We start from the raw sequence: 100,305 nt of genomic DNA, 5'->3' as shown, positions 1-100,305 counted from the left end.
GTTGTGCGTGCGCACTTGCGCCTGATGCGGGGAGCGTGGCAGGCAGTGCCCGCCGGAACGTTGCTGGATGACGATGCCGTTCTGGCCGGAATCGCCGGGCTGTCGCGCGCGGAGTTCGAGGAAGCGAAGACGTTGTTGCTGAGTGGCTGGCAGAGGATGGCGACTGGTCGGTGGGCTCATCCGGGTCTGGTGGCGCGCGCCGAGGCTATCTGGGCTGTGCATGGCGACGCTCTGCGCGAGCGTGCCGCACGTGCCATGGCTGTGTCGATCGAGCCTGAGGCGTTTTGCCTGACCGCACCGGCCGCGCCGTCGGAAGGCGCGGCGGGAGGGAAGTCGAGGGCGAAGCGCAAGCACCCGCTGCCGCCGAATTTTTCCCTGACGTCGCCAATGTGGGATGCGGCGCGTCGGATGGGTTTCAGCGACGAGCAGATCCGCCAAGTGTTCGACCTGTTCTGTATGAATGCGCGTGCCAAGGCGTGGCAGTACGTCAACTGGAGTGATGCGTTTGCGCTATTCGCGAAGAACGCACCGCGCATGAATGGAATTGTTCCCGAGGCGTCGTTGATGCAGCACACCGCCTCTGCGGGCTCGTACGGAGTGACGCCAGGGTTGCGGGCGGCGCCGTCGAAGAATGCGGCACTGGACCAACAGAATCACGCAGCTGTTGCACGGGTCAGCGCACTGCGAGGGCGCGCGCAATGACCTCCATACACTCGACCATGAATCGGGGCCCGGAGCGCGATGCGCTGACGGAGGAGGCCCGCTTTCAGAGCATCAATGCAGTGTTGGTCGAGGTGTATGGCATTTACCGGCAGGAATTACGTGACTTCGAAATCATGCTCTGGCACGCGAAGCTCGCGTCGTTCTCTATCGAAGATATTGCCGCAGCGTTCGATGTGCATAGCGATCGCAGCGGCTTTTGCCCACGGTTTAACGACATCCTGAGGCTGCTCGCGCCGAAGTCGAGTGCACTGGTGTTCGAGGAGTTGCAGCGAGAGGTGATGCAGCGTGGGCCGTGGCGTACGCCGCGGTTTCAGCAGGCGGAAACCCAGGAGATTGTCGCGCGACTGGGCGGGTGGCAGAGCGTATGTAGCGAAATGCCGCTGCCGGCGAATGCAGCCGCGTTCGAGTCGTACCGACGGCGCGTTGAGGCGCTGTACGAGCCGGTGTCTACGCAGCTCGCCATGCGTACCAGTGCGACCCGGGCGTTGGCGCTCAAACGCCCGGGTGACGGAGGTCATGCAGGTATTCAGGCGCTTCGCCAACTTTCGGCTTGACGCGGTCAGGCAAATCTACTGCCAGCAATGAGATCAAGAGGATTCAGAGCACCATGGCACAGCAACCACCCCGAAACGCGAGCAAGGCGGGCAGTATCCAAGACGGTTCGACCATGAATGATGGGCTGGACGCGATCGTGATGACTGTCGATCGTCTCTCGAAGATGTTGGTTGCCGCAGTCATCGGGCTCGCCGGGTTGGCGATCGCGGTCGCGATCCTCGCCTGGTTTGTCACACACAAGCATCCTGATCCGGTGGGCATTGATCCGCACGGCAACGTGATCCCGCTGGTACGGCTCGATGTCGCCTACCTCGACGACAACCGCGTGGCGGGGTTTGCCGACGAAACTTTGCGCGTGTCGTTTGCACATGACTTCGAGAATTACCCCTACACGATGAACGCGTTGTCCGATCGGTATACGCCGAGCGGGTTCGAGTCGTTCAAGGAAGCAATGGCGCCGTTCATCATGCAGATGAAGCAGAAGCGCTACGTGATGAGCCTGTCGATCGACCGTCCTCCGGTGGTTGTCGAACATGGCGTCGATAGAAACGGGGCGTACACGTGGACGTTGCAATCGATGGTCTACGTCAACCGACAGGGCTCGGAGGACCGGATGCCTCCGACCAAGTACACCGCAGTCATGGTGGTGACCCGCATACCGCTGGCCGAGAACCTGCGGGGCATCTCCACGACGTCGGTCAACCTTTCTCCTGCGACCTGATCCCATGATGAAGCGAACTCGCATGATGGTGGCGCTGCTTGGACCAACATTACTTGGTCCGGCGGTGGCGCTTGCCCAACAGGCGGTGCCGGTGGCATCGAATACGCCGGTTGCCGCGGCGACCGGCGCTGCGCCGGCCTCCGCCCAAGCGGTAGCTGGCGTGCAGGGTCAGGTGTACAACGGCCCGCCGGGCGGTGCACCGGCCGAAGCGTCGAATGCGGCCGGCTTGCTGACGCCAACCGGCGCAGCAGCCCCGGCATCAGCCCCACAATCGGTTGGTGCCAACAGCGTACCGACTTCGGGGGTGCCGCTGCCGTCACCGCTGATCAAGGATCCGGTCGCGCTGGCGGTGGATCAGGTTGCGCCGCTCGATGTGAAGCAGGTTCAAAAGCTCAAACGCACGCTGGTGGACCGTGATAGTGCAATGTACAGGGCCGATCGCGTGCCGAGCGTGCGTAGCCAGCTGCTGCACCTTGACCTGTCACCGTCTGGGCAACGCCCGGTTATTCACATCGCGCAGAACATTGGCGGGACCGTCAGCTTCATCGACATTGCCGGCAATCCGTGGCCGATCGAGCATGTCGACAATTTCGGTGCGAAGGGCTTCCAGGTCTCTCTGCCGAGTGGGAACACGATCTCGGTCTGGGGTGTGAATCCCTACATGACGGGCAACGTGGCGGTTGTCCTGAAGGGCCTGGCTTCACCGGTGAGTTTTCTGGTGGCGCCGCCGGATGCCAGTGCGAATGTGGCCAACGATCGGACCGACCTCGTTGTGCCGCGTGTACTGCCCGACAAGCGCGAGTCCTATCTGGCCGGCGGGCAGTCTGATGCAGTGGCGAGTTTCAGCGATGAGTTGACCTCGTATCTGCTTCGCACGCCCCCGGACAGTGCCAAGTCCTTGCGCGTCGTCGGGCTTGTGGACTCGCAGGCGTGGCAGACCGCGGATGGCGCGCTGATTCTACGTACCTCGGCTTCGCTGCGGTCGCCCGCCTGGATCAAGAGCGGGTCAGCGGCGGACGGCACTCATGTCTACAAGCTGCCGGTCACGCCTCTCGTGACGGTTGCCGACACCGACGGCCGACTCGTGTACGTGCAGATCTCGGGGTACGACAGCGTGAGCAAGATTTCGTCGATCGCGCCGGTGAATGGGAGCCCAGCCAAATGAGCGATGTGAGCGGAAAGATCGACCCCACGTTGGGTGCGGGCGCGGCCGGCGAGCCAAATCTGCGTGAGAACCTGAAGAAGCCACTGGATCCAGGCTTCAAGCGCAACCTGAAAATCATCGGCTTCGCGTTGGGGGGCTTTGCGATCGTCATCATCGGCCTGATTGTCTTCTCGGGGACGAACCACGCAAACGCCGATCGATCGGATGTGCGGATGGCCGGCTCTGTGGTTCCGAATGAGCAGGCGATGCCGAAGCCGTATCAGGACAAGCTCAACCGCGTCGAATCCCGTGAATCGGTAGCGGCCCTGGATCAGGGCAAGAGCTATGTGCCTGCGCCAAGCAACGACGGCGTGCAGCCGATTCAGCCGATCCAACCGGTCACATCGGCGGCGACCCAACAGGTGAGCTATGTCCAGCCGACGGGCGGGGGCGTGGATCAGCAGGTGCCAGACGGTTTGAAGCGCCAGCTCGATCGTATCGTCGCGTCGATGGCGCCGATGGCGCCGCAAGCGCTCGATGCAAAGATCGACAAGGCTGCGCTCGCAGCGACTGGTGAGCATGTCGCGTCGTCGGCTGGTTCGTCGGTATCTGCGAACGACGCTTCCAGCGCGCCGGTATCGCGCAGACAGTTGATCAAGAAGGAAGACATCTACCCGGCGCAGATCAAGAACATGCCGAGCAGTGATCGCGGTGGGCTGAGCTTTGCGGAGATAACTTCCGGGCCGTTCCAGGGGGCGCTGCTCCAAGGTCGTTCGACGATCTACAACAGCGACTACCTCAACACGAAATTCACGTCGATGCGCTTCAACGGGCAGCAATTCGAGATCGAAGCAATTGCGCTCGACGAGAAAACGGCCGAGGACGCGCTCGACGGAAAGATCGATCACAAGATCCTGACGCGCTACGTGATGCCGGTGCTGTTTGCCGGCCTGCAGGGCTTCGCGACCGCGGCGGCCAATCCGGGTAGCTACGCGGCGTATCCGTCGGTAAGCACGGGCGCCGGCACGCTGATCACGAACTCGGGAATCGCGACCCCACCATCGTCGACCTCGCAGGCGATCAATGCCGGTATCGCTGCAGGCCTGCAGATCGCAAACCAGAACATTTCGAAGCTGGCCAACGAGCCAGTTGACGTGTCGTTGCCGCAAGGCTTGAACATTGGTGTGATGTTCACGGCACCCGTTTTTGCGCAATAAGCAGCGAGTGGGGATCCGCGGTGATTCACCTCGGTCACCCACTCCCATGAATCGCATCGAATTCGCGGACGGAGTCCGCAAGGCATTCCATCAGGGAGAAGCTCGATGAGCGAATTGACCGAAGCAACAAGTTTCCTCAAGGGCGAGGATGCGGTCCATCACACAGACGACGCACGGGAGTTTCATCACTCGGGGGAAGACGACACGCATGGGCCTGGCACGCACGACGTACATCAGGACGATGTGCTGGTCGATCCGAAGCGCAACAACCGCAAGATCTTGGGGGCGGTGCTCGGTGCCCTGGGCGTGGCGTTGGTCGGTGGCGTTGGCTACCTCATGATCGGGCCGATGCTGCATAAGGCACAACCGGCCAACGATTTGGCCGCCGCCTCGAGTCTCGGTGGGGGCGTGCCGAAGTCGGCCGGCGCCACAGCGCTGATGGGCGGCGACTCGGGTGCGGCTGCGCCGACGGTACCGCCTGCGACGCCTGGTACGTCCGAAGTGACGCAAGCCGCGGCCGCCACGACACCGACGAATGCGGTTGCGCCTCTTGCAGGCAGCACGCCTCTGACTGCGCTCGCACTGCCTGCTGCCACTGCGGCGGCACCGACTCCGACCGAAGCTCCCTCGGTGCCTACCGCGGGAGTATCGGCTGTGCCGAGCGCCCCCAGTGCCGTGGCGCCGGCTGTACAGACCGTTGCGCCGGCGACCACGAATGCGACGTCGGCCGCGGCTTCAACTGGTGCTCCGGCCGATCTTCAGCAGCAGGTCAATGCGCTGAAGGCACAAGTGGCAGCGCTTCAAGGGCGCGTGGGCGGCACTGCAGATGGCACTGGCGCGCATGCCGCTGTGCATCACGCGCGTGCGCATCGTACGGTGCGTCACGTTGCGCCGGCGGCATCCGCCTCGGCAGCTGTCTCAAGCGCGGATCCTGATTCTGGGGATGCTGAGGTCGCGGACACGACCGGTTCGCAGGTTGGAGCATCGCACACCCGGCCTCACAAAGCCGGCTCGCATGCGAAGCATCGTGGAGCCACCTCGGGGGGCAAGGCATCGGCGACATCCGGTGGCGTGGATGGTTACGCGTTGCGCGACATCTATCCGGGCAGCCATGGGGACGTCGCAACGGTGCTGACTCCGTCGGGTGACGCGGTGAAAGTGCACGTGGGCAGCACGATCGCCAACGCACGCGTGACAGGCGTCGACGCCGATGGCGGTGTCGTCCACACGACGGCAGGAGACATCCAGTAACCGGTCGTTAGCGGGTCCTGTCGCGCAACGTTCCATGAGGACGTGCGCGACAGGCGAGAAGACCTCGAGGGGAGCCAGAGCGGTATGCCGAACTTGCCAGACATCAGCGGATTCGTGAACAACTTCACGGCGCTGGCTAATGGTTTGTCGACCCTGATCATGGTGATCTCGGCGCCGGTGGGGCTTGTGTTCTTCCTGTCGGCCGGAATCATGCTGATCAAGGGCAGCAATGGCCGGGAGCCGGTGGAGTGGGGCCGCGTGGCGGGTGCCGTGATGATTGGCACGATGCTCATGCAGTTCGTGCGCAGTGTCGACAACACGGCGCAAGTGGTTACGGGATCGGGCGTCACGTCGTACACGAATGCCATGCAGTACGTTCCGATCGCCAATCAGAGTTCATTTTGGCAGTCAGTCCTGCTCGCGTGTTTCGCGTGGGTTAGTGCAATGGGCTGGGCGGGCTGCTTTCGGGGTTTGTTGCTGTGGAAAAAGGCAACCAACGGGCGTAGCGCGCAAGGTGATGAAGTCTGGCGTGGTGCGACGCATTTAATCGGGGGCGTGTTCGCCATCAACATCGCAGTTTTTCTTCAAAACGTTTTTGCATAAGCAGGGAGCCATCATGAAATCCATTCTTCGCATCGCCCAGGCCTCGATGAGCATTTGCATGGCTGTCCTGGGTGCTCGTCCGATGTCGCGTCTTACGACGTGGGTCGGTGACTGGCTGGCCGAGGCGCGTTTGCGTGTGCGTGGCGCCGGGGCGACAATTTCGGCATTGATCGGTCTCACGCTGATCTCGACCTCGGCCGTCGCGGACGTACCGGGCTGGGGGACGAGCGTGACGAACCTCACCAACCTGTCCGACGCCGGCCAGACGCTGGTCATGGCGGTGGCGTCGCTGATCGGCGTGATTGCGCTGTTGTACGCGGGCATGCTGTTCTGGAAGAAGGCCAATCGCGAAACGTCGAGCGAAGTGAAAACCTCGCACATCCTGATGGCGGTGGCCGGGGGGGTGTTCTGTCTGTCGATCGCGCTGGTCGTCCGCAATTCGGTGCAAACGGTTGGTGGCTCTTCGTCGGATGTCGGCCGCCGCTCGGTCTATAACGGCAACGGCTATTGATCCGTTGTGAGCGGTTGTGCGAGAGATCGGCAGGCCATCGCTGACCTCTCGCCAACTTCGCATCCCGCGGACGTTCCTGCCTTCCGGCTCCGGAGACATCGTCGATGCTGGCTAGTCTTGTACTTTCGATCAAGCGCTACACATTTCGCGCGAACGATTCCCGCGCAGCAGCAGCTGATGCGGAGTATCGCGCGCTGCGGCCTCGCGTGCTCGAACAGCAGGGCTATCGTTGCGCGTTCTGCCGGCTAGTGTCTAAGTTTCAGCGGGGCGCGAACAAGGCGGCCACGAACAATGAAGTCCACCATGTGGGCAAGCATGACGACAATCGGTACGAAATGCTGAAGGTCGCCTGCATCCTGTGCCATGCCTACCATCATGTCGGCGAGACGACGAAGACGGGGGATGTACAGGCTGAGACGCTTGGGGGGAAGTCGCTGATCGCCTATGTGCCGGAATTGTCCGCGGTAGACGTGAACAACTTGCAGCGCGTGATGGGAATCGCGCTGCGCGACCCCGACGAGAAGAGCGTGGCAGAGGAAATCGCAGATCATTTGATCAAGCGTGCCCTGCCGGTAAAGGACGTGTGGGGAAGCTTCTATCCGTTGGATTTCGCCGCGGCAATGTCTCATCTCGATGACGCCGAGTACGAGTCACGCGCGGAGCCGCTCGAGGATCTGCGCCTCGTCTTCAACTTTGCTTTCTTGAAGGATCTTGCCGCGCGCCTCCAGGAGGAGACGCGGTGGCAAGTTTTGCCTGTCAGTTCATGGTCGTCCGTGGCGCGCAACCATGTCGGCCATTCTCAGTAACACGCGCCCCAAGGCGGCGGCGTCAGGCGAGTCCTCGGTAGCGGCACAGAACTTCAAGCTGCGGCCGCTGACGGGGGGCGCCGTGTTGTTCGACAACCGGGACGATATGACCGATGGCTGGGCGTGCGCGCACGGAGGGGAGCCGTTTCGCATCCGCAATCCGTCGCACCTACCGAACGACGTGATTTGGGTCTGCAATGCGGAATACAACACGTTCCAGCTGCAGCAGAGTCGCCTTCATCACCTGCGTCGAGACGACTATTTTCGCGCGACGCTCGCACATATCGCGGCCGATCTCGGTATGCGGATCGAGGGCGAGTACGCTCGAACGACGGTGCAAAAGCTCGGGGAAATCGTACACCGTACATTCACGCAAGCCGTCACGCTGTATGGCCGCAATGGCCTACCGCTTGCGCCGCGCGAGGGCACGCTCGCCGAGGACATCCGACGCACGATGCCGGCGATGAGTGGGCTGACGGGCGCCGATTACTTGCGTCAACCGCTGGCTGCGGCCTATCAGAGCTACTCGACGCCGATCTGGAGCGATCGGCGCGACCTTGTCGGGGATCTGGTTTCGGTTCTGCTGCGATTGAACCGGGTCGATTATGCCAACGCCCTGTTGTCGAAGCCGGTGCCGGATGAGGCCTGGCACTACGTGCCCGAAGAGGCGGTGAAGGGCGCGATCGATCCGTGGCTCGATCCTGCGCGGCCGTCGCTTGTCGAGGTGCAAGTGGTACTGCAGGACGAGATCGGCGAACTGATTGCCTATGGCGCGCAACCAGGCAAGCGCGCGGGCCTGCGAACCTGGGTATCGCAGCCGGAACTCGAGGTGCTGGTGAAGCATGCCGAGGTCTATGTGAAGGCGGCCTTTTGCTGCCGGCATCCGCACGCATTGCCGGAGTCGTACCAGCTGCCGATGGCCTTGCAGCCAGCTACGGATCCCGCGCTGAGCATGGTGTATTCGGCTGGGCTGATCGCGGAATGCCACTGGCACGCACTCGCCAATCCGCCTTGGTCGAGGCAGCGTCGCGAGACGGAGACCTTTCCCATCAATGTATGGCAGCGGGCCTACGATCGGGCCGCATGTTTCGAGAAGGCGCTGATGGCCTTCAACGAGGGGTTTGTCGTGAAGGGTTATGGCAACGGTTCGCTGCTGCTGCGTGTGCCGCGGGATGAGTTGCGCCGTCTGCTGCGGTTCGCGATGCGCGAAGGCTTCATGCATCCATCGTTCCCCGCCATTTTTCTGGAACACGACGCCACGCTGCCTGATTTGCTGGAGGACCTCTGATGCTCGGCCCGACGGAACTGGACGTACTGCGCCGCATCTGCCTCGTGTCCGACGCAGCGTGGTTGATGGACGAGTTGGTGCACGGTGACCCGGTAGCGCGAGTCATGGTGATCGGTCGCGCGATCGCGCAGGTCTCGCGCACAAATCCCGACGTGTTGCGGCTGATCGAGGTTACGAACCTGATGGCCTCACTCGAAGGCGAGGCCCGCGCGCGCCTGCGCGCGAAGAGCGAGGGCGTCCCGCAAGGCTCACCCATGCCACGCGAGACGATGTATCCCGGAGCGCGCGGATCTGCCGCTGGCGGTCCGACGCAGGGGCAGCGCTGAGTTGCCCGGAAAGTTGAGCTAAGAAAAAGAGAGGGACGAATGAAAGTATTCGCGGCACTCGACAAGTTTTTCTACTGGATCGGCCAAAACGGGCTGATGAATGCGGATGCTGAGCAGCAATGCCAGTTGCGCGCGCCGCTCGACGACACGACCTTCGTCACGACAGTTGACGGGCTGGTGTCGTTCATCCGACTGATGGGCAATCGCAAGATCGTGGGGCCGAGCGAGTTTGAGGATACATGCGAGGCACTCACGAGCAAGCTGAAGAGCTACTACAAGCTGGGCACCGGGTCGCAACACATGTTCGGCTTCGGTTGCCTTACCGATCCCGATTCGGCTCGCCAGTACACGGCCAGCCTGATTCAGCCGCTGGCCGCGACCGGCGAGCGTTATGGCATGCGCTCGAAGATGTTGTTCGCCGATATCCATGGGGCGGTATCGGCCCGCGCGATCGAGGACTACACGGTGCTCGTGGTGGCGACATTGCCCGATGGGTTGACGGGCGACGAGCGCCGACGCATGACTGAGTGGCGGCTGAAGACCGCGCGCAAATATGCGAAGCACGGGATGTTTGATGAGAACCTGACGCAAACACCGTATATCAACGGTCCGGCGCTGATTCCTCGTCATCGTCAGCTCGTCGAGATGCTCAAGCAGGATCTCGAGAATGCGAACGGCAAGATCCGGATTCTGGCCGACGTGCTGACCGTGGACGAAGTGGGACGCATGATGCGCCGCTTCCTCGATCGCGACCCGGCCCCGCCAAAGTGGGGGTTGCGTTACGTCGGCTCGGTAGCGCCGGCAACCATGCCGGCGCGCCAGGGCGACCTGAGCCCGCTGATGCCTATGCGCTTGGGGCGGCAGCTAATTCATTCGGCCGTGACAGAACACTTCGACGAAGTCGAAAGCGCAAGGTTCAGCAAGTGGTATTACGCCTCCGTCGTCATGGAGATGCCGCCCGAGCAGGAGCCCACGCCGACATTTGCGGAACTAGATGAGCGTATTGGCCTGCAGATTCCATGGTCGGTGAATTTCGAACTGTTGCCGAATGGCATGGAGTACAACGGTGCCGAGCAGATGCTGTCTTCTGTGTTCGGCGCGTTCGGCGATAACAACAAGGGCATCAAGCAGGCCTTCGACGAATTGAAGGCCATGAAGGCCGCAGGCGAGTACATCGTCGCGCTGCGCGCAGTGTTCCGGACATGGGGGCGTACGAAGGAGGAGGTGACCGATCGCCTGTCGTTCCTTCGTCTTGCGGTTCAAGGCTGGGGTTCGTCGGTTGCCACGAATGAAACCGGTGCGCCCGGTCTTGCCTATTTGGCCTCTGTTCCGGGTTTCGCCAAACGGTCGGTCGCGCCGTACATGGGCGCGCCGCTATCGCAGGTAATGCGCATGATGCCGCTCAACCGGCCGGCGTCGATCTGGAAGACCGGAGGGGTGATCCTTCGCACCGAGTACGGTCAGCCCTATCCGATCCAGTTTGGCTCGACGCTGCAGACATACTGGGGCGTTCTGGTGTTTGCTCCGCCGGGCTACGGCAAGTCGGCGCTGCTGAACTGCCTGAATCGCGGCAATGTTTTTTCTCCGGGGCTTGAGTCTTTGCCCTACATCACGCTGGTCGACGTCGGTATGTCGGGTACCGGTGTGATCAGAATGCTCAAGAGCTATTTGCCGGCGCATTTGGCACGCCAGGCAGTGTCGATCCGGGTGCGCAACCACATCGACTATGCGGTCAACCCGTTCGATACGCAACTGGGTTGCGAGCTGCCGACAGAAAATCAACGCGACTTTATCGTAGCGGTGCTCGGCACGATCTGCTCGAACCTCGGCGAGGAAGCCTCGCGTTTTTACGGTCTCGTAGTCGACGAGACCTACAAAGCATTCGGTCGCGGTGCACCGAGCGCGGTGCGCTTTCAGCGTTCCCTGAATGAGCAGATCAACGAGGCTATCAACGAGATTGGCTTCGTGCCCGACCAGCACACCACCGTTTGGGAGGTCGAGGACGCGCTGTTCAAGGCCGGAAAGGTCAACGAGGCGTGGATTGCGCACCGCTATGCGATGCCGACGCTCGGCAAGCTGATTCCGATCGTGAGCATGCCGACGGTTGTGAACGTTTACGGGAGCGCGAAGACGCCATCTGGTGAGTCGCTGACTGAGGTGTTCAAACGGAACATCAACACGGCGCTGAGTGAGTTCCAAATGATCTCGACCACAACGCGCTACGACATCGGAGATGCGCGCGTCGTGGTGATCGACCTGGAGGAGATCGCGGCCGGCGCGAAGTCGGAAGAAGGAAAGCGTCGCGTTGCCGTGATGTACTTGTTCGCCCGCCAGCTCGGCGCCGGCAACTATTTCCTGCGTTGGGAGGAAATGAGGGCGGTTGTCCCGCCGCTTTACGAGGAGTATCACCAACGCCGTGTGCAGCAAATGTGGCAGCAGCTGAAATTCCTCGCGTACGACGAGTTCCACAACGCGTCGGGCATTCCTTCACTTCTCAATCTGGTGGAAACGGATCTGCGGCAGGGCCGGAAGTATCAGGTCGTGGCGATGTTGTCGAGCCAGTACCTCAAGGACTTCCCGCCAGCGGTGGTGGAGGCGGCCAACACCTACTTCATTCTCGGTACGGGATCGGCTGGATCAGGCAAACAGATTCAGGAAACCTTCGGATTCACGGACTCTGAGGCAGCCGTGATCGCAAACCGGCTGACGGGCCCAAGCCCGGTTCTGGGCGCGCCGCTGTTTGCGTATTTCAAGACTAATCGCGGGCAGCTTTCGCAGCTGCTCTACAACTCGATGGGGCCGATTGAACTGTGGTCTTACACCTCATCGGGCATGGACGACACCTTGCGGTCCAGGCTGGAAGCAAAGCTCGGGCTGCGGCGGGCCATCGAATTTCTGGCGAGCAAATTCCCGAACGACGGCGATGCTCGGCGGTACATCGAGGCCGAGAAGCTCAAGATGTCTGGCGATAACGCTAACGAAGAACGGCAGCTATTCGATGTGGTGGTCGAGCGACTGCTGGAGGAGGCGGTTGAACACATGAAGGCGCAGCCTGAAGCGGTGGAAGGCTGAACGTCGAAGGCAGATCGAAGACAGAGGCGGAGACGACACGTAGCAAGAAATTGGTGTGGAAGCCCGCTCAATGCGTGGGCTTCCCAAAATCAGCGAGGTGCAATCTTGAACATGGTCGTCTCACATCTTGTTTGCCTATGGATCGGCGTCCTAATCGGCGTGGCAACTAGCCTGGTGTGCCGCCATTGGGCGAACCGCGGTCAGCCTTCTGTCTATGACGAGTCACTGGCGGAACAATCTTGAATTTGTGCCCGCGATCAGTCACTGAAACCAGTGGAGAATCGAAATGAGAAAGACTCTGACGATAACCTACATCGCACTAGCTTGTGCGGCCGCACAAGCTAATGCCGATACGAAGCCTCAACCTGAACTTCTCTCCATGCAATACATGAACGAGGGGAATATTGCTGTGGCGCTGCCGACGATTCGGAACGCCGATGGCACGATTTGTATCAGTTACGTTGCAGAAGTTTCGCGTGACACGGATGGCAAGATTTCGACCACCGTGAAGCAGATCTGCGGTGAAGCCAATGCCAGCAATTCGGCGCCGAGGAATTTGGTAGCACTCAAGAATTTCGAGAGTGGTGGCATTGTGATCCAGAACCCGACAGTCGACGTCGATCGGTAATGCCATTGATCAGTAGGTCACTTTGATTAGGGGCTGCGGTGAAAGGCGAACGGTGGGCGTATCTCGATGGCGTGCGCGGCGTGGCGGCGTTGACTGTTGCCGTGTTTCATTGCCATGGGCTGTTTGCCGCTTCCCCGTTTCTGTCCAAGGGGTATCTGGCGGTCGACATGTTTTTTGTGCTCAGCGGCATGGTGCTCGAGGCCAATTACGGTGAGCGTATCCGGGAGAGGGTGACCTGTGTCCTGGTGTTCTCGGTTGAGCGGTTGCGGCGATTGCTCCCGATGGTATGGATAGGTGCAGCGGTGGTCGGTCTGGTCAATTTGACTGGGTTCGGCAGTTCGGACGTCTCGGTGAATTCGTTCCCGGCGTTGTTGCGCGCATTGTTGCTGATGCCGACGCTCATAACGACGGGAGAAAGCGGCCCGGGCCAGGACAGTGCATTCCCGGCGAACGGCCCGCTGTGGAGTCTCTTCGACGAACTGGTCGTGAATTTCGTCTGGGTCGTGTGCTTGTGGAGGGCAAGGGGGCGTAGCTTTCTAATCATCGCGTCGATGATGATCGTCGGGTCTGCAGTTGCGATTGCGGTGCACGACGGATCACTGAATTTCGGGTGGCAGAGCGATGCCGGCGAGATGGGCATGGGCGTGGTCCGGGCGATGGGTGATTTCTTCATTGGCACGTTGCTGACGCGCTATCGCCATTATGGACTCGTACGACTCGAGCGCATCTCGTGGATCAGTGGCGTGGCGCTTTTTGAAGCATTCGTGGTCGGATGCATGCTGCTGGCAGCCCGAGCGCCTGGCCTCTGCGATTCGGCGGTGGCCATTGGCAGCACATTGACCTTGTGCTTTCTCCGGGAGAAAGCGGCTTCGGGCGGTGTGGCCTATGTGATGACGTGGCTCGGGCGTATTTCCTATCCGGCATACCTGCTGCACGCTCCGATTGGACGATTATTCCTCGGTCGTGAAGCGGGTTGGGGGACGGGGGGATTGTTCCTTGGGGCTCTGGTGTCCGCGGCGGTTCTGGCGCACGTCTATGTGGAGGTGCCGTCGAGATCGGCGCTTAGCTAGGTCCGCCGGCGGTCACGTGTCGCGTGGCGCGGTCGGCTGTGCAAGCCTTTGGATACGGATGGAGACCATCATGCGGAAGCGGGGCAATCGCATTCACAACACGAGACGAGATGCAACGGCGTTCGTTCGCCTCTTTGAAAATCGCTCGCTGATCCCCGAGAGTCACGCAAGAAAGGTCGGTCTCGCCTATCACCTCGCTCTGGAGGAGATGAGGAGGGGGCGGGGAACGGATGCAGCGATGAATCAGCTTGCATACGCGCTGAACCTTGCCCTCGTCCTATGTGAACTTGGATTCGGCCCCGAACAGGAAGCGCGTATTCATCGGGCGCAGGAATTCCTCGAGCACGCGGTGGTCGGTGGCAGGCAGGGGCGCCGGTGGCACGTCAGTGAGGAAGCGTATCGCGCCATCTGTCCTGCTCTGGAGGTTCACGATCAGCAGATAGAAACCGCGACGCATGCCGATATTCGTAGGGCGGAAGAAAAGATCAAGGAGCGCCTTGCCGCGGGCGACGTTGTTCGTCTTGAGGTTGTGAACGCGTACTAAATGGGCCTCAATTTTCAAGCAATCAGATCACGCACTGGAGGTGCTATGGGCAAGCTTGCGCCGGGTGTATCGGCTCTCTTCAACCTGACAGTGCTCGAGCGCCAGGCGGAAGGACGCGCAGGCAAGACGCAAGCAATCACGTACCAGGTTGGCGATCTGCTGCGCATCGATCCAGCGGATCCAGAATTCGCCGAGGTCGGGCCGGCGATTGCGCTGGCTCTCTCGGAGTCAACACGTGACGAGTCGCGTGTATACGCAGTGTGGACTGGGCAAGAGCACGGGTCAGAGTTGATCGCGATAGCTTACCAGGGTGACGTTTTCGGGAAGAGGTGACGGGCGTTCGCCGTCGGCCTGATGGTATCGAGCAATAGGTTGGGAAATAGTCGGCAGCAGCGGAACGGATTGGCATGCGATCAGAGGGGGCGACAAACCGCGGAGATACCACTTGCATTAGGGCAGTAGGTCGAGGCTTATTTTCTCTGTTGTGTTTGGTCGATATGGTGTCCTATTCAATATGGAATGTTGATTCGTTAGGTGAGTGGTTTCGGGAGAGGTAGTGCGATTTGGCGCGACTGACCGTGGGGCTGGCAGTGCCATCGGGTGCATGTGCTGGAGGGCGCGTGATCATCTGGCGACGTGCTTGATGAAAGCCGCTGGCGCGGGGCTGTGTTGTGTGGGTTTGGGTGATGGAGAGGGATTGCAAACCCCGAACCCCGGAGTTGCGAGAGGCAACCCCGCGCGCCCTGCGGTCGCCGCGCTGCGGCTACGCCTCCGCGCGCCTCCCTCCGGGCGCGCTTTCCCGTGGGCGTCGTGTGCATTTTGGCAAGTCATGCCGTGTGGCGAGATGTTCGCTTGGGCACCCCGTACCTCTGGGCACCGTTTACGACGCGATCCTCCTTTCGGTGCTTCGATCACGAATTCCTTCCATTCGGCTCGTCATCAGTGGGTGGTCGGTTCACTTGTGATCCGTTGCGTGAGATGTATAACACCATAATTTTCTCAATCGCAATGTATTGATAATGATGAAAATATGTTGCATGATGGTCCACGATTCAGGTGCGGCGCGCCCTTATGTGCGCTTTGCTTCTGGGTGATTTGCGCGAGGAGCGATCCTCGTGCGGCGGCCGATGCGGATGAGCGGGCAACGGCGGCATTCCTCACTTCCGCTCGCGAAGGAACAAGTGATGAGCGCAATTCTGAAGAATCGCCAGTCCGGGCCGGCTGCGGTGTTCGTGAACCTGAACGGCAAGGAAGGCAAGTTCGTGCACTCCGAGGGCACGGGCGATGCGAAGGCGAGGATGACGTTCGACCAGATCGACTACGCCTTCGTGCGCAAGCTGTCGTTTCGCGAGGACGAATACAAGGGCGAGCCGATCCCGAAGGGTCAACTCCATCTCGAGGGCGTCGAGGACGGCTCGCGCGTGATCGTGTCGTTCCGTCTCGACACCAACATGGGCGCGCGCATGATCGGCCTGCTCAACGCAGCGGCGGACAAGCCGGACACGCCGGTCCGCTTCAACCTGACGACGACCAAGGAAGGGGAAAAGCTGCTCAACGACGAGATCGCGAGCAAGGACATTCATCACCTGTCGGCCCGTCAGGAAGGCGCGCAAGCGACGCTGAAGCCGAAGTACGACACGCCGGACGGCAATCTGCCCCGTGCGAAGGAAGTGAAACTGAACGGCAAGACCCTGTACGACCGCGCCGAGATCAACGACATCGTGTCGGGGCTGTTCCAGAAGATCGTCGACAAGCTCAAGTCGCCGGGCGAGACCGAGGGCGCGGTGCCCGCGGAGCCGGGCGATCACGTCGACCTCGACGACATCCCGGGCGAAGACGAACGCGAACCCGAGACGGAAGGGGCCGGCGCGCCGCGCGGCTGATCGGACGGGCGACGCCGAGCACCGGGGTCGGGATCGGTCGGTCTATCTCTCCCGGTGCGTGACAGTGAAAAGGGAGGGCGTCAGCTCTCCCTTTTTGCTGTCTTGGAAGGGAAATCGTGCCGGGCGATGAGAGGTCGTTGAAGGAATACGAAGTGGCCCGGATGTGCATGGATGGATTGCCAGAATCGGGAGTGGGGTCATGCAGTGGTTCGACCTGAGTGACGAGCGCGGCGCACGCCTGCGCTTCGCGGTGAACAAGGGCAAGACGTACCTGCTCATTTTCGGACTGGACTCGGCACGTTCCGAGTGGCAGCAGGCGATCAGACAGCTGGGGTATCGAGCGGGCGGCAGCGGCAAGTACCTGCTGCGCGAAGCGAGTGGCAAGCTCTCGATCCGCGACTACCGGCAAATCTTCCCGAACGCTCGCGTGGCGGAGATGGCGCGTGAAGACGTCGAGGTGAAGTCGTTGAGCCGGCAGGCTCCGGCCTCGGCGCCGGCAGCTACCCCCGCCGCTACTGCTCCTGCCGCTACCGCTCCCGCCGGTTCCCGGCCCCGGCCGTCCGCGGATCCAGGTCGCGTCGGACATCCGGTCCAGCCTGCTCAGGTTCCTGCTGCGGCTGCGCCGGCGCCCGCGGCTGAACCGGCCTCTACACCCGCGTCTGCACCAACACCTGCACCGGCTTCCCCGTTTGCGCGCCTGTCGGCGATGGCGCGCGAACAGGCGGCACGCGACGCGGCCGCGCGGGAGCAGTTGCATGCGCGGCGCGAGCAAACTGCGCAAGATGCGCAGGCACCGGATCATGCTGGGTCGCCGGCCGAGCCGGCCGAGCCGGGTGGGCCTGTCGAACGGGCGAACGCGCATCCGGTGGAAGGTGCGGTGTCGCACGGTCCGACTTCTGAGTCCGAGCCTGCGAGCCAAGCATCTGCGGATTCTTCGCGTGAGAACCTGCGTGAGAACCAGCAGCGTCAGCATCGCGAGCCGCGCGAACCACGTGAGGCGCGTCTGCGCGCCTCGGCTGGCGCACGGCGTCCGGCCGCGTCGCGGCCCGACGGGGCGTCGGATGACGTGGGCGCGGGCAGTGCCGAAGATGACGGCGAGTTCGGCGGGGAAGACGGGGAGGATTCGGGCGATGTTTCCCCCGTGTCGTCCGCGGACTCGGATACGCGTGCGCTGTCGACCGAGGACGGTGCGTCGCGCTACTGGGGGCGCAATCAGAACGGCGACAAGGTCTTCGAAGGCGCGTTCGGGCGCTATATCGAGCGCGAGAAGGACGGTGTGCAGGTGACCGAGGCCGAGCTGCCCGTGCCGGTCTATTTCCTGCGCGCCTCGAGCGACGGCGATGCGATGGCCTGCGCGGATGGCTTCGTGCAGGCCATGTTGGCGGGCGAGGTCCAGTATCAGGAGGATCTCGAACGCCTTGCGGAAGCAATGACCGGCACACGTGTCGAGGGCGAGGTCGCGCGAGCGCGGGCCGCGGTCGAGGCGGCCATGACGCGATATCTGCGCCGCGAATTCGAGGTGCCGCACGACGCGTACGACACTGCGGTGCATCTCTACGAGCGTCTGCCCGAGGCGCTGGTGCGCAATCGCGGTCACGCGGCTTTGCCGTTGCCGCTCGCGGTGGCAGCTCAGTGGCTCGTGGGTGACACGCGTGACAAGCGCGTGGCGGTGCCGCACGGGCAGGATGGCGCGCTGGCGGCCGTGCTGCCCAAGGGTAGCGAGATTCGCGCCGGTCGCAATGAGGCGCTGCCGGGCGCGGCATCGCCGGCGGACCTGTCCGAGGATGTGAAGTGGTACGGCGCGGTGTACGCGCTTGACGCGCAGGCGTTGCTGTTTAATGCGGATCCGGTCTACGGTGCGGTGCGCACCATTGGCGGCTCGAGTGGCGTGACGCTGCAGCGCGCGGATTACGTCGAAGCCGTCGAGCAGGTGTTGCGACTGGATGACGGCGGTCGCGCGGTGCTGGTTCTCGCGGGCGATGATTCGTTGTCGCCGGGCGTGATCGCCGACGGTGATTCGCGCACGTTCTATGACTGGCTGGCTGCCAGGACAACGATCGACGCTGCGTTCGAGACCGGGGTCGAGCTGCAGCGCCGGGCGGGTACCGCGAGCGGTCTGCGGCTGGTAGCGATCAAGAAGGTTCAGCAGCCGGTCACGGCCGCGGTCGAGTCCGATTCGACCGTCAACGCACACGAGTCCGGCCAACGCATCCGCCGCTTCAAGGTGCTGCACGACTGGGACGATGTGCGTGATGCGGTGCGCGATGCGATTCGCGAGCGCGGCATCGAGGAAGCCCTGCCGGAGGGCATCAACCTCGATCGCGAGACGGCCGAGAACGTGCTGCAGGTGCCGTACCAGGCCGCGTCGCAACTCGGCGAGGCGCGCACGATGGTGCCGAAGAACATGTTCGGCGCGCTCAACGAGAAGTTTGCCGAGATCGCGAGCCTGTACGGATCGCCGGAACAGATCGTAGGTCGCGGCCTGCACCTGTCGCCGGCCGAGCTGGCGGAGCGATTTTCGCCTGAGCAGTTGGACGCGATTGCACTCGGGATCGTGCGCAATGAGAAGGAGTCGCGCAGCCTGATCGTCTGCGACGAGACGGGTATCGGCAAGGGTCGCACGATTGGCGGCCTGTGCAGCTGGGCGCTGCAGCAAGGGCACCCGGTCATTTTCCTGACGAAGGGCACGAACCTCTTCTCGGACCTCGTCCGGGACATGAAGGACATCAAGGTCTGGGACAGCGTCAAACCGTTCCTGGTGAATGCGGAAAGCGCGCTGATCGACATCATGGGCGATCGATCGGTGCTCGCGAAGGGCACGTCGGTCGACCAGATGCGCAAGATTGCCGACACGGGCATGTCGCTCGGGGAACTTGACTGCAACATGGTGTTCGCGACCTACTCGCAGTTCAGCGGGAAGCAGTCGGCCAAGGCGAAATGGTTGCTCAGCCAGTGCAAGGATGCATTTGTGGTGGTTGACGAGGCGCATGAAGCCGCCGGCGCGTCTTCGAACATCGCGAACTTCGTCGAAACGCTGACGTCGCGCGCATGGGGTGTCGTGTATTCGTCGGCGACGTGGGCCAAGAGCGTTGAGAACATTGGCATCTACCGCCGCGCGCTGCCGCCGCAGATCAATGTGGACGGCTTGCGCCAGACGATGCAACGCGGCGGGGAAGGGTTCCTCGAGACACTGTCGACGATGTTGGCGCGTGAGGGTGCGCTGATCCGGCGTGAACATGACATGAGCAGGCTCGTCGTGCAGATCAAGATCGACGAGGGTCGGCGCGCACAAAACGAAGCCGTGTCGGACCAAATCGCGGAGGTCCTGGGAGCGATGGCGTTCGTGGCCGGCGAGACGAACCGCATGTTCACGAAGCTGAACAGCGAGACGCTGGGTGTCTTCGATCGCGCGCGCACGCAGCGCACGGAGATCGTCGAGATGATCCAGGGGCAGTTGCGCACGCGTGCGCTGAACGCCGACGAGTCTGCCGACGATCAGGCTGAGGCCCGTCGTGCCTTGCGTCGCATGCGGGTCGCGCGTCTGCAGTTCAACCTCGGCACGAACCTGTACCAGACGATTCGCCGGGTCGAAGCTGCGATGACCGCAGAATACACGGCGGACCTCGTGATCGAGGCGCTTCAGGAGGGCCGCAAGCCGGTGATCGTGTTCGAGGACACGAACGAAAAGCTCACACAACGCGTGGCGCATGAGGCCACGGTTCGGATGCACGCCGCGGCCCGCCGCGAGGGCATTCCTGAGGATCAGGTGCCGAAGGTCTCCGAGATCGAGACGCCGAACGTCAAGCATATGCTGCGGCATCTGGCGGCGTCGCTCGGCGTGGTGTCGTGGAGATCTGGCGAGGATATGCTTGCCGATATCGAGCGCGCCGAAGCGGATGGGAACCGGGCAATGGCGACCGATGCAACGGCGCGCGCCGGCGTGCATGGCGAGGACGACGGCGACGATGACGATGGGGCCGCGGACGACAGCCGCCTCCAGTTCATTGACGATATCGAGGGACTCGATCCGGCATTCAGGGAGAAATATCGCGCAGGCATGCAGCGCATCATGGAATCGATCGATGCGTTGCCGGACCTGGCGATGTCAGTTCCCGACATCCTGACAGCGCGCCTGACCCATGGCGGTTATCGGGTCGGTGAGGTGTCGGGACGCGTGACCGTCGCGCATGACATCGGCGGCGGTCGATCGGTGCTCGGGGGCCGCAACAATTCGAAGAAGAAGGTGACGGCTTCGGTGAACGCGTTCAACGACGGCGATTTGGACGTCACGCTGATCAATCGTGCGGGTGCCGCCGGTATTTCGTTGCACGCCTCCCCGCGTTTCGCGGACACGCGCCAGCGCGAACTCTTCGAGACGCAGATCCCGAACAACGTGTCGGACCGCATCCAGTTGTTCGGGCGCGTGAATCGCTACGATCAGGTTACGCCGCCGATCATCACGTGCGTTTCGAGCGGCCTCTATGCGTCGCTGCGTCTGCTGATGATGCAGAACGGCAAGTTGCGCCGCCTGTCGGCGAACATGCGCAGCTCGCGCAACAACGTGTTCGAGGATAACCGGATCCCGGACCTCGTGAACGGAGTCGGCCGCGACGCCGCGATCGAGTTCCTGCGCGACAACCCCGGCATGCTGCTGCGTCTCGGCCTCGACGAGAGCATCATGTCGAGCGATGTAACGCCGCCGATCACCTTTGCGGACACCGTGATCAAGCGCGTGCCGCTTCTGCGCGTCGCGGAGCAAAAGCGCGTGTACGAGGAGTTGCTGGGCCGTTTCGACGATATCGTGCTGCGCGCAGAGATGCGCGGCGAGAACCCGCTCAATGCGCAGGAGATCCCGCACAAGGTCCGTCAGGTCGAGCGCACCGTTCTGTCGGGCATCGAGATCCCGGGCCAGTCCGTGTTCGATTCGCCCGTGTACGTATCGGAAATCCAGTGGGAAGAGGAAGTCCAGCCGGCGCGCTGGGGCGCCGTGACGGACCTGGTGAAGGGGGGGCGAGGGCGTCTGGTCGAGCAGGGCGTGGGCGATTTCGACAATCGCTACGCGCAACCGGTCTCGGCGGGCGGTCTCGACGTGTCGCGCTACGTGAACCGCGTCGGTCAGATGTTCGAGGCAATGAGCCGGATTGCGTTGCAGGCGACGAACTACCAGACGGTGGAAGCCGCGCTGGCTGCTCGCAACCTGAACGCGGTCGAGCGCTGCGTTGCGCGCGGCACTTGGTTCCGGGAAAACGTGCCGAACCTCACACCGGGCGCGCTCGTCAACTGGTCGGTATTTGGTGACGAGGGCGAGGCGTACGTGGTCACGGGCTGGACGATGCCGGCGCATAACCGTGAACTGAATCTGGATCAGCACAAGGTCCAGATGATCAAGGCGGGCGATCGCAGCCCGTTCGAAATGTCGCTTGCGGCCATGATGTCCTACGGCGACGACGTCCGCGTGCTGTCGCCGGACGTGTTCGATCCGCAGGGAGCGGAAGTCAGGCTTGTCGAGGCCGCCGAGGGCGTGGACGAAGTGGTCAGGCCGCTGTCGATGGTGCGTTCGGTGCTTGCCGAGAGCTTCGAGGAATCGCCTGGCGGGCGCCTGATTCGTACGCGCACCGTGCTGGACGGCAACCTGTATGCGGCAAGCGAGATTGCGGCCGAGAACAAGCTGGGCTCGGGTGTGCTGTTCACGGACGAAAAGGGCGTGCGGCGCCGGGCCATCATGGTCAAGGCGAACCTGCAAGGCTTCGATCTGCGCTCGCTGCCGCGTGCAATCAGCCGCCACGAGTTGCTCGTGCGCATCGGGCGCGATTTTTCTCAGTTCGGACAGACCACCACTATCCCGTTCCATCTGAGCCTGCACGACGCAATCAAGCGCAATGGTGAGGATGTCCTGTACTTCGCGATGCGCGATGGCAGTTTCATCTGGCAGCTTCAGACATCGACGCCCGAGGCCAGGCGTTTGCGCGAGAAGCTTCGCATGGCGGGTGATGACGAGGTCCTCGGAAATCGTATTGGCTCGAAGCGCAATGGCCGCGGCAGGACCGCTATCTTCTCGGGCGACATTACGACGCTGCCGATCGTGCTGCGCGCGAAGGATGTGGAAACGGTCTACCTGACGCGTCGCGACTACGACCCGCTGCATGCCGTGCTCGACGTATATGAGGACGAGTACCGTGCCGAGCAGATTGTTGTGCGCGACGCGATGCTGCGCGAGCGTCAAGTCGAACTGGCGCGTATGGCGGACGAGGATGCGCGTGCGGCGGCGGAGGCACACGCGGCCGTCGCGGCCGTGGCGGCGGATGCAGCAGGTGCTGTTACGACCGGACCGGACGATGACGAACGGGATGGCGATGAATTGAATCAGCGGGAGGCTGCATGAGCGTGAAATTCGATACCCTGGTGTTGACGGAAAAGCCGAGCGTGGCGCGCGATGTGGTCGATGCGCTCGGTTACAAGGTGGTGAACCGGGCGAGTTCTCGGGATGACGGCTGCCTTTTGCTTGAGAACGGATGGGCAGTGGCGCATCTCTTTGGCCACCTGCTCGAGACGATCAAGCCCGACGAGTATCCGGAGGGTGAGCGTCCTCACCCGACGAACGTTGAGCCGTTCATGCCCTATCCGCTGCGTGCGGTACCAAAGCCGGAGCGCGACGCCAAGGGGAAGCCGAAAATGCGGGACGGCAAGCCGGTGCCGAACGAGCAGTACAAGAAGGTCATCGCGATGATGAAGTCGGCGAAGACGATCATCAATGCGGGCGACACGGATCGCGAGGGGCAACTGATCGTGGACGAGTTGCTCGAGCACGCAGGCGTGGACCCGGCCGGCAGCCAGAAGAAGATTCTGCGGGTCGATCTGAGTTCGAACCAGCACGACGATATCCGGCGTGCGTTCCAGAATCCGGAATCGAATGGCGATCCGCGCTGGGTGCGCAAGCGTTTGGCGGCGCAAGCGCGGCAGTTTTTTGACTTCTGGCTCGGCATGAGCGTGTCGATGGCGTTGCAGAAGCTGCTGCAGCGCCGGCGCGCGTCGGCGGGGCGCGTGCAGAGCCCGGTGTGCTGGATGGTCGTAAAGCGCGACCTCGATATCGAGACCTTCAAGCCGGTCCAGTATTACGTGCCGGTCGTGACGCTGATTGATGGCACGCAGATGCGCTGGTATCAGCGCAAAGGTTCCGAAGGCCAACCGGGTTTTGACGAGAAGGGGCGTATTGTCGATCGGCGGCTGGCGCAGGCGGTGGTTGACGCGATCAACCGCGGCCAGACCGGCACAATCACGTTGGCGGACCAGACGAAAAAAAGCGAGGGGCCGCCGCTGCCGTTCTCGCTCGCGGATCTGCAGGTCGCGTGCAGCAAGCGCTTCGGCATGACGCTGAAGGAAGTGGCGGATACCGCGCAGGAGCTGTACGAGAAGCGCAAGATGATCTCGTACGTGGGTACCGACTGTCGGTTCCTGCCGGAATCGAAGCTCGCCGAGGCGCCAGGCATCCTGAAGAAGCTCGGGGACTTCAACGCGAAGGTGGCGGCGGGTGCGAACCCGGCGTTGAAGTCTCGCGCATGGAATGACGGGAAGATCGACGAGCACTTTGCCATCATCCCGATGGGCACGGTCGCAGCCGGCCTCTCGGACAGGGAAACCAAGGTGTTCGACGTCGTCATGCGGCGCTACACGGCGCAATTCTACCCGCCGTTTCAGTACCTCAAGACGACTCTGGCCGCGATGTTTGGTGAAGATGAGTTCCGCGCCAGCGCGCGACAGACGGTGCAGCGCGGCTGGAAGGAGGCCGAGGGCCTGTCCGAAGAGGACGAACGCGAGGAAGACGAGGCCGCCGAGCAGCAGGCCGAAGCGGAGGCCGAACTGGTGGGGCACCGCCCGCGGTGATGGGTGTTGCGCAGTGCGGCGGCGGCGCAGATGCGATGTTCAGGAATCAGGTGCAGGAGGATGTCAGGATATGAGCGACGAATCGGTAAAGGCCTTGAGTTATCAGGTCGGGCAGGTCGTGCGGGGCAAGGCTGCGAGGCTTGAGGAACACACGACGACCCCGCCCGAGCGTTATACGCAGGCGACCTTGATGGACGACATGGTCGGCGCCTACCGTTTTGCGACGAATCAGGCCGATCGCGACATGCTGAAGGAAACGGGTGGGCTCGGGACGTCTCGTACCCGAACCCCGATGATCGAAGGCCTGATCACGCGCGGCGCCTTTGTCACTGAGAAGAAGGGCAAGCGTCACGAGATCCTCTCGGCACAGGAGCTGCGCGACCTCGTCACGGGCGGAGGGTCGGGCTATCAGCTGCCGGAATGGATGTGCAGCCCGGCGCTGACGGCCAAGTGGGAGATGGTCTTCGGCATGATCGAGCGCGGCCAGGTCACGCTCGAGGACGTGTTGCAGAAAGAGCGCGCGTTCGTCTCGAGCATGGTCGAGGAGTCGAAGAAACGGAAAGCTGCGTGACTCGTCAGGTCAGGGCCCACGCGACTGGAACGTTTCAATCGGCGTAGGACATGGCCCGCTCATTGTCATCAAGCGTCGACAGCGAAAAGTGGCGCTACAGACTCGAGACCGAGTCGAAGGCAGTCCCGCGCCAGACCGAGCGCCGCCTCGACATGCTCGAAGGACGGCCCAAATTGCAGATCGAGCAGGTGTTTGCCAAAGGCGTGTCCGGCCACTGTAAGAGTCGAATGTGCCGCCATTAGCGAAAAGGTTCGCCACGCACCCTGATACACACCGGTCATCTCGGCGATCTCCGCGGCCCTTTGACGTCGTCCCCCGAAGGCGACACCCGGTGATGCCCTTCATCACGCTTTTCCGTGGTGTCAAAGGTTGCAGGCATTCAAAACTCGAACCGCCTCGATCGCTGCCGCCTCGTCTTCGGCGCTGCCCACGGCGTTGTCATTGGAATCTTGCAGTCTCCATCTGCCAGTTTGGCGTGTCCGAATCAATTCGTAGGAAAACGGGCCGCGAGCAATGGACATCTCGCACGCGTTGATTCGGTAGTTGTTATTGGCGTTGATGTGGTCGTTCACGGGTTTCTCTGAAATGGCATGTCAAGAATATCTTGCGGCTCCGCCGACTCGCGCGTCGCCGTTGTTCGATTTGTCAGGACCGGTCGGCTGGAATGAAAGCTTCACTACGCCTGTGGACTTCTCGTTGGTCACGCCAACTCGCGTATCTTCCGACGCGAGCTTGCGTTTTCCTCTACGCCGATGCAGGCTGCTTAGCCTTCATACAGGCCATCTGCGCGGCGACCGCTTCATCTTTGAGAACGATCACAACCGGCCCCTCGCGAAAATCGCCGCTCATGGTCCCGTGCAGCGCATCCCGTTCGTCTTGCGTAAGGTTGCGCCATTTGGCAATCCAGTCGATTTTTCCAAAAAGCAGTCCGGATGGCCCCGAGGCGCAGGACTGTCCGACAGAGATGCCGTTCTCACGACACCATCTCCGAGCCGCGTCGAGCGCGGCCCACGTGCCTTTCTGGTTGAACTCGACTCGCATGCGATCTTCCCTCATCTTGCATTGAGATCTCCCTCCGCTTTCGGCTACTTCGTTCTGTACCGCGTGCGCCATTCCCAGCGGAATACGCGCCCTTGCACTTCTGCGTCGGCGGGTAACACGAGGCAGTCGAGCGTTCGACGATTCACCGAAACGATCTGGTACCGCCGCCCGGTGCGCGTGCGGAGTTCATCTCCGCCGACAGGGCCATCGCCCTCCCAGTAGTCGAACCGCAATTTCACGCGATCCCAAGCCGCTTTCATGCCTTTCCTTGTTCCGCCGTGGCGGGGTGCCAGCCATTCTCGATCAGGGAAACCTCGGGCGTAAGGCCGACTATTTCACCGATCCGACCGTTTCCTGCTCCACTTTTAGCCTGTGCGGCCGTGGCGTGCAACAAAAAATCCATGCCAGATATGTCGTTCGTGGAAATTCGCTTTAGAATGCAATGTATCAAGCTTGAATCATTTATGGTGCGGCTTGTCTGGGGGGTGCGGACAGTGCGTGGCGCGTGGCGACGCAATGAACAGATTGGTGAGCGGGGTGAGACGGATGCGAACAATGGATCTGGTAGGTGCGCAGGAACGCATGTCCGAGCCTCAGCGGACGGTGTTTCGCGAGTTCTATGTCGCCGGGCATTCTCCGGAAGAGATCTGTCGGCGCCATGGCTGGACGAGGGTCGAGTTTGACTCGGTCAACGTCGGAATGCTGCGCGGTTTGCGCGAGGGAGGAGCGGCGGAGGTTGCCGAGCCGGAGGTGAGCGATGTCGCTTAATCATGCATTGGTGCGGCACGGGGCGCGGTCGGCTGCGAATACGCCGGCACCGTCCACGCAAGTCCACGCGCAAATCGATGCGAAAGTCGATGCGCAAGTCGATGTGTTCGATGGATTCGACATGGGCGGTCGCCGCCGCTTGTGCTCGAACATGATTTCGCTGGCGATCCGGGATATTCAGCGTGGGCAGGCAGACGCGCCGCGCATTGTGCAAAGGCACGCCGAGCGCGCGCGCGACTGGGTGCTTGGCACTCAACCCGGCACCCTGACCTTCCTGCGTTGCGTGGAAGAGTTGAACATGGAGGACTGGTGCGACCGCCTCCGTGCGGAAATCCTCGCGCGCCCGGGCGAGATGGGTGAGATCTTCCGGGATTACGAGCGCGGTTACGCGAACGATATCGCGCTCGAACCGCTCGACGTGAGCGATGAAGCGATGCATCGCGCCGATGATCTGGAAGCAAACGGCGATGGCGACGAGGCGGGTGAATCAACGGCTGACCAGGGCGAAGCGTGGGCCGGTATGACGCCGGGCGCGTGACAGGGCGGGGTGACGGATGGAGTCGACCATGAACCGGGCCGATCTGCGCCAGTCCGCATTGAATCCCGGACTGAAGTCGAATCCGCAAGTGGCGGGGTGGGATGCGCGAAGCGATGCGGGTTCCCACGCGGATTCCCTGTTTGAATTGTTCGTGCCCGAGGCCTATCGGGTACTGGCGGCGTACGCGCGATCGATGAACGTCAGTTTCCGCTTCGGGCCGTTGGAGTTTCCGGCTGAGGACGTGTTCGCGCCGGAAGGGTTGCTGCCGCTGATCGCGCTGCGCGCGCATGAGCGAATGATCGAGCATGCCGTTCACCCGGACGGCTCACGCCAGTTCGGCTTGTCGCAAGGACTGGCGATGGAATTGGAGCCGTCCGAATCTGCGATGCTTGGGCAGGTCGCGCGGCTCGCGCCGCTGGATGGACGGGCAGACAGCTGGGCATCGGTGCGCATGCTGTATCTGATTGAAGCGGCCGATACGGTGCTCGGCCTCGACGACGATGCCGAAGTCGACATCATGCCGGTCCTCGAGTTCTTTTCTGAAGCCACGGGCGCTGAAGGCGGGCAGTCTGGGGGATCAGCTGACGATTCCCCAACCGGGTTGCTGGGATCGCGCTTGGCCAAACTGATGGGCGGCGCCGGCGGCGGCCGCGCAGGGCTCTTTAAATGGCCGCTAACGAAAACGCCTACACCGCGATGAGCGAGGCAAGCACTGTTAAATCGGGCGCGGCCCCGCGGGAAACCCTTCCGGGCGGCGCAGGCTTCGCCGCGCTCAAGCAGGGCGCGCGCAAGCCATCCAGTAAGGCGTCTGCGTCTGCGCCGGCACCAGCCGCGGTCACACAGCCTGCGCCCCCTGAATCGCCGCCGTCCGGATCGTTGCCCAGTGCGTCAGCGGGACTCGTCTCGATGGCACCGCCTGACACCGCGCCATCGAGCATGTCGACGTCGGTGACAAATCCCGGGCTGCCCGTGTTCCATCCGCCAGGCGTGCTTCCTGATGCACCGGTTTTGCCGTCGGGACCCGTGGAATTGGTGTTCCCGGCTGGGGAGGCGGGGCGTGGCGGTGAACGAGCCGAAGGTGGAGAGGGTGGATCGTCGGCGGGGGCCGCGGCGTCGGAGATGGCTGCAGCGTCCGCGGGGCGCTCGGTCTTCTCTGCGTTGTTGAACCCGGCGGGCGCGGATGCCGATGAGCCGCGTGCCCCCGCCGCGCCTGTTGTGCTGGCTGTCGATGGTCCGCACGTTGCTGCCCAGCGTGATCAGCGGGCTTCGGAATCGGCGGGGCGGCTGGAAGGCGAGGTGGCTGTGCGAGCGTCGACCGAAGGCGACGTCGATCGGATCGATGCGACCGATCCGGCCGTCACGCACGTCGTGCGCAGCCTTTCCCGGTTGGTGGCCGCCGTGGCGTACCGCCCTGGATCGCAAGCCGATCCGGGAGCCAAGCGTGCGACGCTCGAGCGACTGGTGCTGGGGGCGCAGGCCTTTGCGCAGGCACTGACGGCGCGGTCCGTGTCTAGTGCAACGAGCGCCATGCAGGCGCAGGCACAAACGGAATGGCAGGAGTTGGCCGCCGGTCTGTTGGCGAGGCAGTGGGAAGCGGGCGGGGAGGCGGAGGTTGATCCGCTCGTCGACAGCGCGAATGCGCTAGTCGACGCGATCGTCGAAGGGCGCGTGGGGCGTGTTGGGCGGGTGACTGCCGTGGCCGGTGGTGATGCGCGGGCGTCGGCCGCATCGGTCGTTGACGTCGCTGACGTCACTGAGGCGCCGGGCCGTTTTCTGGTTGTCGCGGCACGCGTCGCGTTCTCGCTTGCCGAGGCACTGGCGCAGGCGGGTCTGCGCGGTGCGCCGGCCGCGGCGGCCGCCGGTCGGCTGACGAATGCAGCGCTCGATGAGGTGCTGATGTCCAGCTTGACCTCGCGCGTGCCCGAGGCACTGCGCGAGCAACACATTCGGGACATGCTGAGTAGCGTCGCGGCGCTTCTGTCGGCCGAGATCCACGCTGCGGCGGATCAGGGTGAGCGTGCCGTCGCGGGGGAGACCACTGGCAACACCATCAGCGAAGCGGCGTGGGCCGCGAGGCTGGATGTCTGCTGGGCACACGCCAGTCAAGGGTATCAGCAGATTGAGGCGCTCGCGGTTGCCGCGTATGAGCGCGTCCTTTCTCGGGAAGAGCACCATGAAAAGATGGCGTAAGGATTTCGATTCGGGCGTGGGTCTCGCCACGCGGGACGTGTTGCGCAAGAGGCAAAGCGTGCGCATGCGCAAATTCCTGGAAGCCGGCGTTCTGGCAATGGCCTTCGGCGTGGGGGGTATGGGTGTGGCTCATGCACAGTTTGCTGCGACGAACTGTTCGAACATCCAGCAGGCGTCGCTGAACGCACTGAACAACCAGAAGCAGTCGGTGGACGCCGTGAACAATTGGCTCGGTCAGGCGCAGAAGGCGGCGAACGCATGCCTGACGAACATGGAGAAGATTCTGACCGGCGGCTTCGCCGTGCCGAACATCTCGAGCCTGCTGAACAGCGCGCTCAATACCATGTTGAACGCTGCCTGTCAGGTGGCGACGGCGCCCGTGACAGAACTCGCGAACCAGCGTTATACGCTGCCGGGAGGCTACGGATCGATCGGCTTGAATGGCGTACAGGCGACGATCCCGCCGGTGCAGGTTCCGGGCGTCGGCTCGGTGCCCCTGTTGTCCACGACGTCGTCGACCGCACAGTCGAGCGGCTTCTGGAACAGCGTCTCCAATTTCCTGTCGTTTTAAGGTGGCAGCGATGCGCAAGATTCCGTTTTTCAGCCGGCTGCGAAGCGTAGGCAGCGTGGTTCGCATCAGTATGGTGTTCGCGGGCCTGTCGTTTTCGCATTCGGCATTCGCCATTTGCGACGGCTGTGTCGTCGCGGCAGTGCAGGCTGGTTCGCAGGCGATTGTTGCCGCGATTGCGCAACTTGGCACGATCAATGCCTCCGCAATCACGAATTCGTCGAACAACCAGGTCAACCAGGCGAATACCGCGCAGGCCGAGCAGATCAAGAACGGCATGAACATGAAGTATGAGATCGCGCCGACGGCGTGCGCGAATGCCGCGATTACGCAGGGGGTGAGCAGCGTGATGTCGGGCTCGCCGGCACGCGGCGGTGCGGGCGGTGGCGCTCCGGGTGGCGGAACCCCGCCGGCGCCGCAACCGAACGACCAGCTCACCAACCTGATCAAGGTCGACAAAGGGCAGGTGCGCCGTCCGACGCCGGAGGCCATGACCCAGACGCAGGCGCAGGGCGCGTGTCAGGGCTATGCGTCGACGACCAACATGCGCGGGGTGATGTGCCAGATGGCTGGATTCAATCCGGCCGGCGCGACCTACATCGACGCGGACGTCTCTGCTGAGACGCTGTTCGACGGTCCGCAGAATACGACCGACATCACCAAGATGAAGCAGCACTTGACGATCAAGCAGAACACGAAGGAATACGCCGCGATCGAGATGTACCTGCACAATCTCGATCAGCCGCTCGAGCTGCGCGACCTGTCGAAGTCTGAATTGCAGACGAATGCAGGCGCACGCTACCTCGCGCTGCACGACATGTATGCGGCACGCATGTCGATGGCAAACAAACCGGCTCGAGACTGGGTCGGCGATAGTACGGCCGACCAGCGTCTGGTGAATGTGATCAATCAGATGATGCAGAACGATCCGAGCAATGGCACGGCGACGTTCGTCCAGAACTACCTGAGCGACAGCTTTCCGTCGTGGGGCAGCGACGGTATCTCGGTTCATCAGCTGCTGGATCTCGAGGGGCAGCGTCGCTACTTGAACGGCCAATGGTACAACTCGATCGCACAAGCTTCTCCTGACGCAGTTGCACGCGAAAGCGTGATGATCGGCGCGGCGCAGAACTATCTGTTGACGCAACTGCTGTTCGCGCAGCAAAAGACGAACGTGATGCTCGGTCAGGTGCTGGCTGCGACCGAGCGCCAGGAATTCCAGCCGCAGCTGATGGCGGCGCACCGCGCGGCCACTGGAGGCAAGTAGATCTGGAATGGATGGGGTAGATCAGATTCGTAGCGGCAATTGCGCGATACCATTCGGGGTCCTCTCTGCCCGGTAGTCGGATGAATGCGCAGCCCGGTCTCTACCCCGTGAGACCGGGTTTTTTTTTGGTGCGCCCAGCATGGGCGCACTCCTGCGGGTGGAAGTCCCGCCATAAGCTGGTCACGGCGAATGAAGTGAAGCGCAACTGCGTGAGGGCGACCGAGCGTGGGGAGGAAGCGTGGAGCGTAAATCGCGAGCCGATGAACAAGAACTGCATAGAAGGCGCTGCTGAGCAGGGCGAGCGGGCCAGAAACCGCGAAGCTCTCGTGATCAAGGCGAAGCGGCGTAGATGCGGCGGTTGTGCGATGAAGGAGTGCGTTCTTACCTGGGGAGGCCTCGCCTCATGCCTGAAAGGGCAACGGCGTCGAGCCGGAGCGAGGAGTCAGCCGAGGTCGTAGTAGCCGCAGGATAGGCCGGGAAGGCCGAGGCTAGTGGCGAAGGACCAAACGAGGAGGAGTGTTCAACGACATGCCGACGCAACAGGCAAGGCGTCAGATGCCCGCGCGAGCGGGGCGAGCGGTGGCAGCGCGCGGTGAAGCTGTGCGTGAAGCCGTGAGCGACGAAGCCTGCGGCTCGCGGCATGAGACGAGGAGCACAGGGTCGGCGTTGCTGGAAGCGGCGCTGACGAGAGAGAACCTGCGGCAGGCGTTCAAACGGGTGCGAGCCAACAAGGGTGCGTCGGGCGTTGACGGGCTGGACATTGACCAGACCGCGCGGCATCTGGTGACAGCCTGGCCGGCAATACGTGAGCAACTGCTGCGGGGGACGTACCGGCCCATGCTGGTACGGCGGGTGGCGATCCCGAAGCCGGATGGAGGTGAGCGCGAGCTTGGCATCCCGACGGTGACGGATCGCCTGATCCAGCAAGCGTTGCTGCAAGTGCTGCAACCGATTCTAGATCCCACGTTTAGCGAGCACAGCTACGGCTTCCGACCGGGGCGGCGTGCGCACGATGCGGTGTTAGCCGCGCAGTCGTACGTACAATCGGGCCGGCGGATCGTGGTGGACGTCGATCTGGAAAGATTCTTTGACCGGGTCAATCACGACATTCTCATTGACCGCTTGCAGAAGCGCATCGGGGACGCTGGTGTCATCCGGCTGATCCGGGCGTACCTGAACGCGGGTGTGATGAGCGATGGCGTGGTGCAGGGGCGGGAGGAGGGTACGCCGCAAGGTGGACCACTCTCACCGCTGCTGGCGAACGTGCTGCTCGATGAAGTGGACAAGGAACTGGAGCGAAGGGGTCATTGCTTCGTGCGCTATGCCGACGATGCGAACGTGTACGTTCGCTCACGCCGTGCGGGCGAACGGGTAATGGCGCTGTTGCAGCGGCAGTACGGGCGGCTACGCCTGAAGATCAATGAAGCCAAAAGCGCCGTGGCAAGCGTGTTTGGCCGCAAGTTCCTGGGCTACAGCTTCTGGGTAGCCGCAGGCCGTGTGGTCAAGCGCAAGGTGGCAGTCAAACCGTTGGCCACGTTCCGGCAACGCGTGCGGGAACTGACGCGTCGAGGTGGGAGCAGCCTGCAACAGGTGGTGGAGAGGCTGAGGCCCTACCTGCTGGGCTGGAAGGGCTACTTCCGTCTGGCGCAGACGCCGGGCGTGATGCGGGAACTGGACGAATGGTTGCGCCATCGCCTGCGCGCGATCCAACTGAAGCACTGGAGGCGCGGCACGACCATGTACCGTGAACTGCGCGCACTCGGCGCAGCGCATGATGCTGCGCGCCAAGTGGCGGCCAACGGCCGTCGCTGGTGGCGCAACAGCGGGCAGTTGCTCAACGGCGTGCTGCCCATCGCATGGTTTGACCGTCTGGGCCTACCCCGTCTCTCCTGACCTCAACTCCTCGAACCGCCCGGTGCGGACCCGCATGCCGGGTGGTGTGGCAGGGGCGAAGCCTGTTGGCTTCCCCCTATGCCGATTGGGGTGTCCGGATTTTGCGGTTGATTTGATGTGCTGCGGCCCAGCAAGAGCATGCTCTTCACGCTCTAAAAGTACGAAATCAATAGGAGTGAATTATTCATGTGGGTACTAATCTTGAGCATCGTCACTGCAACCGCTCCCGCAACCGCAACGCAGGAATTCACGTCTAAGCGGGCATGCAGTGCCGCTGCGTCAGATGCTGCCAAGACATTTGAGGCGGCCAGTCTAGAAGCCGGAACCAAAATCACGGTGCGCAGCATTTGCGTGAGAAAGTAGTTGTTCGGCGCAGTACCGAACGAACCCATCAACCGCGAAATGCGGATACCATTTTTTTGTTTATTCGTTAGGAATGCGAGTCAGGCCAACGTCATTCGCGTAGGTGTGCGGATGCGCGGCTGGCGTAGAAAGCAAGCAGGATATTCCAGGAGCGAGAGATGCCACTCAAGCAGAGCAAGACCCGAGGCGAGTTGATCGAGCAATGGCGAACCGAAGCTGAGTGCGGCTCGCACGTCTGGAGCAGCTCGGCGCCCGCGATCGCTGACATCATCGAGCGGAACGACCCGGCGCTGGCGCTGCGGCTGCTTCGGGAGGAGGTGAAGCGCGCAGGCCAGATGGCAGTTGGGGAGTACCTCGAGCGCGCGATGGCCGACGTGCAAGCTCTGCTGAACGATGGCCCGCCGCGCGCGAGCCATGCGGATCTCGAGGGCAAGGCGCTGCCGCTCTATCTTTACGAGAGCCACCAGGTATTCCGGAATGACGTGTTGGTCGACGTCCAGGTGCGGCCGGTCACGGTCGTCTGGCACGGCGTACGGTCGGAGGTCGGGGCAACGGGTCCGTCTCTGAGCTTTATCGATGCCGAGGGCCGCAATGGATGGGGCAGTGCCGATCTCTTCTACGCGTCTGAAGCCGACGCGCAGGTGGAACGGGCCCGGGTGATCCGGTCCGCGCAACAGATGGGGCAGATGCTGCCGGATCTGCCTCGTCCAACACGGTTCCGCGACGGAACTGAGCACAATCCGATCGATCTGGAGATCGAGCAACTGCCGGGGCTCGGCACGGCACGCATCTCTTCGGTTGGCACCGAGAACATCTACATGGAACGCGGCGGGCTGCATTACTACTGTAAGGTTCACGATACCCGCGGCTACGAAGTGGGCGAGTGGGACTTCATCCGTGACGAACCACTCCACAACCCTCAACCGAAATTACCGCTGGGCGAATCGCTCAACGATTTGCTGGCAAAGGCGCTGCGAGCAAAGAAGGAGCGTGAAGCGCTCGCTGACCAGCTAGTTCAAGCGAGCGGTGCGGATGGCGCTGTTGCTTTTGAGAAACGCGATGGTCGCACGGCCATCGCCGGTCGAGATCCGTCGAAGCCTGGATTCTTTCGTGTCACGTGGCTTGATGAAAGCGGACCGTATGGGCACGCAGAAGCGCCAACGTTGCGTGATGCCGTCGTCCGGGCCCTCGAAGAGGGATACAGGCCGAATGCTTCTCTGTTGCTGAACCGGGACCTGGATCCCGAAACGCTGAGCGACGATCGCGTTCACATGGCAGCGACGGCCCTGCAGTCGTGCCGCAAACATGGCGTCGGCCAGGAGAGCGCGGTGGCGGAGTTGCTATGTAGCCTGCAGTACTACTGCGATCGCGTTGGCGTGTCATTCGAGACTGAGCTTGCGCGTGCGAATCGGGCGTATACGCACGGAACGGGTGTCGAGGATGACTGTGAGCACGGGGCCCAGGGCGAGGATACGGACGCAGGCGCGTCGCCGGGCATGCGTGCGTGATTGTGGCCGTGATCATTGATGAAACGAAGGAGTGGACCATGCCGTATAACGATGGAGCCGACTGTGGTTCAAGGAGTGTCGATCCGAAGGTCGCCGATTTCGTGAGGCTGCTGAGAGCGGCCGGTGTCGCGGAAATTCTGGGCAGCACGAGCGGGCTCGCAGACGAGGGCGACGATGGAAGCAGTCCCGTGATGGATGAGTGGAGCGTGATGGATCCGACGGGAGATCCTGCGCACGTGGTTGTGAGGTTCGTCTGGGACGACGGTCGCTATGAGTCGGTGCTGGATCTGACGGAAGGGGGGATCGCGCAAGGGCAGTGGGACGGCAAGACGTTCAAGTGTGCGGACGACTGCGGCCAGGCAGTGTCGCTGCAGCTGTTCGAATCGCACGAGAACATGCGGTGTCTGACGCTGGACGACTTGCATCCGATTTCGCATCCTGGTTCGCCTTCGATGTCGTCGACCGCTTCGGCCGAGGCTCCTGTCGGAGGTGTTGGCCGCGGCGATGGGAAGTTGCGAACTGCGGCGAGAGCGTTGCTGGATGCGTACGGTGGCAATGTGCCCGACTGGCTGCGCGCCGAATGTGCCGCTCTGGAAATGGCGCTCGGAGATTCGGACGAGCCCGCAGATCCGGGACGGAGGGAGCAGCCCGGGGATCACGATGCCCATAGCGTCCACCGGGCTCAGGCCGGGCATGGTGAGCCTTGGGAACGCGACGACATTCAGTTCCCGCGGCTGATCGCGGAGATCGTGGCGACGCAGGAACTCGATCTGCCGGCGCTCGCCGAATCGATGGATCTTTCCGTCGACGACGTCAATGCGCTGTTCGATCGCGCCGACCAGCGCTGGGAAGCGATCAAGGCTGAGATCGCGCCGGTGGACCTTCCGGCGCCTCGCGGGTAACCGATGTTCAGATGCGACAAGCCACCCACATTGAGGAGACGATCATGACGTTTCGTGTGTACCACCTTTCTGACACGCGCGATGAGCTTGCGCGCCAGTTGTCGCACAACAACACCGTGTTGGATGCACAAAGGGACGCTGATAAGGCGCGCGCCTTGTATCTCGCGCCGGCGCAAGACTGCGAGTATCGGCTGGTGGCCGAACTCGACGCACGCGATCTCGAGGACGTGTTCGAGCGGACCAACACCATCGAGCGGGAGTGGTGGAACAACCCGGGCGTCGATCCCAAGTTCAGCGGTTCGGGCTGCCGCTCGACGAGCGTGGGCGACATCATAGTCGACGAGCGCGGCGTCGCGCACTTGTGCTCTCCGTCCGGCTGGACCGATCTCGGGCAGACGGATCACCATGGTGAAGCCGTGGAGCATGGTCGGCGCGTTGTGGTGGACGAGGAGAGTCTCAATGAGCCGGAAGTCGATTCCGAATTGGATCACCCTTCGCCGCGTGTGTAGGTCGCCATCGACCACATTGATCGTCAGCTAACTCGATTTCGGGCTAGCGCGTTCCTTCGGTGCTTCTGCTGCCACCATTTCGTCCGCTGGGAACAGTTGCAGCAATGCGCGCGCGGCCTCAACGTTCTTCGTGTGCAGCCATTCGTCGTAGTCTGACGGGCGCAGAATGACGACGGACCGCTTTTCGTCGCCGGGCTTGTGCATGTGTTTCATGACCGGGTGCTCGTCGGCATTGAGCGTGAGCATCGCCATCGCGAGCGTCTCGGCGCCGTCCGGCCCCTTCCACGCTCGCCAGATCCCGGCGACGCAGTACGGCTGCCAGTCGGCGACTCCAATCCGGTACCGCACGTGCTTCCCCGTCTCCCAGTTCGGCTCGTAGATCCAGCGGGCTGGAATGAGACAGCGATGGCCTGCGCGCCAGGCAGTGCGGTACGCCGGCTTCTCGCCGACCGTCTCGGACCGGGCGTTGACGGTCATGTATTTCTTGCCGGGCGGCTGGTGGTCCTTGGGGATCATCCCGAAGTTGGCGATAACGGCTTCCGCGCAGTCACCGCCAGCCCGCACGATCGGCGCTGCATAGTCCGGCCATATTTCTGGCTCCCACGGCGTGCGCTGATAAAGGTCGCCGATGCCGAGCTTCAGCTCGCTGATTCCCGGATCTTCGTTCGGTGCGCGGTAGTTGGTGCACATCGGTCAGTAACCCCCGTAGGTTTTCGTGAAGGAGTGGAAGCCGACCGCCGGAGCGATGGCCTGATGGAGCCGGACAGCAAGCGGCTCGACGATGCTCCATAGCGGGAAGTGTTTCATGCCGGTCTGGATATAGCGCAAGCCGTGGTCAAGGTTCAATCGGACCAGCAGTTCCATTGCGGTCACGTCGCGGTCCGTTTCCTTGAAAATGCTGAGCAAGCCTAGCTCCTTCGATTTGCGGTAGCAGGCGTGCAAATCGTGCCCGTACTGCTTCTTGCGCAACTCGCGCACGGTCATGCCGGCATGGCGCAGATAGGACTTGAGCGTAAGCTCGATACCGTGATGGGCTAAGAAGTAAGCCGGCACGGGCGAAATCTGCGTCCCCGGGTTCTTGTCCGTGTGGACGTCGTCAATCAGCATGGCTGCCTCGATGTACTCGTACGCATAGCGTGCGAGGCCGATCGAGGTGGTCCGTGCTTCTTCATCCGGTTCGGCGGTGGGCATTGTCTTTTCCATATTCCCTTCGTGTTTGCGCGGCGAGGTATCCCATATCCGATATTGGTGGCATCTGTATCCGGTTCGCTATACTGTACATTCATACAGGTATCGGTGTCGAAAATGGGGCCAGTTTGGGAGTATCAGTGGGAGTACACCGACCTCGACGACGGCCAGGTGAAGCTGTATCCGTTTTGGCTGACGGTGGCCGAGGCTGGGTACTCGATGACGCTTATCGAGAACGAGGCGCGACGCCTGAAGCATACGCGCCGGGAGCGCGTCGGGCCGCCGGAATGGCGCGAGAAGATCAAGGGGAAGCCGAGCGGACTCAGGGCCCTTCCCTCGTTTGATTCACCGCAGGACGGCGAGCTTCGCGAGCTATGGTGGCGCGTCCCCGATCCTGACGTGCATCGTGCGATCCTCGAAATTGTCCGTGTGCGGCGCGTCATCGGCGATATTGCCGGCCTATGCGAGACAATCCGCGGGGAGTGGACGCGAGAGGTTGGCGGCGGGCTTGTGGCCATTCATGCGCTGCGCATGTTGCTGGCACGCGAGCGGCGGCGCACGGGTGAAGTTGGCGGGAAGTCGGGTGGCGCCGCGCCTGGTGATGGTGAGGAAGTGTCACGCTGATCCTCATTTGCCCCGGCCGCACGTTCGATCGCAAAGGGTAAGAGGAGCGGGGCGGGCGTCGCTTTACTCCTCGTCTACTCGTCGCTATCGAGCCTCCAACGCGGCGTGTCTTCGCCTGGCGGCACGCGCGGCATTTCCGCAAAGCCCAACCCCAACAGAAACTCGCGCACGGCGGCCTCATCCTTGAAGGGATGAAAATGCTGGGCGCCGGCCGACCATCCCGGTTGACGCATTTCGACTAGCGGATACCTGCCGTCCATCGACATGCGGCCAAATCGGAACACGCATCCCGACACGGCGCGCTTTCCGACCTCATCGTTCATCCGTATTAGCCAGCCGTCGACCGGTTCTCGAATTACCTTCGCCATTGAAACTCCGCTCTGTCTATTCGCGCCGTTCAGTATAGGCGAGGAGCGCGTGCGCTGCGGAGACGAGGGGAGCCTTCCGCAGGATCGACGACTGCGCGAGACGACGTGATGCCCATCAGCCCAGCAGGACGCGGCATTCGGCACATCATGAAACATAATAGCCAAATAATTTTATGTTGCATGAAGCGTCGAGGCGAGCCTAGAATGAGATCGCTTCGCGACATATTCATTCCTAGGTTGAGGTAGTCATGGCATCTGTCCTGGCATCCGCGTTCCGGGCGATGGAAGAGCCGGCGCTCGCGCGCCAGGGCCCGCCCATCTGGGAAGCACGTCACTCGCTAAACGTCGAGCGCGATGGCGCGATCGCCGACGGCTGGACAGTGTCGCGGTGGGACGCACATCGCAAGGTGTTGGTCAGTTCCCGCGCGACCTTTCAGGACCTCTCTCCCTACTTCAAGGCCCGCGCGCAGGTTGCCGCGCTTCTGGAGGGGTTGGTCTCACCCTTCGACGTGCGCGGCACGCTCGAGATCGAGCGCCAGCGGATGCAGTCGGTGCTGGCCGACCGCGTCTATGGCGCCTACCGCTTTGCGGCCGGTGACGTGCCGGCGGTGCTTTCGCGCGCAACGCATGCCGCGCGTGCCGATGTGGAGGATTTTGCGTGCGGGCAGCGCCTGGTTATCCGTCACGACTTGCTGTCGATGTTTGCGCATCCGCGCCTGTACAACGTGCCGGGCGCCCGTCCGCTGACCGAGCGGGGCGACTATGACGCGTTCGATAGTGCCGAGGAGCCGATCGAAGGCTGGCGTTCGGTTGCGCTGGGCCCGATGGATATGGGCGCGGTCTTCGGCCTGATTCAGGGTGTGGACGTGCACCAAGCAGACACAAATGCCGGCGGCCGCTCGCCGATCGTGCAGGCGCATTCGGCTGGCATGCATTTCCTATCGCCGAATGGCGGCCAGCACTGGTTGCGGTTGTCGCTCGACGAGCCGAGTCAGCAGGAAGCTGATGTACGGCATTTTTTCGGGCAGGTCGGCGTGGTCACGAACGGGCTGGATGGTTCGATCGAGCAATTCGCGGCGGCCGGATGGCGAGTACGCGAGGCAGGGTATGAGGCGCACGACATCGATGTGCCTCCGCCGGCAGTGTTCGACGGGTGCAGCGATGCGGACGACGGTGGCGTCGGCGAGGCTGCGGCCCTGATGAGTCATCGACTCTGATTCGATATCGCACACAGGACAAGCAGATCAACGCCCAATAGATGGGGGGGGAACGTGTTTTCGAAACGACTGGCCTTTCAAAATCCGACGCTCGCGGTACTGCCCCAGGGCGCCAAGCTGTTCAAGGTTGGCAACGATTACGATGCGCTGCTCCGCCGCTTTGAGCTGGGCCGTATGAGCCACACGGCGCGTCGCAGCGAGGACCTGCTTTCGGACACCGAGGTGATCCTCACGCAGATCGAGTCGCAGAACGAACGGATGGAGGATCCGGTATCACGCGTGGTGCGGAAGCGTCGCGAGGAAATGCTGGAGTTCGTATCGCTCGGGCTGGGCCGGTCGGTGTCTGCGCTGCGCGACGAGCTGGCGGCCCAGGCGGCGTTCGATGGTCGCGGCGAGCAAATGGGGTTGGGCGACGACGCGGATCGGCTAATCCGTCGGCGGGAGGCTGCGACGGCGTTCGACGCGCATCTGGCCAAGGCTCGTGAGCTGGGCGAGCGACTGCTCACGCAGATCGAGCGTTGGTCGGACCGCTTCGGGGAGCGTCTTGCCGAGGGGGTGACCAATCGCATGACACCCGACAAAGACGGTCCGATTCAGCTTGGGTTGGGCACCACGGACATCGTGCGTGGCATGGATGGCTTCCGGGCTGAGCAACGCGGCGAGCGCAAGGACTCGGGGAAAGATGCTATTCAGCGCGCCGTACTGGCGACGGCCGCGGATGGGGATGTGCCTGGCATGGCCAGTCCTGCGGCAGCAGAGAGCGGCGATGGCGACGTCGGCCTGCATGCCCGTCTCGCACGTGACCGCCGCGATCGCCTGATGCGCCTGGTGGCGACGCTCGAGGAAGAGTCGGCAGTGATGCGTCCGGGCGAACGGGTGGCCGCCGCTCGCACGCTGAACCGGATTGCTCAGCCGGGGCAGCTTGATCTGAGCCCCGGCGACATGCACAAGATCGAGCAGGTCGAGGAAGAAATCATCGATCGGCCGATGGAGCGGGCGTGATTTCTCCCGTCGCGGTGCGGCGGGATTCAAAAACAGGGCTATACAACCGGGGAGTGTGCAATGTCGAACGAATCATTCAACTATCGGGACTTTTTTGGCATCGGCCCGGGCAATTCGGGGCGGGTCAACCAGTCGCGCGCGAAAGATGGCTGGGTGACGGTTTCCGTGAATTGGCCGCGCATTCAGTCGGCCTTCGCGTATGCCGGGTTTGCAGTCAGCCAGACCGCGAAAGACGTGGTCGATGCGCCGGGAGTGGCCATGCGCGGTGTCGCGCGTGCCATCCGCGGTGCGCACGAAAAGACTGCGCCCAAACTGGCATTCCTGGCGGAATGGAAAGACAGCGTGTACGAGTGGCTGAAGCGCATGTTCCAGCGCGTGACCCACTTCTTTTCCGGGGTCGCGCATGGCCCGGCACAGCAAGCGAAGGCCGCGGGCGCAGATGCGCCGGTCAAGACCGGGGACGCGAAGGACGAAGCGAAGTTCGATGAGCAGGCCCTGAAGGCGGTCGTGCCGGAAAAGGTCGCGCCGACGATGGTCGACAGTCTCGATGCGTTTCTCGACAGCGTGGTTCCGCCGGACGGACTCAAGGCCACTGACCTGCCGAAAGGCCTCGGCGAGGGCACGGTGGCCGCGCTGGCGGCGGCACAGGCCAACATGACGCTGCATCGCTACGGCGAACTGGGCGCCATGAGCGAGCGCGTGATCGACGAACTGGTCAATGGCCTGAAGGCTTCCCCCTTGGCCGCAGATCTGAAGGTATATCCGCCGGAGCAGGTCGGCGCAGCGCTGCTGAACCTGACGCGTACCCATCCGGATCACCCGCTCGTCAAGATGGCGGATCCAGACGGCAAACTTACCGCGCTTACGACGCGCTTCGAGCGCCTGCAGGACCTGCAAAAGACCTTTCTCGAAGCGAGCGCCTTCAACCTGCACATGGCGAGCCGCGCGGGTGTGCCGGAAGACGTCGTGAGCGATGTTCTAGCCAAGAACAACATGCCGGATCAAGTTCTGAGGGATCACCTGATTCGACACGGTCTCGGTGACGCGCATGAGGCGTATATGCGACGTGCCGATCCGACGTACGTGATGAAGGCACCGGAGCCGTCGCCGGCGGCCGCTGCGCCGCCGGCTGCGACGTCGTCGCCGACATCCTCGACCGTGTCCGAGCTTCGTGCCTTCGGCGTGGGCAATCTGCGCGTGATCGATGGCAAGGAGGCCGCGGCACAGCAGGCGTCGCACGCGGTGCTGGGCACTTCGTCAACTGGCTTCGGTGCGTTGCGGCAATTCGCTGCGACGGAGGACGAGCTTGCCGGCCATCAGCCGGACGATAGCGACGAAGCTCACGAGGACTTCGAGTCGGCTGCTCCTCGCGGGTGATTCCCGCGTTTCCAGACGCGCATAGGAGAAAAATCATGTCGCAATCGGAAAGTGTCGAAAAGCGTGCGTGTGCAACAGCGGTGCGCAAGGATGACGATTTCGTCTCGCACCGCGGTTCGTGGCGCGAGGCATTGGTCATCGCACGGGATCAGGCGCGCGTCGTCGCGCCGGATGTGGATGAAAAGGCCTACTGGGATCGCGAGATCCGTGCGTATGACGAGGCCTTTTCCGCGTATGCACCTGGCGCGATTCCCGACGATTTTCGAACGCACCATGCGGCATGGCGCGAAGCACTGGTGATCGCGCGCGATCGGGCAATTGTGCGGCCGCCCGATGTCGACGATCGCTCGTACTGGGAACACGAGTGCCGTGCATATGATCGCGCGTTCGCGTCGATCGGTATTGAGCCGATCGATGGGAAGGCGCGGGTGGTCAACGGAGTCGCTCTGAAATTTGACAAGTATGGTGTGCCGGAAGGGTGCACGCACTTCATTGAAGGTTTATTCGGGAGCGTCCGTTTCCTACAGTATCGCGAGACATCTCTGATTCGGTATTTCGCCGAGTTTGAGGGAGACCAGTGGGCGCCAATGGGAACGCAGCCTTCGGCGCAGGGGCTTACGCCGCGTGTCATCGCCGAGTATCACACTGGTCTGCCGCACGAAGAATTTGTGGCCGTCATGCATGCCGTCTGGCTTGCGGATGGGGATGCTTCGCGTGCTGCGCAATTGCTTGGCGTCTCCGAAGAGCGAATCTGGGAGATGAATGCCGGCCAAGCAGATGCGGCGTTCTGCAGTCGTCCGGAGACCTGGAATCCCGATGAGTCGCGAGACTACCTTCGTGGGAAGGGGTACGAGATCGAAGCTTCGACTCCCACCTCATCGTCACCATCATTGTCACGCGTGTAGGCGTCCGGAGTTGGATCGAATGGCCGAGATGATCGCTGCGCAGGATGGCGAGAACGACGCGACCAGGGCGCCGTCGCCGAGCGTCTGATCTAGAACGTCCCCGGGGCAAACAAATGCCAATTGATTTCAAGAAATTGAACGACCCAGCGTTTCAGGACGAGATGCGCCGCGAACGCGAGGCACGGGCGCAACAAGCCGAGGAACATGAAAAGAAGCTCCGGGGCTGGATCGATTCCGCGCTGGACCACTACGATCAGCTGTCGGAACGGGAACGCGAGTTTGTACGATCCTGCAGGCACCGATTGAACACATTCCAGCATCTCACCGAGCCACAGGAAAAATGGCTTGGAGATATCGCCAACCGTTGTACGTCGGAACGGATGCCAGAGGCGCAAGCCACACTGTCGTCAGGTTTCGCGGCGTTGAGGCAGTTCGCCGCGGCCCCGATATCCGAAAAGCGATCTGAGAACGATATCGCGAAGAACACCGCAGCACGGGCGATTCCGGATCAGAAATCGGGGGAGCCCGGCGGTGCGGTCTTTGCGTGGGCACAATTTGTCGGTGGTGGCGATGAAGGTTACGAGGTGTCGAGCGCTGGCGATAGCCGCTTCAGCGCGCTGTATGCTCGTCTGTCAGATGGTCGGACCATCGAGGAGGCCTATCAGCTCGACGTGAAGGGTTATCGGGCGCTGGGGAACGACTGGCGCTTGGGTAAGGGCAAACCTCCGCGTCAGCCCATGACGCACGAAGAGATCTGGCAGGCCTATAAGCAGTTGTGGCGCCAATGGGCCCTCGAGAATCCGCAACTGATCGCTCATTTGCGCCAGGCGGCCGCTGGGAAGGTGCTGACCGACCGGCACGCCGCGACGCAAGTCTCGCAAGCGCGAGCGTTGGCGGAGATACTGTCGGAGAGCCCTGAATTTTGTTCGACGCCGGTGGGCGAAAGCACCCGGACACTGCAGGACGCCGATGAGTCTCCCGCCTCCATTGTCAAGAATTTGCCGGTCGACCTCGTTGGTGCGGTCGCGCAGCGGACCGTTTGCGAATTCGTTTCGAATTGGGAGGATTGGGGGGCTGCGATTCGTGATGGCGCCGGCGAAGAGTTGCTGGCCGAATTGGAACACGCTCTCGCGACGCTTGCCGGGTTCCAGAGGCGTCTCAGTGAGCATCTAATGACCCAGCGTGCGGTCGAGTCGGACGATGCGGGAGTGGGTGACGAGTCTCTCGAGCCAGTTGCACCGCGCGGTTAGCGGATGTTCTGCTGATGGACGTGGTAGCGGGTTGCGACGGGTGCGGCAAGAAAATGTCCGATTAAGCGAACATTGTCTTGCGGACTAGATGGCGATGTTCTATAAACCGAACATGGACCTTAAACTACTTCGTTCGGCAGGGGCGCTCGGTGCCGAGATCCGCCTGCAGCGTGCGCGATTGGGCAAAAGTCAGTCTGACTTGGCCAACGCCGTCGGCGTGCGTCGTCAGACGATTGCAGACCTCGAGTCTGGAAAGAACGTCGGGCTCTACATTGCAATGGCGGTGCTCGCCGAACTCAAATGCGCGTTGAGCCTGTGCGAGGACCGCGCGCCCGCGTCCTCGTGGCCCGCCAATTGGCAAGTGGTTGACGATTGGGGGCCAATCGTCCGGTCATCGCGGGAGCGTCTGGAGGCGCAAATGCAGGCCGCGAAGTCAGCGGAGCAAAACCGCCGTGAGGCGTTTGTCCTTGCGCCGCTTGACGTCCGAAGCGCCCGCGTCGCGCATTACCCGGCATTTGGAGAGCTAGGTGAGTTCTGAGGAGAAGCCCGCACTGACGCGTGATCAGGCAGCGCTGATCATCCGCGAGGCCAGTACGGAAGAGACGGTGCTGGTGGGTGGTCAGGCTGTCGTGTTCTGGTGCGAGCGATTCGACATTCCCTTGCCTGGGCCGGCGCTCACCCGAGACATCGACTTCTATGGCGGCAAAGAGGCTGTCATCGCGGCGTCGGAGAAGCTGGCGGCGATGAACCCCCGCGTCTACATCGCATCGCTCGATGACGCGACGCCCAATAGCGGGAAAATCGCCGTCGACCTTCCGGGACTGGAGGACGCCTGCGAGATTGACTTTCTTTACCTGGTGGCCGGCCTCGGCAGCATGGAAGTGTTGGAGAAGGCGGTTCCGATGCAAATCGATGGCGTCACCATCAACGTGATCCATCCCTTGCTGCTGCTGGAAAGCAAGATTTCGAATCTCAAGCAGATTCCCGAGAAACGCGGCTTTGCAGGCCAAAGCCAGGCAAAGCTAGCCGTCGAGGTCGCGAAGCGGTTCCTCGTGAACACCGTGGGTCAGGTAGAACCACGACAGACGCTCAACATGCTCAAGCGGGTGATCCGATTCAGTGACGGCGACGAGGCGAAGTATGCTTGGTATCACTTCGATATCGACACGACAGCGGCGGTTCCACTGGACGCCTTGAGGCAAGCAGGCGACCCACAGATACAACGGTTCCTCAACGAAGGCTGGCCCGTCGAGGAGCAGCGTCTCAATGAGCACCGGGAGCGTTTTCGCTCCATTGCGGACCGACAAAAGGCATACGAAGCGAGCTTGAACCGTCCGAAAGGTCCGGGCGATAACGAGATCTTCGAGTCGGATGCGCCCCGGGGGTAACTTCGCACTTACTCCGCAGGAGGTGCGACCGGGCCGCGAGCAGCGTCTCGTGCAATATAAATACATTGCGCAATATAAATTGCACTTCATCTGACGCACGCCTACAATCGTCGTAAGAACGGCGTTGGAGGGTGCGAGGTGCGACTGGACGAAGTGATATTCGAGGCAATCGATGGCACGTCTCAGCACGTCTCGCCGTCGCCGGGGCCTTTCGGACTGTTTGCAAAGGCGACCCTCCCCGTGTTTCGCGCGCCAGCCGACCTCGACCCTGACTTGTTCGAATTGGTGGCCGTGTGTTTTAGGGATGAGAAAGGCACGCCGGCCCACGGTGCACTGATAGGGGTGTTTTCCGATCTCGCGAACGCGACGCCGCGCGCGATGCGCGTGGCGCTGGTCGATCGCGCGCACGACATCGATTCGCGGCGTAGCCCGGCAAGTATTGCAATCAGCATGGTCATGAGCGTCGGTCGATTGATGATCGACGAGGCTGGCACTCAGCGCGAGATTCCGTGGTGCATTGCTGATTTCGGGATTGCGAATTTCAACGAACCCATTGACACCTCGCGCAGCCAGATTGTCGCGCGCGATGCGTATCTGAACTGGGCGACGCGGGCGCCCGAAGTGCCGGAGGACCTCCGGACAGAAATCGAGCGGCGGCGGCTCCGTAGGCGATGCGATCTGACGGACACGCAACGCGAAGCGTGCAGCGCGCTCGTCAGCACCCACGCAATCACTCCCTCGATGTTCGAGCGCCTGGTCACGGTTCGCGCACGCGCACCGCTGAATGCGATTGGCACCGATTGGCTCCCGTTTGGCGCGAGTGTCGAGGAGAGTTGCGCGCTCGGTGAGCTTTATGGCCGCGCACTGAGCCTCGCGATGCTCGAGACCCACTTGGTGGAACAGCGGATGGAGGTTGAATCGGCCGCGCCGATCTCGTTGGATCCGCCCGAGGTAATTGTGCCGCCGACTTGGACGAGTGCGCACTGAGTTCGATGGTTTCGACTCGTTAAGGGGGTGGACGGGCATGTCGCAGCATTAGCCGGCGATTGGTCTGGAGGGGATGATGAGTGCACCTTACGAAATATTCGGACGTATCTCGGTCGATGTGTCGAGTATTGGCGTCGCGCAGGAAAAATTGGCAGCGCTGTTGCATCGCTACCTGGAGTCGACGCATGTCGCACGAGAGTCGGGAGCGGCCAACGCGATGCCGAATCACGGCATGGCCGGCCTGAGATTCAGCGCGTCCGGGTTGATCGGTGCGGATGTAGCGGCCGCCGTGACCGAGAACGTGCAGGAGTTCGCCGAACATTTTTCCCAGGCGCTGACTGAAGTCGAGGTGTGTTTTGTGGGCGAGCGTCGACGCTTGATCGTTGGGCCTGGCGCAGAAGCAGCTGGGCGCCGAAGGATCAGTGAGATCGATGGGCAGATCGCGAAACTGGTCGAAGAGCGGGCGCAGCTGCAGGTGCGGGCGGTGCTGGGTCGATCGGCGACGCTGGCCGAAGTAGCTGGGTTAGGTCCCGCCGTCGCGCGCGTGGCGCTCGAGGCGTTGAGCAACGCTTACTCCCAGTGTCTGCCGGCCGAGAGGGCGAGAAGCGCGGATGTTGACGCTCACATGGGCGAAGCAGATCGCGATGGCGAGGAAGAAGAGTATCAATCTGCGCATTGTGCGCCGTAGCGGTGGCAGAGATTCAGCCTTGGTAAAGGATCGTCGATGGAAATCATTCATGCGGCCGCCGAGACGGTCGAAATCATCATGGCGGGGCGGACGCTGCTTCGCGAATTCTTGCGCCTGTTCAAGGCCAATGAGCAGCGGGATGGTCCGGCCACTCGCGCTGGTGCTTGTGACCTGCTCGCCCGCTTCGTCGTGGTCGATCGCCACGGGCGTGCGCTGTGCATGTCGGCAGATGACCGTTTCTTCATGGGCCGTCCGGCGCGTGGAATTGCCGCGCTTCAGTTCGCGGATAAGCAGAGCGCCGCTTACGCGATCGAGCAAATCGAAGCGCATCTGCCTGGCGATGGGCAGATGACGGTCCGCCCGCTCGGTGAATACATCGAATCGGTGCAGCGCTACGAGGCAACGTTGTCGCTGGAGGCGCCGCCGCTAGCCGACGAGCAAATGGTCCCGGTCAGCGAGGCTGACGAGGGATTTTTCGAAGCGGTGCTCGAGGAGGATGGCGTTCATCTCGACGCGCCCGGGTGTCGAGGCTGAGGAATTTCTGCCCCGGCTTCCTGCCGGGTCGAGTCACGCTCGTGGAAAGACGGCATATGGTCAAGAAGCATTCTGATTCGAAATTGTTCGCCGGAACGTGGTCGCATCTATTTGGCGTCGGTCGGATGGAAACCGACTGTCGCATCGTTGTCGACGTCGCGAACGACAAGCTCGTCGCAGCGCGGGCGTTTGACGGACTGAAATGGATCAAGCTGTCGTCAGCGGAGCAAGCCGATCTCGCTGAATCGCTGTTCGACGCCAACGACGTGAGCGCTGATCCGGACGCCTTTGGCCTGGCCGCGATCGATTCGCTCCCGGACTGGGTTGCGCTGGACGAAGCACCTCGGAGCATAACGAAGGACTTTGTGGAGTGGGGCGGATCACCGTTCACCGGAAGCCACTTTCCGGAAGGTGTGACAGACGACACGCGCGTTGAAGTGATATTTCGGAACGGGCAAACGCACGTCGGATGTGCACAGTCTTTCGGCTGGAATCATTCGGGCTACAACCCTGAATGTCAGATCACTTCCTACCGGATTATGGATGGTGTGCCAGGTGCCGCGAACCATCCAGCGGCGGAAGGAGAAAGCGATGCGGCGGTTCTGGCCGAGTATGGAGTCGAAATCGACGCTGACGGGGCGGGTGCGTCGGACGCGTCCCCGCGGCCATGACGTGCAGAGGGTGCGTCGTGTCGGATCACCAGTATGGCAAAGCGCGCGTCTCGCGCCGGCAAGCCTTCCTCATTCGTCTCATTGAGTTCTTCCCCGGTTTTGTCGACGGAAGCGCCGTCAATGGCAGCACATTGGCTGACTGGGCGGAGGGAAACATCGGTGCATTGGCTCAAGTAGTCGGAACGGCTGCATTCGAAAGGTTTTCCGATCGGTTCTACCGGTCTAGGGACGATGAACTGGTCAGTGATGCAGATGTGGTGGCGTGGTTCGAGGATCAATTCGCTGGTGAATTTGCTGGCGCGCGCGGTTGCGCACGCGGCTATCTTTTTGCGGAGGAATTATGTCGAAAGGGGAAGGGATTAGCGGAGAGGCTGGAAGAAAACTGCAGCTGAGCAGCGCTGCGGTTCTTCAGGAGTCTGATCCGCGGCCAATCGTTCCGCTTGATCCCGCTCGTCCCCTATACGACGAGGCAGGACGCGAGTACCAGGTTACGTCGTCGTCGAGACAGCAGGTAGTGACCAATTCTCACGGCGTATTCGGCGTCTGGGATCGGAAGACCGGCGAATGTCTGATCGCTAACTGTGAGGGTACGCGACTGTCGAACGAGCACCCGACGCCGGAATGGATCGCTCGACGGCGAGAGGCGGCTGTCGATGTGCTCTCCGCTATGCACGCGGCGGCCGTGATAGAACGCGTCGTTGAGCAGTCGAACGCGGATCGGAAACCGCCGGAGATTGATGCGAAGGCGATGACCCTGGTGCCTTCGGGGCGCTTCATTACCGACAACGAGGGGCGCAAGGTCGCAGAGATGTATCAGCCCGGCGACTCGCCTGCTGAAACGGAGGCTATCAAGCGACGCATCGTTCGATAATTCAATTCGAAGCCAGCTCTTGTCGACGCTACGCGCGATCTCGTGCAGGCTGTCGAGTTCACGCCGCTCGGCGTTCGTGGAATCAAAGCGGTACAGGCCGCCAAGTTAGCTTTGGGTGAGGAGCCATCTCCCATGGCCGAACGGGAACTCAGCGCCGGCGGCACTCCGGTTCTTGTTTTCGGGTCCGATCAGGATCGCAACACAATCCTCGCCGCACTCCGTTTCTACCAGCAACACGGCATGGGCGAACCTGCGAATCGCTCGGAGGCTATCCACGACATTGCGACCAACGGTGGCGAGGACGTCTCGATGAACGATGCAGGCATCGATGAGCTGTGTGAGCGTGTCAATTCGGCCCCGGTGCAGCTTCCGCGATTGCCGCATGCAGACGCCTACGAGGTGGTATGTGAAGTGGGCGCGAAGCCGGATTTCGCGCCATCGCAGAATCTGAATCTCTTCGTCGTTTCAGGGCGTGTTCACGGGGATGACGATGACACGGTGGAGATCATTCCGGCCGTGACAGCGGACGATGCAGGCGCAGAATTCAAGGATCGACTGCGGGCGGGCGGGCGGAATGAGGATCCGGACGACGTGGTCGACTGCTATGTCAATACGACCACTCTGATCGGCAGCTATGGCGATGACGGAAGTTTTTGTGTTGCTGCGGAATTTCACATGCAGCATGACATCCATACCTGCGACGAGCCGAATCAGGACTTTCCTTCGCCGCGTATGTAATTCACACGCTAACTAATCGAATCCTGTTTGGGAGCAGAGCCAAGATGGAAAATAATCTGCCGAAAGACCAACTCAATGTCGAGCAGGCCATCGAGCAGTTCAATGCTCAGATGCCGGAGATCGATCCGAAACTCAGGCGGCTCGCGTACGTGCAGGAATGGAGTGATGAGCTGATTCGCCACATGTTGGCGTCGTGCAAGACGAGGGGCGTCGATGGGAGTGGTGTGCTGGAGGTTGCGCAAAAGGCCGCCGACAACCTTAACCTCAACGTTCTGCGCGAGGGAGATCCCGCTTTGGCGCTGGCAGCGGCGGAGGCCTTGGGGTTCGAATCTGCTGCAGCTTTGGACGACTTCAACCGCAAGTATCCTGCCCTGTCCTCTCGAATGGGGGCTCAACCCATTCTCGCGGCTTGTCAAGGGCAGGTCGTAGCCCTGTCGCTCACCGAGATCGTATTCGAGGCCGAGGAGGGGACGAAGTATGCCGTCGAGAAAGCGAAATTCCCGGAAGGTTCGGTGAGCGTCGGTGATCAGGTAGCCGTTGAGCGGTACGGTTCAGTTCGGAAACTACCGAAGGCACGTTTGTTCGTTGGCTGTTGGAGTCACACGTGGTCGTGGTGCGAGGACGGGCGCGTGGAGGCCCACAGTCGCATTGTTGTCGACGTGGCCAACGACAAGTTGGTCGCTGCTCAGGTAAGCGGCTACAAGACTTGGAATGATGCGACCTCGGATCAGAAGGATGATTTGGCGAGGTCGTTGTTCGACGAAAACAAGGTGAGCAGTGATCCGCAGGCATTCGATTTCGTTGAGATCGATCGACTTCCAAAGTGGGCGGCAACTGCGATGCACGGTCAGCAGCTGGAACCGTACCGCGATGGGGAAGTGCTTGGTCTTGATCGGGATGGCCACGTGATCGAATGGAACGCGGGCGCGGATATGCCCGTTGAAACTGGGCAGTCTCTGGTTGAATTCGGATTGCAGAATCTTCGCGAACACGAGCTTGCCCGTGTCGGTGTCACTCGCGAAGTTTGGGAGGCCGCAATGGCTCGCGGTGGATTGTCGGAGAGGACAGTTGGCATGACCGATAAGGACGTGGTCGATGGGGCGGAGCGCATGGCGCGAGTGCTGCTGCAGTCAATTGGCTTCGAGTTCACAGGGGAAGCTGTTCGCAATAGCTCGAATCCGCGCGCTGTTTCGGCGTGGAACATCGTCAGCAAGATGCTCGAAGAGTACAACGGTACCGACCTGGCGAGCGCAGTCGACTCGTGCGACGAGGACGAAGGAGGCGAGCCAGAAGCGCTTGATACGGATGGCCGATACACGAACGAGCAAGTTGTGGCACTTGGCCATTTGAGTGCGGCCCTTGCCCTAGCAACGGATACTGGCTTGTTCGACGAACTGGTGGCTGACTGCAACATCCCGGGCAGCATCAATGACCTCTGCGATGCAGTCCAGGACGAGGTAAAGAGGTTGTCGGGAGAAGTTGCAACCACGCCCGACTTGCCCTCGCCGCGCATGTGAATGTCAACCTGTAACTACTCGCGCGGCGTATCCACGAAGAGGATATCCAACGCGGCTTCTGGAGCGAGTGAATGTCGAAGATCGAAGAAGTCAAGCAACGCGTCGACGCGATTGAAGCCGAAACGCAAAGAGTGGAACTATCGGAGATCGTCGTTCCACCGGCCGTGAAGCAACGCGTGACCTATGCATTGAACGTTTTGCGCGAGCAGGAAAGGGCTCTGCAAGGCGTGCAGCTTGCCCGTGGAAATGGTCATATTCTCGCGTTGGAGCTTGGTGACCGGCAGGAGAAGATCAAACGTGCAAACGACATACTTGATGAATTCCGGAGACTTGCCCCCGGAAATGGTGTCGATGCTGACTTGTTCATCAACCAATGCGGAGGTGCGCCGGATTTCTCGAAGTATGGTCAGCCCGCCTCCGCTGACGCTAAAGCGTTCGAGCACGGCGTGCCCGAGGAACAGCGCCAGGCAGGCATTGCGGCAGGCAATATTGTCGACTTGAACGCGCCGGATTTGCTGCCGGCTGACCCCGAAGGCATGAACGACGATCGTGCTGTCTGGGCTGGTGCTGCGCTTGAGACCTTCCGTAACGTGACGCGCTGTGACCAACAGGATGTCGTGTCCGACCTGGTGGCAAATCTCATGCATTATTGCGATCGCAATGGCATGTTGTTCGAAGATGAACTGGTACGTGCCCGCAAGAATTACGCGGAAGAGACATCGGGTCCGGAAATCGGCTCGGAGCCGATGTCCGAGCCGGAGTGTCAGTCGCCTTCACCGAGTATGTAAGCCATCGCGCTGAATTCCACCCGAGGCGCACTTTCCTCTGGGGCATCGGCGGCATTTTAACGCCGGCACATCGGACGGACTGGGCGATGCTGAGCATCGCACACGATCACTGAAGATCGTGTTCCCTCACCCGGTAACGCTCACCTTTGTCTGTCGATATACTCGACAGGGCGGTGCGGCGGCGTCGCAACCGCCGCACCGCATCATCAGCCGTCACTCGGCAAACCGCTTCTCGAAATCGACCTGCAAGCGCTTTTCGAGCGCATCCATGTCGGCAGGCAAGCTGACGTTGGCGAGCATCAGCAGCCGAGCCGCTGTGCTTTTCACACCGTCGGTCGTTTTTTGCATCTTCCCCAGCACGACGCAGCGGTTCTCCCACATAAGCGAGGCGCGTCGCGTGTCAATTTTCGAAAGCGCGCCCATGCGGTCCCACTTCGCGAGATCCGGGCGTATCACGCCCTCTTCGGGGCGACCGTAATCCATCAAGTGCCCCGTGAACAGCGCACGACGGGCGAACGTGGCCAAGGCTTCGAGCCACACGGCATGGCCGATTACAAACTCCTCACGCACTTCGAAAGCGGAAATGTCGCCGTCGATCATCGCAGCCCACTTGGGGATGTGCGAGCTGCACTGCTCGAAGAAAGTGAGGAGGAATTCGTCGATCTGGTGCAATCGCGCTGCGTCGACGCCGGTGATGTTCTTCGGGTTCACGCCGGTCAAGATCGACAAGAATTTCTTGAACACGATCAGACTCCAGAGCTTGTACGACTTGGTCGGGACCGTCGAATTTTCGACGTCGATTCGCGTGCCGATGCCTGGCAGGATGCCCATGACCGAGAGAGCCCAGGCGTTGAAGGGGTCTCGACGGTCATAGAGCGCATTGATTGCCGACGAGGGCTTGACCTGCTTGCCGTTGATGTCGGCAAACATCTGCTGGGATCGCTGGAGACCTTGGTCGAAGAAGATCGTCACCGTGATGGTTTCTTCGCGCAACTCCGGGCGCGTGGCGATCGCGTGCTCGATGCCGCGCCGACGATGCTGTCCATCGTTGATAAGCAGGGTTGCGTCCATCGGGATGTGCAGCAAGCCAATTCGGCCAGCGGCGCCTGCAACCGCCACGGCCTCGAATGACATCTCCGACGATACACTCGCGGTGATGGCTGGCAGCACGTAGTCGTCGCGATTTTCGGTCACGTAGATGCCGATGTCTTCGGCACGTCGTTCGTTGAGCACGCGCTGCGCGCGCAGGTGCGCCGGCACCGTGTCCGCGTCATCGAATGTGAATAGCTTCACGAGCGCGCCGTACGGCACCTGTGCGGCGTAGTAGGAACGGCCGGCTTGCACGCCGGCGACGGCCGGGAACGTATAGGTGAATTCGCTTCGTTCCGTAACGAGCTGGTTGCGGACGGCCTCGATGCGAGCGGTGCGCTCCGCATTGCAGATACGCTTGGCCTGCGCGGCATCCAGTTCGGCCTGCGCGCGATCCTGATAACGCACGCGCAGATCGGCCAGCGAGATTTTCAAATCCTCGAGCGCCCAACCGGTCATCTCTTCGGTAACGGGCTTGTCGCTGAGCCAGTACGGATCGAGCACGCCCTTCATCGCGTGGATCGCGTCGGTATCGTACTTGTCGACCAGGTATTGTCTCAGGACGTCCGGGTAGCACTGACCCCTCGTGAGGTTGCCGTCGTGAGCGATCGCAGCGAATCCCGCATTGCGGGGGCTGTAACCACCCTGTCGGTTGAGTTTGTCCGCCTTCTCACGTGCCCGGATAGAGTCGTTGTGCGGCGACACGATGGTGCCTGCGTCGTACATCGATTCGCCCGGCACGAACGCTTGTTGAAGGGCAAGCACGTAGTGTCTGGTTGCCATTGATCGCTCCTCGGCTATGCGGTCCGTACGCCTAATTGATTAGATGCCGCGTAAGCGCAGATCCATGGAAAACATGTTATCTGGGCACCATTTCGCAGGCAATAAAATGGCAGGCAACTGATGGGACATGGAAACGTGCGGAGCCGAATTGTCGCACCGTTTGTCGGAATCAAGTTCGTTACTGGAGAGTAGAGGTATTTCGCCAGCTAAAGTGATGTTGCATGCCCCTGGGTGATCTGTCATTCTGATTGTGGGATCGTGAAACGTGAGGGCGAACATGCAAGCCACGGTGAAGACGCCGATGGAGTTCCGCGAGTGGAAACAAGACGCAGTGCGCCGTTTTGGCGAGCACCCCAGTGGGTGGAAGTTCAAGTGTCCGTGCTGCGGTCACGTGCAGTCGATGCAGGATTTCAAGGACCTTGAGGTCGACGTCAATCTCGCGTACTTCAACTGCATCGGCCGTCACGACGGCAAGCATATGAACGTCGACATGGGCACGAAACCGGGGCCATGCAACTACACGGGTGGAGGCCTTTTTAAGCTCAATCCTGTGGCCATCAAGCACCCTGATACGGGCGAGACGGTGCATGTCTTTGCATTTGCCGATTGAAGCGGGAAAATGGATCCTGATCTCCAATTGCCGATCGAACTGCCCTCCGGTTGGACAGCCGAGCCATGCTCATTCGGCGTGCTGCTCGAGGCCAAGGGCCCAGACGGCCGCTTCGTCGGCGGAATCACCGTTAACGAAAAGTTGCGCGGCTACGCTCTTGGCATTTCGCCGGTTCGAGCCGCGGATGTTGAGTCGTCGATTTATCAAGGCAGGGGCTGGCGAGAGAAGCTATATCGCGATGCCGTGATCAAGCTCAACAGTGCGCTGGTCCGGGAGTGAGAATTAAGCTAAATGGCAGAAGCAAAATGACGGACACGACTTTCAACGTTGGCGACATCGTGACGTGGTCCAGCCAAGCGAATGGTTCGACCAAGACCAAGACGGGTGTAGTTGAGGCGATTGTGCTGCCGAAGACCTATCCGGATCGCGCGTGCTTTCCGCAATTGCACCGCGGGAGCGGTACGGGCCTGTATCGCGCGCACGTATCATACGTGGTGCGGGTGCCCGGTAAGACCTCGAAGTCGGTCGGCAAGCTGTACTGGCCACGTGCGGTCGCGTTGCGGAAGGCGTAACAGGGGAACCGAATGTTTGGATGCTGCTTGATAGCTGGGCGGAAGTTTAAGGACAGGTCGACCGATGAATAGGACCGTTCAGATTGCACCTGGCGTGTTGTTCTCGGCCGACGTGCTTTCCCCAGAATGGGGCCGCGAATTCCGAGGAGATGCGGTGGCCGGACAGGCAGTCCGGGACGCGCAGCCTGCGCGCCGATCGGGCAGAGCTTGCGAGGAAGGCGAATGCGGGACTCGCGAATCCAACGGCGATCAGATGTCGTTGCTGTAGATCTTGGGGCCGAGCAATCGTGACAACGTGGAGCATCTTGTGATGTGCAGCAAGCGACTTGACACCCCTTACCCAGTGGACGAACCGTCAGCTATCTGCGTGCGTTGCCCGCGTCCCGAATGTGTCGCGCAAATCTGGGTCGGCTCATCGCAGATGAGGCGACGCCATAAGCGCCGTGAAACCGGTTGCATTGGGGAGGCATCGTGCGGTAAGTGTGGCTGCCGCATTACCGTTGACGTGAGCGGTGAGGGAAAGATCACAGTGCTCGAGGAGACCCCAGTCGCGACGCCGACCTCTCCGAAGTTGAGCGCGCCCCAAGTTCGGGTAATGCGGTGGCTATCTCATGGATGGGAAGCGGAGCCAGGCGGTGGGTCAGTGATTCTCGTCAACGGGCAACGCGTTTGCAACACGGACACGATTATGGCGCTATATCGCGCCGGGTTCGCAACTCGGGGCGATCGGGGCTGCTGGCGCGCAACGCCCGCAGGTTTAGCGCTGCGCGATCGCCTACCGAAGGACTAGGGAGAAGCAATGGCAACGACGGTCATTTTGCGTTCCCGCGTGCGGACACGCCATGTACCTCAGCGCAGGCCGCCGCGGCGATGCGAGATCTTGCAGACGCCATAGGGCGCCGATAGGAACACTTGGCGCAGATGCGCCCCGTCTGCCGGCCGGCAGCTGGCAAAAACAATCCACCAGAGGACTATTAGCAATGGCAGGTAACAGGCGTACGTATTCAGACGTGAGGGCGCAAATCGAGACATTGCAGGCCGAGGCGGAGGCGTTGCGCGCTCAAGAGGTCGAGGCAGTGATTGCTGATGTGCGCGCGAAGGTGGCCGAGTTCGGCCTGACTGAGCAAGACGTGTTCGGGCGTAAGCGCATGTCCCGATCGAAAGGCGCCGGTACGGCGAAAGGCACGAGCGTTCCGAAGTATCAGGATCCGAAGACGGGAGCGACCTGGAGTGGAAAGGGCCGCGCGCCGTCGTGGATCGCCAACGCGAAGAATCGCGATCGATTCTTGATCGAACAGCCAGCGTGACGCGATCGCGCTCTCAGCAGAGCACCTCACCGGGCCCGTAACTCGAGAGGGTATTCGGGCCCGGGCCGCCAGGTGCCTCATTTCTGTTGGGCTGTTCAGTTCACCAGGAAATCTGCCTCTTCCAGTGTCGAGGCCCATGCCTCCCAGGCTGCGCGCAGACGCGTGGCGGAAATCAGCTGGTCGAATCCGAGCCGCTCTGCGACGAGATCGTCGCTCTCGCCGTGCTCGAAGAGGCACGCTGCGTAGCTGTTGCGCAGCGTTTGGGGGCTGATCCTTGGCCTGATGCGTTGGCCGCCTGGTGAAGCAGTCGATTCTCCCTTGTCACGATCCATGGACCCTGTTGCGGTGATGGCGGCCGCATGGATCGCTCGTACCCCGCGCAGACTGGTGGCTTTATGCATGGGACGCCCCATGGCATCTGCAGGAAAGGCGAGATGGCCGCGCGTTCCGGCGGCCGCGCGTACGTTCAGCCATGTCTCCAGAATCGTCCGGAGGAGTACGGCTGACGGTCCGGCCGCCGTGGTCAGCGGAATCCGGCGCGCATAGTGAGGATCCGCAGCATCGATCAGCAGCCAGCCTTCCTCGAACATCATGCAACTAACCGTCAATGATAAAGCCTCGCCAACCTTCAAGCCCGCATGGAGGTAGGCCGCGATCATTGCCACATCCCGCATCCGCCGAAAATCCTCTTCCGTGATAGCCGGCATGGCTTCCACCGCCATGCCGGGACCGCCAGATGTACTTTGCGAATTTGCACGTGCAATTTCTCCCATTTGCACCGGTGCAAATTGCACGTGCAAATCGTTTCTCCATCCCGAAATGCGCTTGTGAATCAGCGAGTCGATCGCCTCACGCTCGACCTCCGTGAGAAACGCCGTATTCCTGTTCGGCCGCGCCGAGCGCCATGCAGACGTCGACCGGATGCCCACGAGTCGCGCGGCGTTCGGGACAGAGGGCGGGGGAGTGTCGGACACGGCCGGGGCGGCCGAACGTGTGGCGACCACATGCTGTGCACGCCGAAAATCCAGCACTCGCTCGATGATGTGGAGATAGCGCACCTGGTGCGGACGGTTTCCCGGCCGCTCGGCCAGGAACAACTCGATATCGCCAGGCGACGCATCGGACAGGCGAATATTCCGTCGGGCAAGGTGCTGGATGAACCGGTTCCACATGGTTCGATAAACCCGGGCGGATCCGGGCCGGAAGCCGACGGCGACCAGCCAGGCATCGAAGCAACCGAGCGGATCCAGATCCCAGTCTGGAAGCGTCGGCGCGAACAGGGGCAGCGTTTCCCCAGCCTGGGCAGCTGGGGCTCGGCGGGATCCAACGGACGGGCGTGGAGGGGGCATCGCATGCTGATGGTTAGTTGCACGCGTCCTAGTATAGGACACCAGCAGGCAAACGGCCGCGGCAGGGCACGGAAATCGACCAAAAGCGCAGCATCATTATGTTGCGTGCGTCCGTCTTATGCAATATAAATGAGACATCGGGAAATATTGCATGAACGCACCCGGATGGTGCCTGCGAGGTCAAGATGAGCCTGTTCGAACTGACAACCCATGCCGAGCGCGGCTATTCGCCGCGCACGCGGCACAACGCGCGCGTGGCGGATCTCACTGCAGCTTTCGCCTTCGATTTTGAGACCCGCGGCGAGTTGCTCACGCACCTGTGCGCGGGTCCAAGCTACGTTGCGCTTCCGTTGACGGTTCCGCCGATCGAGGCGGCCCGCCAGCTGTTTCGTGCCCTGCGCGCGCGCAACGCTCGTGTGCTCAACGTGGCCGGCAACAGCCTGCCGACTCTGCTGAAGCACGGTGTCGATCAGGACGCTGCCAACGCATACGTTTTCGAAACGATCTCGATCGTTACGCGTCACTGGCGTCTCATGCGTATCGTTTCGGGCGGCCAGACTGGCATCGACGTTGCCGGTGGTGTGGCCGCGCTCGCGCTGGGCATCGACGCCGTGCTGACTTTCCCGCCGGGATTTCTGCAGCGCGCCGCAGACGGCCACGACCACACCCACACGGAAGAGGAAGTGCTGGCCAGTTTTGCACAGATGACGCGCACGCTGGCCGACACGTTCCGCACGCAGGATGCGCCGGCGCCGTGCGCCGAGGTGGAGAGCCACGAGCACGCCGAAATGGCCTGCGCCTGCGCATAAGTTGCTGGGAGGTGATCATGCTCGATCCGATTCTCTGCACCGCGCGCGGGCGCGTGGTCGACCCCGATGTGCCGTCGGCCGCCTTCACGCTGTTGGCCGTTACGTTGGGCGTTGTGTGCGCGCCGTTCGAGCACAAGCTGCTGCGCCGTGTGCGCGTCGCCTTGGGCCCGCAGCGCGCGATCGTGGTCGATCGCGCCTCGCTCGTGCTGGGTGTCCTGATGCTGCGCGTGCTGACGCTGATTCTGTTCCCGATCAGCGTGCCACTCTTGTTTTTCCTCGCGCGACACGAGCAACGTCGCGCACATGCGCGCCGCGCAGAGATGCGTGACGAGCTGGACCGACAGCTCGGGCTGCAATGACGCGGCCGCGCTGACCCAGCCGGCATGGCATGGGAGCAGGGCGGCAGAGCGCTGCCTGTCCCTAGCCATCGGCCCGCCGTTGCTTTTCAAGGCACTTCTCCACCCCACGCCCCTCTGACCTCGAGGCCACCATGGTGCACTACAATTTGGTTGACCAAGTCGCCGGCGCCGCTGTACGCGGTGCTGTCTATCACGCGGAAAAGCCGCTGTTCCACGGTCTCGGCTTGATCGGTTCGATCATGATGGCCATCGTCATCATCGCCGTGGTGTATTGCGGCAAGAAGGTGTTCGAGAACCGGCGGCGTTGACGCGCGCGGGCCGCCCCATGCCAGTTCTTGCGGCGGTCAATGTCGTTAGATCTTGCTCCCTGCGGTACTCCCCCTTCACCCCGAGAGAGACTCACTCGCCTGTATGGAAATCGCCACTGAAAGGATCACGTCGATCGAGACGGCGCAAGGCCTGCGTCTGTTCGAAGACGAAACCGAGGCGGCTCGCCGCGCTGCGATCGACGCCCTTCACGCTGCCACGGCGATCTACACCGCCAGTCCCGTAGTCGATCAGCTGCTCGACCGACTCGACTGGCCGCAGGAGGGCCTCCGCCTGGTGGATCCCAGTTGCGGAGATGGCATGTTCATCGCCCGTGCCCTGGATCGTCTCTTGACGTCGCGGCCTGCGGGGTTTCTGCCTGGCAATCTCATCGAAGGATGGGAGATCCACCCGAATGCATGCATCGAAGCAAGGAGCCGTGTTGCGGCCGTGTTTGCGCAGCACGGTCATGCGCCCGGGAAAGCGGCGGCGCTCGCTCAACAGATGATCATCAACCGAGATTTTCTCACTGACGGTCCGACGCATAGCGTCTGGGATATCGTGGCCGGCAACCCGCCGTACCTTCGCGCAGCAAACGTACCCTCGCTCCTCCGCGAGCAATACGACGCGACCGTGCCCGATTGCGCCAAAGCCGATCTCCTCTACAGCTTTCTCGAGCGCTGCAGCCGCACCATCCGTCCGAATGGACGAATTGGTCTCGTGACGGCCGACAGGTGGTTGTTCAATGCCGGTGCCGGCCGGCTTCGTGAGACGTTGGGGGCACGGGTCGCGCTCTCGCACGTCGAGCGCCTGGACGTAACGACGGCATTCTATCGGCCGAAGCATCGTAGAGCTGGTTCTCCGCCGCGCATTCATCCAGTGTCGATTGTCCTTCAAGAGGGGACAGAGAACGGACAGCAAATTTCCAAGGATCCAATCTATCCCGGCGCGGATCTCTCGAGCTACGCGGGCTTGCCAACGCTAGGCGAGTTCGCGCAGGTACGCATCGCTCCGTGGCTCGGCACGCACGGGGTCTTCGTAGTGGACCAAATAACGGCGAGTCGTCTGCCGAGTGAGTATCTCGTCCCAGCAATCGACACCGACGACATCGTCGACGGGAAGCTCGGAACACCAACCCGGTGGGCAATCCGAACGTCCCCATACGAGGAGCCGCCGCCGGCGATCCTGGAACATCTGGAGGCAAACCTTCATCGGATGGCTGCACGCGGTCGTCAGGGCAAGCGCTGGATGCCGCCGGAATCCTTCCACAGGATGGATCTGTCGCAACCGTCGCTGATCGTGCCGCGCATCGCGAAATCGCCCAAAGCGATCCGCGTGCCGGCGGGCGTGCTGCCCATCAACCACAATCTCAGCATTGTGGCGGGTAGCGTCGAACAGCTGAGACTCGTCGAAGAAGCCCTCGCTTCGCCCCTCGCGGCGTTCTGGATGGCCGACCATGCACCACGGTTGGAGAACGGTTATTTCTCGCTCACGACCACCATGCTGCGAAAGCTCCCGATGGCGAATACGTGAGTGGAGCAGGAAAGTGTGACTGGGTCACCTAAACCGCAGCAATCTCCGGAGAACAAGGTGGATAACCAAGAAACGGCGAACCTACTCGTCAAAAACGCTGCGGGCCAGATCCTCATGGATGGCAATGAGGGTCCATATTTTGGCGAGGCAGACATGACGCTCGTGGCCGCGGTGCACTTCGATCAGGAAGCGGCATGTCATGTCATCGACCGCCTGGTTGAACGTGGTGTCGACGGCGGGCCATTCTCCACGATCTCTGTGAAGGACTTCAAAGCGGTGCTCTTTGATCGACTCGCCCATCAGGACGCCCAGCACATTTCCGAAGCCGACGCTGTGCACGCACGCGTCGACGGCAAGAACGAGGAATCCGGCTCAGACGAAGCGGGACTCCGCGAAGGCATGGGGGGCTGATCTTGCGCACTATCGACTCCACGGCGAACCGCGGCGATCGCATCTCCGCTTGCTCCGTGCCGATCAGCGGCATCCGGCCTGCAGAGGCTTAGATGGACGTTGCCCCGGATGTTTCAATGGCCGATCCCGCTACTGAGTCGGACACCATGCGAGCGTTCGTCGAACGGTACTTCGGCACAGACGAGGCCTTCGGTGTGACGTTCATCGCCGACGATGGGACGTGCTACACGCCATCCGAAAGCGACTCGCTTTACGCGCGCCGCGGCGACGCATGTCCGGCGCTGTCGGCGCAGTTCCCCGATGGCTCGATAACGAACTGCACAGGGTATGCAATGCGGATCTATCGAGCGCTGCCAGATCGCGCGCAGATCTACGGCTTTGAGAACTGCGACAACCCGACCTCGCGCGTGGCGCGCGAGGAAATTCACCCGGGCGGCCACGATTTCGCGGTGATCGACGAGCGCTATATCGTCGACCCGTGGGTCCGGCTCGTACCCGGCGCATGCAGCCAGATCTGCTTCGACCTGGCAGACCCAGTCGATGCAGCCTTCGCGCTGGACCTGTACGGCCCGCGCGCCTGCTGGACGCGCAACGAAGCGGCCGAGCGATTCAGCCGCACGTTGGATCCCGGTGGGTGGCACGGAGCAAGCGGAGATGCGATCGCCGCGGATGACGGGGATTCGCAACTCGATCACCCGCACGTGTAAGGAATCGCTAAGAAAGCAGGACATCAGGGCAACCGTCACCGAATCCAGGGGAGAAAAATCATACCGGACATGAATCAACCTCGTGCCCACGCCAAGGCAACATTCCTCGCCGGCCTGTCGGACACCAAGCGCGAATTCTTGAAGGACGCGGAGGCGGCCGGGTACTCCATCACCTACGGCGACACCTGCGTTGACGTCGTCAAACGGACGAATCACACTCCGCCGCGCATCCTGCGCGGGCTCCGGATGTGGGCGACTGGCACGGCCTTCGACGTGAAACTCGACTTGAGCGCAGCGAGAGCGATACGGTCGGTCGATGAGATGCGCACGTTTCTGGGTGTCACGCCTCGCGAAGCGCATCTCGCGCGCTTCGCGCCTCCCCGAGATTGGCAGCCGTCGTTTTCGCGGTATCGGGACGAGGGCTGGTACGTGCACGGCGTGCGCTACCCGGGTGGCGCGATCGGGTGCGTCAGCAACAAGTTCCCGGACGGTCGGTGGCGTATCCTGTGCGATCATCGCCGCGGCGTCGACCTGGACGACGCGCAGGATTTCACGTATCCGTCCCGGGAAGCGGCCGCGCGAGCTGAGTACGCCTTGGCTGCGGCGCAAACAAACGCCCTTGCGCAGAGTGAAGCGACGCGGGCCACGTTGAATCACCCTGAAGCTCGAAGCGAGTCTGGCGAGGCGGCAAGCGTGGCGTCGTCTGAAATGCATCTCCAGGAATTTGACGTGCGCTTCGAGGATGTCGGCTATACCTCCATCGACCTGTCGGCATGCGAACTCTCGGCCGAAGAGGCCGCCGGCTTCACGGAAGTCGTGGCAGCCGAAGGCCAGCTGCCGCGGAACGTGGTGGGAGCAGTTCGGGGCTACATCGCTGAAGACGACGCCCAGAATCCGGACGATCGCAAAGTCTTCGTCAGTGTCACGCTGCGCGTGCGCGCGCACGATGAAGTTGCGGCGGAAAGCTTCCCGCCGCTCGGAGATCTACTGTCGAAGCTGGCGGACATGATGGCCGTGGATGTCGACGGCCGCGTCGCGCTTGACCTCGAGGGCAACTGGGAGGTTATGGAGGTGTCGGCGCCGGAAGACGCCGAGAACGAAGCTGCGTCACCTGCCCCGCGGATGTAATCATGGGCATCCGTTTTTCGTGGTTGATATCAACCACGAAATGCGGTTTTACTTTCGGCAACTTGTAACCGGTGGTGGCCAGATTGGATTTGAATAACATGAATGCACCCATGAATTCCTCACCGATCAAACTAATAGAGATATACGACACGGACGCCGATCACGAAGTCGGCGGGCAAGACTTGCCGTATCTGGTGACGGCAAGCTACGACGGCGACTATCAGGCCGCCGTCGACCTGATTCACGGCGACAAGTCTTTGGTCGCCTTCAACGTTCAACCCGCTGTTGAGCGGTGCAAGCTCCCCGGCCACGTGGAGTTTTGCACGTTCGAATCCCGAGCCACCATCTACCGATTCTTTGGCGTGCCTCGCCCGCTATCGCCGGACCAGGCACTCGCGCGGCGCTACTGGCAGAGCACCTACGCGCGCACGGTTGGCGAGCTACGCGCGGCACTCGCTAACCTCCCCGATGACTTCCCGCTGATTCACACCGGGTACGACGAGCACCGCGAGGCCAAGAATCAGCTCGGCGTCCATGTCACGACGAACGAATGGGAGTGGACTACTCCCGAGCATCCGGCCTACGGCCGATACTCAGGATGGGCGATGCGAATCGGCGTGGTTGACCTCTATCACTGGAATCAGATCGCTTCCGGTTCGTGGACGGACAAGCGGCACGCCGATATCGAGTAGACGTCCAGAAATCGGAAAGACAAGGTGACGTCTCAACTGCCCTGTCCGAATGTTGATATCAACCGCGAAAAACGAATACCCGTAATCACTCACGCATTTGGTGGCGTCGTCAGAAATTAGTACCGTGGCGCCGAGTCTTCATTGAGTCCGGAATGCTCGGCGGCCAAGCTTCTCTCGGCCTGGTACTCGTCGAACCATTCACGAAGGTTCTGGGGTATCTCGACATTGCGCATGGTACGCGTGATTGCGACGTAGAGCAGGTTGATCTCTTCGGGATCGTAGCCTTTCTCCTCGTCGGGCGGCAGTTCGATGAAATCTTCCGTCAGGACCGTCTGCTGCCACTCAAGGCCCTTGGCCTTGTGGGCGGTCGACACAGTGATCTGCGCGCGCTCCTCGGGCACCTCGGCCGCCTTCAACGCAGCATAGATGGCCGGAATGTCCCCAGTGTATTCCTTGACCACGCGCACAAGCGCCTTCGATTCCGGATCGTCGGCCTCCTCGCTGTACTCTGTGAGTGCATTGAATGACGTGAAGCGCTGGATCGACCCATCTCGGATCGAATCGGTGTCGCCGGCCCAAAGCCGATAGGCATCCAGAACCTTGTCGAAGAAATAGTTGCCGAACCCGCCGACGTAGTGGATTGCGTTCACGGGTTGCGGACCCGTGACGAGTACGGCCAACTCGCCGAACAGCGTACTGTTGGTGCGCGACAAGATCGCATAATGCTTCGCGCGGTCCACCTTCCAGCCGATTGGAGCATCAGCGAGGCCGTGCAGCACGTTCTTTTCCTGCTTGTAGGTCTGCAGCAGCGCCGTGGCGATCTCGGCTATGGCTTCCGGATATCGAAAGGACTGTGTGAGAGGGGCACGCTCATCAGCCGGCACCGACTCCATCGCGTTGACTGCCTTGCGAAACCCGTAAATGCCCTGGTGGCGATCGCCGACGAACACCAGCTGAGCATGTTCCCGTTGCGCGAGGATCAGATCGAGCGTAACGGGATTGGTGTCCTGCGCCTCCTCGAGGAGAAGGATGTCGTACGGCAGGCGTGGTTTGGTGAGTGCCCAAAGCTTCAGGTAGCCATCATGCGGCATCTTGACGGGGGAATTGACGTCGGCCATGCCTGCCCAGACCACTTTCGCAAGCTCAAGCGTGGCCGCGCGCTGCATCGGATCGGAAATGTCGTCACTGACATGTGCATCGTCCATCTGCCCGTCGACCGACGTCAGCCAGTTGTTGATGGTGTCGAGTGCATGCTTGGACAGGCGCACGCCCGACTTTGTCTGGGCGCTGATGTCGTAGGCGGACGGGTTGCCAAGCTTGTGCGAATACGCCCGGCCGACCTTGGCGAAGGCAAGCGAGTGCGTAGTGCGGCACTCGACGTTGCTCGGGTACCGCATTTTCGCGGCCTCGGCGATCGATCGGTTGAAGCAAACGAGCAGAATGCGCTTCGCCGGCCGGGCGAGGGAGTACGCCTCGAGTGTGCTCGATTTGCCCGTGCCGGCACCGGCGTCTACCGCAAGGATCCGGGCGTTCGAATCGACGACGCGCTGTTGTTCGGCGGTGCACCGGATCGCGGTGGTTCGCCGCGCTTGACCGAGAATGCTCGTTCGCATGGCAGTCCCCAAAAAAAGAGAGCGGAGACCAATTATGTTGCACGCTTAAATATCATGCAATATAAATTGCCGCGCCGGAACTGACGTCTGTTGCACGCCCACTGGCCGTATCGGTAGGATGATTCATAACAAAACAGCAAGATTTCATACCGACCCATGAAGAACAACAAGAACATCAGCCGCCCTTCTCCACGCTCAAGTCACTCGCTGGCCGCGACGCTCGTTGCGGCCTTGACCGCGGCCCTTTGCACGGGCTGCGCAAGCGTCAAGGATGCTGGCTCGAATCCGCCGGCACTTCCGGCAAATCAGACGGCGGACACGGCGAACGTGTCGCCGGCGCAATACAAGGCCGGGACGCCCCAAGCGGTGCTGTTCGAGACACTGAACGCCATGCGCGTGCAGTGTGGATTCCCCGCCTACACGGAGAATCTGGCGCTCGACGCGGCGGCTCAGGCGCATTCCGCCTACATGGTCGTCAATGACGGCACCGTGGTGGATAGCGAGGTGCCGCTGGCGAAGGGCTTTGTCGGTGCGACGTATGCCGAACGCGCCGCGAAGTATGGCTTCCCGTCTGGCTCGGTCGGAGTCGGTGGGGTGGCGAATTCGTACATGCGCAGCACGGAACTGACGGACGAGCAGTACGGGCAGGCCGTGCTGGCGGGATGGGTGTCGGGCGTCTACCACGCCTTTGTCGTCGCTTCACCCTTGACGCAAATTGGTATTGGCTGGGGGAAGATCACCCTCGGCGCCTACCCTAAAGTGCTCTCCGACCTGACCGTCTCGAATCTTCAACCGATCGCCGGCGACCTGCCGCTGACCTTCCCCTGCGAAGGATCGACAGGCGTTCCCCACACTGGCTTCGGTGAAACTCCGACGCCGCCAGGCACCGAAGGCGCCTGGGGATCGCCGATCGCCCTGTCAGGCAGTCCGTGGGACGTGCTTCGTCTTACGACCGGCACGATGACTGACGCGAGTGGCCGCGTCGTGGAACTCGAGCTGCTGGATTCGTCGACCGACGTGAACCACGAGGTGGAGCCGTACGCGGCGGTCGCGTACCCGAGCAAGCCGCTGATGCCGCTGTCGTCATACACGGCGACGATCGCCGGCACGGTCAACGGCAAGCCGTTTACGCGGCACTTCACCTTCCATACGGGAGCATGAGCGAAAACTTGAAGTCGGGAGAGGCGGTCCCGCCAATTGACGCAAGGACGAAAAATGGAACAGGTCGAGTTTGCCAGGCTGGGCGACACCATCGAGACCGAGGTTCGGCACCCCCGACGCGAAGTGATACGCGTGCAGTTGCTCACCCCTGAGTCGTGTGCGTATGCTAACGACTTGCTCATGGATAAGAGCAGCGGTTGGCGATTGGTGCCCACGAAAAATTGATTGACGTCGGGAAACGATTGCCGCGCGGCGTGCTGTGGTGATCAGCGGGTCCGCGATGTACTGCGAAGTGTGATGAGAACGGCGGAAAACAGAGCGCCACTAACACCACGGAAAACGCCGGCCACGCCGGCACAAGGAAAAGTTGTCATGCCGAGCAAACGAGTCTACGAAGTCCAGGCAGGCGAAAGATTGTTCTACGTCCGTATTTCGTCCGAGCCGAACGGATACTCCGCGCGAATAAGCGAGGTGTTTCATGGCGTGGCCCCGAATGAGCGATGCGTGCCTGCTGCGCTTTATGTGCCTCCACGTCTTGAGGTCGATCCCGGCGCGCTTTATCGTGATCGACAGCACTACCGAGTCGAATTGATCAAGCTGGTTAATGCCGAGCTGGCCGCATGGCGTGTAAAGAAAGTTTCCGCCGCAGAGGTCCACTTGAACACCGATGCATACATCCGCGCGAATCTGGCTGGGTGGCCGGATGGCTATCCGAACAGTGCTGACGATGACATGTCTGATTGGGACCATACCTGGCCCGGCGATAGTGCGTATCCTGTGCATGTCGATCGCGAGTAACAGGAAAAGCATTTTTTAACGAGGAACAAGATGAGGTAAGTAGCTTTGACGGTAGCGCTCGCGAGCATGATGGTGGCGGCCAATGCGCAACAAGTGAACGGCTTTCGGGTTGGCGACTACATCGCGTGCGATGCACATAGTGCAGACGCTATCAATATGGCGAAGGAGGCTGTTCGCGATCATCGTCCCGTGGAGGACATCGTGAACCGACGCTTTGCGCATCCGCAAATGATCGACGTCAAGCTTTCGTTGATGGCCGAGGACATGATTGTCCACGGTGACTACCTTCGAAGCGGAAGCGAGCAGAAGATGCAGGGCTTCCTCGCCGGGATGTGCTACGAGACCGGCACGCGATAACCGACAGTACATAGGAAAAGTAGATGACTCTGCACGTCTATGCCCAGGAGCACGAGCACGATGACGCGTATATCGTCGGGACGCGAGAGGATCTTGTGGCTTTGCGTAATGCGATCGACAAGGCGCTCGCGGCCAAGGCAGAGCATCGTTCATCGGACAGTTTGCTGGCAGCGTGTGCGGCCGACGGTGAGTGCTACGACCTGTATGTGAAGGTGGTGCCGGAGTCGGTCCAATATCAGCTGCTACGGCCCTATGCGTTGCTAAGGGAAGAACCAGACGAAGGACACCACCAGCCTTGCTTGGTTCCTACCGAGTGAGTGGAACGCACGATGCCGGCTCAACACGCCCCGCATACATCAGGACGCGCCTCAACATCAAGACGAATGGGCCGGAAGATCGGTTTGGATTTTCGACGGGGAGTGAGATGAAGCAAGTAGCTTTGCTGCTCGCACTGACGAGCTTGATCGGCGTGAGTCACGCCGAAGAGACCTGCGTAGTCAAGAGGGTTCGTTTGCCGGTCGTCGAGGTCAACGATTTGCACCAGGAAATGGATCTGCCTGAAACAACCACGACATGCACGGATGGCAGGTGTGAGTCGCATGTCGTCAAGATCAACCACTTTGCGACCGAGCCGCAGTATCAGATCGTTCTTGAGTACAAGGGCGACACCTTCTCCTACGAGTCGAGCGAAGCACCCGAAGGCAACACCGTTCTCGCGCAGGTTCAGGAGTGCGGCAAGAAGCATCGGCCGCGCGCAGTAAAGCCGGCCGTCTGACGCCACGGAAAACTCGACGATTCGAAGAGTCGTCGAGGATGCTCGCTAGGACGCCTTTTGCGGGGGCGCCGTGACCACGGAGAACGCCGAGACGATCGCTTCGATTGGCCGGTTGTCGTAGCGGTCCGTGGTCTGGGAACTCGCGTGCCTGGCCTGCTTCTGCACAAAGCGTCGATCGACGAGTCCTGAATCAAGCGTGAGTGTGATGCCCGTGTGTCGCATCCAGTGCGTTGACGCGCGCTTGAGCGATTCCGCATGCTCTGGGTGGCGTTCGGCCGCGCGCGTGAAGAGAACCTTGAAGATCAGGTACATGGCTGACGGGCTCATCGGTTTCGTCACGCCGTCCGAAATCCGCGGCCGCATCGACAGGATGGCCGGGGATTCGTCGCCCGTTGTTGGGAAGTCCGACAGGCCGTGATAGCGGCGATACGCGATCAGCTCGGTTATAAGCGGCGGCGGAACAGAGATCTCTGCGCGTGTGCCTCCCTTGCCGACTACCCAGAGCGTCCACCGGCCTGGCGCCGATGGCAGTCGGCGGAAGTCGGCCATCAGCAGCTTGGCCAATTCATGCGAGCGCAGGTAGGTGTAGTACGCCAACATGAACATCCAACGGCAGCGCACGCGGTGTTGCTCGTCCTCCAATGACTCGATCGTCTCCAGCACGGCGTGCCACTGTTCGACGGTCAGCGCGCGCTCACGCGGGCGCGTGACGTCGTCGGACCGTTTGCGCCGGCGAGTAAAGAACGGATTCAGCTCGAGAATCGGCCTGCCATGCTCGTCTGGCGTGCGGCGCAGGGACTCGTAGAGACCAGACAGGATCGTCGTCGCCTGGGCAACAGACGACCCTTGCAGCGGCTTTTTCCAGGGGGATCCAGTCAGGCCATAGCGCACGCACAGAGCGGGCGGGATCGGATATGGCTGCTCGAGGAATTGTCGGTAGGCGACCGCCTCCTCTCCACTGGCCTCACGTAGGCGCACGAAGTGCCCGCGGCGATGCTGAAGCCAGACCAAAAAACGGATCGCCTCCCGATAGTACGACTTGCGGGTGTGTTCCGAGTCTACATCCGCCTGGTTGATCCAGGTCAGGATATGCCGGATGTCAGGGTGAACGAGTTCGGTCAGCTCTTGCCGGTCCGGCGCATGCACGCGCGCGATCCCCGAGGATGCACGTTCCCTGGAAGGCTGTTCCGTATCGGCAAGGGCGTTGGACTTGTTCGACATGCTCGACAGTTTAGCGGGTGGTCCAGAAATGGCAACCGGGCAGGGGAGGGCAGAGATCCGGACCACGTCGCCAAATCTTCCTAATGCCCGTCGAAAAGCTGCCGGGCAATACGTCATGCGAAGCTCCGAAGCGCTGCGGCCATCCGGCCACAGCTCATCCAAAAGGAACTGACCATGTCCCAAACCCACGCAAACGTTATCCCCCAGCCGAGCCCGGTTCTGACCGCATCGATGGTGCCCACGCTGCGGCCCGGCGCGCCCCTACCGGGGCGCCGCGTCGAGCGATTGCCGTTTGCTGTGCGTGTCGTCAGCGACGACGACAGCCTGAAGCGCGCCCTTCAGATGCGCCAGTCCGCTTACCAGCGCCACGTCCCGGAATTTGCCCGCACGATGGATCAGCCGGAGACCTACGACAGCGCCCCCGGCGGCCTGATCTTGCTCGCTGAATCGAAGCTCTCCGGGCGCCCGGTCGGTACGATGAGACTTCAGTCCAACCGCTTCCAGCCGTTATCCCTTGAGCAGTCGGTAGAATTGCCCGATTGGGTGTCCGGGCGGCTGATCGGGGCGACGCGACTCGGCGTGGAGGGCGGCGAGCCGGGCCGGATGGTACGCCAAGCGCTATTCAAGGCGTTCTATCTCTACTGCCTGCAAGAACAGATCGACTGGATGGTGGTCGCGGCGCGCACCCCACTTGACCGGATCTATGCGGGGCTGCTGTTTTGTGATGTCTTTGGCGAGAAGGAGTTCCGGCCACTCGCCCATGCACAGAACATCCCACACCGCGTCATGGCATTCCAGCCGGGTAGTGCGGAGGCGCTTTGGCGCGGCGCACGGCACTCGCTTTACTCGTTCATGATGCTGACACATCACCCGGACATCGATCTGAATGCGGCACCGTCCCTGGACTGGCCAGGCACGGTGCCAGCCGCGCTCGGGGAGAGGGGCGTTGCAATGCACGCAGGTCCTGCCTGGGCTACGCGCTGACCGACGCGTGGAAGGGGTGAACGCCAGCGCTGTATCTCGCCAAGATTGGTTGGTAATGCATCGGTAGGTCGTACAATGGCGCGCACGGAGATACAGTGCTAGAAATGCCGCGACACGCACACGGGCCACGGGTCAGGGCACAGCCGCCCTGACCCGTGGCCCGTGATGCGATTCATGTGGGTCCGTGCGACGTGAATGGGCGCTGGAAACCGGTCCAAGGAAATCAACGAATGATAAAGCTACGGTACGCACAGCTTTCCATCGCAGGCGGCGGCGTCGACCGAACTGCGTCGACGATCGAGACTCTTTCTTTCCTGTTTTCTTATTACGCGGTCCCGGTCGCGATCGGCTTGCTGTCCCTGCTCGTGCTGGTGAATCCCGGCGCCCCTGCCGACGTACCTGTTGGCACGCCAGTGGCGCTGCGCGTGCTTGCCGATCCGGCTGGCAGTCTGGACGCCTCAACCGCCGCATCTGCGCTGAAACGCACGCGTCTGATCGACCAATTTGACACGCGGCTTAGCGAAACTCCGTTCTGGTTTGCTGCAAGTGTACCGACTCACGCGGTCGGCGCCGCGCAGACCTCCGCGGTTGGTACACCCGCACCGCGCGTCGTCCTGCAATTCCCTTCTCGTCACATCCAGCAGATCGCCTGCTACGACGGCAACAACCTCGAGCCGCTGGGCCAGGTTTCGGTCCAGCGCGCGCTATCCGGCGATATGGAACGCTCGGGCAACGGTGTCTCGCTCATGCTCGGTGCGCGTAACGAAGCGTTGTGCCGTGCCGTCTTCAGCGGTCCCGCTGCGATCAGCGCAACCTACCTGTCGGGTACCGAACAAAAGATAGCCAACGATACCTTCTACCGCCGTGCCGGTCTACTCGAAGGCGGCCTTGCCACGCTGGCCGTGTTCGTGCTGGTCGCTGCGTTCATCAACCGTGACTGGGTGTACGTACTTTTCGCGGCATGGCTCTTTGGCAATCTCCGACTCGGCGCCATCTCGATGGGCTGGGACACATTGTGGCTCGGCGCGCCCATTCCCTTTAGCTGGGTCTCCCTGGTACGCAAGATCACCGTGCCGGTCTACTACATCCTGACCTGCACCCTCTTTGCCACCTTGTTTCGCCACGACCTGCCGCGCATCGGCTATCAGTGGCTCTTTCGCACGGTGCTAGGGCTTGGCTTCGTGCTGCTCGCCGCATCGATCGCACTACCGGTGCCGATGTACTTGCCGCTCATGTGGGTTACGGCGAGCTTCGCGATCGGCGTGGTGGTATTCATGCTCGTCCGATTGTTGATCTTCGCCCCGTCACGCACGGCTATGTGGTATGGGGCAGCGCTCGCGGTGACGCTGCTTTCGAGCCTCTCGGAAGTCGCGGCCGCAGCATTCAAGACACGATTTCTGATTCTCGGTTTGAACAATGTGACCGCCGCGCTCATCTCGAGTTTGATGGCAGCGTTCGCGATCGCCGAGCAGATCCGATCAGAGCGCCAACAGCGCGCGCACATGCAGGCAGAGTTGAATCGAACTTACGCGCTCACGCCAGTCGGACTCTTCACGCTAAACGCCGACGGCAGCTTTGCGCGTTTCAACCCAGCGCTTGAAGTCATGCTCGGGATGCGTGCCAGCGCTCCGCACCACCATTGGGACGATTACTTCACGCCGGGAAGCTGGAAGTCCCTCTATGACGAGGCGCTGGTAAGCGGCGCCGTCGAGCGCGAGCTGACCCGGGATATCACGCCGCTTGGGGGCGAGACAACCGACGAGGGTCAATCAGAGCCGACCGGCACCACGCGTTGTCACTATCTCGTGCGTGCCGCTCATGCCGGCACCCAGCTCGAAGGCTTCGTCCAGGACGTCACGGAGCGCCAGCGAGCCGTGCAAACGCTGCGCTATCTTGCCGAGCACGACCCGCTCACGGGGGCGCTTAACCGACGCGGGATTGAGCGCGAGATGCAGGACATCACGGCACAGGCTGCGCTAACTGGCGAACAGCGCATCATCGGCTACGTGGACCTGGATCGCTTCAAGCTCATCAATGACTTGTACGGGCACCACATTGGTGACGAAGTATTGCGCCAGGTACGGCAGCGCATGGAGGGCGAACTCGCTCCGGCCGACCGGGTCGGCCGCATTGGTGGCGACGAGTTCGTCATTCTGTTCGGCCCCTCATCACTCGAAGACGCGGCAATGGTCGCGCAGAAGATCGTCGAAACCATTGGCGGCGCACCCTACCGGATCGGCACGCGTGCATTCCAGGTCCGGGCGTCGATAGGCGTCATCGAATCACCACCTCATCTGCGCGCCGAAGAAGCGATCTCCATGGCGGATGCCGCGTGCCGCGAAGCGAAACGTAATGGTAACGGCCGCGTCGTCATGTATCAGAGCAATGCGACGATATTCGGTGAGCGTGCGCGCGACTTGAGTCTGATCGAAACGTTCAGCGGCGACTTGCCAAGCGAGGGGCTCTTCCTTGCAATGCAGCCGATCATGTCGATGGAAGCGCCATACGATGCGCTCGACTTCGAGGTATTGCTGCGTATGCGAGCGCCGGACGGTAGCATGATTCCACCCGCTCGTGTCATCGCGGCCGCGGAAGCGAATGGCACGATCTCCGCGCTCGATCAGTGGGTGATCAGAACGACACTCGAGTGGATCGATTGCCATCGTGCGAAGCTGACACGCACACACTTCATTTCGATCAATGTGAGCGGCGCGTCGCTAAACGACGAGCGCTTCGTTTCCGAGATTGGCGCGCTTTTCCGTCGCTATCAGCACGTGGTGCCAATGCTCTGCATGGAGATCACCGAAGGCGTCGCGCTGCATGATCTGGACAATACCCGGCGGCTGGTCGACAGTCTCCAGCGGCTCGGTGCGCGCGTCGCACTCGATGATTTCGGCTCCGGCTACACCTCGTTTCCGTATCTCCGCGACCTACCGGCGGATGCACTGAAGATCGACGGCGGATTCGTGCGTGACATCCATAATCTGTCTGCCAACGCGGCCATCGTCGAAGCAGCCATCGGACTGGCGCGCAATCTCGGCATGCAGAGCATCGCGGAATGGGTGGAAGATGCAACCACCCTCGAAGTGCTGCAGAACATGCGCGTCGACTTCGTGCAAGGCTTCGGCATCGCGCGCCCCCAAACGCCCGAGACGATCCTTGCCGCGACCTCGGCAGCGGATTTTATCGAGGATCCCGCGATATTGGCTTTGATCGGGCCGCGAGACATCGATCAGCCTGACTACGAAAGCCTTCCGGACCAATTGCACTAGTGATACGCCTGAACCTCGGTTGTTTGTGAGGGAGATCCGAGTTTGGTCTCGCTCGCGCGCAGCAATAGCAAAGAAAACAAAGGAGTTCTGTTGTGAAGAGTCTGATTGGCATCTTGGACTACACCCATACGCGTTTCGATACGCGTGGCGGGACACATCTTGGCCGCATGATTGCCGGCCCCGATTGGGACCGGTCGAATCGCGACGGGATGGATCTGATGCTTGAGGAAACGCGCGATGGGCGGTGGTTCTTGGCCGACTTTCATCGCTACCCGGAGTACGCGCGGTTTCCAGACGTGTTCGATGGAACGGAAGCCAGCAACCCAACGCTGCATAAGACCCGGCGACAGGCACTGGAGCGCGCTTTGCGAATTGCGTCAGATCTACGACCCGATCTCACGCATAGTTTGCTTCGCGAGGCGATTGACGCCGAACAGGATGCGACTTCGTTGCGCCGGCCTGACGGAGCGATCGTCATCTCGTGGGCAGATTATGCGAAGAAGGTCAGCGCATCGGCCGATTGAAATGCAAAGGCGACGAGATCAAGGCGTCGCTGTTCTGAATTCCCATGGTCGTTTGATGCCCTGACGGGTCGATAGCGGTCACGGCTCCCGCTAGGTTCTATGCCTCTTCGCCGGGCCACCAAGGTTTCGCGGCTCGGTCGACCAGACAGTCTTTGAGCACCTTCCCATCGAGCCATTTCGGGCGTGGGCCACGGCCGGTCCACGAATTGCCCGAGGACGGGTCGTAGTATTGCGCCGGCGCCCGCTGCTTGCGCGACTTCCCGAAGCCGGCCGCACGCAGCAGTTCGTCTACTGGGCCGCTGACTCCCTTCAATCGTACGTGACGAAGCTCTACCACGATGCCGGGCTGAAGGGGGCATCGTCCCACTCGCGTCGGCATTCCTTCGCGTCGAGGCTGATCTATCGGGGCGCAACGGTCCAGGACGTGAGCCTGCTGCTTGGTCATGCCTCGACCGACGATTCGCTCCGCTATATCGAGCCCTCTCCGGCCATCATGCGCCAAGCGTGCGAGGAGGTGATCTGACCGTATCGGTCGGTGCCGGCAGTGGGCTCTTCGCGCGCTCGACGGCGCAGGAAATCCGCCCTACAATCCACTCATTGAGTGTCGACTGGGCAGCACATGACGGGCGACCAGATACCGCTGCTGGAGATGCAATCGTGGCGGTGCGGCCGGATCCATGAACTCACGCAACATCAAGGAAGACAGGGTGGCAAAGGGTAAGCCTCTATCCCAGGGGGATTTTCTTAGGGACGCGATGACGCGTCTGGGCATGAAGACTGTCGATGAGTTCGCGGAGCGTCTCGGCACGCCGAAGCGCACGCTGGAAAACTGGCTGGCATCGCCGGATTCTTCGTCCTATCGGTCCATGCCGGAGATCGCGTGGAGGTTCGTTCGCGAGATCCTCCAGAATTTCCGTGAACAGGCTTGACGCCACTCATTGAGTGGTTATACTGAATGCACTCAATGAGTGGTTTAGGATTTTCCCCGGGAAGCCGATATCACTCAGTAACGGTGCATCAACGCTGGAAAAGACCGTGCGAAATGAAGCGTTGCTGATCAACGGTAGCCTACTCAATTCCTTCACGCGTCCGTTGCGCGACGCGTTATCGAGAAGCGGCAATAAGCCGATCCTGGTACGGATGCGCAATGGGTCCTGGTGCGAGGTGATTTATCTCGCGGCCGACGCAAAAGAAGGGCATCCGTACAAATGGAAGCGCAACGAACTTGCGCGCTGAATGGGAAAACAGCCATGGAAAAGCAATTCGTGCTGCTGGACGACGGCGAATTCTATATCGAGCGGAACTGCAACTACGACGCGGCGACCGCTAACGGGTTTCTTCAGCGTCGGTGCGCGATCGGGCGATCGACGCCAGGTGGGTACGAATGCATCGGCAGCTACGAGCGCAATGTTGTTGGCGAGTGGACTGCATCGATCAACGCGGCGTACGACGAAGGCGCCGATAGCGATAGCCGCGAACTCGGCAATTTCACGACGAATCTCGACGCTATCGCCGCGTTGTGGATGGCTCGCCGCGACGCGTGCTGCAAGCACTAGGAAAACAAGATGACCCTCGGAGCCATCACGATCCGCTGCCCGCATTGCGGGCGCCCGGCGCTGTCCAGCGCGAGGAAAGGGATGTGGTGCAGTCACTGCAAGAACGGAACAGTGAGATAGGAAAACAGGACAAAGTCGCAGCAGATAACAGTAAGGAAAACGGGGAGAAGGTTATGCCAGTGGTCAAAGCATCACGCAGTGGTAGATCCGAGCCGCGGGGCTTCGGTGAAGTTTTGTTCGTGCTCGGGGTCTGCGCTCTGATCGTGTTCGGCGTTTCCAAAGGCGTGAGTACCTTCAGTCGGTGGTCGGTGGACAGAGCGATCGATCGGAACGAGGCTGCCATTCAGTCGGGGAAGATCTCTGACGAATCAACGGTCGTACTTGTGGCGATGCCTGACAAGGGGTGGGCCTACTATAAATTCGGCCATGGCGCTTATGCGAAAGCGCTGCGTACGGCAGGTCTCGGCTGTCGATTCTATTATGACGGGACGCCGTACACCTTCGAGAAGCACAAGACGACCGATCCCATTCCGTTTGACTACTTTCGAGCAGGGTCGCGGGTTGTCGGTGAGTGCGACGGAAGCAAGTTCGGCGATGCCTTCGATCTTGCACGCGCGCAGCAGTAACCAAGGATAGGGAAAGCCATGGGCTTCTACAGAAAACCGAACATTATCGAAGTGGACGGCCGGTGCCACCACTGATTCGTAAGTGTTTTCCCATCGAGCGTCGAACGCCGTCCGACAAAGTTGTATAGTGGGTTTGCTGATTTGAAAAGGAATGCCGGCGAAAAGTAGACTGCAATTCGCCGGACGCCAGCCTGTTCATCTGAGTGAGGGTTCACCGTGAAGACCTTGATTCTTGCAGTTTCAGCCGTTTGTTTAGTGTACTTGTTCCTGCGCTGGAAAAAACGCAACCGTATCGCTGGCGCCGCTTTCAACGTACTTCTTGCTAAACACACGTTTTCAACGATGCCCCCAGACCAAAAGAAGACCGTTGAGCAACGCGCTGCGGAAATCCTCGTGGCCTCCGGCGCCCGCGGGCACGAATACTATGATGAAGTCGACAAGTATGGCTGGTATGCACTTGCGATGAACGAATTGGGCATCAATTCAGCAATCAAGGAGTACCCCGGCTGGAACAGGGTTCGAAACCCTATCCTCGCGATTTTCCCTGGAGACCCTGCTCTTTCGGCTGCTTCACTCGCCATTAAGGCGCGCTGGGGCGTGGACGTCAGTGTGAGTAGTGAGAACAAGCGGTATTCGGCATTAGCCAAATTCAAGCAGACCAATCCGTGATGGCTGCGAGCAGGGGGGGCGGAGCAGCGGAGCGTAATTCAACGAGGGTGATGAGCACACGCGCAAACGCCGAGGCGCTTTTGGCGTGGCTTCGCGATCGCGAAAGCGCGACGGCGGGCGAAATTGTCGAGTCCGGTCTAATGAAGTCGCGCACCGCTTCTGATGCGATCCAGTATGCCGTTCGGAGCGGCGCACTTGAGCGCGTCGTTCGGGCAGGCGCGATCGCTAAAGAGCAGATGCGGTATCGCGCGACCGGCGTTGCGTTGCCGGTGCCTCGAACGCATGTCGTGCTTCCCTCGTTCGACGGCCTCCTTGAAGCGTGGGGTATTGCGCGCGAGCCTGTAGCGCTGCCGGCGACGGATTCGCGTAGGTACCAGATTTCGGACTATGAGTAGGAAAACCTCGCGCCCTTGACAGACAGGACAGGACAACAATGTATAGGCAGCTATTCGTTGCGCTACTTGCGACAGCGTCTTCGCTCGCGTCCGCGCAGCAGCCACAACGTATTGACGACTGGAAGCAGATATCAAGCGTCACTACGACCTCGTCTCATGGCGAGAAGCTGGTGACGACCGAGTCCATCGTGCCTCTCTCGATTGAGCCACTTAGCGACGGGCTGGCGAACGCTAACTTAATGGTCCGCTACTTGGTCGACGGGCATGTCGATACATATGAGATTGGAAGGGCAGAGTTCGATTGCGAAAGACATCGACGTGGCTTCATTGACCTCGTTTCGTTCAATCCGAATGGCACTCCACGAGACTTCTCACATGGGGATATCGCTCGGTTCGGTGACTTCTGGCGCGTTGCCGACCGTGATATGTATGAGGTTGTTGGAGCGTCGCTAACAACGCTGGATTACGTCTGCCAGGCGGCGAAGCGGTCGAAGCAAGGATAGGACAGAAGATCATGAGCCACATCTGGAAGGCCTTAGGAGCGCTCCTTGTCACTGCGATGTGGCTTGCACCCGTCCCCTTTGCCATATTCTGGCTCCTGCCCTGGAGGCAAGTCGCCGAGATCGCTGCGATCGTCGTCGTCCAAATCATCGTGGCTTGCCGACTGCCGGAACCACTCCTACATCCCGGCTTTTTGATTGTGCCGCTGTTCGGCGTGATGTTCACATACGAAGTCCAGACGATGCAGTTGCACGACTGGTTGTTTCAGTCAGCGTTTGCTTGGGGACTTTCCGCGCTTGGGTGCGAATTTTTGAGGAACAGATTGGGGCAGGTCCGCGAACTGGACGAGTTTAAGCGGCATTCGAATTGACGAAGGAAAACGCGACCCCGGCAGGTACTATACAACTTTATTTTTTCCACTATACGACCTTATTTTTTCTCAACACAAACAACATGAAGACCAAGACCATTGTCGGGTTTCTCGCGTCACTAATGCTTGCCGGATGTGCGTCACCAGCGGTTTTTCGCGATCCTGTATCGGGACAGGTCGCGCAATGCAACGCTTCCACTCCAGGGATTTTCCCCATCATCGCGCAGCACGAAATAGACGACTGCGCCGCAGCTTATTCCCGGATGGGATGGCAACGGCAATAGGAGAACGCGCATGCGCGATCTATTCATCGTCCTTCTCCTGGCGTTGGTTTTCGTGCTCGGCAAGGCACTGGTACGGGTCGAAAACGAGCGGTATGCGCTTTGGCTCGGGATGTGCCCGAACATGGACCAGACGTTCAAATCTATGCAGGCCGGCGACGCCGATGCGTGGAAATGCACGAAGACAATCGAGACTCGGACGGCGTGGTGGTGGCACCTGTACTATGCCCTCGCGGATAAGAGCTAACGTAGCGGAAAACACGGGAATAGGGATGAACGAACCACGAGATACAACTGCATCTTCTCCATCCCAACGCCCCTGGGGGCGCGGGTTGTACTACGCTTGCCTTCGCTATCTTCGAGTGGTGCTGTGGCGTCAGGGTACTGCATCCAATGATGTGGTAGACAGCTTAGCCGCTGAACTTACTTCAATCGCAGAGGACCACGCGGAGTGGGCGATTGAGCAACGGGGTGAGTGGGAAGTCGTTTCTCGCGCCATCGACTACATGGCAGCGAAGCACGACGGCCCATGGCAGGGCAAAGCATCGTTTCAAAGTACGCTGAGTGTGTTGATGGAGTTGGCCGTGCCGAACGGAGGGCTCGACGAATCGGGGGCGGCATTCCTTAGCGACATCCAGCGCGGCGTGAATGAATCGTACCAGTCGGCACCGGTTGAAAAGTCGCAGCTCCGCGTAACCGACGAAGTTGCAGCAATGGTGAGGACCCTCACTGAGGCAGGCTGCGAATACGGGCTTGTGTCCGACTTGCTGGACCTCTGTGAAGAGATCTTTCACGGCGACGTGATGTCAGACGCGGATCGCTTCACCTTGCTCGTTGCCGCGACAGCCGCCCCCTTTGTCCGGCAAGAGCGGAAGGAGCGGAAGATCGACGCGAGTGGCGCGTAGGAAAACGAGCGATGCACGGAATAACTGGATTCATAGAAACGAGAGCGCACCTTGAGTGAAAGCAGAAAATACCGCAACATCACTATAGACATTGCCCGGGCACAGAGAGCGGGCGGCTTGATTTCTGATTTCATGTTGCAACGAATTGCCGGTGGATGGTGCATCCTCCTTGTAGAAATCGGCAAGACAGATTCCCTGTCAGTCGTGCTGCGGGAGTTTAGCGATGAGACGGCCGACAACGCGGCGACGTTTCCCACTGCGGACGAAGCGTTGACGACGATCTATAACATCGGCTTCGACGTCTCGCGCAATGCGATAGGACTTTGGCGGCCGGAACCCAAGCACATGGAACGGTTGCAAGCTAAAACCGTGACAGCGCTGGAACAGGCCGTCAATACGCTCAAGAAACGGGACCGCGGCTAGGAAATAAATTGGAAAACTGGCTTTGCTGCGCTCACACTCGCGCGCGCTGAACAGCAAGCGGCTTCGTTGCGCCGGCCGAGCGGAGCGCTCGTCGTCTCGTGGGCAGATTACGCGAAGAATGTCGGCTCATCGTCCGATTGAAATGGAAAGATGGGCGAACGAGGAGGGGATCAACATGCCACGCAGTATCTGCGATTCGCATAGCTATCGGATTGAGATGACAAAAATCGACATACTCGTTAGCGTACTGTCGGTCGTTTTGCTGATTGCTGCAGCGTGGTTCGCCAATTGGAAGGGGTTTTATCCTGCCTGGAAGGCTGCCAGGCTCGCCGTAAGCTTCTACTTCATCAGCTATATCGAGGCGGTGATCCACGAAGGTGGACATGTGTTCGCTGGAATGTGGTTCGGCGCGCCGGTCGATAAAGTCCGTTTCGGAGTGGGCCGGACAGTCCGCAACTTTTCCATCGCACGAATCAGCCAAGAGCCGATCACATTTTGCCTGCTTCCGTTGGGCGGGCGCGTGGACTTCGCACACCTGCCGATCTCTAGAACCGAGCGGATTTGGATGTACGCAGCGGGAATGGTGGCTGTGATGATTGCGGCCACGATCGCCTGGATCTTTATTCCCTCCACCTACGGTTGGCTCCGTATCGAAGCCGTGCTGGTGTTTTGCGGGCACAGTGCACTCAACGCTTTCTATAGTACGTCGCAGAAAGTGTGTGACGAAGAGGGCGTGTTCTCCGATGGCCAGGCGATTCGTGGCTTGTTGCGGTATAGCTGACACAGCGGCGGCGAACACGACGCAAACATCTCGCAAGTTTGGTGGTCACGGATAGCCGAACAACCGGAAACGTCGCAGGAGATTGTGAATGACTTTCGAGACGGAAGGCTTTGCAGGGGATAACGCAGCAAGGCTACGAGCGGAACAGCGACAGCGCAACGAAGAATTGTTCAATTTTTCGGATGAATGCGCTCGGCTCGCGTTGACGATCGCCGGCTTACTTGCGTCGGCGAAGAACAAGCGTCAGCTCGTCGTCGCTGCATTTTTCGCGCGCTCTGTGGCCCATTTTCAGGCAGCAATTTCGCTGGCCGAACTCGGCATGACGCTTGAATCGCTTTCCGTTTCTCGTGGGTTGCTTGAAACAGTATTCGTGATGCTCGCGATAGTTGAAGATGCAGTTGCACCCCACGAACTTGCAAAGCATGACTATGCGTCACGGGTGAAACATGCGAATACCTTACTGAACTCGAAAGACTATCCGAATGTCGAACAGTTCAAGGACCAATTGCGCGACTTTGCCGATCTGTATGTCGACACAACGGCAATAGACATGAGGGAATTCGCAAGGCGTGGCAAGGCACTTGCAGCCTACGATGGTTTATATCGGCACTTATCGCACCACGCGGCGCACCCATCTCTCTCATCGGTGGATGGATATTTCCTGAGGCACGACGACGGTCGTTTCACTGTAAAACTCAGGCCACTTCTAACAAAGACCCCTGCAGCCGTCTTGAGTGCATCCACATGTTTGTTGCTCGCCTGCTTCGCATGCGACAAATGTGGGTTAAATACCGCGGACACCAGCGCCGCCTTGACCCGGACATGGAGTCAGTGTGAGGGGCTTGACCAACGATTCAAGCCATGGGCATGACACAACGGAAAGCTATATCACGCCGGGCCGTCCCCGCCCCGTGGGGCGGGGACCGTACATGACGCGCAGCGTCGCGGCAACGTCCGCCGGCACGTCGAAGATTTGCAGCTCCCCCTTGCATGGAAGAAGTGGCAGGGGTTTGACGTCGACCAGATGAAAACCGAAGCAGCCTTCGATGTGCCAGCGCGATGAGCGCTGGCTGCTCGGCACGCAGTCGTCGATCGTGGCCACGCCGACAATGCCGCCGCGCTGCAGCTGCTCGAAAGAGGGCAGGGGGATCTCGGCCAGGTCAAGATACTCGAGCGAATCGCGCGCGTCGGCGTAGTCAGCCCGAGTCATGCTCTTTGACGCGTGAATCAGGATCCGCCCGCGGAAATTCGTCCGCCATGTGCGGTTCTCGATATCTTTCATTGCGCCGATGGCGCGCGCTTCGGCGCGCGCGGCTTCATCCACGAGGTCGGGGCGCGTGATCAGCCACGGCCAGGGTTGCCGAATAGACAATGCTTTCATGATCAGGCCGCAACCAATTGGTTTGGACGATTCGGCGTAACGCGGCGCGCCGGCATGCCGTCATGGAGTTGTCCGTCGAGGAGACGGCCCGCCACTTTCTTGCCTACCGAGAATGCGTGTATCGGATCGGTTCCGGCCTGGAACGCGCTGGCCTGGCCGATCTTGGCGTGATAGCCGTCGATGTGCAGGCACAGTTCGGGGACCTTGCAGACGCGCCCCCACAAGTCGTTCAGCACGTCCTGATCTTCACCCTGCTTGGCCTTCACACGGGGCCGGTATAGGCTGCCCAACCAGTCGGAATCGATCTGGCAGATCGGAATCCATTGGCCCCACTGCTTGAAGAAGAAGTCGACGCCGGCGGCCGCGCATTGGTCACGCAACTGGCGGGCCCAGCGCGGATGCATGGGCCGCGCGTCGCGGCCACTCTCGCCGCCGACAATGACCCAATCGAGCGTGCTGGGAAAGTCCGAGTGGTTTGTAAAGCCTCCCTTCGGCGCGCCCAGCTCCGCGGACTTTGCGCCGATCACGTAGGGCGCCTCATTCCAGTAGCCCCCGCGCAAGACATCAACCCGGTGACCGTCAAGGCCGGGCCAGCGAATCGATTCCAGGTCGACGGGGCCGAGCAGTGGCTCGGCGCTGATGTAGCGTACGGCCGCCGGCGACATCAACAGGGCCGGGATCCGCTCATCCGCCCGCTTCTGATCCTCGACGCTCACCCCGAGCCAGACATTCGGCAAGGGCCACGCCAGCGCATCGAGCAGCGAGATCGGATGACGTGATGCATCGGCGATCGCGCGAGCAGCCGCGGTGATTCGCGCCCGCCGTTGCGGATGTGAGAGGTACGAGCGCATCCGCTCTGCGCGCTTGGTGAGCACCTGGAAGGTGTGCCACGGCGCCAGCGCCATGACCGCGAACGCCTGGTCGATCCACTCGTCCGGCACCGCCTCATGGAATAGATCGCCGTGCGCGCACACGAAGATGTTGCGCGGGCGGCGCCAGCCGATGGGCTGTTCGAGCCACTCTCGGTTAAAGCGAACTTCCCCGTTCCAGACCGGTCCCGCCGACGTTATCGTCGTGAGGCCTGCCCGGCTCGGGTGGTTCTGCAGGCGCGTGCCAGCGAGCTTCATTGCGTAGCAGCGTTTGCACCCTCGGCTTTTGACGCTGCATCCGGTAATGATGTTCCAGGTGGACTCGGTCCACTCGATCGTGGTGGTATCGCTCATGAGCGGCGCACCGTCATGCAGAGGTTGACCTGACGACGCATGGCGTCGTCGTAACCCGTCAACACTTCGTCCGTGAAGACGTACAGACGCGGGCCAGCGATACTGCAGCCCTCGAGATTGGGCTGCGATCGCGGCGTTTCCGCAGCATCCTCCGGATCGGGCACGCCGTAGCTCTGAATCTTGGTGGCAGAACGTCGGGTGACGACCACCGCTCGATTCGCCATGTCCTCGAGCAACGGGCGGATTTCCTTCGACTTGCGCCCGAGCTTCACGGCCACCGCGTTCACGGTATAGAAGCGGCCAGGTCGCATCAGCGCAAGAATATCGTCATCGTCGAGCTGTTCGTCGTTCTCCGTCCGCGTACGAACGGCGGTCAATTGGACTGAGGGCTCGTCAGCTTCGACAACCTCGCGGTTCGTTTCTACTGCTTCGGTCATGAGCATGTCAGGCTCCCTTGAGGTGAGGGGCTCGCTGGTTAGGGCAGGGCGCGAGCCCATTTCGGCGCTCAGCGCAAAGTTCAGGCGAACGAGCAGATCGCCTGGATTCGGGTGGCTGACGCCTCGTCGGCGTCAGCAAATACGCTGGATCGGTTTGCGTTCATGCTTACCTCCTGGAAATGCGTGTCATCTTTCCGCAGTGCTCGCATTTTGTTCGGGAGCGCTCTGCGAGGTCCTTTTTCTGCTGTTCATAGGTTTCATTGAGTTCATGGATCCGATGATCCTTGTTCATCAGCTGTTGCAATACCCACATCGGGTTGAGCTTCTGGCCACAGTCTCCACAGACGACCTCCGCCAACGAGGCATCAATGAGGTACTGTCGTTGGTGCCAACACTTTCCTGGCGAGACGAGATCAAGAAACAGCCGATTGCTTCGCGCCCGCCGCGCTTTCACCGGAAGCGTATGAACCACGGCTCGCACCGTGTGCTCGACAGGTTCGGCCGAATCATCCTCAGGCGGTTGTGGATCCACTGGCTCCGTCACGGCGCGGACTCCTTCGCGACCGTGTGGGGCGCCCCTGGCGTTTCGGATGTCGCATCAGCAGGAGCGACCGAAACCGCGTTCGGCCAGTAGCGAGCCAGTTCGTCGCGCGTCATGTGTTGCTTCGCCTCCCAATGGCGATGCGCGTCGGCAAGCGGCACCCAGTCGTATCGCTGTCTGCCACCCGTGCAGTCGTAGCCGATGATGTTTCCGCGAATGTCTCGCGCCATGCGAAAGACGCGGATGTGCTCGACGCCGCGAACGACTCTGCGGTCACCGACCCTCGGCTTCTTTTTCACGGTGCCACTGGTGACGCGGATGGACGTGATCACAGGACGACCGGCCGAGTTCATGCTGCCACCTGTGAAGGTGTATTCGCGCGCCGGGCACTGTTGATGGCGGTGCCGGCGTATCCGAACAATTCGCTGCGCGCTCGACGGTTCGCGGCTTCGATTTCCGGCTCTGCGACATGCCGAATCGCCTTGGCTGGAGGGCTCGCCCACCAGCCGACCATGCAATCGACGGCATCCATATCCTTTTGCGTGATCTCGGGCACTACCTGCCACATCACCTGATGCCCGCCATGGGCTGGATCCTCGAAGGGATAGGTTGGCGCAAGCATGAACTCGATCGTCCGGAGTCCCCCGTTGACGCCTCGGCGGCGCTGGTTGTTCAGCGCAAACGCGGCGAGATAGGCCTCTCGTGGATAAGAGAACGCGCCGGTCTTCCACATTTCCTGCGCCTGATGCGTGAAGGACGCACCACCATTGCACCCCATGAACACCATGAACGATGCCGCAACCGACGCAATGCGCTGATCGATCGGCTCGTTCATATCGAGAAAGATGTACTCGAAGTCGTTGGGGTGCTTCACGGCATACTCCTGCCAGAGCGACAGCAAGATTCCTTCGCCCGGCGTGGTAGAACGCGGGGCCCTCACGGGCAGATGATCGAGGAACAGGTCATCAACCGTGGTCAGAGGTGTCGTCATGCCGAATCTCCTGAGTCTCTAGCGTTGAACGAGTGCCATATGCGCGCTCGCCAGCTGTTCCAGGTCGCGCCGGCGCATGATCGCGTGAAGCATCGAATCTCCTCGCATGCGTGCGGCCGTGACCCGGTGACCGCCATCATGGACGGCAGCTACGGTGCGGCCCTTGGCGACCATCCGGGGGCCGAAAGCCAGGTAGACCGGCACATCAATGCGCGGCATCGCGGCCGCGTAGGCTCGTGCGCGCTCGAGGTTCACGGTGCCGTCGTACAACACACCGGCTTCGTTCGGACGTATCCACGCAAGCGGTACATCGGCAATCACCCAGGGCTTTCCGTCATCGGTCGGGGCGATCCAGCGCGCATGCGGATTGTCGCGATTCTTCCCGCCAAACCAGGCTTCGCGAAGAACAACGCGCGCCACGGCGAAATCGAGGGTTTGGCGGATGACGTAGGTTGTGTTCATGCTTGGAATACTCATGCCACGTTTCGGAAAGCGCGCTCATGCGCGAAATTTGCCCGTACAAGTGCCTCGGCCTGAACGGGCGATACGCTGTTGCCGCACATGCGGATCTGCGCCGTGATCGACAGAGGAATGCGCGGTACGGATCGCGGATCCGCAACCTGCTTGCCGTTCTTGAACAGCAGCGCCGGGTCGGGAATCTCGTGGATGATGTAGTTGTCGGGAAAAGCCTGGGCACGGTACAGCTCGCGAGCTTTCAGCATTCGAAGCGTGATATCGACCAGTACCCACCACGCATCGCCGTGCCACATCAGAATGCAATCCGCACGGTCTGGAAACTGCTCCGGCAGATGTTCGTGCAGCAGGTGAGCACAGGCGCGTGCCTTCTGCCGATGCTTGGCGTCGAGGGCGTCGATCGGTATCTGGATGCTTTCGACGAGGCCCATACGGCCCTTTGTCGTGTTCGTATGCAGCGGTTCGCTCAGGTCCTGCCACTGGCCGCCAGAGGAGTAGTACTTGACGAGGTAGGCCGTCACAAGACGTTGGTTCGCACCTTTTGACGCAATCGTCGACATCGGGGCACTTACTGGTCGACCATCGTTGTCTTCCCAGAACCCACCGTTCGCTTGTTCAAGGAATGACGCACCGATAAGCGCCTGCTCTCCGCGGTGCGCACCCGTGACTGTTGGCAGAGGTGCTGTCGGCTGCATGCCCGGGCGATCGCCGTGGTGAGTCAGATGCGTCAGGTGAGCCGCGACGATACCGAGCGGCGCACTGCCTCCCGGGCGCTTCACGAAGCTATTGGCCGTGACTGTCGGCATCGGCCCCTGCATCGAGGCGCCCGTGCTGTCGGTACGGAACTTCGTGATGTGCGCGGCGACGAGCGCCTGCTTGACACCCCCGGCAACGGCCGTGCCAAGCGGCCCTTCGATGGGCTGGGTACGGGGCTCCTGGCCCTCGCGCTCACCGTATCCGATCGTGACGAGGTGAGCAGCTGCGAGTGCGTGGTGCGTGCCACCGGCGGACACGGTACCCAGCGGCGCTTCTACGCTGTGCGCCGAGGCTAAATGGGACTCGCTGGTGCCGCGCAGTGGAATCAACGTCGGCGATACGACGGCACGATGGTTTTCCGTAGTGAGCGTGCCGAAAGGCTGGTCGACCGCTACCGGCTTGCCTGCATACTCCGGGCCGCCCGCACCCGTGGTGAATGGCGTGAGGATGGCATCCGAACCAATCGGCTCGAGCTGGGTTGCCACGACGGAAAAGTGGCCACCCTTGACCTGCGCGCAGAGCGTGCGCATCGGTTCGTCGGCGGGCATGGTGCGCTGGTTGCTCGCATTTGCATGCTCGTTCAGGAACGGCACGAGGATCGGCTGCGCCAGACACGAATCTGCTTTCGCGGTAACAGTCTGGGCCGGAACGTGCACGCTCCGCGCCGGGGACTGCCCCATACGCCCGCCGACGCCGACAATGAACGGGCTGGCATTGGCAAGCACGTGGCGCCACAAGCCCTTGGCTACGCGACGCTGCGTGTTGGGTACCAGCGGCTTCTTCCGGTCGAAGATGCTTTCCGCCTCGAGATCGAAGTCGATGCACTCGGCTGCAGTCCTGTAGGGGGCCAGCATGCCCGACACGACTTCGCGCGAGACCGGGTCGCCGTGCGAAGGCGTCGGAAATACAATTGGCAGCCCGTCACGGCGCCCGACGATAAACAGGCGCTTTCGAATTGTGGGAGCACCGTTATCACACGCGCGCAGTTCCCGCCAGTCGGCCGTATAGCCAAGGCCGGCCACTAAGCGCTTCGCCTCGGGGCTGTCGAGCGCAATTCCGAGCATTTCGCATGCTTCGATGAGTGCCGGATGTGCCGCGTCGACGCCCTTTGTGATCATCCCGATGAATGCTCGAAACGTCTCGCCTTTCTTGGACGGGTCCGGCATCCAGTTCCCTGGGGATATCTCGATCAATTCTCCCCACGTCACGAACTCTTCGACATTCTCGATCATGAAGGCCCGCGGCGAGGTTGTCAGGAGCCATCGCAGCGTGACCCACGCCAGCCCGCGGATGTTCTTGGAGACCGGCGTGCCGCCTTTCGCTTTAGAGAAGTGCTTGCAATCCGGGCTCAACCAGACGAGTCCGACCGGGCGGTTGCCCGTTACCTCGATTGGATCTACATTCCACACGCTTTCGCACAGGTGCTGCGTGTACGGATGGTTCAGCGCATGCATTGCCAGCGCCTCGGGATCGTGATTGATCGCGATATCGACAGGCCGGCCGAACGCTGCCTCGAGCCCCGTGCTCGTGCCGCCGCCGCCGGCGAAATTATCGATAATGAGTTCGTTGCCCAGATCGAGCGGTAGCGTGAAGGCGTCACGTTTCATGACGTGGCTCTGACTGATGGGTTTATGGGGAAGTGCGTCAGTTCGCGAGCGCGGGCACGGCCGGCGTCACCGACTGTGACGCAGCTGTCAGCTCACGAAAGCGCGCGAGGAACAAGGCCCGTGCGGCCGTCGGCGAAACCGGGACGATCTTGCCCGCCAAGGGCGCATGCGATTTCGGGCGAGGTTCCTCGTCCGGGTGTAGCGTCATCAAGTCACGCTGCTCGGTGACGAGCACCACCTGATCGGCCCACTTCACTTCGCGAGGCATCGGATACGGCAACCCAAAGCGTCGGAAGATCTCACGCTCAACGCGCTTTTCGATCTTGCGGTACTGAGGAAGCATCCGCTTGAGCGGGGAGGTTATGTCGCCGAGGAACGCCTCCGCTCCGTCGTGCAGCAGGCCCGCGAGGGCAAACTGCGGCGGGACGACACGGCTCACCAGTTCCGCGTGCTGCGCCACCGAATAGAAGGTGCAAGTCTGCCCGGTGAAACGGCAGATGTTGGACAGCCCATGTGCGATGTCCTCGATGCCGAACACACTGTCTTCCGGTGCCAGGAAATTGAAATAGCGGCCGTTGACCGTGAGGATGTCTGTCGGCAGCGTCGAGTGGGAACGCCAACCTGCTGCAAGCAGTCGACGAAACAACGGTTCAAGTCCGGTCGTGAACATCGTGTCGCCCTCTATAAGTGAGATCGAGGAAGTGCGTCGCGGTGAATCAGAGGCGGGCCGCGTGCGATGCGCTGAGTGCAGCGTCAAGCGCTTCGAGTGCTTCCGATTTGATGCGTCCGACCGGGAAGATCTCAGCTTTCTCGGCGATCATTTGGCCAAGGACGCTGGCGAGCTTGCTGGCTGGGCGACACAGGGTGTAGTCGACCGTCGGCACGCGATCGATCCAGTAGCTGATCCCTTGGCCAATTTCCGCCAGGGTGACGTGCTCTCGCGGCTTGCGAGATGCGTCGGTCGTCGCCGGCGACGCCTTGGCGGCAACGGTTGCGCACGGCATTGATTCCGTGATCACTGCAGTCGGCTTTGCCATATCGGCTCCCAATGCGTTGTCTGGTCTGCTGAATATCTGTAGAGCCAGTGTAGGCAGGGTCCGAAGGCGCACGCAACATATTTAGCGTCACAACTTTTCGTTGCCTTTCGCTGCAGCAAATTCACGTTGACCGCCGGCGCTTGCACATATACGTATCGCGCCCCAAAAAGGCCAGCGAAAAATGCGATATCCCCCATCAAAAACGCGATTTCGTGCTCAGAATCGACACAAAGAGACGGAAATTACCGACAATCTGTAGTTTTGATCGAAATTCATGCGGGGTCGCCCCCTGCTTTACGTTCTCTCAATTACGATAATAATCGCGAAAAACGGAAATTTTTCGTGCGTCTTCCAACGTCTTACATGTTGATATTTACGCTTCAATCGCTGTTGCACGGTAACCTCAATCGGCTGTATATATTGCATATGGGCCATGTGCCCTCACCGGGACCCGACCCGGTCGACAATCCAGCCTGGTTCGGGAGATAGAAACGGAGCAAGTGATGGAATTCCGGCAGACCTATCAAGCCTTTGCAGCGGCGCAGGCCGTTGCAGCCCCCGAGGCGTGGCACCTGGCGCTCGTACGCGCGCCGTTCGTGGCCTGGGCATACCACGCCCCGGCCGACTACGCCGAACGGCCGCTTTGCGAGCGTGTGCGTCTCGCGCGCTTCGAGCCCGCCGAAACGCGCTACCTGATCGACGACCGGCCGTTTGTCTGGCGATTTACGCTGCCGAGGCCGAGCGCCGACGGCCTGCGCGCGACTGAGCTTGAACGGCTCGAGCTGACCGGCTGGATGTTCCGTCGTGCCGACGGCGCGCGAGCTACGCCCCTGCGCTTGGCTGAAAGCAGCGAGGACGCCCTGTGGGCCGCCTTTGCGTTTGCTCAGCGAGCAGATTCGCTGGCGGGCGCCAGCATGCTGCGCCGTGCCGTCGATCGACAGGACATCGTGGTGATTGACTCTCTCCCGGGCCCGCCCGATGACTTTTCGCGCGTGATCTTCGCGGAAAGCCTCGACGTGGATGCTCCCGAGCGTGTCGAGTGGGCGCGGTCGAACGGCGTCGCTACCGCCGCACCACGCTGATCCATGTCTCAACAGCAGGCACGCCGGCTTGACGCCGTACCGAGTTCATTCGGATACGACCGAACTTTTCTTGAAAGGATGTGAACGTGGAGACTGCAACGACGCGGCAAAACCGACTCTTCCGCCTCACCTTCACACTGCTGCTGGCTGCTGTGGCGCCAAGCGCGGTGTATGCCTGGGACGTGAATCCGTTTTCGGGTGCTGGTGGCAACCCGGGCGCAGGCGCGACGCTTGGCGGCACTTCAATCGAGGTCGGCTTCTCACCGTCAGGTCATGCGATGGATCTCGAGATCAAGGCGATCAACAGCGCGCGTCGCACGCTGGATATCGCGGCATATGAATTCACGAGCAAGCGCGTCTCCAATGCCGTGCGCGCAGCGATCGCACGCGGCGTGCGCGTACGTGTGGCGTGTGACGCCAAGGAAAACGTGGGACGTCGCAATTCGATCGCCTACCCGCTGGCTGCAGTCGGCGCGCAGGTTCGTTTTGTCGATGCCTATCCGATCATGCACGACAAGCTGACCCTCGTTGACCGAATCACCGTTGAAACCGGATCGCTGAACTACACGGCAGCAGCCGACTTGCGTAACCGAGAGAACGCCCTTGTGATCTGGAACAACCCGCAACTCGCCGGCGTGTATGAGCAGGATTTCGAAGACCTGTTCTCGCGTGGCCACCCCCTGACCGCCGCGAACTGAGAGCCTCCACGGAGAAGAAAAAAAAGATGAGCATCTACGTCGATGAGCTTGAAAGCTGGGGCTGGGTTTTGCGTGGCCGAAAGGTCCAGAGCTGTCACATGTTCACCAACAGCTTGGATCTCGAAGAACTGCACATTTTCGCCGAGCGTGTCGGCATGAAGCGCACCTGGTTCCAGGAACATCGGATCGCGCCGCACTATGACCTGACGCCGTCGAGGCGAGAACTGGCGATCAGGCTTGGCGCCATCTCGGTAGATCGTCGAACCGCGTCGCGCATCTGGCGCGAGCGACGCGATGCGGTGAGCGCATCGCCTCTCGCGTGCAATTGATCGTCTCAGGAGATATCGATGCGCATTGGACAATTAATTCGGGGACTCGTATCGGCCTCCGCCGCCGCAATACCAAGCCGCGGCCGAAGGTCTCATCAGGATCCTTGGCGGCAGCCGCAGCCTGCCCTGGTGAAACAAAACGAAGCTGCGGCGACGTTAGCGTGGTCGTTTCGGGAAATGCTCAAGTATCGCAGTCGTCGTGGCGAGATGTCGCCATGGAACGAGTTGGGCTGGTATATCGCGGAGGAGTTGTCCAACAGCGCGAGCACCAGATATGGCAATACCGCTCAATTTTTGGAGCGCCCATTGGAAGATCATTGCCGGTACAGCGATGCGATGATCATGGCTCCGCGTCTCCTCAACGAAATTGGCGATCCGGTGCTTACTGCTCTATGGCAAATCGGAACGCTCCACGCGATATCTGACCTGCTTGCTCATCTCGTCTTACGCTCGGAAGAGCCTGGACACCTACGCTGGAACACCGCCGACTACATACTGTCTCGGCACGGCGTCAATCTGTACGCAATCAATGACGCCTATCTCCAGGCGCGGCGAGACGAGGGGAAGTCGAATGCTGACGCCTGAGCACGCACTTGTAGGGGCGCTCGAGTGGGCAGGCGCCGGCCTTGGCATCGCAGGCTCGTATTTGCTCGCCGAAAACCGGCCCAGTTCGCGCTACGCGTGGCCGATCTGGATCGGGTCCAACCTCTGCCTGATCGCCTACTTCGTTGCACTGCAATCATGGGGCGTGCTGGCCATGCAGGCCTTCTACCTTCATTCGTCCATGCGCGGATTTCGCCGCGCCTTTCCGGACATGCGACTGTTGCGGCGTTCGGGGCAGAAGCCGTAATTGCTTGTTGCAACGAACCGCTCAACCCACAGGATCTGCGTCATGAAAGAACGCCATCGCCGCGCCCTCAAGGGCGGATCCAAGAACCCGGCCAAGCTTGAGATCGTCGATTGCCTGCGGATGATCGGGGCTCGACATCGTCTTTATGACGTATTCACCGACTTTCTCGGCATGGCCGCCTGCGCGGTCAGCAATCGCTGGGACCGTCTTCGCGTTCAAAAACGCGAGGAGTTGTTCGAGCAGTATCGCAAGCGCTACTCGGCAGAGGAACAGACGCAGATTGCGCGTGCGCTCGCCCTACTGTTCCTTGCGTATCGCGAGGAGACGCCGGATTCGGACCAATCCTTCCAAGCGATTGACCTTGTTCAGCGAGATGGTCGAGGCGAGGTGCGCGTCTTCGACGACGTTCTGGGCGAGATCTACATGGCGCTCGAATTCGGCAATGAGCATGCGGGCCAGTTCTTCACGCCGATGGACGTGTGCCGCATGATGGTCCAGATGACTATCGACGAAGCGGGCGTGCGCAATGCGATCGTCAGTAAAGGGTTCGTGTCGATCGAAGAGCCGGCCGTGGGTGCCGGCGCCCTCGTCATCGCCACGGCGCAGCGCCTCACCCAGCTCGGCATCGACTATTCCCGCGAGATGATGGTTGTCGCCACGGACGTCAGCCTGTCGAGCGTACACATGGCCTATCTGCAATGCGCAGCGCTGGATATCCCTGCTGCGATCGTGCACGGGAATTCGCTCACACTCGAGGAGTATTCGGTGTGGCTGACGCCCGCGTACGTCTCAGCCGGCTTCGCCACGCGTGACGCGATACAGCAGCGGACACGCTATCTGGTCGGCACGAACGACGACCCACACCCGCACGCGGTGGAGCGTGCGCTGAATCTGTTTCGATTGATGAGCCCGGACGACTCCAGCATGCTTGAATGGCCGTGGCTCAAGTCGCTCCTCGCCCGGATGCCAGACGAGGACGCGCGTGACTCGAACGAACCTTCGACCGAGCAGACAAACGTCGCAAGCGGCGAAAGTGAGGACGATAGCCGCAGCGCCGAACACGCAGACTACGACGACAGAGCGTTGGCACCAGACGAGGCTAACCACGCTGACGATGCGGTGGCCGTTTTTCCCTCTGCTGGCTGATGTTTAGGGGTTCAGGTTCTTCGATAACGTAGGCTGTTGGTTTAATGGACCGAACAGGGAAACACTCAAAATGAGCGAAGCAGACCAGATCGATCCGAATAGGCAAATGATGATCTCCGGAAGCGTGACTCGTGATCTTTCAAAGATGACGCATGATCCGCATCACACGATTGCCATGGACATGGCTCAGCAGACCCTCAACCCGGCGTTTCTGCGCCTGGCGGACCCAGTCGAGGAGGCCAGCATTCACGTCCCGGCTGCGCCATTTCTAGCGTGGCTGACCGGCGAATCGACCTGGGCAGTTGAGTTTTTCGCAGACCTGCAATGCATGGCGGAAACTGTTGCGGGTGAGAGGCTTCTCACGACGTGGCTGAGCGGAGATCGTTTCTGGTCCATGCTTCGAGATGGATGCGGGAACGAGGCCATTGATGCTATCACGATGGGCGTGAATGCGTGGCGCTCCCTTGGTCTCGATGAGGTCTATTTCGATTTTCATGTTCGCGGGTCGAGTGCCGTCACTGAGCAAGTCGATAGCGCAGCCTCGCCAGTTGCTGTCTAACCAACGGACGAGCCACGATGAACCCTATTGTCAGTTCGAATCCAGCGACGCTCGCGGATTTCCGCGCGGCGGTCCGCTACCTGCTGCTCAATGAACACGGGATGCCTGAGCTGGTTGCGGACGAGGTTTTGGAGGCGGATGCGCAATATGTGCAAAGCGCCTTCGAAGAAAGCGGCGTGCGAGACACGGCAGTGTCGGAAATCGCGACGGAATTGGCGATCGCGCCGCGCAACGACCGCCAGTGGGTGAAAGTAGAAGATGGGCAGTTGGTCGTGACGGTGAACGAGCGTGTCACTGACCTGCTCAAGCGCCTGGCGGACACGGGGTTGTACGGCGATTCGATCGCATGCGTCGCGGCCACGCTTCTTTGTCGCGGGATTGAGGCGGTGCTGCCAGTGCTGTCAGTCACGGCGTCCCGTATTGTCCGTTGACCTCTACAAGGACGGAAGCACGGAATCGGGTCGCCTCGAGAACAGCGAATAGCGCATCGAAGCGAATTTGATGCCACACTCACGGGCTATATCAACCGGTCGCCGGTCTTTGATGGTAACCCCATGGACGCCCGGCTTTTTATCACGACACATATGGCCCAGCCGAGAACCACGAATCTTCGCCCCGAGTATGCAGATCTCTCAGTGGAGGTCCAGGAAAGGCGCGCTGCCGGTGCAAAACGCAAGGATGCCTCGCTGTACGTGTGCCGTAAGCTCCTGTTCGATCTGGGCGTTGCGCCGACCGCGGCACTCGTCCGAGAGATCACGGGCTGGGGATCGAATTCGGACGTGACGGCGGACGTACAGGCGTTCTTCCAAGGCCTGACGAATCCGGGGGGCGCGCCCTTCCCGGCATCTGGTTTGCCGGTGGACCTTCAGGAAGCGTTCGGGCAGTGCCTGGTGCAGTTGCACCACCATGCGCTCGGCAAAGCCGCAGAGGCGTTCGAGGACGACCGACTTGGCTTCGAACAGGCTCGCCTCGAGGGCGAGACACGCGAGCATGCCCTGCGCGAGGACCTGAGGATCAGTGAAAGTCAGCGTGACGCGGCGCGCGCGGCCCAGAGCGAGGCCGCGGCTCAAATCGAGGAGGCCAATCTCGCATTGACCGCGTCCGAAGATGAGCGCGGCCGACTCGTCGCTCAGCTTCAGGTCGCGCAAAACGAGTTGTCACAGGCGCTGGGCGCGCTCGCGGCCGCACGCGCCGAGTTGGCCAACAAGACCGAGCAGTTCACGGAGCAGCTGCGCCAAGTCGAATCTGCCGCCGAAGCGCGGCGTGCTCCGCTGATGCGCGAGCTGGACGCAACCCGGCAGAAGCTCACTGCAGCCGAACACCAGGCCCGCGAGGCGGGTGAGCGCCGGGAAGCCGCCGAGCGGGCGGCGCAGACGGAATCGTCCCAGCGTATGCTGGCCGAGCGAGATGCTGCCGCAGCGAGGGATCTCGTGACGTCGAAGAACGATCTCCTTGCCGCGCGAGCAGCGGAGATCGACGCCCAGAAGGCGCATATCGCCAGCCTTGAAGCATCGCTCGAGCAGGCGCGGTTACAGGCAACCGAGGGCGCCGGCGCCGCGCGGCTCGCGCAGGCGGAGGTCGTCCGGCTCGTCGAGCAAGCCGAGCAAAACGCGGCCGAGCGCCAGGCGGAGCGCGAAGCAAACGGAACACGCGAGTCCAGGATGCTGGATGAGATCGCGACTCTCAAACGCAGGGTGACGGAGCTGTCGGGCCTATCCGGTGCGGCATCCGATGGTCCCAGCGGCCCCGCCAACGGAGCATAAGCCTTCCCAAAGCGGGCGGCGGAATGCCGCCTTCCCGCAATTTTCTTCTCGACTTCTCCCGCGGTATTGCATGCCCCGGACGCAAATGCAACAATAAAATCATTAGAATTTTACGTTGCACAATGTGCGCTCATGCATGCGCTTCGCGTGCCTTGCGTACCTAGCCGGGAAGACGCATGAAAGTCAGCGAAATGAGTGGCGACCTGCTCGACTATTGGGTCGCGCGCGCCGAAGGCATGGATCACGAAACGGCATTGTTCGCGGTGTCGGCGCACGCCTACTCGACCGAGTGGGTATACGGCGGCCCGATCATCGAGCGTGAGCGCTTCGTCATTGACGGCCATACGCTCCGGCGCGGCGGGTTCTCCGCGCGCCATGTAACCGAGAAGGTGAGCGCCAAGCGCAACGTTCGATATGTCAGCCATTATGGGTTTGGCCCCACCGTGCTGATCGCAGCGATGCGCGCATTCGTGGCGGCGAAGTTCGGCAAGGAGGTGCCCGATGCAGTTTGATCTGTTCACAGATCCCGGAACGTCCGCGCCGGCGAACGTCGCGTGCGGCATCCGATTCCGCCGAGCCGTGCCGCCCGACCGGCTGCAGGCGGAGTTAGCAACTGAGCAGCCAACCAACCTGGCGGAGGCCTGACCTGTGCAAACGGACCTCACAAATGTCACCGATCTCACGGGCCTACCAATTGATCCCGAAGGGCTCGCACGCATCGAATTGGTCATCAGGCTGCTGCAGGGACACCAGTTCGATCTCTCGACCGAGAAGCATTTACAAAGCCAGGTGGAAGTCCTGCTGACGGAGCACGGTCTCACATTCGAGCGAGAAAAACGGCTGACCGCACTCGATATCCCTGACTTCCTCCTGGCGGGCGGCATCGTGCTCGAATGCAAGCTGCGGAACAAGGCGTCCAAGATGGACATCTACCGGCAGCTCGAGCGCTATTCGAAGCACGACGAGGTCAAGGGTCTCGTGCTCGCGACCAACGGCGCAATGGGGCTACCACTCGAGATTGGCGGGAAGCCTGCCTGGTTTGCTTCATTCAGCCGCGGCTGGATGTGACCAAATAAGCCCGAGGGAACGCCGATCGCCATGGCCATGCGCACCTACGGAAACCTGCAGCTGATCGAAAACGGTACGAAGTGGGAGATCTCCCAGCTCGAGCCACATGTCTCGATCCGCCTCAAGCAGATCTTCCCCCGGTTGCCGAAGCAATCAGCCGGGCCGTTCCATATGCCGCGCGACCTGATGGTCGCCGCGGACCTCGAGTGGTTTACTGCACGCTATCCGCTACGGATCAGCGACGAGGACCGGGCGGCCCTCACTGCCGGGAAAACACTGTTCGACGTCCAGCAGGCTGATCTCGAGCAAATCCTGCTGCCGGAGTACATGCCGCCGCCCGTAATCGGGCTGCGCGCCGGCGAGGAGCTACGGCACTATCAGCACCAGGCGATTCAGCTGGTGCGCCGCCGTCGCAATTTGCTGCTCGGCGACGAAGGTGGGCTCGGCAAGACCTATACTGCGGCTGGCTTCCTCTGCGCCGAGCCGGGCGCCCTGCCCGCTGCGATCGTCGTCGACGCCCACATGCAACGCCAGTGGCGCGACAAGCTCAAGGCATTCACGACGTTACGCGTGCACCTCATCAAGAAGGGGACCGCATATGATCTGCCGCCGGCCGACGTGTACATCTTCAAGGTCACGTCGCTGGCCGGCTGGGTCGAGATCTTCGCCAAGGACTTTTTCAAGGCGATGATCATCGACGAGCCGCAGAGCTTGCGTACGGGCACCCAGACCACCAAGGGTGCGGCGGCCAAGGTGCTCTACCAGCACACGAACTACCACCTCGGGCTCACTGCCACCCCGATCATGAACTATGGCGTCGAGATGTGGCGCGTCATGCAGTTCATCGACGACATGGTGTTGGGTAGTTACGAAGACTTCGTCCGCGAATACGTCGACGGGAATGGCCATATCGAGGATCCCAAGGCTCTGGGCACGTTCCTGCGCGAGCAGCATGTGATGCTGCGGCGCCTCAAGTCCGACGTCGGCCAGCAGTTGCCAAAGGTGTCCCGTATTGTCGAGACCGTGGATTACGACGCGAAGGTGGTCGAATCGATCGAGAGCTTGGCGCGTCAACTCGCGATCAAAGCTACGACGGGCAACTTCCTTGCTCGCGGTCAGGCAGCCCGCGAGCTGGACATCATGGTGCGCCAGGCTACGGGCGTCGCCAAGGCGAAGGCCGTGGCCCAGTTCGTGCGGATCCTCGTCGAGGCCGGGGAGCCTGTGCTGCTCCTCGGGTGGCATCGAGCCGTATACGATGTGTGGTTGGAAGAACTGAAGGACTTCCAGCCCGCGATGTATACGGGTACCGAGTCGCCAGCGCGCAAGCATGCAGAGCTGCAGCGGTTCAAGGACGGTGAAACGCCGCTCCTGATCATGTCACTGCGTTCGGGCGCCGGTGTCGACGAGATACAGCATCGCTGCTCGATAGCGGTCTTCGGTGAGCTTGACTGGTCGCCGGGGATTCACCAGCAGGTCATCTGGCGCCTGGACCGCGAAGGTCAGCAGAACCCCGTCATGGCTTTCTTCCTCGTCAGCGAGGAAGGTAGCGATCCGCCGATGATGGACGTACTTGGCATCAAGGCCAGCGAGGCGCGCCAAATCGTTGATCCGCACCTCGGTGTGCAAGCGGTTGAGGCTGACAAATCAAACATGCACCGCCTCGTGGAGCGCTACCTCGCGCGTGTGGGACGGCAAGTTGCAGACCGCGGCGGCGACAACAACGGCCACCGTGATGTCAACAGCGATATCTCCGTCGCCTCCAGCGCGCCAGCGAGCACCGATCTCACGCCGGAGTCGACCGAGGAAGCGGCCCAGTCTTCTCTGTTCTAACGCTCTGCCCCCTCCCGCTCCCGGAAAGGAAACCGTCATGCATTTCCCACGCGTCGCTCTTTTCATCGCAGTTATCGCATTTGGCTACCTGTTCGCAGTCGCCATCAACCGGGGCAGTCTGCCACGACGCGGGCGCAGGCAAATCAATCCACGGGATTTCCAGCGCCAAGCGATTATGACGGCGGCCGAGCTGAAATTCTTTCGGCAGCTCGTCGCGACACTGCCCGATGTCTGGGTCTTTCCTCAGGTAGCGTTTGCCGCAGTGCTCAAGCCGACCACCAAGGGCCGTGAATACTGGCGTGCATTCGGGAAAATTTCCCAGAAGCGTATAGATTTCGTGCTCTACGGTTACGAGATGAATCTCATCGCGGTGATCGAACTGGACGATTCATCGCATGACCGAAAGACCGAGGACGACCGAAAGCGCGATGCACTGCTCAAGCACGCCGGGATCAGGACACTGCGCTTCGATGTTCGCCGTTGGCCGAGCAACGAAGCGATCCGATCGGCCGTCTATCCAGCTGCCGCACCTGTTGAATTGATGGCGCCTGGACTGAGACGCTGAACCCCGTCGGTGAACTGCACGCGGGCCAGGTGAGGCTCGAGGTCGGAACGCTGCAGTTCGCCCTCTGCCACCAGCAGATCAGTTAACTCATCTAACAAAGAGCGATTCGCCTCGAGAAACGACTCGAGCACCTTCAGATGCTCGGCCTTGAGTGCATTGAGCGCGAGCCGGTTGATCTGGATTTCCTGCTCGGTCGTCGGTTCTTCGAAATAGACGTCACCGAACCCACGAACGAGATAGTTGTGCGCGCGATGAGTCCACTCACTCGTATCGGCTTCGGCGCCATCCGCCCGCTCGCCTAGCACTACATGCTCAGCCACAGTGCCGCCGAGATGGACCAGCATTCGCCAGCGGAGGAATGACCGCGTCTCAACCGCCGGCCAAGACATGTCGCTCTGCACGAAACCGCGATCCGGATCGTCGATCGAGATCTCCCGCCGGATCTTCGTCATCAGCCGCTTCGGTAACTCAGGTAACGCGGCATAGAGAAGAAGATGCCCCACTTCATGAATCGCAGTACGTAACACATCCTTATCGGCGCGACGGAGAGGTTTTCTCATCGCTGCGACGGCGCCCGAAATCGCCATCACTCTGGTTGCGGATTGCTGTTGAGACGTGAAGGCACGAAGCGCCGCGTACGGAATCGC

Annotated in this window: 113 protein-coding genes and 1 pseudogene (1 of these 114 cut by a window edge); 93 read left to right on the top strand and 21 right to left on the bottom strand. The window is 61.3% G+C overall.

Annotation, left to right across the window (positions count from 1 at the left end):
- From U4Z64_RS20730 to U4Z64_RS20635, 20 genes and pseudogenes are all read left to right on the top strand, one after another.
- Positions 1-702: pseudogene (locus U4Z64_RS20730) on the top strand (hypothetical protein); the annotation flags it as partial.
- Positions 699-1,277: a hypothetical protein gene (locus U4Z64_RS20725; RefSeq protein ID WP_321820932.1), complete on the top strand. Its 579-nt coding sequence runs from the start codon at positions 699-701 to the stop codon at positions 1,275-1,277. The pseudogene U4Z64_RS20730 and the gene U4Z64_RS20725, both read left to right, overlap by 4 nt.
- A 53-nt stretch (positions 1,278-1,330) precedes the next feature.
- Complete coding sequence (locus U4Z64_RS20720; RefSeq protein ID WP_321820931.1) at positions 1,331-1,999, top strand: DotI/IcmL family type IV secretion protein; 669 nt, start codon at positions 1,331-1,333, stop codon at positions 1,997-1,999.
- Positions 2,000-2,003: 4 nt separating this feature from the next.
- Positions 2,004-3,164 carry a DotH/IcmK family type IV secretion protein gene (locus U4Z64_RS20715; protein WP_321820930.1) on the top strand — a complete coding sequence of 387 codons (1,161 nt, stop codon included), beginning with the start codon at positions 2,004-2,006 and terminating at the stop codon, positions 3,162-3,164.
- A complete protein-coding gene (locus tag U4Z64_RS20710) occupies positions 3,161-4,360 on the top strand; it encodes a DotG/IcmE/VirB10 family protein (protein ID WP_321820929.1) in 1,200 nt (399 codons plus the stop codon). The genes U4Z64_RS20715 and U4Z64_RS20710 overlap by 4 nt, the downstream gene beginning before the upstream one ends.
- Before the next feature lie 105 nt (positions 4,361-4,465).
- On the top strand, positions 4,466-5,611 hold the full coding sequence (locus U4Z64_RS20705) for a hypothetical protein (RefSeq protein ID WP_321820928.1): 1,146 nt from the start codon (positions 4,466-4,468) through the stop codon (positions 5,609-5,611).
- Positions 5,612-5,695: 84 nt separating this feature from the next.
- The gene (locus U4Z64_RS20700) at positions 5,696-6,214 is read left to right on the top strand and encodes a hypothetical protein (RefSeq protein WP_321820927.1); all 519 of its coding nucleotides are present in this window, start codon (positions 5,696-5,698) and stop codon (positions 6,212-6,214) included.
- 13 nt (positions 6,215-6,227) lie between these two features.
- Positions 6,228-6,725, top strand: coding sequence for a DUF6750 family protein (locus U4Z64_RS20695; protein ID WP_321820926.1), 498 nt, complete (start codon positions 6,228-6,230; stop codon positions 6,723-6,725).
- Positions 6,726-6,829: 104 nt separating this feature from the next.
- Positions 6,830-7,531: a hypothetical protein gene (locus tag U4Z64_RS20690; protein ID WP_321820925.1), complete on the top strand. Its 702-nt coding sequence runs from the start codon at positions 6,830-6,832 to the stop codon at positions 7,529-7,531.
- A complete protein-coding gene (locus U4Z64_RS20685) occupies positions 7,512-8,819 on the top strand; it encodes a hypothetical protein (protein WP_321820924.1) in 1,308 nt (435 codons plus the stop codon). Before U4Z64_RS20690 ends, U4Z64_RS20685 begins: the two co-directional genes overlap by 20 nt.
- Positions 8,819-9,145, top strand: coding sequence for a hypothetical protein (locus U4Z64_RS20680; RefSeq protein ID WP_321820923.1), 327 nt, complete (start codon positions 8,819-8,821; stop codon positions 9,143-9,145). Before U4Z64_RS20685 ends, U4Z64_RS20680 begins: the two co-directional genes overlap by 1 nt.
- 39 nt (positions 9,146-9,184) lie before the next feature.
- Entirely contained in the window at positions 9,185-12,217 is a 3,033-nt protein-coding gene (locus tag U4Z64_RS20675; protein WP_321820922.1) for a hypothetical protein, read from the top strand.
- Positions 12,218-12,503: 286 nt separating this feature from the next.
- The gene (locus U4Z64_RS20670) at positions 12,504-12,845 is read left to right on the top strand and encodes a hypothetical protein (protein WP_321820921.1); all 342 of its coding nucleotides are present in this window, start codon (positions 12,504-12,506) and stop codon (positions 12,843-12,845) included.
- Positions 12,846-12,883: 38 nt separating this feature from the next.
- A complete protein-coding gene (locus U4Z64_RS20665; RefSeq protein WP_321820920.1) occupies positions 12,884-13,915 on the top strand; it encodes an acyltransferase in 1,032 nt (343 codons plus the stop codon).
- Between the two features lie 58 nt (positions 13,916-13,973).
- The gene (locus tag U4Z64_RS20660) at positions 13,974-14,459 is read left to right on the top strand and encodes a hypothetical protein (RefSeq protein WP_321820919.1); all 486 of its coding nucleotides are present in this window, start codon (positions 13,974-13,976) and stop codon (positions 14,457-14,459) included.
- Positions 14,460-14,504: 45 nt separating this feature from the next.
- Positions 14,505-14,792 (top strand): hypothetical protein, encoded by a 288-nt coding sequence (locus tag U4Z64_RS20655; RefSeq protein ID WP_321820918.1) that lies wholly within the window; start codon positions 14,505-14,507, stop codon positions 14,790-14,792.
- An 851-nt stretch (positions 14,793-15,643) separates the two neighbouring features.
- Positions 15,644-16,342, top strand: coding sequence for a hypothetical protein (locus U4Z64_RS20650; RefSeq protein WP_321820917.1), 699 nt, complete (start codon positions 15,644-15,646; stop codon positions 16,340-16,342).
- A gap of 199 nt (positions 16,343-16,541) precedes the next feature.
- A complete protein-coding gene (locus tag U4Z64_RS20645; protein ID WP_321820916.1) occupies positions 16,542-22,724 on the top strand; it encodes a strawberry notch C-terminal domain-containing protein in 6,183 nt (2,060 codons plus the stop codon).
- Positions 22,721-24,223, top strand: a complete 1,503-nt coding sequence (locus U4Z64_RS20640; RefSeq protein WP_321820915.1) for a DNA topoisomerase — start codon at positions 22,721-22,723, stop codon at positions 24,221-24,223. The genes U4Z64_RS20645 and U4Z64_RS20640 overlap by 4 nt, the downstream gene beginning before the upstream one ends.
- 70 nt (positions 24,224-24,293) lie before the next feature.
- Complete coding sequence (locus tag U4Z64_RS20635; protein ID WP_321820914.1) at positions 24,294-24,794, top strand: DNA topoisomerase; 501 nt, start codon at positions 24,294-24,296, stop codon at positions 24,792-24,794.
- Between the two features lie 362 nt (positions 24,795-25,156).
- Here U4Z64_RS20635 and U4Z64_RS20630 read toward each other — a convergent pair whose 3' ends face one another.
- Both U4Z64_RS20630 and U4Z64_RS20625 read right to left on the bottom strand, forming a co-directional pair.
- Positions 25,157-25,366, bottom strand: a complete 210-nt coding sequence (locus tag U4Z64_RS20630; RefSeq protein WP_321820913.1) for a hypothetical protein — start codon at positions 25,364-25,366, stop codon at positions 25,157-25,159.
- Positions 25,367-25,538: 172 nt separating this feature from the next.
- Entirely contained in the window at positions 25,539-25,835 is a 297-nt protein-coding gene (locus tag U4Z64_RS20625; protein WP_321820912.1) for a hypothetical protein, read from the bottom strand.
- Between the two features lie 555 nt (positions 25,836-26,390).
- On the opposite strand from U4Z64_RS20625, the gene U4Z64_RS20620 reads away from it, so the two are divergent.
- The 9 genes from U4Z64_RS20620 (at position 26,391) to U4Z64_RS20580 (ending at position 36,341) form a co-directional block, all read left to right on the top strand.
- Positions 26,391-26,603: a hypothetical protein gene (locus tag U4Z64_RS20620; RefSeq protein ID WP_321820911.1), complete on the top strand. Its 213-nt coding sequence runs from the start codon at positions 26,391-26,393 to the stop codon at positions 26,601-26,603.
- A complete protein-coding gene (locus tag U4Z64_RS20615; protein WP_321820910.1) occupies positions 26,593-27,141 on the top strand; it encodes a hypothetical protein in 549 nt (182 codons plus the stop codon). The genes U4Z64_RS20620 and U4Z64_RS20615 overlap by 11 nt, the downstream gene beginning before the upstream one ends.
- Before the next feature lie 28 nt (positions 27,142-27,169).
- Positions 27,170-27,841: a hypothetical protein gene (locus tag U4Z64_RS20610; RefSeq protein WP_321820909.1), complete on the top strand. Its 672-nt coding sequence runs from the start codon at positions 27,170-27,172 to the stop codon at positions 27,839-27,841.
- A 419-nt stretch (positions 27,842-28,260) separates the two neighbouring features.
- Entirely contained in the window at positions 28,261-29,331 is a 1,071-nt protein-coding gene (locus U4Z64_RS20605) for a hypothetical protein (RefSeq protein ID WP_321820908.1), read from the top strand.
- 440 nt (positions 29,332-29,771) lie between these two features.
- Positions 29,772-31,166 (top strand): hypothetical protein, encoded by a 1,395-nt coding sequence (locus U4Z64_RS20600; protein ID WP_321820907.1) that lies wholly within the window; start codon positions 29,772-29,774, stop codon positions 31,164-31,166.
- A 528-nt stretch (positions 31,167-31,694) separates the two neighbouring features.
- Positions 31,695-33,059: a group II intron reverse transcriptase/maturase gene (ltrA, locus tag U4Z64_RS20595; RefSeq protein ID WP_321820935.1), complete on the top strand. Its 1,365-nt coding sequence runs from the start codon at positions 31,695-31,697 to the stop codon at positions 33,057-33,059.
- A 521-nt stretch (positions 33,060-33,580) separates the two neighbouring features.
- Positions 33,581-34,930, top strand: a complete 1,350-nt coding sequence (locus tag U4Z64_RS20590) for a hypothetical protein (RefSeq protein ID WP_321820906.1) — start codon at positions 33,581-33,583, stop codon at positions 34,928-34,930.
- Between the two features lie 38 nt (positions 34,931-34,968).
- Complete coding sequence (locus tag U4Z64_RS20585; protein WP_321820905.1) at positions 34,969-35,832, top strand: hypothetical protein; 864 nt, start codon at positions 34,969-34,971, stop codon at positions 35,830-35,832.
- A 44-nt stretch (positions 35,833-35,876) separates the two neighbouring features.
- Positions 35,877-36,341, top strand: a complete 465-nt coding sequence (locus tag U4Z64_RS20580; RefSeq protein WP_321820904.1) for a hypothetical protein — start codon at positions 35,877-35,879, stop codon at positions 36,339-36,341.
- Positions 36,342-36,368: 27 nt separating this feature from the next.
- Here U4Z64_RS20580 and U4Z64_RS20575 read toward each other — a convergent pair whose 3' ends face one another.
- Positions 36,369-37,031 (bottom strand): SOS response-associated peptidase, encoded by a 663-nt coding sequence (locus tag U4Z64_RS20575; RefSeq protein ID WP_321820903.1) that lies wholly within the window; start codon positions 37,029-37,031, stop codon positions 36,369-36,371.
- 3 nt (positions 37,032-37,034) lie between these two features.
- Positions 37,035-37,532: a hypothetical protein gene (locus tag U4Z64_RS20570; RefSeq protein WP_321820902.1), complete on the bottom strand. Its 498-nt coding sequence runs from the start codon at positions 37,530-37,532 to the stop codon at positions 37,035-37,037.
- A 114-nt stretch (positions 37,533-37,646) separates the two neighbouring features.
- Here U4Z64_RS20570 and U4Z64_RS20565 point away from each other — a divergent pair, with 114 nt between their 5' ends.
- Positions 37,647-38,153, top strand: coding sequence for a hypothetical protein (locus U4Z64_RS20565; protein WP_321820901.1), 507 nt, complete (start codon positions 37,647-37,649; stop codon positions 38,151-38,153).
- Positions 38,154-38,227: 74 nt separating this feature from the next.
- Here U4Z64_RS20565 and U4Z64_RS20560 read toward each other — a convergent pair whose 3' ends face one another.
- Positions 38,228-38,521: a hypothetical protein gene (locus U4Z64_RS20560; RefSeq protein WP_321820900.1), complete on the bottom strand. Its 294-nt coding sequence runs from the start codon at positions 38,519-38,521 to the stop codon at positions 38,228-38,230.
- A 248-nt stretch (positions 38,522-38,769) separates the two neighbouring features.
- Here U4Z64_RS20560 and U4Z64_RS20555 point away from each other — a divergent pair, with 248 nt between their 5' ends.
- From U4Z64_RS20555 to U4Z64_RS20480, 16 genes are all read left to right on the top strand, one after another.
- Positions 38,770-39,738, top strand: a complete 969-nt coding sequence (locus U4Z64_RS20555) for a hypothetical protein (protein WP_321820899.1) — start codon at positions 38,770-38,772, stop codon at positions 39,736-39,738.
- Between the two features lie 54 nt (positions 39,739-39,792).
- Positions 39,793-40,740 carry a hypothetical protein gene (locus tag U4Z64_RS20550; protein WP_321820898.1) on the top strand — a complete coding sequence of 316 codons (948 nt, stop codon included), beginning with the start codon at positions 39,793-39,795 and terminating at the stop codon, positions 40,738-40,740.
- A gap of 60 nt (positions 40,741-40,800) precedes the next feature.
- The gene (locus U4Z64_RS20545) at positions 40,801-42,117 is read left to right on the top strand and encodes a hypothetical protein (protein ID WP_321820897.1); all 1,317 of its coding nucleotides are present in this window, start codon (positions 40,801-40,803) and stop codon (positions 42,115-42,117) included.
- Between the two features lie 35 nt (positions 42,118-42,152).
- On the top strand, positions 42,153-43,022 hold the full coding sequence (locus tag U4Z64_RS20540) for a hypothetical protein (RefSeq protein WP_321820896.1): 870 nt from the start codon (positions 42,153-42,155) through the stop codon (positions 43,020-43,022).
- A 113-nt stretch (positions 43,023-43,135) separates the two neighbouring features.
- The gene (locus U4Z64_RS20535; RefSeq protein WP_321820895.1) at positions 43,136-44,272 is read left to right on the top strand and encodes a hypothetical protein; all 1,137 of its coding nucleotides are present in this window, start codon (positions 43,136-43,138) and stop codon (positions 44,270-44,272) included.
- A gap of 94 nt (positions 44,273-44,366) precedes the next feature.
- The gene (locus U4Z64_RS20530; RefSeq protein WP_321820894.1) at positions 44,367-44,810 is read left to right on the top strand and encodes a helix-turn-helix domain-containing protein; all 444 of its coding nucleotides are present in this window, start codon (positions 44,367-44,369) and stop codon (positions 44,808-44,810) included.
- Positions 44,800-45,660: a hypothetical protein gene (locus U4Z64_RS20525; RefSeq protein WP_321820893.1), complete on the top strand. Its 861-nt coding sequence runs from the start codon at positions 44,800-44,802 to the stop codon at positions 45,658-45,660. Before U4Z64_RS20530 ends, U4Z64_RS20525 begins: the two co-directional genes overlap by 11 nt.
- A 138-nt stretch (positions 45,661-45,798) precedes the next feature.
- A complete protein-coding gene (locus tag U4Z64_RS20520) occupies positions 45,799-46,647 on the top strand; it encodes a hypothetical protein (protein WP_321820892.1) in 849 nt (282 codons plus the stop codon).
- 76 nt (positions 46,648-46,723) lie between these two features.
- Complete coding sequence (locus U4Z64_RS20515; RefSeq protein WP_321820891.1) at positions 46,724-47,335, top strand: hypothetical protein; 612 nt, start codon at positions 46,724-46,726, stop codon at positions 47,333-47,335.
- A gap of 36 nt (positions 47,336-47,371) precedes the next feature.
- Entirely contained in the window at positions 47,372-47,869 is a 498-nt protein-coding gene (locus tag U4Z64_RS20510; RefSeq protein ID WP_321820890.1) for a hypothetical protein, read from the top strand.
- A 56-nt stretch (positions 47,870-47,925) separates the two neighbouring features.
- Complete coding sequence (locus U4Z64_RS20505) at positions 47,926-48,540, top strand: hypothetical protein (RefSeq protein WP_321820889.1); 615 nt, start codon at positions 47,926-47,928, stop codon at positions 48,538-48,540.
- Positions 48,541-48,557: 17 nt separating this feature from the next.
- A complete protein-coding gene (locus U4Z64_RS20500; protein WP_321820888.1) occupies positions 48,558-48,932 on the top strand; it encodes a hypothetical protein in 375 nt (124 codons plus the stop codon).
- A gap of 122 nt (positions 48,933-49,054) precedes the next feature.
- Positions 49,055-49,411, top strand: a complete 357-nt coding sequence (locus tag U4Z64_RS20495) for a hypothetical protein (RefSeq protein ID WP_321820887.1) — start codon at positions 49,055-49,057, stop codon at positions 49,409-49,411.
- A gap of 132 nt (positions 49,412-49,543) precedes the next feature.
- Positions 49,544-50,149, top strand: coding sequence for a hypothetical protein (locus U4Z64_RS20490; RefSeq protein ID WP_321820886.1), 606 nt, complete (start codon positions 49,544-49,546; stop codon positions 50,147-50,149).
- A 44-nt stretch (positions 50,150-50,193) separates the two neighbouring features.
- Positions 50,194-51,666, top strand: coding sequence for a hypothetical protein (locus U4Z64_RS20485; protein ID WP_321820885.1), 1,473 nt, complete (start codon positions 50,194-50,196; stop codon positions 51,664-51,666).
- Positions 51,667-51,737: 71 nt separating this feature from the next.
- Positions 51,738-52,454, top strand: a complete 717-nt coding sequence (locus tag U4Z64_RS20480; protein WP_321820884.1) for a hypothetical protein — start codon at positions 51,738-51,740, stop codon at positions 52,452-52,454.
- Between the two features lie 213 nt (positions 52,455-52,667).
- On the opposite strand, the gene U4Z64_RS20475 is transcribed toward U4Z64_RS20480, so the two are convergent.
- Positions 52,668-54,326 carry a DNA sulfur modification protein DndB gene (locus U4Z64_RS20475; protein WP_321820883.1) on the bottom strand — a complete coding sequence of 553 codons (1,659 nt, stop codon included), beginning with the start codon at positions 54,324-54,326 and terminating at the stop codon, positions 52,668-52,670.
- A gap of 277 nt (positions 54,327-54,603) precedes the next feature.
- Between U4Z64_RS20475 and U4Z64_RS20470 the strand changes: the two genes are divergently transcribed.
- From U4Z64_RS20470 to U4Z64_RS20455, 4 genes are all read left to right on the top strand, one after another.
- Positions 54,604-54,936, top strand: a complete 333-nt coding sequence (locus tag U4Z64_RS20470) for a VVA0879 family protein (protein ID WP_321820882.1) — start codon at positions 54,604-54,606, stop codon at positions 54,934-54,936.
- A gap of 9 nt (positions 54,937-54,945) precedes the next feature.
- On the top strand, positions 54,946-55,215 hold the full coding sequence (locus U4Z64_RS20465; protein ID WP_321820881.1) for a hypothetical protein: 270 nt from the start codon (positions 54,946-54,948) through the stop codon (positions 55,213-55,215).
- Positions 55,216-55,241: 26 nt separating this feature from the next.
- Positions 55,242-55,508, top strand: a complete 267-nt coding sequence (locus tag U4Z64_RS20460) for a hypothetical protein (RefSeq protein ID WP_321820880.1) — start codon at positions 55,242-55,244, stop codon at positions 55,506-55,508.
- 980 nt (positions 55,509-56,488) lie between these two features.
- Positions 56,489-56,815 (top strand): H-NS histone family protein, encoded by a 327-nt coding sequence (locus U4Z64_RS20455; RefSeq protein ID WP_321820879.1) that lies wholly within the window; start codon positions 56,489-56,491, stop codon positions 56,813-56,815.
- Between the two features lie 95 nt (positions 56,816-56,910).
- Here U4Z64_RS20455 and U4Z64_RS20450 read toward each other — a convergent pair whose 3' ends face one another.
- On the bottom strand, positions 56,911-57,987 hold the full coding sequence (locus U4Z64_RS20450) for a tyrosine-type recombinase/integrase (protein WP_321820878.1): 1,077 nt from the start codon (positions 57,985-57,987) through the stop codon (positions 56,911-56,913).
- Between the two features lie 362 nt (positions 57,988-58,349).
- Here U4Z64_RS20450 and U4Z64_RS20445 point away from each other — a divergent pair, with 362 nt between their 5' ends.
- From U4Z64_RS20445 to U4Z64_RS20410, 8 genes are all read left to right on the top strand, one after another.
- On the top strand, positions 58,350-58,973 hold the full coding sequence (locus tag U4Z64_RS20445) for a hypothetical protein (RefSeq protein ID WP_321820877.1): 624 nt from the start codon (positions 58,350-58,352) through the stop codon (positions 58,971-58,973).
- Between the two features lie 17 nt (positions 58,974-58,990).
- Complete coding sequence (locus U4Z64_RS20440) at positions 58,991-59,332, top strand: hypothetical protein (protein WP_321820876.1); 342 nt, start codon at positions 58,991-58,993, stop codon at positions 59,330-59,332.
- A 131-nt stretch (positions 59,333-59,463) separates the two neighbouring features.
- Positions 59,464-59,640 carry a hypothetical protein gene (locus U4Z64_RS20435; protein ID WP_321820875.1) on the top strand — a complete coding sequence of 59 codons (177 nt, stop codon included), beginning with the start codon at positions 59,464-59,466 and terminating at the stop codon, positions 59,638-59,640.
- Positions 59,641-59,743: 103 nt separating this feature from the next.
- The gene (locus U4Z64_RS20430) at positions 59,744-61,171 is read left to right on the top strand and encodes an Eco57I restriction-modification methylase domain-containing protein (RefSeq protein WP_321820874.1); all 1,428 of its coding nucleotides are present in this window, start codon (positions 59,744-59,746) and stop codon (positions 61,169-61,171) included.
- Between the two features lie 57 nt (positions 61,172-61,228).
- Entirely contained in the window at positions 61,229-61,582 is a 354-nt protein-coding gene (locus tag U4Z64_RS20425) for a hypothetical protein (RefSeq protein WP_321820873.1), read from the top strand.
- A gap of 92 nt (positions 61,583-61,674) precedes the next feature.
- Positions 61,675-62,289 (top strand): hypothetical protein, encoded by a 615-nt coding sequence (locus tag U4Z64_RS20420; protein WP_321820872.1) that lies wholly within the window; start codon positions 61,675-61,677, stop codon positions 62,287-62,289.
- Between the two features lie 69 nt (positions 62,290-62,358).
- Positions 62,359-63,417 (top strand): hypothetical protein, encoded by a 1,059-nt coding sequence (locus tag U4Z64_RS20415; protein WP_321820871.1) that lies wholly within the window; start codon positions 62,359-62,361, stop codon positions 63,415-63,417.
- 98 nt (positions 63,418-63,515) lie between these two features.
- Positions 63,516-64,109, top strand: a complete 594-nt coding sequence (locus U4Z64_RS20410) for a hypothetical protein (RefSeq protein WP_321820870.1) — start codon at positions 63,516-63,518, stop codon at positions 64,107-64,109.
- A 116-nt stretch (positions 64,110-64,225) separates the two neighbouring features.
- Here the strand turns inward: U4Z64_RS20410 and U4Z64_RS20405 are convergent, their stop codons facing one another.
- The gene (locus U4Z64_RS20405) at positions 64,226-65,722 is read right to left on the bottom strand and encodes a UvrD-helicase domain-containing protein (RefSeq protein WP_321820869.1); all 1,497 of its coding nucleotides are present in this window, start codon (positions 65,720-65,722) and stop codon (positions 64,226-64,228) included.
- Positions 65,723-65,878: 156 nt separating this feature from the next.
- Here U4Z64_RS20405 and U4Z64_RS20400 point away from each other — a divergent pair, with 156 nt between their 5' ends.
- From U4Z64_RS20400 to U4Z64_RS20380, 5 genes are all read left to right on the top strand, one after another.
- Positions 65,879-66,883 carry a CAP domain-containing protein gene (locus U4Z64_RS20400; protein WP_321820868.1) on the top strand — a complete coding sequence of 335 codons (1,005 nt, stop codon included), beginning with the start codon at positions 65,879-65,881 and terminating at the stop codon, positions 66,881-66,883.
- Positions 66,884-67,255: 372 nt separating this feature from the next.
- The gene (locus U4Z64_RS20395) at positions 67,256-67,681 is read left to right on the top strand and encodes a hypothetical protein (protein WP_321820867.1); all 426 of its coding nucleotides are present in this window, start codon (positions 67,256-67,258) and stop codon (positions 67,679-67,681) included.
- Positions 67,682-67,726: 45 nt separating this feature from the next.
- Positions 67,727-68,038: a hypothetical protein gene (locus tag U4Z64_RS20390; RefSeq protein WP_321820866.1), complete on the top strand. Its 312-nt coding sequence runs from the start codon at positions 67,727-67,729 to the stop codon at positions 68,036-68,038.
- A 23-nt stretch (positions 68,039-68,061) separates the two neighbouring features.
- On the top strand, positions 68,062-68,355 hold the full coding sequence (locus U4Z64_RS20385; protein ID WP_321820865.1) for a hypothetical protein: 294 nt from the start codon (positions 68,062-68,064) through the stop codon (positions 68,353-68,355).
- 107 nt (positions 68,356-68,462) lie between these two features.
- Positions 68,463-68,813, top strand: a complete 351-nt coding sequence (locus U4Z64_RS20380) for a hypothetical protein (RefSeq protein WP_321820864.1) — start codon at positions 68,463-68,465, stop codon at positions 68,811-68,813.
- Between the two features lie 45 nt (positions 68,814-68,858).
- On the opposite strand, the gene U4Z64_RS20375 is transcribed toward U4Z64_RS20380, so the two are convergent.
- A complete protein-coding gene (locus U4Z64_RS20375; protein ID WP_321820863.1) occupies positions 68,859-70,034 on the bottom strand; it encodes a site-specific integrase in 1,176 nt (391 codons plus the stop codon).
- A gap of 174 nt (positions 70,035-70,208) precedes the next feature.
- Here U4Z64_RS20375 and U4Z64_RS20370 point away from each other — a divergent pair, with 174 nt between their 5' ends.
- From U4Z64_RS20370 to U4Z64_RS20360, 3 genes are all read left to right on the top strand, one after another.
- Positions 70,209-71,018, top strand: coding sequence for an N-acyl amino acid synthase FeeM domain-containing protein (locus tag U4Z64_RS20370; RefSeq protein ID WP_321820862.1), 810 nt, complete (start codon positions 70,209-70,211; stop codon positions 71,016-71,018).
- Between the two features lie 230 nt (positions 71,019-71,248).
- Positions 71,249-74,290, top strand: coding sequence for an EAL domain-containing protein (locus U4Z64_RS20365; protein WP_321820861.1), 3,042 nt, complete (start codon positions 71,249-71,251; stop codon positions 74,288-74,290).
- A gap of 92 nt (positions 74,291-74,382) precedes the next feature.
- Entirely contained in the window at positions 74,383-74,814 is a 432-nt protein-coding gene (locus U4Z64_RS20360; protein WP_321820860.1) for a hypothetical protein, read from the top strand.
- A 97-nt stretch (positions 74,815-74,911) separates the two neighbouring features.
- Here U4Z64_RS20360 and U4Z64_RS20355 read toward each other — a convergent pair whose 3' ends face one another.
- Positions 74,912-75,193 carry an H-NS family nucleoid-associated regulatory protein gene (locus U4Z64_RS20355; protein WP_415750586.1) on the bottom strand — a complete coding sequence of 94 codons (282 nt, stop codon included), beginning with the start codon at positions 75,191-75,193 and terminating at the stop codon, positions 74,912-74,914.
- On the opposite strand from U4Z64_RS20355, the gene U4Z64_RS20350 reads away from it, so the two are divergent.
- From U4Z64_RS20350 to U4Z64_RS20290, 13 genes are all read left to right on the top strand, one after another.
- Positions 75,134-75,337, top strand: coding sequence for a tyrosine-type recombinase/integrase (locus U4Z64_RS20350; RefSeq protein ID WP_321820859.1), 204 nt, complete (start codon positions 75,134-75,136; stop codon positions 75,335-75,337). The genes U4Z64_RS20355 and U4Z64_RS20350 overlap by 60 nt on opposite strands.
- Before the next feature lie 154 nt (positions 75,338-75,491).
- Positions 75,492-75,743 carry a transcriptional regulator gene (locus tag U4Z64_RS20345; protein WP_321820858.1) on the top strand — a complete coding sequence of 84 codons (252 nt, stop codon included), beginning with the start codon at positions 75,492-75,494 and terminating at the stop codon, positions 75,741-75,743.
- 106 nt (positions 75,744-75,849) lie between these two features.
- Entirely contained in the window at positions 75,850-76,050 is a 201-nt protein-coding gene (locus U4Z64_RS20340) for a hypothetical protein (RefSeq protein WP_321820857.1), read from the top strand.
- A gap of 29 nt (positions 76,051-76,079) precedes the next feature.
- Positions 76,080-76,370, top strand: coding sequence for a hypothetical protein (locus U4Z64_RS20335; protein WP_321820856.1), 291 nt, complete (start codon positions 76,080-76,082; stop codon positions 76,368-76,370).
- An 83-nt stretch (positions 76,371-76,453) separates the two neighbouring features.
- A complete protein-coding gene (locus tag U4Z64_RS20330; protein WP_321820855.1) occupies positions 76,454-76,996 on the top strand; it encodes a hypothetical protein in 543 nt (180 codons plus the stop codon).
- A gap of 216 nt (positions 76,997-77,212) precedes the next feature.
- On the top strand, positions 77,213-77,665 hold the full coding sequence (locus tag U4Z64_RS20325) for a hypothetical protein (protein WP_321820854.1): 453 nt from the start codon (positions 77,213-77,215) through the stop codon (positions 77,663-77,665).
- A gap of 50 nt (positions 77,666-77,715) precedes the next feature.
- Positions 77,716-78,060, top strand: coding sequence for a hypothetical protein (locus U4Z64_RS20320; RefSeq protein WP_321820853.1), 345 nt, complete (start codon positions 77,716-77,718; stop codon positions 78,058-78,060).
- Positions 78,061-78,574: 514 nt separating this feature from the next.
- A complete protein-coding gene (locus U4Z64_RS20315) occupies positions 78,575-78,931 on the top strand; it encodes a hypothetical protein (protein ID WP_321820852.1) in 357 nt (118 codons plus the stop codon).
- A gap of 294 nt (positions 78,932-79,225) precedes the next feature.
- Positions 79,226-79,459, top strand: coding sequence for a hypothetical protein (locus tag U4Z64_RS20310; protein WP_321820851.1), 234 nt, complete (start codon positions 79,226-79,228; stop codon positions 79,457-79,459).
- 25 nt (positions 79,460-79,484) lie between these two features.
- On the top strand, positions 79,485-80,117 hold the full coding sequence (locus U4Z64_RS20305) for a hypothetical protein (RefSeq protein ID WP_321820850.1): 633 nt from the start codon (positions 79,485-79,487) through the stop codon (positions 80,115-80,117).
- A 51-nt stretch (positions 80,118-80,168) separates the two neighbouring features.
- A complete protein-coding gene (locus U4Z64_RS20300; RefSeq protein ID WP_321820849.1) occupies positions 80,169-80,540 on the top strand; it encodes a hypothetical protein in 372 nt (123 codons plus the stop codon).
- 175 nt (positions 80,541-80,715) lie between these two features.
- Complete coding sequence (locus U4Z64_RS20295; protein ID WP_321820848.1) at positions 80,716-81,321, top strand: site-2 protease family protein; 606 nt, start codon at positions 80,716-80,718, stop codon at positions 81,319-81,321.
- Positions 81,322-81,409: 88 nt separating this feature from the next.
- Entirely contained in the window at positions 81,410-82,192 is a 783-nt protein-coding gene (locus U4Z64_RS20290) for a DUF5677 domain-containing protein (protein ID WP_321820847.1), read from the top strand.
- Positions 82,193-82,204: 12 nt separating this feature from the next.
- Here the strand turns inward: U4Z64_RS20290 and U4Z64_RS20285 are convergent, their stop codons facing one another.
- The 10 genes from U4Z64_RS20285 to U4Z64_RS20240 form a co-directional block, all read right to left on the bottom strand.
- The gene (locus U4Z64_RS20285; RefSeq protein ID WP_321820846.1) at positions 82,205-82,702 is read right to left on the bottom strand and encodes an ASCH domain-containing protein; all 498 of its coding nucleotides are present in this window, start codon (positions 82,700-82,702) and stop codon (positions 82,205-82,207) included.
- 2 nt (positions 82,703-82,704) lie between these two features.
- Positions 82,705-83,925, bottom strand: coding sequence for a phage Gp37/Gp68 family protein (locus U4Z64_RS20280; RefSeq protein WP_321820845.1), 1,221 nt, complete (start codon positions 83,923-83,925; stop codon positions 82,705-82,707).
- Entirely contained in the window at positions 83,922-84,368 is a 447-nt protein-coding gene (locus U4Z64_RS20275) for a hypothetical protein (protein WP_321820844.1), read from the bottom strand. The genes U4Z64_RS20280 and U4Z64_RS20275 overlap by 4 nt, the downstream gene beginning before the upstream one ends.
- A 160-nt stretch (positions 84,369-84,528) precedes the next feature.
- On the bottom strand, positions 84,529-84,906 hold the full coding sequence (locus tag U4Z64_RS20270; RefSeq protein WP_321820843.1) for a hypothetical protein: 378 nt from the start codon (positions 84,904-84,906) through the stop codon (positions 84,529-84,531).
- The gene (locus U4Z64_RS20265) at positions 84,903-85,256 is read right to left on the bottom strand and encodes a hypothetical protein (RefSeq protein WP_321820842.1); all 354 of its coding nucleotides are present in this window, start codon (positions 85,254-85,256) and stop codon (positions 84,903-84,905) included. The genes U4Z64_RS20270 and U4Z64_RS20265 overlap by 4 nt, the downstream gene beginning before the upstream one ends.
- On the bottom strand, positions 85,253-85,894 hold the full coding sequence (locus U4Z64_RS20260) for a hypothetical protein (protein ID WP_321820841.1): 642 nt from the start codon (positions 85,892-85,894) through the stop codon (positions 85,253-85,255). The genes U4Z64_RS20265 and U4Z64_RS20260 overlap by 4 nt, the downstream gene beginning before the upstream one ends.
- 18 nt (positions 85,895-85,912) lie before the next feature.
- Positions 85,913-86,356 carry a hypothetical protein gene (locus tag U4Z64_RS20255; protein WP_321820840.1) on the bottom strand — a complete coding sequence of 148 codons (444 nt, stop codon included), beginning with the start codon at positions 86,354-86,356 and terminating at the stop codon, positions 85,913-85,915.
- Positions 86,357-86,367: 11 nt separating this feature from the next.
- Positions 86,368-88,731, bottom strand: a complete 2,364-nt coding sequence (locus U4Z64_RS20250; protein WP_321820839.1) for a DNA cytosine methyltransferase — start codon at positions 88,729-88,731, stop codon at positions 86,368-86,370.
- Between the two features lie 37 nt (positions 88,732-88,768).
- Entirely contained in the window at positions 88,769-89,401 is a 633-nt protein-coding gene (locus U4Z64_RS20245) for a metal-dependent phosphohydrolase (RefSeq protein WP_321820838.1), read from the bottom strand.
- Between the two features lie 46 nt (positions 89,402-89,447).
- On the bottom strand, positions 89,448-89,768 hold the full coding sequence (locus tag U4Z64_RS20240) for a DUF3717 domain-containing protein (RefSeq protein WP_321820837.1): 321 nt from the start codon (positions 89,766-89,768) through the stop codon (positions 89,448-89,450).
- A gap of 503 nt (positions 89,769-90,271) precedes the next feature.
- Between U4Z64_RS20240 and U4Z64_RS20235 the strand changes: the two genes are divergently transcribed.
- The 14 genes from U4Z64_RS20235 (at position 90,272) to U4Z64_RS20170 (ending at position 99,658) form a co-directional block, all read left to right on the top strand.
- On the top strand, positions 90,272-90,850 hold the full coding sequence (locus U4Z64_RS20235; protein WP_321820836.1) for a hypothetical protein: 579 nt from the start codon (positions 90,272-90,274) through the stop codon (positions 90,848-90,850).
- Positions 90,851-90,936: 86 nt separating this feature from the next.
- Complete coding sequence (locus U4Z64_RS20230; protein WP_321820835.1) at positions 90,937-91,548, top strand: phospholipase D family protein; 612 nt, start codon at positions 90,937-90,939, stop codon at positions 91,546-91,548.
- A 26-nt stretch (positions 91,549-91,574) separates the two neighbouring features.
- Entirely contained in the window at positions 91,575-91,877 is a 303-nt protein-coding gene (locus U4Z64_RS20225; protein WP_321820834.1) for a DUF4031 domain-containing protein, read from the top strand.
- An 18-nt stretch (positions 91,878-91,895) separates the two neighbouring features.
- The gene (locus U4Z64_RS20220; protein WP_321820833.1) at positions 91,896-92,462 is read left to right on the top strand and encodes a hypothetical protein; all 567 of its coding nucleotides are present in this window, start codon (positions 91,896-91,898) and stop codon (positions 92,460-92,462) included.
- Positions 92,449-92,727: a hypothetical protein gene (locus U4Z64_RS20215; protein ID WP_321820832.1), complete on the top strand. Its 279-nt coding sequence runs from the start codon at positions 92,449-92,451 to the stop codon at positions 92,725-92,727. Before U4Z64_RS20220 ends, U4Z64_RS20215 begins: the two co-directional genes overlap by 14 nt.
- Before the next feature lie 42 nt (positions 92,728-92,769).
- Positions 92,770-93,873: an N-6 DNA methylase gene (locus U4Z64_RS20210; protein ID WP_321820831.1), complete on the top strand. Its 1,104-nt coding sequence runs from the start codon at positions 92,770-92,772 to the stop codon at positions 93,871-93,873.
- A gap of 70 nt (positions 93,874-93,943) precedes the next feature.
- Positions 93,944-94,432 (top strand): hypothetical protein, encoded by a 489-nt coding sequence (locus U4Z64_RS20205; RefSeq protein ID WP_321820830.1) that lies wholly within the window; start codon positions 93,944-93,946, stop codon positions 94,430-94,432.
- Positions 94,433-94,449: 17 nt separating this feature from the next.
- A complete protein-coding gene (locus U4Z64_RS20200) occupies positions 94,450-94,863 on the top strand; it encodes a hypothetical protein (protein ID WP_321820829.1) in 414 nt (137 codons plus the stop codon).
- A 123-nt stretch (positions 94,864-94,986) separates the two neighbouring features.
- Positions 94,987-96,195: a DNA-binding protein gene (locus tag U4Z64_RS20195; RefSeq protein ID WP_321820828.1), complete on the top strand. Its 1,209-nt coding sequence runs from the start codon at positions 94,987-94,989 to the stop codon at positions 96,193-96,195.
- Positions 96,196-96,371: 176 nt separating this feature from the next.
- A complete protein-coding gene (locus U4Z64_RS20190; RefSeq protein ID WP_321820827.1) occupies positions 96,372-96,707 on the top strand; it encodes a phage protein NinX family protein in 336 nt (111 codons plus the stop codon).
- Positions 96,697-96,840 carry a hypothetical protein gene (locus tag U4Z64_RS20185; RefSeq protein ID WP_321820826.1) on the top strand — a complete coding sequence of 48 codons (144 nt, stop codon included), beginning with the start codon at positions 96,697-96,699 and terminating at the stop codon, positions 96,838-96,840. Before U4Z64_RS20190 ends, U4Z64_RS20185 begins: the two co-directional genes overlap by 11 nt.
- 3 nt (positions 96,841-96,843) lie before the next feature.
- On the top strand, positions 96,844-97,263 hold the full coding sequence (locus U4Z64_RS20180) for a hypothetical protein (protein WP_321820825.1): 420 nt from the start codon (positions 96,844-96,846) through the stop codon (positions 97,261-97,263).
- Positions 97,264-97,293: 30 nt separating this feature from the next.
- Entirely contained in the window at positions 97,294-99,093 is a 1,800-nt protein-coding gene (locus tag U4Z64_RS20175) for a DEAD/DEAH box helicase (protein ID WP_321820824.1), read from the top strand.
- Between the two features lie 37 nt (positions 99,094-99,130).
- The gene (locus U4Z64_RS20170) at positions 99,131-99,658 is read left to right on the top strand and encodes a DUF2726 domain-containing protein (RefSeq protein WP_321820823.1); all 528 of its coding nucleotides are present in this window, start codon (positions 99,131-99,133) and stop codon (positions 99,656-99,658) included.
- Here U4Z64_RS20170 and U4Z64_RS20165 read toward each other — a convergent pair.
- Positions 99,607-100,305, bottom strand: the 3' portion of a protein-coding gene (locus U4Z64_RS20165; RefSeq protein WP_321820822.1) for a hypothetical protein. Its footprint extends 507 nt past the window's final position; the window shows 699 of its 1,206 coding nt (coding positions 508-1,206); its start codon lies beyond the right edge, outside the window — the gene reads right to left on this strand; the stop codon is at positions 99,607-99,609. The two genes, U4Z64_RS20170 and U4Z64_RS20165, sit on opposite strands and share 52 nt — an antisense overlap.

Source organism: Burkholderia sp. BCC1996, assembly GCF_905339955.1.
Taxonomy (GTDB): domain Bacteria; phylum Pseudomonadota; class Gammaproteobacteria; order Burkholderiales; family Burkholderiaceae; genus Burkholderia.
This window is presented reverse-complemented; position numbering and strand designations above follow the sequence as displayed.

Coding starts and splice junctions, on each gene's coding strand:
- U4Z64_RS20265 (WP_321820842.1), bottom strand. CDS start 85,256: ATGAACTCGGCCGGTCGTCCTGTGATCACGTCCATCCGCGTCACCAGT.
- U4Z64_RS20530 (WP_321820894.1), top strand. CDS start 44,367: ATGTTCTATAAACCGAACATGGACCTTAAACTACTTCGTTCGGCAGGG.
- U4Z64_RS20415 (WP_321820871.1), top strand. CDS start 62,359: ATGAATCAACCTCGTGCCCACGCCAAGGCAACATTCCTCGCCGGCCTG.
- U4Z64_RS20320 (WP_321820853.1), top strand. CDS start 77,716: ATGAGCACACGCGCAAACGCCGAGGCGCTTTTGGCGTGGCTTCGCGAT.
- U4Z64_RS20395 (WP_321820867.1), top strand. CDS start 67,256: ATGCCGAGCAAACGAGTCTACGAAGTCCAGGCAGGCGAAAGATTGTTC.
- U4Z64_RS20435 (WP_321820875.1), top strand. CDS start 59,464: ATGGTGCACTACAATTTGGTTGACCAAGTCGCCGGCGCCGCTGTACGC.
- U4Z64_RS20575 (WP_321820903.1), bottom strand. CDS start 37,031: ATGTGCACCAACTACCGCGCACCGAACGAAGATCCGGGAATCAGCGAG.
- U4Z64_RS20385 (WP_321820865.1), top strand. CDS start 68,062: ATGACTCTGCACGTCTATGCCCAGGAGCACGAGCACGATGACGCGTAT.
- U4Z64_RS20285 (WP_321820846.1), bottom strand. CDS start 82,702: ATGAAAGCATTGTCTATTCGGCAACCCTGGCCGTGGCTGATCACGCGC.
- U4Z64_RS20720 (WP_321820931.1), top strand. CDS start 1,331: ATGGCACAGCAACCACCCCGAAACGCGAGCAAGGCGGGCAGTATCCAA.
- U4Z64_RS20210 (WP_321820831.1), top strand. CDS start 92,770: ATGAAAGAACGCCATCGCCGCGCCCTCAAGGGCGGATCCAAGAACCCG.
- U4Z64_RS20185 (WP_321820826.1), top strand. CDS start 96,697: ATGCAGTTTGATCTGTTCACAGATCCCGGAACGTCCGCGCCGGCGAAC.
- U4Z64_RS20315 (WP_321820852.1), top strand. CDS start 78,575: ATGAGCCACATCTGGAAGGCCTTAGGAGCGCTCCTTGTCACTGCGATG.
- U4Z64_RS20410 (WP_321820870.1), top strand. CDS start 63,516: ATGAATGCACCCATGAATTCCTCACCGATCAAACTAATAGAGATATAC.
- U4Z64_RS20260 (WP_321820841.1), bottom strand. CDS start 85,894: ATGACGACACCTCTGACCACGGTTGATGACCTGTTCCTCGATCATCTG.
- U4Z64_RS20610 (WP_321820909.1), top strand. CDS start 27,170: ATGAACCGGGCCGATCTGCGCCAGTCCGCATTGAATCCCGGACTGAAG.
- U4Z64_RS20290 (WP_321820847.1), top strand. CDS start 81,410: ATGACTTTCGAGACGGAAGGCTTTGCAGGGGATAACGCAGCAAGGCTA.
- U4Z64_RS20640 (WP_321820915.1), top strand. CDS start 22,721: ATGAGCGTGAAATTCGATACCCTGGTGTTGACGGAAAAGCCGAGCGTG.
- U4Z64_RS20195 (WP_321820828.1), top strand. CDS start 94,987: ATGGACGCCCGGCTTTTTATCACGACACATATGGCCCAGCCGAGAACC.
- U4Z64_RS20380 (WP_321820864.1), top strand. CDS start 68,463: ATGAAGCAAGTAGCTTTGCTGCTCGCACTGACGAGCTTGATCGGCGTG.
- U4Z64_RS20205 (WP_321820830.1), top strand. CDS start 93,944: ATGAGCGAAGCAGACCAGATCGATCCGAATAGGCAAATGATGATCTCC.
- U4Z64_RS20250 (WP_321820839.1), bottom strand. CDS start 88,731: ATGAAACGTGACGCCTTCACGCTACCGCTCGATCTGGGCAACGAACTC.
- U4Z64_RS20680 (WP_321820923.1), top strand. CDS start 8,819: ATGCTCGGCCCGACGGAACTGGACGTACTGCGCCGCATCTGCCTCGTG.
- U4Z64_RS20170 (WP_321820823.1), top strand. CDS start 99,131: ATGCATTTCCCACGCGTCGCTCTTTTCATCGCAGTTATCGCATTTGGC.
- U4Z64_RS20615 (WP_321820910.1), top strand. CDS start 26,593: ATGTCGCTTAATCATGCATTGGTGCGGCACGGGGCGCGGTCGGCTGCG.
- U4Z64_RS20175 (WP_321820824.1), top strand. CDS start 97,294: ATGGCCATGCGCACCTACGGAAACCTGCAGCTGATCGAAAACGGTACG.
- U4Z64_RS20190 (WP_321820827.1), top strand. CDS start 96,372: ATGAAAGTCAGCGAAATGAGTGGCGACCTGCTCGACTATTGGGTCGCG.
- U4Z64_RS20200 (WP_321820829.1), top strand. CDS start 94,450: ATGAACCCTATTGTCAGTTCGAATCCAGCGACGCTCGCGGATTTCCGC.
- U4Z64_RS20600 (WP_321820907.1), top strand. CDS start 29,772: ATGGCGTACAGGCGACGATCCCGCCGGTGCAGGTTCCGGGCGTCGGCT.
- U4Z64_RS20400 (WP_321820868.1), top strand. CDS start 65,879: ATGAAGAACAACAAGAACATCAGCCGCCCTTCTCCACGCTCAAGTCAC.
- ltrA (WP_321820935.1), top strand. CDS start 31,695: ATGCCGACGCAACAGGCAAGGCGTCAGATGCCCGCGCGAGCGGGGCGA.
- U4Z64_RS20650 (WP_321820917.1), top strand. CDS start 15,644: ATGAGCGCAATTCTGAAGAATCGCCAGTCCGGGCCGGCTGCGGTGTTC.
- U4Z64_RS20240 (WP_321820837.1), bottom strand. CDS start 89,768: ATGGCAAAGCCGACTGCAGTGATCACGGAATCAATGCCGTGCGCAACC.
- U4Z64_RS20295 (WP_321820848.1), top strand. CDS start 80,716: ATGCCACGCAGTATCTGCGATTCGCATAGCTATCGGATTGAGATGACA.
- U4Z64_RS20590 (WP_321820906.1), top strand. CDS start 33,581: ATGCCACTCAAGCAGAGCAAGACCCGAGGCGAGTTGATCGAGCAATGG.
- U4Z64_RS20570 (WP_321820902.1), bottom strand. CDS start 37,532: ATGCCCACCGCCGAACCGGATGAAGAAGCACGGACCACCTCGATCGGC.
- U4Z64_RS20365 (WP_321820861.1), top strand. CDS start 71,249: ATGATAAAGCTACGGTACGCACAGCTTTCCATCGCAGGCGGCGGCGTC.
- U4Z64_RS20275 (WP_321820844.1), bottom strand. CDS start 84,368: ATGCTCATGACCGAAGCAGTAGAAACGAACCGCGAGGTTGTCGAAGCT.
- U4Z64_RS20450 (WP_321820878.1), bottom strand. CDS start 57,987: ATGTGGAACCGGTTCATCCAGCACCTTGCCCGACGGAATATTCGCCTG.
- U4Z64_RS20645 (WP_321820916.1), top strand. CDS start 16,542: ATGCAGTGGTTCGACCTGAGTGACGAGCGCGGCGCACGCCTGCGCTTC.
- U4Z64_RS20580 (WP_321820904.1), top strand. CDS start 35,877: ATGACGTTTCGTGTGTACCACCTTTCTGACACGCGCGATGAGCTTGCG.
- U4Z64_RS20310 (WP_321820851.1), top strand. CDS start 79,226: ATGCGCGATCTATTCATCGTCCTTCTCCTGGCGTTGGTTTTCGTGCTC.
- U4Z64_RS20635 (WP_321820914.1), top strand. CDS start 24,294: ATGAGCGACGAATCGGTAAAGGCCTTGAGTTATCAGGTCGGGCAGGTC.
- U4Z64_RS20485 (WP_321820885.1), top strand. CDS start 50,194: ATGGAAAATAATCTGCCGAAAGACCAACTCAATGTCGAGCAGGCCATC.
- U4Z64_RS20555 (WP_321820899.1), top strand. CDS start 38,770: ATGGCATCTGTCCTGGCATCCGCGTTCCGGGCGATGGAAGAGCCGGCG.
- U4Z64_RS20490 (WP_321820886.1), top strand. CDS start 49,544: ATGGCCGAACGGGAACTCAGCGCCGGCGGCACTCCGGTTCTTGTTTTC.
- U4Z64_RS20455 (WP_321820879.1), top strand. CDS start 56,489: ATGGCAGGTAACAGGCGTACGTATTCAGACGTGAGGGCGCAAATCGAG.
- U4Z64_RS20565 (WP_321820901.1), top strand. CDS start 37,647: ATGGGGCCAGTTTGGGAGTATCAGTGGGAGTACACCGACCTCGACGAC.
- U4Z64_RS20695 (WP_321820926.1), top strand. CDS start 6,228: ATGAAATCCATTCTTCGCATCGCCCAGGCCTCGATGAGCATTTGCATG.
- U4Z64_RS20625 (WP_321820912.1), bottom strand. CDS start 25,835: ATGCGAGTCGAGTTCAACCAGAAAGGCACGTGGGCCGCGCTCGACGCG.
- U4Z64_RS20710 (WP_321820929.1), top strand. CDS start 3,161: ATGAGCGATGTGAGCGGAAAGATCGACCCCACGTTGGGTGCGGGCGCG.
- U4Z64_RS20660 (WP_321820919.1), top strand. CDS start 13,974: ATGGAGACCATCATGCGGAAGCGGGGCAATCGCATTCACAACACGAGA.
- U4Z64_RS20375 (WP_321820863.1), bottom strand. CDS start 70,034: ATGTCGAACAAGTCCAACGCCCTTGCCGATACGGAACAGCCTTCCAGG.
- U4Z64_RS20405 (WP_321820869.1), bottom strand. CDS start 65,722: ATGCGAACGAGCATTCTCGGTCAAGCGCGGCGAACCACCGCGATCCGG.
- U4Z64_RS20700 (WP_321820927.1), top strand. CDS start 5,696: ATGCCGAACTTGCCAGACATCAGCGGATTCGTGAACAACTTCACGGCG.
- U4Z64_RS20690 (WP_321820925.1), top strand. CDS start 6,830: ATGCTGGCTAGTCTTGTACTTTCGATCAAGCGCTACACATTTCGCGCG.
- U4Z64_RS20715 (WP_321820930.1), top strand. CDS start 2,004: ATGATGAAGCGAACTCGCATGATGGTGGCGCTGCTTGGACCAACATTA.
- U4Z64_RS20560 (WP_321820900.1), bottom strand. CDS start 38,521: ATGGCGAAGGTAATTCGAGAACCGGTCGACGGCTGGCTAATACGGATG.
- U4Z64_RS20510 (WP_321820890.1), top strand. CDS start 47,372: ATGGAAATCATTCATGCGGCCGCCGAGACGGTCGAAATCATCATGGCG.
- U4Z64_RS20430 (WP_321820874.1), top strand. CDS start 59,744: ATGGAAATCGCCACTGAAAGGATCACGTCGATCGAGACGGCGCAAGGC.
- U4Z64_RS20370 (WP_321820862.1), top strand. CDS start 70,209: ATGTCCCAAACCCACGCAAACGTTATCCCCCAGCCGAGCCCGGTTCTG.
- U4Z64_RS20725 (WP_321820932.1), top strand. CDS start 699: ATGACCTCCATACACTCGACCATGAATCGGGGCCCGGAGCGCGATGCG.
- U4Z64_RS20480 (WP_321820884.1), top strand. CDS start 51,738: ATGTCGAAGATCGAAGAAGTCAAGCAACGCGTCGACGCGATTGAAGCC.
- U4Z64_RS20280 (WP_321820845.1), bottom strand. CDS start 83,925: ATGAGCGATACCACCACGATCGAGTGGACCGAGTCCACCTGGAACATC.
- U4Z64_RS20540 (WP_321820896.1), top strand. CDS start 42,153: ATGTCGCAATCGGAAAGTGTCGAAAAGCGTGCGTGTGCAACAGCGGTG.
- U4Z64_RS20605 (WP_321820908.1), top strand. CDS start 28,261: ATGGCTGCAGCGTCCGCGGGGCGCTCGGTCTTCTCTGCGTTGTTGAAC.
- U4Z64_RS20460 (WP_321820880.1), top strand. CDS start 55,242: ATGACGGACACGACTTTCAACGTTGGCGACATCGTGACGTGGTCCAGC.
- U4Z64_RS20620 (WP_321820911.1), top strand. CDS start 26,391: ATGGATCTGGTAGGTGCGCAGGAACGCATGTCCGAGCCTCAGCGGACG.
- U4Z64_RS20670 (WP_321820921.1), top strand. CDS start 12,504: ATGAGAAAGACTCTGACGATAACCTACATCGCACTAGCTTGTGCGGCC.
- U4Z64_RS20225 (WP_321820834.1), top strand. CDS start 91,575: ATGAGCATCTACGTCGATGAGCTTGAAAGCTGGGGCTGGGTTTTGCGT.
- U4Z64_RS20675 (WP_321820922.1), top strand. CDS start 9,185: ATGAAAGTATTCGCGGCACTCGACAAGTTTTTCTACTGGATCGGCCAA.
- U4Z64_RS20535 (WP_321820895.1), top strand. CDS start 43,136: ATGCCAATTGATTTCAAGAAATTGAACGACCCAGCGTTTCAGGACGAG.
- U4Z64_RS20235 (WP_321820836.1), top strand. CDS start 90,272: ATGGAATTCCGGCAGACCTATCAAGCCTTTGCAGCGGCGCAGGCCGTT.
- U4Z64_RS20585 (WP_321820905.1), top strand. CDS start 34,969: ATGCCGTATAACGATGGAGCCGACTGTGGTTCAAGGAGTGTCGATCCG.
- U4Z64_RS20355 (WP_415750586.1), bottom strand. CDS start 75,193: ATGCCGACGCGAGTGGGACGATGCCCCCTTCAGCCCGGCATCGTGGTA.
- U4Z64_RS20655 (WP_321820918.1), top strand. CDS start 14,505: ATGGGCAAGCTTGCGCCGGGTGTATCGGCTCTCTTCAACCTGACAGTG.
- U4Z64_RS20215 (WP_321820832.1), top strand. CDS start 92,449: ATGCTGACGCCTGAGCACGCACTTGTAGGGGCGCTCGAGTGGGCAGGC.
- U4Z64_RS20705 (WP_321820928.1), top strand. CDS start 4,466: ATGAGCGAATTGACCGAAGCAACAAGTTTCCTCAAGGGCGAGGATGCG.
- U4Z64_RS20420 (WP_321820872.1), top strand. CDS start 61,675: ATGGACGTTGCCCCGGATGTTTCAATGGCCGATCCCGCTACTGAGTCG.
- U4Z64_RS20305 (WP_321820850.1), top strand. CDS start 79,485: ATGAACGAACCACGAGATACAACTGCATCTTCTCCATCCCAACGCCCC.
- U4Z64_RS20465 (WP_321820881.1), top strand. CDS start 54,946: ATGGATCCTGATCTCCAATTGCCGATCGAACTGCCCTCCGGTTGGACA.
- U4Z64_RS20255 (WP_321820840.1), bottom strand. CDS start 86,356: ATGAACACAACCTACGTCATCCGCCAAACCCTCGATTTCGCCGTGGCG.
- U4Z64_RS20505 (WP_321820889.1), top strand. CDS start 47,926: ATGGTCAAGAAGCATTCTGATTCGAAATTGTTCGCCGGAACGTGGTCG.
- U4Z64_RS20515 (WP_321820891.1), top strand. CDS start 46,724: ATGAGTGCACCTTACGAAATATTCGGACGTATCTCGGTCGATGTGTCG.
- U4Z64_RS20220 (WP_321820833.1), top strand. CDS start 91,896: ATGCGCATTGGACAATTAATTCGGGGACTCGTATCGGCCTCCGCCGCC.
- U4Z64_RS20245 (WP_321820838.1), bottom strand. CDS start 89,401: ATGTTCACGACCGGACTTGAACCGTTGTTTCGTCGACTGCTTGCAGCA.
- U4Z64_RS20685 (WP_321820924.1), top strand. CDS start 7,512: ATGTCGGCCATTCTCAGTAACACGCGCCCCAAGGCGGCGGCGTCAGGC.
- U4Z64_RS20445 (WP_321820877.1), top strand. CDS start 58,350: ATGAGCCTGTTCGAACTGACAACCCATGCCGAGCGCGGCTATTCGCCG.
- U4Z64_RS20345 (WP_321820858.1), top strand. CDS start 75,492: ATGAACTCACGCAACATCAAGGAAGACAGGGTGGCAAAGGGTAAGCCT.
- U4Z64_RS20545 (WP_321820897.1), top strand. CDS start 40,801: ATGTCGAACGAATCATTCAACTATCGGGACTTTTTTGGCATCGGCCCG.
- U4Z64_RS20440 (WP_321820876.1), top strand. CDS start 58,991: ATGCTCGATCCGATTCTCTGCACCGCGCGCGGGCGCGTGGTCGACCCC.
- U4Z64_RS20475 (WP_321820883.1), bottom strand. CDS start 54,326: ATGGCAACCAGACACTACGTGCTTGCCCTTCAACAAGCGTTCGTGCCG.
- U4Z64_RS20470 (WP_321820882.1), top strand. CDS start 54,604: ATGCAAGCCACGGTGAAGACGCCGATGGAGTTCCGCGAGTGGAAACAA.